Source organism: Pseudomonas pohangensis (assembly GCF_900105995.1).
GTDB lineage: Bacteria > Pseudomonadota > Gammaproteobacteria > Pseudomonadales > Pseudomonadaceae > Aquipseudomonas > Aquipseudomonas pohangensis.
Window position 1 is genome coordinate 284,410 of sequence record NZ_LT629785.1, and the last position, 112,938, is coordinate 397,347.

A 112,938-nucleotide genomic window follows, 5' to 3' on the forward strand; every position below is an offset into this window, starting at 1 on the left:
GCGCTCGCTGACGCAGCCGGTCGAGGCGACGACGCAGGTGTTGCTGGGTGACACCATGGGCGAGTTGCTGTTTCTCTATGCACTGGCCGATATTGCCTTTGTCGGCGGCAGTCTGGTGCCCAATGGCGGGCACAATCTGCTCGAGCCGGCAGCGCTGGGCAAGCCGGTACTGTCCGGGCCGGAGCTATTCAACTTCCTTGAAATTGCCGCGCAATTGCGCGCTGCCGGAGCGCTTGGCGAGGTGCAGGGGGCGGACACGCTGTGCGCCATGCTTGAGCGGCTCTGGCGACAGCCGGCCGAAGTCGGGCGCATGCGGGATGCCGGGCTGCAAGTCATGCGGCGCAATCAGGGTGCCTTGCAGCGCTTGCTGGATGGGCTGGCCGGTTTGCTGCCCGCCAGCTGATCGCCAGTCAGGCACAAATCACGGGCAAAAAAACGCCGGCTATGCCGGCGTTTTTTGCTTTGCCATGATTCCGCATCAGGGCCTTGGATCGTTCTTCAGTTGCAGTTCTGCAGCCTTGTCGACATCCGGTGGCAGGAAGTCCTTGTCCGGGTTGTAGGTGGCGGTCAGAAACTTGTCCAGCTCCTGCAGGTCGGTCGGGCTCAGGGTGCCGGCGGTCTGCTTCAGGCGCAGGTTATCGATGATGTAGGCGTAGCGCGCGGTGTTGTAGTTGCGCACCGAGGTGTACAGCGCGCGCTGGGCCAGCAGTACATCAACGATGTCGCGGGTGCCCACTTCGTAGCCGATCTGGGTGGCTTCCAGTGCACTCTTGTTGGAAATGATGGTCTGCTTGCGGGCAGAAACCTGCTCGACGTTGGTGCTGACGGCGCGGAACAGGTCACGGGCATCCTGCACCACTTTGCGGCGCAGGCTTTCCTGCTGGAATTCGGTTTGCTGCAACAGGTCGAAGGACTGGCGTACCTGTGAACTGGTGCGGCCGCCGGTATACAGTGGCATGTTCAACCGCACACCAATGCTGCTCTGGTCGGCATCACCGTTGTACAAACCGGGTATCGAACTGCCGTTGACCAGACCCAGGCTGTCATTGTCGCCGGTGGTGTACTGGGCAAAGGCGTTGACCGTTGGTGCATGGCCGGACTTGCTCTGCTTGAGACTCTCTTCGGCAGCGGTGACCGCATAGTTGCTGGCCTGCAGGCGCAGGTTCTGCTTGGTCGAGGTATCCACCCAGGCTTTGGCATCCAGCGGTGCCGGCGGCAGGATCGGCAGGCTGTGCATCAGGCCGGCAATCGAGGTGTAGGTTTCGTTGGTCAGCGTGGTCAGGGCCTGGAAAGCATCTTCGACAAAGCGCTGGGCCAGCAGGCGGTTGGCTCTGGCCGTGTCGTAACTGGCCTGGGCCTGGAGTACGTCGGTCTTGTCGGACAGGCCCACATCAAAGCGCTCGGTAGCCTGATCGAGCTGGCGCTTGAACGCGGCTTCTTCGGCTTTGCTGGTAGCCAGATCATCCTGCTTGCTCAGCACGTTGTAATAGGCATCGGCGGTTTGCAGGATGAGATCCTGCTGAATCGCGGAAAACTCCACTGCGGCCTGCTGGCCGGCGGCGTCTGCAGCCTTGAGCTGGAACCAGGCAGCGGCATTGAACAGCGGCTGGGTCAGGTTGGCCTGATACGAGGTGCCACTCCCGGTCTGGGCAATAGTGCCAAAGGGCCGGGTATCCACCGAGGTACGGGTGCTGGTGTTTTCCACTACGCCGTTGAGTTGCGGCAGCAGGTTGGCAAGGGCTTGCGGAACGGCTTCCTGCTGGGAGGCCAGCCTGGCCTGGGCTGCGGCCAGATCCGAGTTGTTTCTCACCGCGGCTCTGTACACACCCATAAGATCATTCTGGGTCGCCAGCGGAGGTTCGCTTGCCCAGGCTGGAGCGGCAACAACGGAGGCTATGGCAATAGCCAGTGACAGTCTGCGCAACATGCGGAATTCCTGAAATTTTACCTGATGGGCAAGGCTACGGGCGGCGCCTTAAAGGGTCAAGCTGAGCCTGCGCCGAAGGAGGTCTGGTTTGCAACAAGCTATGTTGCCTGTGCGCAACAATTGGCGCTTCTGACATGGTTTTGACCGATATTTGTGCTTAATCGACAGCAACTGCAACAGGCATGGCTTATGTGCCGATGCTTGATTAGACTGAGCGTGTTCTTGTCGGGGTGCCTCATGTCGAGGCTGAGATCGAATAGTTTCGGATCCCGTTGAACCTGATCAGGTTAAAGCCTGCGTAGGGAACAAGATTTCTCGCTGTTGCTTTGGCACACCCCGAGACCTCTCTCGCCAGTTCCGGCGCCCTTGGTTACCAGGTTCACTCCGACAACGCTTGCCTAGCTCGCCGTCGTGGAGATAACCCTGATGAATGCCCCGGAAAAAAATCTGAGCGAAAGCGCCCAGGTCGATCAGCAATCCGTACAGCCCTTTACCCGCTCGCAAAAAATCTACGTACAGGGCTCGCGCCCGGATATTCGCGTGCCAATGCGCGAGATCACCCTGGATGTGACGCCGACGGATCTCGGTGGCGAAATCAATGCGCCGGTCACCGTCTATGACACCTCCGGCCCCTACACCGACCCCACCGTGCAGATCGATGTGCGCAAAGGTCTGGCCGATGTGCGCTCGCCGTGGATCAATGACCGTAACGACACCGAGTTGCTGTCCGGTTTGAGCTCGAGCTTTGGTCAGGCACGCCTGGCCGATGCCGAACTCACCGCCATGCGCTTTGCCCATGTGCGCAACCCGCGTAAAGCGCAGCCCGGCAAAAACGTCAGCCAGATGCACTACGCCCGCCAGGGCATCATCACCGCCGAGATGGAATACGTCGCCATCCGTGAAAACATGAAGCTGGCCGAGGCGCGCGCCGCCGGCCTGCTGGATGCGCAACATGCGGGCAACAGCTTCGGCGCCAGCATCCCGAAACAGATCACCGCCGAATTCGTCCGTGAAGAAATTGCCCGTGGTCGGGCGATCATCCCGGCCAACATCAACCACACCGAGCTGGAGCCGATGATCATCGGCCGTAACTTCCTGGTGAAGATCAACGGCAATATCGGCAACTCGGCACTGGGTTCTTCCATCGAAGAAGAAGTGGCCAAGCTGACCTGGGGCATCCGCTGGGGTTCGGACACGGTGATGGACCTGTCCACCGGCAAGCACATCCATGAAACCCGCGAGTGGATCATCCGCAACTCGCCGGTACCGATCGGCACCGTGCCGATCTATCAGGCCCTGGAGAAGGTCAATGGCGTGGCCGAAGACCTGACCTGGGAGCTGTTCCGCGACACCCTGATCGAGCAGGCCGAGCAGGGCGTGGACTACTTCACCATCCACGCCGGCGTGCTGCTGCGTTATGTGCCGCTGACCGCCAAGCGGGTTACCGGCATCGTTTCCCGCGGCGGCTCGATCATGGCCAAGTGGTGCCTGGCGCACCATAAAGAGAACTTCCTCTACACCCACTTCGAGGACATCTGCCAGATCATGAAGGCCTACGACGTGTCCTTCTCGCTAGGCGATGGCCTGCGTCCGGGCTCGATTGCCGATGCCAACGACGAAGCCCAGTTCGGTGAGCTGGAAACCCTCGGCGAGCTGACCAAAATCGCCTGGAAGCACGACGTGCAGGTGATGATCGAAGGCCCGGGCCACGTGCCCATGCAGTTGATCAAAGAGAACATGGACAAGCAGCTGGAGTGCTGTGACGAGGCGCCGTTCTACACCCTTGGCCCGCTGACCACCGACATTGCGCCGGGCTACGACCACATCACCAGCGGCATCGGCGCGGCGATGATCGGCTGGTTCGGTTGCGCCATGCTCTGCTATGTCACGCCCAAGGAACACCTGGGCCTGCCGAACAAGGATGACGTCAAGACCGGCATCATCACCTACAAGATAGCCGCCCATGCCGCCGACCTGGCAAAGGGCCATCCCGGTGCACAGATCCGCGACAACGCACTAAGCAAGGCGCGTTTCGAGTTCCGCTGGGAAGACCAGTTCAACCTCGGTCTGGACCCGGACACCGCGCGTAGCTACCACGACGAAACCCTGCCCAAGGACTCGGGCAAGGTCGCGCATTTCTGCTCCATGTGCGGGCCGAAGTTCTGCTCGATGAAGATCACCCAGGAAGTGCGGGTCTACGCCGAAGAGCGGCGCATTGCCGCGCTGGAGCTGGATGAGGCGGAACAGGGTATGCAGGCCAAGGCCGAAGAGTTCAAGGCCCAGGGCAGCGAGCTGTACCACAAGGTGTAATTCGCCTGAGGACCGTAGGGTGGGCTTCAGCCCACCATTGCCTGGCCGGATGCGGTAACGGTGGGCAGAAGCCCACCCTGCGCACTAAGTCCTGCAGTTATTGAGCGTTCCCACGCTCCGGCGTGGGAACGCATTGATTGCGCACCATGCTGCTTATTCGGCCTGCAACGCTTCGCGCACGAAATCCAGCCGGTCCTGGCCGAAGAACAGTTCGTCATCGACAAACATGCTCGGCGCACCGAACACGCCGCGCTTGACCGCCGTTTCGGTGGAGTTCTTGAGTGCTTCCTTGACCTGCGGATCAGCAGCCAGTGCCAGCAGTTGCTGCGCATCGAAGCCGGCAGCAGTGAGTGCCGTGGCGACAACGGCGGGATCACCCATATTCAGTGCATCCACCCACATGGCTTTGAATACCGCAGCCACATAGTCGTCGAAACGTTCCGGCTGCTGCATCTGTACGCCGGTGGCCATGCGCATCAGCGTCAGGGTATTGATCGGGAAGTGCGGGTTGAACTGCATGGGTACCTGATAACGCTGCGCAAAGCGTTGCAGGTCCTTGAGCATGAAGCGGCCCTTGCTCGGAATGCTTACCGGTGACGCGTTGCCGGTGGCCTGGAACACGCCGCCAAGCAGCATGGGGCGGTAAACCAGGGTTGCGCCGGCTGCGGCGCACAGGGCGGGTAACTGGGTCCAGGCCAGATAGGTCGTCGGGCTGCCGAAGTCGAAATAGAACTCTACGGATTTGCTCATGGGGTCTCTCCAGGATTGTTCGTGATTGCTGCGCCGACTTGCTGCCTTACCAGCGCTCCTGCCAGGGGCGCAGATCCAGTTCGAAGGTCCAGGCGTCGCGCGGCTGGCTGTGCAGGTACCAGTAATTGTCGGCAATGTGCTCCGGGTTGAGGATGCCGTCCTGATCTTTCAGGGCGTAGCGCTCGGGAAAGTTGTCACGGATAAATGCGGTGTCGATGGCGCCGTCCACCACCACGTGGGCGACATGGATGTTCATCGGCCCCAGTTCGCGCGCCATGCTTTGTGCCAGTGCGCGAATGCCGTGTTTGGCGCCGGCAAAGGCGGCAAAGTTGGCCGCGCCGCGCATCCCGGCGGTGGCGCCGGTGAACAGGATGCTGCCACGGCCACGCTTGACCATGCGTCGCGCTACCGCCTGACCGGTGAGGAAGCCGGCGAAGCAGGCCATTTCCCAGATCTTGAAATATTTGCGCGCAGTTTCCTCGAGGATGCTGCACGGCACGTTGGCGCCGATATTGAAGACGAAGGCTTCGATCGGGCCGATGCTGCTTTCGATTGCCTCGACCAGCGCGGCGACATCCTCCTCCTTGCGCGCATCGGAGGCGAAGCCGTGGGCCTGACCGCCTTCGGCGATGATGCTGTCGACCAGTGGCTGCAGTTTGTCGGCGCTGCGCCGGGTCACGCAGGCAATGTAGCCCTCGCGGGCAAAGCGTTTGGCGATAGCGCCGCCGGTGGCATCACCGGCGCCGATGATCAGCGCTACTTTAGGTTCGGTTGTCTGCGGATTCATGTTGCACCTTGCATAATGGTCGTCAGGTCAGTGAAGGGTATTTAAAGGTGCATCGTCAGGTATTGCCAGCAGGACGTAGCGCTATGGGTTATCTGTCTGGGCTTGATCACCCGTGTCTGCCGATTGGTCAGACAGTGCATCACAGGGACAGGTCTGCTAGTTTCATCGCCAATGTCCAATGCGCGCGGCAGCATGCGCTGCAGAGCAAGGGAGCAAAGTCTTGACTGAGAAAATGTGCAGAAATGACGTGCAGGTGACCGAGCGGGAGTCGTGCTATCGCGGCTTTTATCGTCTGGATCGCGTGCATCTGCGCCATCGCCAGTTTGCCGGCGGCATGGGCCCGCAGCTGAGTCGCGAACTGTTTGTCCGCCACGATGCGGTATGCGTGCTGCCCTACGACCCGCAGCGTGACACGGTGGTGTTGATCGAGCAGTTCCGTATCGGTGCGCTGGACAAGAGTGAAAATCCCTGGCTGCTGGAACTGGTGGCGGGTCTGATCGACAAGGACGAGCAGCCCGAGGAAGTCGCCCGCCGTGAAGCGGTTGAAGAGGCGGGTCTGGAGCTGGGTGCGCTGTGGCCGGTGACTGCCTATTATCCATCGCCGGGGGGCTCGGATGAGCGGGTGCACCTGTTTGTCGGGCGCTGCGACAGCTCCAGTGCAGCCGGCATTCATGGCCTGGCAGAGGAGGGCGAAGACATCCGTGTGCATGTTTGGCCGTTGGAGGATGCCTTGCAGGCGGTAAAGGATGGCTTGATCGACAATGCCGCGAGCATCATTGCGTTGCAATGGCTGGCGCTGAACCGGGCGGAGGTGAGGGGGCTGTGGGGGTGAACCTGTTGCGGGAACGCTATCGTGTGGATCTGGCCGGGCTGCAAAGCGCTTGCGAGGTCAACTACGTGCGGCTCATGCAATTGCTGCCGGAAATGCGCGCGGGACAGACTTCGCGCAGCATTGCCCTGAGCGACGGGGAGCATCGGCTGGGTGTGTTGCGCCTGGATGTGGTCGATGTCAGTCCGTACACCACTACCCTGATGGTGCAGCAGGAGCAGCAATCGCCGTGGCTGCCGTCGCCGCGCTTTGAAATTCGCGTCTATCACGATGCGCGCATGGCTGAAGTGGTTGTGGCAGACAATGTCCGGCGCTTGCGCAGCCTCTACCCCTACCCGAATCAGGCCATGCATCAGCCGGACGAGAAGACCCAGTTGAATCTGTTTCTGGGCGAATGGCTGACCTATTGCCTGGGTTGCGGCCACGAACTCGAGTTCGAGTTCAGGTAAATTTGGCGCCATTCTATTGGCAGTTAAGTGCTTGATTGTCAATAATTTTTCCCGCGGCATGCGGGTTTTGTGAGCTTGTCCCGCTTATCGGGTTTACCGGCGTAACCAGAAGCCAGCATAATTCAGCCGTTCCTTCCGGGAGATGGCGCTTGCCGAGTCAAATTACCCCAGCCAATGAATCGGTCCTGCTGGTTCAGCTGTCCGACAGCCACCTGTTTGCAGAAGCAGATGGCCGGCTGCTGGGTATGGATACGCGCGACAGCCTGCAGCAAGTAATCCAGCGGGTACTCGAAGAACAGGTGCAGGTCGATCTGCTTCTGGCCACCGGGGATATTTCCCAGGATGGCAGTGCCGAGTCCTATCAGCGTTTTCGCCAGATGACTGCGGCAATTCCCGGCGCGCAACGCTGGTTTGCCGGCAACCATGACGATATGTCGGTAATGCACCAGGTCTGCACGGGCACTGACCTGCTGGAGCCGGTGATTGACATGTCTGGCTGGCGCATCATTCTGCTCGACTCGAGCATCCCCGGGTCGGTAGCCGGTCAGCTTGACGCCGGGCAGTTGGCCTTGCTCGAACAGTCGCTGGCCAGCGCCGGCGACCGCCATGTGCTGATCAGTTTTCATCACCACCCGATATCGGTTGGCTGTCGCTGGCTGGAGCCGATTGGTTTGCGCAATCCGGCAGCACTGTTCGCGGTGCTTGATCGCTATCCGCGGGTAAAGGCTGTGCTCTGGGGGCATGTTCATCAGGAAATAGATCAGCAGCGCAACGGCGTGCGCCTGCTGGCTTCGCTGTCCACCTGCGTGCAGTTTGCGCCCGGCAGCAGCGAGTTCCAGGTGGACCATGAAGCGCCCGGCTATCGCTGGCTGCGGCTGTACGCCGACGGGCGTCTGGAAACCGGCGTTTCGCGGGTTACCGATATCGATTTCGAGATCGATTACACCATCAAGGGCTACTGATTCACCTTCCGCGCTGCTGCGCTTGCCGGCAGCGACCCTTAGCTTGTAGCCTCTCGCTCCATGACAAGAATTCTCTATATCCACGGTCTGAACAGTTCGCCTGCCTCGACCAAGGCCCGGCAATTGCTGGGCGCCATGCGCCGCATAGGCATTGCCGAGCAGCTCTATGTGCCGGCTCTGCATCACCATCCGCGCCAGGCCATCGCCCAGCTGGAAACCCTGATAGGCGCGGCAGGTAGTGATCCGCTGGTGCTGGTCGGCAGTTCGCTGGGTGGCTACTATGCGACCTACCTCGCGCACCGGCATGACCTGAAGGCGTTGCTGATCAATCCTTCGGTGCTACCCCATCAGCGTTTTGCCGACTGTGCCGAGTTGCAGACCAATTACTACACCGGCGAAACCTGGCAGCCCACCGAAGAACACCGCAGCGCGCTGGCCGAACTGCAAGTGCCGTGGCCGCAGGACCCGCAGCGCTACCAGGTGTGGCTGCAGACAGCCGACGAGACCCTCGACTATCGCGAGGCAGAAACTGCATACCGTGGCTGCGCCCTGCGTATCCAGGCCGGCGGTGATCACGGTTTTCAGGGTTTTGCTGCCCGTTTGCCGGCATTGTTTGCGTTTGCCGGTATTGATGCCCGCTTGTGGCGCGATATCGACTTTTCCGACCTTTAATCACCACCAGAGAACCTATGGCCACTTACAACGCCGATGCCATCGAAGTCCTCTCCGGCCTCGATCCGGTGCGCAAACGCCCGGGCATGTACACCGATACCGCGCGCCCCAACCACCTGGCTCAGGAGGTGATCGACAACAGCGTCGACGAAGCCCTGGCCGGTCACGCAAAAAGTATCCAGGTGATTCTCCATGAGGATCACTCATTGGAAGTCATCGATGACGGCCGCGGCATGCCGGTGGATATCCATCCCGAAGAAGGCATTCCGGGGGTCGAACTGATCTTCACCAAGCTGCATGCCGGTGGCAAATTCTCCAACAAGAACTACCAGTTCTCCGGTGGTCTGCACGGCGTGGGCATTTCGGTGGTGAATGCCCTGTCGACCCAGGTCGAGGTCAAGGTCAAACGCGATGGCGTGGAATACCGCATGACCTTCGCCGATGGCTTCAAGGCCAGCGAGTTGCAGGAGATCGGCACGGTCGGCAAGCGCAACACCGGTACCAGCGTGCGTTTCTGGGCCGACAGCAAGTATTTCGATTCACCGAAGTTCTCCCTCAGTCGCCTCAAGCATGTGCTCAAGGCCAAGGCGGTACTCTGCCCGGGGCTGATGGTCAGCTTCGAGGACAAGTCCAGCGGCGAGCGGGTTGACTGGTTCTATGAGGACGGCCTGCGCTCCTATCTGGTGGATGCAGTCAGCGAATTCGAGCGGCTGCCGGCGGATCCTTTCGTCGGCAGTCTGGCCGGTAACAAGGAAGCCGTGGACTGGGCGTTGCTGTGGTTGCCCGAAGGCGGCGACAGCGTGCAGGAGAGCTACGTCAACCTGATCCCCACGGCCCAGGGCGGCACCCATGTGAATGGCCTGCGTCAGGGCTTGCTGGATGCCATGCGCGACTTCTGCGAGTTCCGCAATCTGTTGCCGCGCGGAGTCAAGCTGGCGCCGGAAGATATCTGGGAGCGCATCGCCTTCGTGCTGTCGATGAAGATGCAGGACGCGCAGTTCTCCGGGCAGACCAAGGAGCGCCTGTCTTCCCGCGAGGCGGCGGCCTTTGTTGCCGGGGTGGTCAAGGATGCCTTCAGTCTGTGGCTCAATGCCCACCCGGAGCTGGGTCAGCAGCTGGCCGAGCTGGCCATCAGCAACGCCAATCGCCGCCTCAAGGCGAGCAAGAAAGTCGAACGCAAACGCATCACCCAGGGCCCGGCGCTGCCGGGCAAGCTGGCCGACTGCGCCGGTCAGGACCCGATGCGCTCCGAACTGTTTCTGGTCGAGGGTGACTCGGCCGGTGGTTCGGCCAAGCAGGCGCGGGACAAGGAGTTTCAGGCGATCATGCCGTTGCGCGGCAAGATCCTGAATACCTGGGAAGTGGACGGCAGCGAAGTGCTGGCCAGCCAGGAAGTGCACGATATCGCCGTGGCCATCGGCCTCGATCCGGGTTCCAGCGATCTGACCCAGCTGCGTTACGGCAAGATCTGCATTCTCGCCGATGCCGACTCCGACGGGCTGCACATTGCCACGCTGCTGTGTGCCCTGTTCGTCCAGCACTTCCGTCCGCTGGTGGATGCCGGACATGTCTACGTGGCCATGCCACCGCTGTACCGCATCGACCTGGGCAAGGATATTTTCTACGCGCTGGATGAAGCCGAGCGCGACGGCATTCTCGACCGCCTGGTGGCGGAGAAGCGCCGCGGCAAACCGCAGGTCACCCGCTTCAAGGGTCTGGGCGAGATGAACCCGCCGCAGTTGCGTGAAACCACCATGGACCCCAATACCCGCCGGCTGGTGCAGCTGACCCTGGAAGATTACGCAGGCACCCGCGAGATCATGGACATGCTGCTGGCGAAGAAACGCGCCGGCGACCGCAAGAGCTGGCTGGAGTCCAAAGGCAATCTGGCCGAGGTGCTGGTTTGATCGAAGAACCGCTACCCGGCCAGCGTGCCGGTCGGGTGATGCTGATCATCGCCTGGCTGCTGGCCATCGCACTGGGCACCTGGCTGTTCGGCAATTGGCAGGAAGGCAAGCGCAACCCCAATCAGGCACCGCAGTCGCGCCACGGCGAAGGGTTCATCGAGATACGGCTGGCCAGCGGGCAGGGCGGACATTACCTGCTGGATGGCCGGATCAATGCCGAGAGTGTGACCTTCATGCTGGATACCGGCGCGACCCAGGTGGCGATTCCGCTGGCCGTGGCTGAACGCATCGGTCTGCAGAAGCTGCGGCCGATCCAGGTCAATACCGCCAATGGCACTGCCAGGGGCTGGAGCACTGCTATCGACAGCTTGCAGCTGGGCGATATCCAGCTGCACCAGGTAGCTGCGATCATCGTGCCGAATATGGACGGTGAGCAGGTTCTGCTTGGCATGAGCGCCCTGAAAAAACTCGAATTCACCCAGCGCGACGGCACCCTGGTGCTGCGCCAGAACACTGTGGAATGACCTAATGACCGAGTCTCTGGATCTGAGCATGGATGGGGTAGAGCGCCGTTCGCTGGCCGACTTTACCGAGCAGGCCTACCTCAACTATTCGATGTACGTGATCATGGATCGCGCCCTGCCGCATATCGGCGACGGTCTCAAACCGGTGCAGCGGCGTATCGTCTATGCCATGAGCGAGCTGGGCCTGGACGCCGACTCCAAACACAAGAAGTCGGCGCGCACCGTCGGTGACGTACTCGGCAAGTTTCACCCCCATGGAGACTCGGCCTGCTACGAAGCCATGGTGCTGATGGCCCAGCCCTTCAGTTACCGCTATACGCTGGTCGATGGTCAGGGTAACTGGGGTGCGCCGGATGATCCCAAGTCTTTCGCCGCCATGCGTTACACCGAGGCGCGGCTGTCGCGCTACTCTGAAGTACTGCTGACCGAGCTGGGTCAGGGCACCGTGGACTGGGTGCCGAACTTCGATGGCACCATGGACGAGCCGGCGACCCTGCCGGCACGCCTGCCCAACCTGTTGCTCAATGGCACCACCGGCATTGCCGTGGGCATGGCCACCGATGTGCCGCCGCACAACCTGCGTGAAGTGGCCAGCGCCTGTATTCGCCTACTGGATGAGCCGAAAGCCACGGTCGAGCAGCTCTGCGAGCATATCCAGGGCCCGGATTACCCCACCGAAGCCGAGATCATCACCCCGCGCAGCGACCTGCTGAAAATCTATGAAACCGGTAAGGGCTCGGTGCGCATGCGCGCCGTGTACCGTATCGAAGACGGCGACATAGTGGTGACCGCACTACCGCATCAGGTCTCCGGTTCCAAGGTGCTGGAGCAGATCGCCGGGCAGATGCAGGCGAAGAAGCTGCCGATGGTCGCCGACCTGCGTGACGAATCGGACCACGAGCATCCCTGCCGCATTGTGATCATTCCGCGCTCCAACCGGGTGGATGCCGACGAGTTGATGACCCACCTGTTTGCCACCACCGACCTGGAGTCCAGCTACCGGGTCAATACCAATGTCATCGGACTCGACGGCAAGCCGCAGGTCAAGGACTTGCGCACCCTGCTCACCGAGTGGCTGGTGTACCGCGTCGGCACCGTGCGCCGGCGTCTGCAGTTCCGTCTGGATAAAGTCGAGCGCCGCCTGCACCTGCTGGAAGGTTTGCTGGTGGCCTTCCTCAATCTGGATGAAGTGATTCACATCATCCGCACCGAGGACCAGCCCAGGCAGGTGCTGATGGCCCGCTTTGGCCTGTCTGACGATCAGGCTGACTACATCCTCGATACCCGCCTGCGCCAGCTGGCGCGGCTGGAAGAGATGAAGATTCGCGGCGAGCAGGATGAGCTGGCCAAGGAGCGCGACAAGCTGCAAGGCCTGCTCGGCAGTGAAGCCAAGCTGAAGAAGCTGGTGCGCAGTGAAATTCTCGCCGATGCGGAAAAGTACGGCGATGCCCGACGCTCGCCGATCGTTGCCCGTGGTGAGGCCAAGGCGTTGTCGGAAACCGAGCTGCTGCCGACCGAACCGGTCACCGTGGTGCTCTCGGAAAAAGGCTGGGTACGCTGCGCCAAGGGCCACGATGTGGATGCCACCGGACTCTCCTACAAGGCCGGCGACGGCTTCAAGCTGTCTGCACCGGGGCGCTCCAACCAGTACGTGGTGTTTATCGACTCGAGCGGGCGCAGCTATTCACTGGCGGCGCATACCCTGCCTTCGGCGCGCGGTCAGGGCGAGCCGCTGACCGGGCGTTTGCAGCCACCGCCGGGCGCCAGTTTCGAATGCCTGCTGTTGCCCGATGATGAGGCGCTGTACGTGATCGCCTCCGATGCCGGCTACGGTTTCGTGGTCAAGGGCGAAGACCTGCAGGCGAAAAACAAGGCCGGCAAGGCCTTGCTCAGCTTGCCTGCCGGCGCCCAGGTGGTGCCGCCAAAGTTGCTGGCCAATCGCGAACAGGACTGGCTGGCGGCCGTCACCACCGAAGGCCGTCTGCTGGTATTCCCGATCCGCGATCTGCCGCAGCTGGGCAAGGGCAAGGGCAACAAGATCATCGGCATCCCCGGTGAGCGGGTAAGCAGCCGTGAGGAGTTCATGACCGGTCTTGCCGTGTTGCCGGTTGGCGCCACGCTGGTGTTGCAGGCCGGCAAGCGCACCCTGTCACTCAAGCCGGATGATCTGGAGCACTACAAGGGCGAGCGCGGGCGGCGTGGCAACAAGCTGCCGCGGGGCTTTCAGCGGGTCGATGGCCTGCTGGTCGAGTAGGCCGGCTGCGGGCGAAGCGTGAAGCCGGTCACAAAAGCCGGGCATTTCGCGGTGCTCGGGGAATTTGCCGGCAATTGCCACTACACTTGAGCGCAGGCATGACAGCTCCAAGCCTTTTATCGGGTTAAACCAATAGCGGGAGTCTTTCCATGTTTTCCTCCGCACTCGAGCGCAGGCGATTTCAGCGCATTCAATTCGATGCCGACTCACGCTTGCGTCAGGATGATCGAAGCTGGGAAGTCGAGCTGTGCGACGTGTCACTGCGCGGCTTGCTGGTCGAGCGCCCGCCAGGCTGGGATGCCAATCCCGGGCAACCATTCATCGCCGAGATCGACCTGTCCGAAGTGCTGCAGATCCGCATGGAAGTGACGCTGGCCCGCACCGAGGACGGCTTGCTGGGCTTTGACTGCCGGCATATCGATCTGGACTCGATCAGCCATCTGCGCCGGCTGATTGAACTCAATCTGGGTGACGAGCAGTTGATGGAACGCGAGCTGACCATGCTCGGTGAAGACCCCGAAGACGCTGTCTAGCGTTGCCTGCCGGGGTCGGCAGGCAAGTGCTTCTGGCGACTATTCGAACAGCGCATCCAGCGCCTGCTCCAGGCGCGTCACCGCAATCACCTGCAAACCGGCAGGCGCCTCTTTCGGGGCGTTGGCCCTGGGCACGATGGCGCGCTTGAAACCGTGCTTGGCGGCTTCCTTGAGGCGTTCCTGACCACTGGGTACCGGGCGGATCTCGCCGGACAGGCCAACCTCGCCAAATACCAGCAGGTCATGGGGTAACGGTTTGTTGCGCAGGCTGGAGATGACCGCCGCGAGCAGCGCCAGATCCGCAGCGGTTTCCAGCACCTTGACCCCGCCAACCACATTGAGAAACACATCCTGGTCGTAGGTGGGGATACCGCCGTGGCGGTGCAGCACGGCCAGCAGCATGGCCAGACGGTTCTGGTCCAGGCCCAGGGTGACCCGGCGCGGATTGCCGCTGTGGCTGCTGTCGACCAGTGCCTGCACCTCCACCAGCATCGGCCGGGTGCCTTCCCAGGTGGCCATCACCACGCTGCCGGGAACTTCCTCCTGGGCGCGGGTGAGGAATATCGCGGAAGGGTTGGTGACTTCTTTCAGGCCCTTGTCGGTCATGCCGAACACGCCCAGTTCGTTGATCGCGCCGAAGCGGTTCTTCACCGCGCGCAGCAGACGCAGCCGGCCATCGGCTTCGCCCTCGAAATACAGCACCGTATCGACCATGTGCTCGAGTACCCGCGGGCCGGCCAGCGCGCCTTCCTTGGTCACGTGACCGACCAGAAAGATTGCCGTACCGCTCTGCTTGGCAAAGCGCACCAGCAGCGCTGCGCTTTCACGTACCTGGGCCACGCCGCCGGGGGCCGATTGCAGCTGCTCGGTGAAGATGGTCTGGATCGAGTCGATGACCATCACCTTGGGCCGCTCGCGTTTGGCGGTTTCCACAATGACCTCGATGCAGGTCTCGGTCATCACCTTCAGCTTGTCCTGTGGCAGATCCAGCCGCCGGGCACGCATGGCCACCTGTTGCTGGGATTCCTCGCCGGTCACATACAGGGCCGGCACACGCTCGGCGAGCTTGCACAGGGTCTGCAGCAGGATGGTCGATTTGCCGATACCCGGATCACCGCCGATCAGCACCACCGAACCATCCACCAGGCCGCCGCCGAGTACCCGGTCCAGTTCGGTGGACGCGGTGGAGAAGCGCGGCACCTCCTCGACACTGACTTCGGCCAGGGTTTTCAGCTGCGCCTGCTCGCCGGCCCAGCCGGCACGGCCGCTGGGGGCGGCGGCATGTGCTTCGATCATGGTTTCGGTGAGGGTGTTCCAGGCCCCGCAGTCGCCGCATTGTCCGGCCCATTTGGGGAAGGTCGCACCGCACTCGGTGCAGCCATACATGCGCTTGGCCTTGGCCATCGGTCTCTCCACAAAATGCAAAGTGCCGATCATACAGCGCTGCAGGAGAATTCTGCTGATCGGCTATGGCAGGGGCTTGCTGGTCTATTCTTCAGTCAGGTGTTGTGGCTGTAACCAGCATTGCCGACTCAGGGAGGTTCCATGCAAATGTCCGTACATCCGTTCCATCAACTGTTCGAGCAGCTCGGTCTGGCCTGTGATGACCAGTCAATTGCTGCTTTCATCAAAGCCAACAGCCCGCTGGATGCACAGGTGCAGCTGGAAGATGCGCCATTCTGGACGCCCGCCCAGGCTGAATTCCTGCGCGAGGCGCTGGGTGAGGATGCCGACTGGGCGGAAGTGGTGGACGCGCTCAGTCTGGCGCTGCGCGCTCCGGCCTGAGCCGGCTGGCTGCGCCGCTCAGTGCTGCTGGGCGGCCAGGTCGCGCAGCTTGAGTTTCTCTGCCGACAGTTTGTATGCAATGTAGTACTTGTAGATGTTGCCCACGTAGTCCACGGTTTCGCGGCCGATGATGCGCGCTGCCGCATGCTCCACGTTGCCGAACCAGACGTTCGGATCCAGCCCGGACTTCTCGGCGAGCCGGCGGAACTTCATCAGGTTGCCGGGGCCGGCGTTGTAGGCGGCGAAACTCAGCAAGGTGCGGTTCTGCGGAAGGATCGCGGGGTCGTCCAGATAGGTATCGGCGACCAGACGCAGGTACTTGCTGCCAGCCTCGATATTGCGCTCGGTACTGCTGGCGACATCCTTGATGCCCAGGTCGGCGGCAGTCGAGGGCAATACCTGCATGACCCCGACCGCACCGGCGTGACTGCGCGCGCTTTGCTTCAGTCGGGACTCCTGGAAGCCTTGCGCCATCAGCATCAGATAGTCGAAGTCATAGATCTTGGCGTATTTCTCGAACAGCCCGACCAGCGCGTTGAAACGCTGCATATCGGTCTTCGACGAGGCATCGAGCAGGCGATCCTCATTGCTGAAGAAGCGCCGCTGCATGATGTTGCCGAACTCGGTGCCCAGCTTGTGCTCCCTGGTGAAGCTGTCCAGCGCCTGCTTGAGCTCCGGGCTGTTCTTGCGCATGGCCCAGCCGATATCGCCGCCTTCGTGCAGATAGAAGCTGTCGTGAAGGACCAGATCGGTGTACAGCGGTTGCCACAGTTCGGCAATATGGTTGTCGACAACGGTGATGCCGAGCAAACCGGCATTGACCATCTGCAGCAAATCTTCCGGCTCCAGATTCTCATTGGCCGGAATGATGTTGACCGGCGCCAGACCACGCGCCTTGAAGCGCTGGTTCAGCTCGAGCAGATGCTCGAAATGGCTGCTGGAGCTGTGTACATAGATGTCCTGACCGGACAGATCCTCGAGCCTGACGACACGGGGCGATTCGGGGCCGGTGATGATCATTTGACGCACGTCGCTCATTATCGGCGGGGTAAAGTCGACGATCTTCAGGCGTCCGCTGGTAATCGTCAGCGCACCGGCGGCAATGTCGCCATAGCCGGCCAGCAGCCGGGACAGCAACTGATCGCGCGCGGTGGGTATGAACACCACATGCCAGCGCATGGCTTTGCCTTTCAGCGGCCGGTGTTTGTTCAGCCAGTTTTCAAAGGCTTTGCCGTACTCGTAAGCAACGCCCATTTGCTGGCCACGATTGATCAGATAGAAGGTCTTGTTGTACGGCACCAGAATGCGCACGGCGCGCAACTCGCGCATCTGGTCAAGGTCGCCGATCCAGGGGGGCGGGACGGGCAAGGCCATGGCGTCGACTTCCGACTCTTCGGTCGGGCTCAGATGCCCGGCTGGCAAGCCCAGTTCGCGCAACTCCTGCGCTTGCTGCGTGTCAGCAGTTGGCTCGGGTGCCTTGTCGCAAGCCGTGGCACACAAAAGGATCACCAGACTGAGGAGCAGACGCTGCATGGGAACGGTCTCTGGCCTTCATCGCCGAACGCCGTGAATGTCTACGGCAAAGACTGACTATAGAACAGCCTGGCCAGAGGGGCGCGGCGCTGTCCGGCAGAAAGGTGCCGGCCTGCTGTGCAGGCGCTGGCAGTGACCGCTGCAAACGGCAACGGTTGACCACATTATTCGGTCAGTTTTGCGTCCGGGTGGCCTTGTCGTGCTGCTCGAGTTGTTGTGCGGCCAGTTTGTAAACGATGTAGTACTTGTAGATGTTGCCCACGTACTCCACGGTCTCGCGGCCGACAATGCGTGCTGCGCCCTGCTCGACATTGCCGAACCAGACATTCGGATCCAGTCCGGATTTTTCGGCCAGCCTGCGGAATTTCATCAGGTTGGCCGGTCCGGCGTTATAGGCGGCAAAGCTCATCAGGGTACGGTTGACCGGGGTGATCTCCGGGTCGCTCAGATAGCGGTCGGAAATCAGCCGCAGGTACTTGCTGCCGGCTTCGATGTTGCGATCGACGTTGCTTGCCACATCGCGGATGCCCAGTTCCGCAGCAGTGGTCGGCAGCACCTGCATCACGCCGACGGCACCGGCACGACTGCGCACGTTTTGCTGCAGTTGCGACTCCTGGAAGCCTTGCGCCATCAGCATCAGGTAATCAAAGTCATAGGTGCTGGCATATTTCTGGAAAATGCCGATCAGTGCATTGAAGCGCTGCATGTCCTTTTCCGACTTGGCATCGCGCAGACGGTCGGCATTGGTGAAGTAACGCTTGCGCATGATGTTGCCGAACTCGGTGCCGGACTTGCTTTCCCTGGTGAAGGCGTCGATCGCCTGTTTCAGCTGCGGGCTGTTCTTGCGCATCGCCCAGCTCAGTTTGCCGCCCTCATGCAGATAAAAGTTCTCGTGGATCTGCAGGTCGCTGAACAGCGGTTGCCACAGCCTGGCGATGTAGCTGTCGGCGACAGTGATGTCGTACAAGCCGGCATTGACCATCTGCAGCAGGTCTTCGGTTTCCAGGTTCTCGTTGGCCGGCATGATCTTCACCGGTGCCAGCCCCTGTTCCTGGAAGCGCTCGTTGAGTTCAACCAGATGTTCGAAATAACTGCTGGACGGGCGCACGTAGACTTCCTGCCCGCTGAGATCCTCCAGGCGGTTGATGGTTGGCGCGCCCGGGCCGGTAACAATCGCTTCATTCACGTTAGAGGTTATCGGCGCGGAAAAATCGACGGTACGCAGTCGTCCTTCGGTAACGGTCAGCGCGCCGGCAGCGATATCGCCGACGCCGGATAGCAGCTTGGGCAACAGCTCGTTGCGTGGCGTGGGAATGAACATGACGCGCCAGTGCTGGGCTTTGCCCTTGAGTGGCTGATGCTTGTTCAGCCAGTTCTGGAAGGCTTTGCCGTACTCGTAGGAAACCCCTTGTTGTTTGCCGCGATCGACCTGATAGAAGGTCTTGCTGTACGGCACCAGTATGCGCACGGTGCGCCTGGCGCGCATGCCATCCAGATCGCCAACCCAGGCTGGCGGTATCGGCAGCACCATGGCGTCCACTTCGGATTCCTCGGCAGCGCTCAATTGCGCCGGCGGCAGGTCCAGCGTCGGCGCTTGCACAGTCGCGCCAGCGGGCTTTGATGCAGGGGCCTTGGCCGAATCTTCTGCAGCCTTGTCACAACCTGTCATGCACAGCAGAAACAGCGCAACGAGCATCAGGCGCTTCATGCTTTTCTCCGGTTAGATTGCACCACTTGCTGGTGCGGAAGTTGCTCTGAAAACCTCAATATAGCCGGATAAGCAGCCCGAGCACGGCACTGCATAGCAGAACCTCGATTACCCCGCGCCTGAACTGCAGCAGCGCAATCAGGGCGGCCAGACTGATCAGTGCTGCCGGCCACTCGAAACTGCCGGCAAAGCCCTGCGGCCAGAACACATGGTAGGCAAAGAACAGTGCCAGGTTGAGGATCACCCCGACCACTGCTGCGGTGATCGCAGTCAACGGCGCGGTGAACTTCAGGTCGTTGTGGGTCGACTCGACCAGCGGACCGCCACCGAGGATGAACAGGAATGAAGGCAGAAAGGTAAACCAGGTCACCAGCCCGGCCGCCAGTGCCGCTCCGGCAAAGGCTGAATCCGGACCGAACAGCGGTTGCACGTAGGCGCCGACAAAGCCGACAAAGGCCACCACCATGATCAGCGGTCCCGGGGTGGTTTCGCCCAGCGCCAGGCCGTCGATCATCTGTGTCGGAGTCAGCCAGCCATAGTGGCCCACGGCGCCCTGATAAACGTACGGCAGCACGGCATAGGCGCCACCGAAGGTAAGCAGGGCGGCCTTGGTAAAAAACCAGGCCATCTGTGTCAGGCTGCCGTCCCAGCCGAACAGCGCGCAGAGCAGGCCCATCGGCAGCAACCAGAGCAGGGCACCCACCAGCAGCAGGCCGCACAAGCGTGGCCAGCTGAAGCGGGCGTGCGCGGGGGGCGGGGAATGATCGCCGATCAGCGCCGGGCCGTAGTCTTTCTGCTTGCCGGTATGCACGCTGCTGAGCGCAAATACCCGGGGTGCCAGACGGCCACCGATAAAGCCGATCAGCGCGGCGCCGATGACGATCAGCGGGAAGGGCAACTCGAGGGCGAAGATGCCGACAAAAGCGGCTGCGGAAATACCCCACAACCAGTTGTTTTTCAGCGCCCGTGAACCAATGCGCTGGCAGGCCTGCAGGACGATGGCAGTGACCGCCGGTTTGATGCCGTAGAACAGTCCGGCGACCAGTGGCTGCTCGCCGAAGGCGATATACAGCCAGGACAGGGTGATCAGGATGAACAGTGAAGGCAGCACGAACAGCACGCCGGCGACTATGCCGCCGCGGTTGCGGTGCAGCAGCCAGCCCAGATAGATCGCCAATTGCTGGGCTTCGGGACCGGGCAGCAGCATGCAGAAGTTCAGGGCATGCAGAAAGCGCCGTTCGGAGATCCAGCGCCGCCGCTCGACCAGCTCCTGATGCATGATGGCAATCTGTCCGGCCGGCCCGCCGAAGCTGATGAAGCCCAGCTTGAGCCAGAACCACAGGGCCACGACGAAAGAGGGGTGCGCCGGGGGCTGGTTGTCTTGCTCGGTCATGGGCGGTCTTTGTGATTGCTGGGCAAGCTGCGATTCTAGACTGGCCAGCAGGCAATATGGCTGCGGCATATGCCGCAGGAAGCGCGCCAGCAAGTATGTCGCATGACCGTGTCATTACCGTGACATGCCAATAACCAGCGGCTGCCGTGCAGCCAGAGCCGGGTCCGGTTGGCGGGGGGGCGCCCATGAAAAAGCCCGGGCAGGAGTCTGTCCGGGCTTTTCAGAAAGTATTACTGCTGACTGCGCCTATTTTAGCCGCCACAACCACCGCAGCAGCTGCCTTTGGCCTGTTGCAGCATGCGTGCAACATCGTCCTTGAGACTGACCCGCTGCAGCTTGAGGCTGGTCAGGCTGTCGTCATCAAGCATTTCGACGCCATCCTCGACGCGGCAGATCAGCTTGTCCAGTTCCTCGTACTCGCCGGCTATGCGCGCGAAGTGATTGTCGTTCTGGCGCAGCTCGTGCAGGGTTTCGCGCAGTTCCGGGAAATCATTCATCAGGGGGTGATGTTCAACATGCATGGGTTCGAGCTCCTTGGTTCAGATGGTCTCACCCTAGCGGTTGCCGCGCCCGGCTTCATTGACCCCGGTCAAGCGCAGGCTTGGTGACACACATGGCAGCCATGCAAATGGCTGGTTACACTGGGTGGCAGCGGCACAAGTGTCGGGGCAGTCGCGCCCCGGACGTTTGTCCGGCAAGCGCATTTTCATCAACGGACAGGAATTTCCCATGAGCATAATCAGTGAATTCAAAGCCTTTGCCGTCAAGGGCAATGTGGTCGACATGGCCGTCGGTATCATCATCGGTGCAGCTTTCGGCAAGATTGTCAGCTCATTTGTCGGCGACGTGGTCATGCCGCCGATCGGCATGCTGATCGGTGGTGTCGACTTTTCCGATCTGGCCATTACCCTCAAGGCGGCTGAAGGCGATGTGCCGGCGGTACTGCTCAGTTACGGCAAGTTTCTGCAGACCCTGTTCGATTTCATCATCGTGGCCTTTGCCATTTTCATGGGCGTCAAGGCCATCAACCGCCTGAAGAAAGAAGAACAGGCAGAACCAGCCGCACCGGCAGGTCCGACAGCGGATCAGCAATTGCTTGGCGAGATCCGTGACCTGCTCAAGGCCCAGCAGAAATAACCCCGGGGCTGGCAGCCGGTGCTGGTCTGGGTTGGATGAATTGCCTGTATCGGAGGCATGAGCATGTTTCTACACAAGAAGTACAGTGGCTGGTTGATCGGCGGCCTGTTTGGCAGTCTGCTGGCACTGCAGTTGCCTGCCGCCGAAAAGCCGCCTGTCGAGGCCCCTGCGGTGCGCCTGGAAGCCCGTGCGCTGGATGTTCTGCAGGCCATGAGCGCCAGACTTGCCGCCGCCAGGGGGTTGAGTTTCAAGGCCGTCAGCACTTACGAGAAACCCAGCAGGCTCGGTCCGCCGCTGGCCTACAGCACGACCGAGCAGGTCACCTTGCAACGTCCGGATCGTTTGCGCGTGCTGACGTCGGGTGATGGTCCGGTCAGCGAGTTCTACTATGACGGCCAACAGGTTTTTGCCTATGTTCCGGCAGACAACCTGCTGGCGGTGGCGGATGCGCCGCCGAGCATAGATGCAACCCTGCAGGCGGCTTACCAGCAGGCGGCTATCTATTTCCCCTTTACCGATGTGATAGTCGCCAATCCGTACCGGGACCTGGCTGCTGATATGCGCCTGGCCTTCTATATCGGTGAGTCGAAGGCGGTCGGCGATACCACTACCGACGTGATTGCCTACGCCAGCGATGATGTATTCGTACAGGCCTGGATCGGTCGCCAGGACAAGTTGCCACGCCTGATGCGTGCCGTGTTCCGCGATGATCCCGCGCAATTGCGCCAGCAGGTTGCCTTCAGTGACTGGAAACTCGACTCGGCACTACCCGAGAGCTTCTTCCGGCCGGCCAACATCAAGCAGGCCCGGCTCATCGAGTTTGCCGCACCACAACGCAGGCAACCGCTGCCAGCCGCTAAACAAACTGCTGTAAAGCCCTGAGCGAGGAGTATGCAGCTATGAACAAGACCGTTTTCCGGCTTGCCGGCTTGCTGGGTGCGCTGTGTGTTGCGGGGTATGCGCAGGCCTGGTCACATGCGTCCGCATGGGGGCATACCTCGGGCAGCCGCGGTTCGTGGAGCCATTCCGGTGATTTTGGTTCAGCCTCTGGTGGTGACGGCAGCTGGAATGCCAGTGGCAATCGGGGTGGCAGTGCCTCGGGTGGCAGCGGCTCCTGGAATGCCTCCAACTGGCGCGGTTCAGCTTCCGGCGGTGACGGCAGCTGGAATGCCAAGGGCAATTATGGCGGCAGCGCTTCCGGTGGCGATGGTTCGTGGAATGCGCATAACGCCTATGGCGACAGTGCCAGTGGCAATCACGCCGACGGTTATGGCACGACCACGGTTTATCACAACAGCAATTATTACGGCAGCAGTTACTACCACCCGCCGACCTCGGTGTATTACGGCAGCGGTTGTTATGACTGCAACGACGATGACGATGTCAACCCGGCCGCAGCCGCAGCCGTGGGTGTAGCCGCCGGTGCGGCCATCGCCAACGCGGCTAACCGCAACGCCGAGAACAACGCTTACTATTCCGGCTACGACAATTCATACGGTGCCGGCTATCAGGCGGGGCTGGCTGCTGCAGCACCGCCGAGCATGACCATGGGCGCGATGTTTGCCACCCTGCCGCCGGGGTGCAATCTGAAAACCGTTGCGGGCAGCAGCTACTACCTGTGTGGCAACTCCTGGGTGAAACCCAGTTACGGGGCCAATGGTGTGTATTACACCGTGGTGCCCATGCCTTAGCCGGACGCTTGCCGACAGCTGTCCCGGAAAAAACAAAACCCCGCTACGGCGGGGTTTTGTTTGCTGCGCTTGCTGGAGCTTAGTTGCCGTACACCGGCAGCCTGGCGCAGACCGCCTTGACCTTTTCGCGTACGGCGTCGATCACTGCCTCGTTGCCGAGGTCCGCGAGGATGTCGCAGATCCAGCCGGCCAGGTCGCGACATTCGGCTTCCTGGAAACCACGGGTGGTCACCGCTGGTGTGCCGATGCGCAGACCGGAAGTAACGAACGGCGAGCGCGGATCGTTGGGCACGCTGTTCTTGTTCACCGTGATAAAGGCACGACCCAGTGCTGCATCCGCATCCTTGCCGGTGATGTCCTGCTTGATCAGGCTGAGCAGGAACAGGTGGTTCTGCGTACCGCCGGAAACCACATCGAAGCCACGGGCCATGAACACTTCGGCCATGGCCTGGGCGTTCTTCACTACCTGTTGCTGGTAGGTCTTGAATTCGGGTTGCAGGGCTTCCTTGAAGCACACCGCCTTGGCGGCGATCACGTGCTCCAGCGGGCCACCCTGGCCACCGGGGAATACGGCGGAGTTGAATTTCTTCTCCAGCGCTTCGTTGGCTCTGGCCAGAATCAGGCCGCCACGCGGGCCACGCAGGGTCTTGTGGGTGGTGGTAGTGACCACGTCGGCATAGGGCAGCGGGTTCGGGTAGACGCCGGCGGCGACCAGACCGGCCACGTGGGCCATGTCGACGAACAGGTAGGCGCCGACCTTGTCGGCGATGGCGCGGAAGCGCGGGAAGTCGAGAAACTGTGAGTACGCCGAAAAGCCGGCGATGATCATTTTCGGCTTGCATTCAACGGCCAGACGCTCGACTTCGTCGTAGTCGATCAGCCCGCTAACATTGTCGATACCGTACTGCACGGCGTGGTAGATCTTGCCGGAGAAGCTCACGCTGGCACCGTGGGTCAGGTGGCCACCGTGGGCCAGACTCATGCCCAGCACGGTGTCGCCCGGGTTCAGCAGGGCCATGTACACGGCGCTGTTGGCCTGGCTGCCGGAGTGCGGTTGCACGTTGGCGTAGTCGGCACCGAACAGCTGTTTGGCGCGGTCGATGGCCAGTTGCTCGACCACATCCACGTATTCGCAACCACCGTAATAACGCTTGCCCGGATAGCCTTCGGCGTACTTGTTGGTCAGCACGCTGCCCTGGGCTTCCATCACTGCCGGGCTGGTGTAGTTTTCCGAAGCAATCAGTTCGATATGCTCTTCCTGGCGCTGGGCTTCCTGCTCCATGGCGGCAAACAGGTCGGCGTCGTAGCGGGCTAGGGTCAAATCACGGCTGAACATGGTGGTCACCTGAAAAATCAGCGGGTCGGGAGAAGTTGAGGCCGCGAATTCTACCCTAACAGCCGCCCGTAGGCACATGAGCTTGGGTCATGTGTCAGACGAGCAGTGCTCACCCGGCAGAAAAGCTGTAGCAGGCGAGCCTGACGCCAGGGCCTAAGGCGAATCAGCCGAGCAGCAGCCAGCCGCCTGCGGCAGCTGAAATCCCGGCACTGGCACGCAGCCATGGTGCGGCAGCGGCGGGCAGCCAGCGTAACAGGGCAAAGCCCAGTGCCTGCAGGCCGGCAGTGGCCAGCAGAAAGCCGCTGGCATAGCTCGCCACGCTGCCGTTGGCAGGTAGCTCCTGAATATGTGCCACACCATGGAACAGCGCAAAAGCTGCGGTAAGGCTGACCGCAACCGCTAGCGGCAGGCGCGCCGCGACCACTACCAGCAGGCTGAAGGCCATGACTGAGGCGGCTATGGCGCTTTCGGTCCCTGGCAGGGCAATACCGCTGTATCCCAGCACAGCGCCAGCCAGCATGCTGCCGACGAATGTCAGGGGCAAGGCGCGGCATGCAGCGCCTTGTTGCTGCGCGGCCCACAAACCAACGGCGAGCATGGCCAGCAGATGATCGAGGCCGGCCAGCGGATGGCCGAGGCCGGCAAGCAGGCCGGTGGCATCGTGGCCGGGATGGGCCATGGCCAGCGCAGGGCTGAACAGCAGGGCAAGGGTGGCGAAGATTTGGCGGCGGGTCATGGGCGTTTCTCCGTAGCGATCAGGCGGCGTTGAGCATGCCGTGGCGTTCGATAAAGGCGATGATCTGCTCCAGCCCCAGACCGGTTTTCTGGTTGCTGAAGACGAAGGGCTTCTCTCCACGCATCTTCAGGGTGTCGCGCTCCATCACATCCAGCGAAGCACCCACCAGTGGTGCCAGATCGACCTTGTTGATTACCAGCAGGTCGGATTTGCAGATGCCCGGCCCGCCCTTGCGTGGCAGCTTGTCGCCGGCCGAAACGTCGATCACGTAGAGGGTCAGATCGGACAGTTCCGGGCTGAAGGTGGCGGACAGGTTGTCACCGCCGGACTCGACGATGATCAGGTCCAGACCGGGGAAGCGCCGGTTGAGTTGTTCCACCGCTTCCAGATTGATCGAAGCGTCTTCGCGGATGGCGGTGTGCGGGCAGCCACCGGTTTCCACGCCGATGATCCGCTCCGGCGCCAGGGCCTCGTTGCGCACCAGAAACTGCGCGTCCTCCTGGGTGTAGATATCGTTGGTGACGACGGCCAGGTTGTAGCGTTCACGTAATGCCAGGCACAGGGCCAGGGTCAGGGCGGTTTTGCCGGAGCCGACCGGGCCGCCGATACCGATACGCAAAGGTTGACTGCTCATGGGTGTTTTCCTGATCAAGAACGAAATAAACGGGAGTACTGGCGTTCGTGGGCCATGCTGGCCAGGGCCAGACCCAAGGGCGCGCTGCCCCAGTGTTCGGGTGGCAAGTCGCTGGCGTGTTGCTGGGCCTGTTGCAGGCTGGGCTGCAAGGCGCTGGTCAGGCGCTGCGCGGCCTGCTGGCCGAGCGGCAGGGTTTTCATCAGCACCGCCAGCTGGTTTTCCAGCCAGCCCCACAGCCAGGCGGCGAGGGCGTCCTGCGGACTGATCTGCCAGGCGCGGGCCGCCAGGGCCCAGAGTGGCGCCAGCCCCGGTGCGGGCAAGTCGGCGAGAAAATCGCGGGCGGGCTGATCCAGCTCCGGCAGGCCTTGCAGCAGCTGTTGCAGGGAATAGCCGGTCTGGCGGTTTTCCTGCTGCAGTTCGCGGGTTTCGCGGCTGCTGCGTTGTGCGGCGGCCAGCTCGGCCAGTTGCGCCCAGTCCTGGGCATTGGCTGCGGCGCAGTGGGCCAGCAGCAAGGGTGCCTCGAAGCGCGCAAGGTTGAGCAGCAGCTGTTCGCTGAGCCAGTGCCGGGCGCTGTCGGCGTCGTGCACCAGGCCACTGTCCACCGCCCATTCCAGCCCTTGCGAATAGCTGTAGCCACCAATCGGCAACTGCGGACTGGCCAGTCGCAACAGGGCCCAGGCGGGATTCATGCCTTGCTCACGAACTGGTGCAGGCGCGGCGCGTAGCTGAATTCCGCATCGCCGGCGTGGGAGTGGTGATGGCCACCGCCGTAAGCTCCTTGCTCGGGCTGGTAGGGTGCCTCGATCAGGCTCACCGTGGCGCCCAGCTGTTCGAGCATGGCCTTGAGCACGTAGTCGTCCGGCAGGCGCAGCCAGCCGTCACCCAGTTGCAGCGCAACGTGGCGGTTGCCCAGATGATAGGCCGCGCGCATCAGCTCGAACGGGCTGCTGCAGGTCACATGCAGCAGGGGTTCCGGGCGCGCACATACCCGCACCACGCGACCGTCTCTGGCGCGCAGGCAATCGCCATCGGCCAGCGCCGGCTGGCCGCGTTCGAGAAACAGGCCGACCTCTTCACCGGCGGTGGTGTAGCAGTGCAGGCGGCTTTTGCTGCGCGCCTCGAAGCTCAGCAGCAGCTCGGCGTCGGCCTCGGCTTGCGCGGGAATACGTTGTTCAATCACCAGCATAAGGGGCCTCAGAACAGGAAGTAACGTTGTGCCATGGGCAGCACGTCGGCGGGTTCGCACCAGAGCAACTGGCCGTCGGCCTTGACCTGATAGTTCTGCGGATCGACCTCGATATTCGGCAGGTAGTCATTGTGGATCAGGTCGGTTTTCTTTACCTCACGGCAGCCTCTGACCACCGCGATGTGCTTTTTCAGCCCCAGCTGTTGCGGCACGCCGGCATGCAGTGCGGCCTGGCTGATAAAGGTCAGGCTGCTGGCGTGCAGGCTACCGCCGAAGCTGGCGAACATCGGCCGGTAGTGCACCGGTTGCGGGGTGGGGATGGAGGCGTTGGCGTCGCCCATCAGGCTGGCGGCAATCGAGCCGCCCTTGAGAATCAGACTGGGTTTGACGCCGAAAAAGGCCGGGCGCCAGAGCACCAGATCGGCCCACTTGCCCACTTCGATCGAACCCACTTCGTGGCTGATGCCGTGGGTGATGGCCGGGTTGATGGTGTACTTGGCGATATAGCGTTTGGCGCGGAAGTTATCGTTGCCAGCGCTGTCTTCGGGCAGGGCGCCGCGCTGCTGTTTCATCTTGTCGGCGGTCTGCCAGGTGCGGGTTATCACCTCGCCGACGCGGCCCATGGCCTGGCTGTCGGAGCTGATCATGCTGAAGGCGCCGAGGTCATGCAGGATATCTTCGGCGGCAATGGTTTCACGGCGAATGCGGCTTTCGGCAAAAGCCACGTCCTCGGCAATGCTCGGGTCGAGGTGGTGGCAGACCATGAGCATGTCCAGGTGTTCGTCGATGGTGTTGCGGGTGAAGGGCCGGGTCGGGTTGGTCGAGCTGGGCAACACGTTGGCAAAACCGCAGGCCTTGATGATGTCCGGCGCGTGACCGCCGCCGGCGCCTTCGGTGTGATAGGTGTGAATGGTGCGGCCCTTGAACGCGCCGAGGGTGGTTTCGACGAAGCCGGACTCGTTGAGGGTGTCGGTGTGGATCGCCACCTGCACGTCGTACTCATCGGCCACGCTCAGGCAGTTGTCGATGGCTGCCGGGGTGGTGCCCCAGTCTTCGTGCAGCTTGAGGCCGATGGCGCCGGCCTTGACCTGCTCGATCAATGGCGCCGGCAGCGAGGCGTTGCCCTTGCCGGTAAAGCCGAGGTTCATCGGGAAGGCGTCGGCGGCCTGCAGCATGCGCGCCAGGTGCCACGGGCCGGGGGTGCAGGTGGTGGCGTTGGTGCCGGTGGCAGGTCCCGTGCCGCCGCCGATCATGGTGGTCACGCCGCTCATCAGGGCCTCTTCGATCTGCTGCGGGCAGATGAAGTGGATATGGCTGTCGATACCGCCGGCGGTGAGGATCATGCCTTCACCGGCGATGACTTCGGTGCCGGCGCCGATGGCAATGGTTACCGCAGGTTGAATGTCCGGGTTGCCGGCCTTGCCGATGGCAGCAATGCGCCCGCTCTTCAAGCCCACATCGGCCTTGACCACGCCCCAGTGATCGAGGATCAGCGCGTTGGTGATCACCGTGTCGACCACATCCTTGGCGCACAGCTGGCTCTGGCCCATGCCGTCGCGAATCACCTTGCCGCCGCCGAACTTCACTTCCTCGCCGTAGTGGGTGAAGTCCTGTTCCACTTCCAGCCACAGGTTGGTATCGGCCAGACGTACCTTGTCACCGACGGTGGGGCCGAACATGTCGGCGTAGGCCTGGCGGGAGATTTTCATCGCTTGCAATCCTTTTTTGATCGTTCCCATGCTCTGCGCAGGAACACGGCTGGCGACGCGGAGCGTCCCGTTATGGCTTACCACGCGGAGCGTGGGAAGCATCAGAAATCAAAGGTCACCCATGACGCGACCGGCGAAGCCAAACACGCGGCGCGCCCCGGCCAACTCGACCAGTTCGACATCGCGACTTTGCCCCGGCTCGAAACGCACGGCAGTGCCGGCAGCGATGTTCAGGCGCATGCCGCGGGTGGGCTCGCGGTCAAACGCCAGCGCGTCATTGGTTTCGAAAAAGTGGTAGTGCGAGCCGACCTGAATCGGCCGGTCGCCACTGTTGGCTACCGTCAGGCTGAGGGTGCGGCGGCCGGCGTTGAGTTCGATTTCGCCGTCCTGGATCTGGTATTCGCCGGGGATCATGGCGGGCTCCTCAAGCAATCGGTTGGTGGACGGTGACCAGCTTGGTGCCGTCCGGAAAAGTGGCTTCCACCTGAATCTCCGGGATCATTTCAGCGATGCCTTCCATAACCTGGTCACGGCTGAGCAGGGTAGTGCCCAGGTGCATCAGTTCGGCCACTGTCTGGCCGTCGCGGGCGCCCTCGAGCAGGGCCGCGGAGATATAGGCAATGGCCTCCGGGTAGTTGAGCTTGACCCCGCGGGCCAGGCGCCGTTCGGCCAACAGGCCGGCGGTGAAGATCAGCAGTTTGTCTTTTTCCCGCGGGGTCAGATCCATGTTTCAGGTGCTCCAGATTCGTGGGGGTACGGCTGCGCGACCGAGTAATGCCGGGCGCAATAAACGCCAGAGCTCAATCAGCCAGGCGCGGGCGTGCAGTGCTTCGTGGGCCAGGCAGCGGGCGACGACCAGACCGGGCAACTGACTGAGATCGCCGCGCACGCGCCCGGGAATGCTGCGGCAACGCTCGAGCAACGCGCTATCCATTTCACCGCTGACCAGCAGGGTGGCGAACACCGGCTGGCCGGCGAGGCCGATGCTGGCGTCGAGCAAGCCGTCATCACCGAGGATGCGCTGGCGCTCGTGCCAGAGCAGTTGGCCGTCGCGGCGAATATCCAGACGGGATTGAAAGTGGCCCTGGTTGAAGCGCTCGCCACTGGCCGGGCGACCCAGGGCAATCATGTCCCAGTAGCACAGCCGGGCATCGCCTTGCAGTTCGATAGCGGTGCTTAGTTCGGCCCGGGCACCGGAGTAGATGATGGTTTCTTGCGGCAGCCATTCCAGGGTGGCACCGGGCGCTACCCTGAGCTGGATCTGCTGAAACGCCGGGCTGCTGGCGTGATACCACTTGGCAGCGCCGGGGCTGGTCAGTTGCGCCCAGGCCTGCTCGCCGACCGTTGCAGAAATATCCAGGCGGTCACCACCGGCAATCCCGCCGGGAGGGTGGACGATGATGTGCTGGCAGACCTGCGGCCCGTCGCCATACAGGTGCTTCTGCACCCGCAGCGGCCCCAGATGACGGCGCAACACCGGACGCGTGCTGTCCGCGACGCGTGCATAACCCAGTTCCAGCCGGGCATGCCAGCTGGGGGTAAACAGGGCGGTGGGGGCAGAGGCGTTCATGGCATATTTTCGTGGATTGGAGAGAGCTGCTTCGAGCAGGCAAACCGGGTATTGCGGCGGATGGAGAAAGTGTCATCCACCTTACAGTGACGCTTAAATCGCTACCAGCCCGCGCACGTTTTCCTCGTGCATGGTCTCGCCGCGGCCTTGCTGGATGATCTCGCCACGGGCCATGACCAGATACTGATCGGCCAGCTCGGCGGCAAAATCGTAGAACTGCTCGACCAGCAGAATGGCCATGTCACCACGGGCAGCGAGTTTTTTGATTACCGCACCAATCTCCTTGATCACCGAGGGCTGGATACCCTCGGTGGGTTCGTCGAGGATCAATAAGCGCGGCTGGCTGGCCAGCGCGCGGCCTATCGCCAGCTGTTGCTGCTGGCCGCCGGAAAGGTCACCGCCACGGCGCAGCTTCATTTCTTCCAGCACCGGGAACAGTTCGTAGATAAAGGCCGGCACTTCCCTGGCCTGGGAGCCGGGAAAACGCGACAACCCCATAAGCAGGTTTTCTTCTACGCTCAGGCGGCCGAAAATTTCCCGCCCCTGGGGCACGTACGCGATGCCGGCATGCACCCGCTGGTGCGGTTTGAGCTGGGTGATGGTCTGTTCTTCCCAGGTGACGCTGCCGTCCTTGGCCGGAATCAGGCCCATCAGACACTTGAGCAGGGTGGTCTTGCCCACACCGTTGCGCCCGAGCAGGCAGGTGACTTCGCCGACCCTGGCCTCGAACGACAGGCCGCGCAGGATATGGCTGCCGCCGTAGTACTGGTGAAGCTGTTGGACTTGCAGCATGTCGATCCATCCGTTGTAGGGTGGGCTTTAGCCCACCATGAAAGTTCTATCTGGTTGGTGGGCTGAAGCCCACCCTACGGGCACTGTGGCTCAGCGCCCGAGATACACCTCGATTACCCGTTCGTTGGCCTGTACGGCATCCAGCGAACCTTCAGCCAGTACGCTGCCCTGATGCAGCACGGTAACGTGGTCGGCAATGCTGCCGACAAAGCCCATGTCGTGCTCCACTACCATCAGTGAGTGCTGCGGCACCAGCGATTTGAACAGCTCGGCGGTGAATTCGGTTTCGGCATCGGTCATCCCCGCTACCGGCTCATCGAGCAGTAGCAGTTGTGGCTCCTGCACCAGCAACATGCCGATCTCGAGAAACTGTTTTTGCCCGTGGGACAATAGCCCGGCCGGTCGTGCGCGGGAGCTGTCCAGGCGGATGGTTTGCAGTACTTCATCGATGCGGTCTTGCTGCGCGCCGCTGAGTCTGGCGCGCAGGCTGGCCCACACCGATTTGTCGGTCTTCAGCGCCAGCTCGAGGTTTTCGAACACGCTGAGCGCCTCGAATACGGTGGGCTTCTGGAACTTGCGACCGATGCCGGACTGGGCGATTTCCACTTCGCTCATGCGCGTCAGGTCGAGAGTGTCACCGAAGAACGCCTGGCCGTTATCCGGGCGGGTCTTGCCGGTGATCACGTCCATCATGGTGGTCTTGCCGGCACCGTTGGGGCCGATGATGCAGCGCAGTTCGCCCACGCCGATGTACAGGTTGAGGTTGTTCAGGGCCTTGAAACCATCGAAGCTGACGTTGATGCCTTCCAGCGTGAGGATGGTGCCGTGGCGCGCATCCAGCCCTGGCCTGACGCGGCGGCCGAGGCCAACCGCATCACGGCTGGTGCCTGCATCGCGATTGGGGTCGATGAATACTTCGGGGAGCGGTGCCGAGCGCATTATTGCGGGTCTCCTTTCTTGAGGATGCCGAACAATCCTTTGGGCAGGTACAGCGTGACCAGAATGAACAGGGCGCCGAGGAAGAACAGCCAGTACTCGGGGAAGGCCACGGTGAACCAGCTCTTCATGCCATTGACCATGCCGGCGCCGAGCAGCGGACCGATCAGCGTGCCGCGGCCGCCGAGCGCGACCCAGACAGCCGCTTCGATGGAGTTGGTCGGTGACATTTCGCTGGGGTTGATGATGCCTACCAGCGGCACATAGAGCGCGCCGGCCAGGCCGCAGAGCACGGCACTGAGTACCCAGATAAACAGTTTGTAACCGCGCGGATCGTAGCCGCAGAACATCAGACGGTTTTCCGCATCGCGCAGGGCGGTAAGCACCCGGCCGAACTTGCTGCGCGCCAGCTTCCAGCTCAGCAGAAGGCTGCCGGCCAGCAGGGCGATGATGGCGAAGAACAACACGGCACGGGTGCCCGGTGCGGTGATGTCGAAACCCAGCAGACTGCGGAAATTGGTAAAGCCGTTATTGCCGCCAAAGCCGGTTTCGTTGCGAAAGAACAGCAGCATGCCGGCAAAGGTCAGTGCCTGGGTCATGATCGAGAAGTACACGCCCTTGATCCGCGAGCGGAAGGCGAAGAAGCCGAAAACCAGGGCCAATAACCCGGGCGCCAGCACCACCAGACACAGCGCCCAGAGGAAGCTTGAGGTGCCGTACCAGTACCACGGCAGTTCGTTCCAGGACAGAAAGGTCATGAACTCCGGCAGGCCGTCACCGGCGCTTTCACGCATCAGGTACATGCCCATGGCGTAGCCACCCAGGGCGAAGAACAGGCCATGGCCGAGCGACAGCAAACCGGCGTAGCCCCAGACCAGATCCAGCGCCAGGGCGACTATGGCGTAGCAGAGGATCTTGCCAACCAGGGTCAGGGTGTAGGCGGAGATATGCAGCGCGCTGTCCGCCGGTAGCAGGTGCAGCAAGGGAATGATCAGCAGACTGGCCAGCACCAGAAACGTCAGGCGCAACGACAGTTGCGGGCCGAGCCGGGCGCTGAAGCGTGCCAGCAGGGTGCCGTTGAGTGGAGCAGCTTTGAGTTGGCTATTCATCGGAGCATGCTCACGTCAAGGGGCGTACTGCGTTGCAGACTGCTGGCGGGCCAGGCAAGGCGTGGATCGCAGCCGAGGGTTATTCCCTCGGCAAGATGCACAACGCCGTATGGCGCGTCAGCAGGCGCAACCCGAAGGGCCGTTGTCGCAAGGACGGCAGGGCTATTGCTGAAGTTGTATTGGTGCAGCATTGTTTCTGTCCTTTTCCTTTCGCCGGCCTTGGGGCTTCGGCGCAGTATGGCAATTGGCGTGAGCAGGCTCCGCTAGTCGATCACCCGTCCTTTGAGTGCAAAGAGACCCTGCGGGCGCTTCTGGATAAACAGAATGATCAGGCCGAGGATGAGGATCTTGCCCAGTACGGCGCCGATCTGCGGTTCGAGAATCTTGTTGGCGATGCCCAGGCCGAAGGCGGCCGTGACGCTACCGGCCAACTGGCCGACGCCGCCGAGCACCACCACCAGGAAGGAGTCGATGATGTAGCTCTGGCCGAGGTCCGGGCCGACGTTGCCGATCTGCGACAGGGCCACGCCGCCCAACCCGGCGATACCGGAGCCGAGTCCGAAGGCGAGCATGTCCACCCGCCCTGTTGGCACGCCGCAGCAGGCCGCCATATTGCGGTTCTGCGTCACGGCGCGCACGTTGAGGCCGAGGCGGGTCTTGTTCAGCAGCAGCCAGGTCAGCGCCACCACAAACAGGGCGAAGCCGATGATGATGATGCGGCTGTAAGGCAGTACCAGGTTCGGCAGTATCTGGACGCCGCCGGACAGCCAGTAGGGGTTGGCCACTTCGACGTTCTGCGCGCCAAAGATCATGCGTACCAGCTGGATCAGGATCAGGCTGATGCCCCAGGTGGCCAGCAGGGTTTCCAGCGGCCGGCCGTAGAGGTGGCGGATGACAGTACGTTCCAGGGCCATGCCGATGGCTGCGGTGATGAAAAACGCCACCGGCAGGGCCACCAGCGGATACAGAGCCAGAGCTTCCGGAGCAAACCGCTGGAACAGTACCTGCACCATGTAAGTGGCATAGGCTCCGAGCATCAGCATCTCGCCGTGGGCCATGTTGATCACCCCGAGCAGGCCGAAGGTGATGGCCAGGCCGAGGGCGGCCAGTAACAGGATCGAGCCCAGTGACAGGCCGCTAAAGGCCTGACCGAGCAGTTCACCGAGCAGCAGGCGGCGCTTGACCTGTTCCAGACTGGTGGCGGCGGCATTGCGTATCCGCGCCTCAGGCTCAACGCCATCGACCAGTAGTCTTTCCAGGCGGATACGCGCCAGCGGCTCGCCGGTTTCACCGAGCAGGCGAACGGCCTGCAAGCGTACCTCGGGATCAGGGTCGACCAGTTGCAGGTTGGCCAGGGCCAGGGTCAGTGCCGCTTGCACTTGCTCGTCGGTTTCGCCGGCCAGTTGCTGGTTGAGCAGCGGTAGCAGCGCCGGTTTGCCTTTTTGTTGCAGGGTCTGCGCTGCCGCCAGGCGCACCTCGGGGTTTTCGCTGAGCAGTTGCTGGCTGGCCTGAACGATGATCAGCAAGCCGCGCAGACGGTTATTCAGGCGCAGCTTGCGTGGGGTTGATTGCGGCGTGGCATCGCCTTCAACGGCTTGCCAGCCGGCTTCTGTCTCGACAAAAGCGGTTTTGCTGCTGTCGCTGCCAATCCGGCCCTGTTCAAGGGCGTCGAGCAGTTCCTGGCGCGCCGGGTCCGGCTGCGCGGCCCAGCTTTCCAGCAGTTTTGCCTGCTCGCCGGGCTTGGCCGCTACCAGATCGTTGGCATCACCGGCCCGGGCGCACAGCGGCAGCAGCAGAACCAGTGACAGGAGAATTCGGGTCAGTGCGGTGGACATAAAGGGGGTTCCAGCAGATGAGCTGTGCAGGAGCGAACTGGCTGGCGATCAGCCTCTGCCCGAGGCAGAGGTGTCGCTTCGATCGCCAGCCAGCAGGCTCCCGAGCAGCAGATGGGGTCAGGCCCCGGCGGGTCAGTTGCTCTTCACCGCATGATCCGGCTTGCTTTCGTTACCCGGGATGTAAGGGCTCCATGGCTGGGCGCGAACCGGGCCGTCGGTCTGCCAGACCACGTTGAACTGACCATCCTCCTGCACTTCACCGATCATCACCGGTTTCCACAGGTGGTGATTGGTCTTGTCCATGGTCAGGGTGTAGCCGTCCGGAGCGGCGAAGGTCTGCCCGGCCATGGCTTCACGCACCTTGTCGACATCGGTAGTGCCGGCTTTCTCTACCGCCTGCGCCCACATATTGATGCCCACGTAGGTGGCTTCCATCGGGTCATTGGTTACCGCGGTCTGGTAGTTGGGCAGGTTCTTGGCCTTGGCATAGGCCTTCCAGCTGGCGACGAACTTGTCGTTGACCGGATTCTCCAGCGACTCGAAGTAGTTCCACGCGGCCAGCTGACCGACCAGTGGCTTGGTGTCGATGCCGCGCAGTTCTTCTTCGCCGACCGAGAAGGCGACGACCGGCACTTCGGTGGCTTCGATACCCTGGTTACCCAGTTCCTTGTAGAACGGCACGTTGGAGTCGCCATTCACGGTCGATACCACGGCGGTCTTGCCGCCCGCCGAGAACTTCTTGATGTTGGCGACGATGGTCTGGTAATCGCTATGGCCGAAGGGGGTGTAGACCTCTTCGATGTCCTTGTCTGCCACACCCTTGCTGTGCAGGAACGAGCGCAGAATCTTGTTGGTGGTGCGCGGATAGACGTAGTCGGTACCCAGCAGGAAGAAGCGCTTGGCGCTGCCGCCTTCTTCGCTCATCAGGTATTCCACCGCCGGAATGGCCTGCTGGTTGGGTGCGGCGCCGGTGTAGAAGACGTTGGGCGACATTTCTTCGCCTTCGTACTGCACCGGGTAGAACAGCAGGCCGTTCAGTTCCTCGAATACCGGCAGTACCGATTTGCGCGATACCGAGGTCCAGCAGCCGAATACCACGTCAACCTTGTCCTGGGTCAGCAGCTGGCGCGCCTTCTCGGCGAACAACGGCCAGTTGGAAGCCGGATCGACCACTACCGGCTCAAGCATCTTGCCGTTCACGCCACCCTTGGCATTGATTTCGTCGATGGTCATCAACGCCATGTCTTTCAGCGAGGTTTCGGAAATGGCCATGGTGCCGGAGAGCGAATGCAGAATGCCGACCTTGATGGTTTCGGCGGCCTGCAGGCTGTACGGGAACAGTCCGCTGAGCACCAGGGCGCTGACGGCAAGTGTGGATTTCAGAAAGGGACGGCGTTTCATTATTGGAGCCTCCTCAGGCGATCACGGTTCAGAATGGGGTTGAACTGTGTAACTCGTCCGAGGTGGTAGCGAGAATCGGGCCAACTAGATAAAACCCTTTTATTACAGCTGGTTAGTGAGATTGAAAATTGCCGTCAAAGGTGTTTTGCCCTCTCTTGGTGCGTGATTCGGGCCTGTTTCCGGGTCTGTGGACCAGTTTGATGCGAATGGCCGCAGGCTGGCCTGCCCAAGGCGAGTGGCGGCTATGGCGAGGGGGATTAGCCTGGCTCGGCTCAACCCGGCGCCGGGAGCATGCAGGCTGCTGTGGCAGCTGGCTCCGGTGTTTTTTGCCGCTCTGAAAGCGCCGCTCAGTGCGGATGCCTTGACGGATTTTCAGCGCCTGGTGCGGTGCGCCGGGTGCAGATGCCGCAGACAAAAACGCCGACCCTGAAGTCGGCGTTTTTGTGTGGACTGGCAATCAGCTGCGGATGTTGTACATGTCCTTCTCGTTCATCTCGCCATAGGCGAACATGCGCTGGAGGAAGGCCTTCTGCTGGGCATAGACCTTGGCGGCTACCGGATCGGCCGCCGCACTGGCGTCAATCACTTCGACGGCTTTTTCCTTGAGCTTGGCCAGCACGGCATCCGGCAGGCGCCGCACATCCACCCCTTCCTTCTTGAGCTGCTCCATGGCTTGCATGTTGCTGACGTTGTAGTCATCCAGCATGTCGGCGTTCTCGTCGCGCGCGGCGGCACGGACGATGGCCTGCAGGTCAGCCGGCAGGGTTTCCCAGGCCTTGATGTTCACATCCAGTTCAAAGGTGACGTTGGGTTCCTGCCAGCCCGGGGTGTAGTAGTACTTGGCCGCCTTGTGCAGGCCCAGAGCCATGTCGTTGTAAGGACCGATCCACTCGGTGGCGTCGATGGCGCCGGTCTGCAAGGCGGTGAAAATCTCGCCGGCAGGCAGATTGACCACGGTGCCGCCCATCTTGGTCAGCACTTCGCCGCCGAGCCCGGGGGTACGCATCTTCAGGCCGACGAAGTCTTCAACGCTGTTGATTTCCTTGTTGAACCAGCCGGCGGTCTGCACGCCGGTGGCGCCGCAGGCCATCGGCAATACGCCGAAGGGCTTGTAGGTTTCTTCCCACAGCTGCATGCCGCCACCGCGATACAGCCAGGCGTTCATTTCCTGGGCATTCGGGCCAAAGGGCAGGGCGCAGAAGAATTGCGCAGCAGGTACCTTGCCTTTCCAGTAATAGGGCGCGCCATGGCCCATTTCCGCTGTGCCACGGCTGACCGCATCGAAGACTTCCAGCGCCGGCACCAGTTCACCAGCGGCATACACCTTGATCTTGAGGCGGCCGTTGCTCATTTCATCCACCAGCTTGGCGAAGCGTTCCGCGCCGATACCTACGCCGGGGAAGTTCTTTGGCCAGGAAGTGACCATTTTCCAGTGGAAAGTCTGGCCGCTGCCGCCTTCCTGCGGCTTGGCAGCCGTATCCGTGTCCTGTTTGCAACCGGCCAGAGCGGTAACTGCAAGGCCTGCGCCAGCCGCAGTAAGAATTTGACGACGTTTCATGCGAAGCTCCTCTATTGTTGTATTGGCGGATCGCAGAATCGCTGCAACCGACCTTACCCAACTACCTTAGTAGCAAGTGCCGTTCAAGCCCAGCGAATACGACTAAAGTTTCACTAGCATTGCCGTGCTTGCGCCGGCCTGCCTAAGATGGCTGGCCGCTTACCCTGAAAGCCAATAACAACAAGGACTCCGCATGTCCCCGAAGCCACCACTGCTGCCCGGTCTTGCCCGCAGCCTCGAATCCTTCAATGCCCTGCTGGGAAAAGCCTGTGCCTGGCTGACCCTGTTTCTGGTGCTTGGCACAGCTATCGTGGTGATCCTGCGCTACGGCTTCGGCATCGGCGCTACCGCCCTGCAGGAAGCGGTTCTGTATGCCCATGCCCTGGTATTCATGGGTGCGGCGGCCTGGGTGCTGCAGCGTAACGGGCATGTGCGCGTGGATATCTTCTATCAGAACTTCGGCCCGCGCGGCCAGGCGCTGGTGAACAGTCTGGGCACCCTGTTCTTTCTGTTGCCGGTCTGCGTGTTTCTGGGCTGGGCCAGTTGGGATTACGTGAGCAATTCCTGGGCGACCCTGGAAGGCTCCAGCGAATCGGGCGGCCTGGCCTTTGTCTACCTGCAAAAGAGCATCATCCTGCTGCTGGTGTTCAGCCTGGTCCTGCAAGGCCTGGCCGAACTGATCAAGTCCGCCAATATCCTCAGCGGCCGCGCACCGGCTGTGGAGGTGAAGCATGGCTGAAGTAATGGCGATTCTGCTGTTCATCTGCATATGCGCGTCCTTGATGGGCGGTTTTCCGGTGGCCTTTACCCTGGGTGGGGTGTCGCTGCTGTTTGCCGGAATCGGCATCCTTACCGGGACCTTCGATGCCACCTACCTGAGCGCACTACCCAACCGCCTGTTCGGCATCATGAACAACCAGACCATGCTGGCGGTGCCGCTGTTCGTGTTCATGGGAGTGATGCTGGAGAAATCGCGGGTTGCCGAAGACCTGCTGGAGTCGATGTCACGCCTGTTCGGCACGCTGCGTGGCGGTCTGGCCATTTCCGTCTGTGTGGTCGGCGCGCTGCTGGCCGCCTCGACCGGGATTGTCGGCGCCACTGTAGTGACCATGGGGCTGCTGGCGCTGCCAACCATGCTGCGGCGTGGTTACGATCCGGCGATTTCCACCGGCACCCTGGCTGCGACCGGCACCCTCGGGCAGATCATTCCGCCGTCGATCGTGCTGGTACTGCTGGGTGACGTGATGTCCAGCGCCTATCAGCAGGCGCAATTGAAGCTGGGCATCTTCTCGCCCAAGACCGTATCGGTGGGCGACCTGTTTGTCGGTGCCTTGCTGCCCGGCCTGTTGCTGGTTGGCATGTACATCCTTTACATCATCGCGGTGGCGATCTGGCAGCCGAAAAAGCTGCCGGCACTGCCGCAGGAAGAACTGGGCGATATCGAGTGGGGCAAGCTGACCAATGCACTGGTGCCGCCACTGCTGCTGATCGGTGCGGTGCTGGGCTCGATTCTCGCCGGCTATGCCACGCCTACCGAAGCGGCAGCGCTCGGTGCGCTGGGTGCCATGCTGCTGGCGCTGTACAAGCGCCAGCTGAATTTTACCCAGCTGCGTGAAGTGGCTTTTGGTACCACCGAAATCAGCGCCATGGTGTTCCTGATCCTGATCGGCGCCTCGCTGTTTTCCCTGGTGTTCCGCGGCTTCGGTGGCGAAGTGATGATCGAGGACATCTTCGCGCAATTGCCCGGCGGCGTACTGGGCGCGTTCTTCGTGGTGATGCTGGTGATCTTCCTGCTCGGCTTCATTCTCGACTTCATCGAGATCACCTTCGTGGTGGTGCCGATTGTCGGCCCGGTGCTGCTGGCCATGGGCCTTGATCCCATCTGGCTGGGCGTGATGATTGCGCTGAACCTGCAAACCTCCTTCCTTACGCCGCCTTTCGGTTTTGCCCTGTTTTACCTGCGCGGGGTCACGCCGGAATCGGTACCCACCAGCACCATCTACAAGGGCGTATTGCCGTTCATTCTGATCCAGCTGCTGTTGCTGGCGATTGCCTATATCTATCCGGGGCTGATTACCTGGCTGCCGGAACAGATCTACGGGCAGTAAACCTTCCCGCTCCGGCAAGGCGCTCCCGGCTGGCGGGCGCCTTGCCGGCATTCCCTGTGCGCCAGAGTGGCTATCGAGCCGGTTTCCGGGTGGGCAGGAATCGACTTTCGCTGGCCGGGGAACGGCTGCAAGCGCCTGACATGGCTTATCATGGCGGTTGCTTGATGTATCACTTTTCCAAAGAGGTCTGAATTTTGGCTCAATACGTCTACACCATGCACCGGCTGTGCAAAGTGGTGCCGCCCAAACGCGAAATCCTCAAGAACATTTCCCTGTCGTTTTTCCCCGGCGCCAAGATCGGCGTGCTCGGCCTCAACGGCTCGGGCAAGTCCACCCTGCTGCGCATCATGGCCGGTGTCGACACCGAATTTGACGGCGAAGCGCGGCCGATGCCGGGGCTGAATGTCGGCTACCTGCCGCAGGAGCCGCAGCTCGATCCGGAAAAAACCGTGCGCGAAGTGGTGGAGGAAGCCGTCAGCGTGATCAAGGACGCCCAGGCGCGGCTGGATCAGGTGTATGCCGCCTATGCCGAACCGGATGCCGACTTCGACGCGCTGGCCGCCGAGCAGGCCAAGCTGGAAGCCATCCTGCAGGCCAGCGACGGGCATAACCTTGATCGCCAGCTGGAAGTGGCCGCCGATGCCCTGCGCCTGCCGGCCTGGGATGCCAAGGTGGCGCATCTGTCGGGTGGCGAGAAACGCCGCGTGGCGCTCTGTCGCCTGCTGCTGTCAGCGCCGGACATGCTGCTGCTGGATGAACCGACCAACCACCTGGACGCCGATTCGGTGGCCTGGCTGGAGCACTTCCTGCACGACTTCCCCGGCACCGTGGTGGCGATTACCCACGACCGTTACTTCCTCGACAACGTCGCTGGCTGGATTCTCGAACTCGACCGTGGTCAGGGCATCCCCTACGAGGGCAACTACTCCGGCTGGCTGGAGGCCAAGTCCAACCGTCTGGCGCAGGAATCCAAGCAGCAGTCGGCCCATGAAAAGGCCATGAAGGACGAACTGGAGTGGGTGCGCAAAGGCGCCAAGGCCCGTCAGTCGAAGTCCAAGGCGCGCTTGCAGCGCTTCGAGGAAATGCAGTCGCAGGAATTCCAGAAGCGCAGCGAAACCAACGAGATCTACATTCCCGCCGGGCCACGGCTGGGCGACAAGGTCATCGAGTTCAAGAACGTGTGCAAAGGCTATGGCGACCGCCTGCTGATCGACAACCTGAGCTTCAGCATGCCCAAGGGCGCCATCGTCGGCGTGATCGGCGGCAACGGTGCCGGTAAGTCGACGCTGTTCCGCATGCTGATGGGCAAGGAAACCCCGGATTCCGGCACGATTGAAGTTGGCGACACCGTGCAGCTGGCCTGCGTTGACCAGAGCCGCGATGATCTGGACGGCAGCAAGACGGTGTTCGAGATGATTTCCGATGGCTCCGACCAGATCCGCATCGGCAACTACGAGATTCCTTCGCGCACCTATGTCGGCCGCTTCAACTTCAAGGGCGGCGACCAGCAGAAGTTCGTCAAGGACCTCTCCGGTGGTGAGCGCGGTCGTCTGCATCTGGCGCTGACCCTGAAGCAGGGCGCCAACGTATTGCTGCTGGATGAACCGTCCAACGACCTCGACGTGGAAACCCTGCGTTCGCTGGAAGAAGCGCTGCTGGACTTCCCCGGTGCGGCCATCGTGATCTCCCACGATCGCTGGTTCCTCGATCGGGTGGCCACGCACATCCTGGCCTACGAGGATGACTCGCAGGCGGTGTTCTTCGAAGGCAACTACACCGAGTACGAAGCTGACCGCAAGAAGCGCCTCGGTGATGCCGCCTCGCAGCCACACCGGGTGCGGCACAAGAAGCTGGCTTAACCCGGTCTGCAGCAGATCCAGCCCCGCCCGTCAGGTCGGGGCTTTTTTGTTTCTGCAGGTTTTACCGTTCGCGCACCTCGACATATTTTTCACATAGCGCTGACAGCTTCTTCACCCCCGGCTGCTTAGTCTCGCCCCTCGTAATCAGAGTTTTATTCGAGGTTCCGCCAGACATGTCGCAACAATCCCCTGCCACGCCGGCGCGCTGGCGCTTCACTATCAGCCGCAACAGCCTGACCCTGGCGGTTGCCCTGTGGATGCTGCTGACCATGAACGGCACTTTCTGGCGGGTGGTCTGGGACGGTGTCGGTGGCTGGTCGAACGATAACAAGTGGTTTCTCGCCAGCTTGCCGCTGTTTGTCCTGTGCTGGCTGTTCGGTCTGCTCAGTCTGCTCAGCTGGGGCCGGGCGACCAAGGCCATCCTCGGTCTGTTGCTGGTGGTTTCGGCGGCGGCCAGTTACTTCATGTACAGCTACGGCATCGTGATTGACTCGAGCATGCTGGAAAACATCGCGCAGACCGATCCGGCTGAAGCCACGGAGCTGTTGAGCTGGCGCATGGCCGGCTGGTTTCTGCTGTTTGCCGGGCTGCCGATCCTGCTGATCAGTCGCGTACGCCTGCTGCAACGGGGCTGGAAGCGCGAACTGCGCGGCAAGCTGGGCGGCATCGCGCTGGCCTTGCTGTGCATCGGTGCGATCGCCGCTACCAGCTACCAGTCCTACTCCTCGCTGGTGCGCAATCACCGGGAAATCCGCCTGATGCTGGTGCCGTCGAATGTTGTGGCGGCCGCGCACAGCTACCTCAAACACCAGTTTGCTGCGCCACTGAAACTCGAAGTGGTGGGTGCCGATGCCTACCGCTTGCTGCCCGGTGGCAAACCGAAAGTGATGGTGGTGGTGGTCGGTGAAACCGCCCGCGCCGCCAATTTTTCCCTGAACGGTTATGCCCGCGAGACCAATCCGGAGCTGGCCGCACGTGGCGTGATCAATTTCGAACAGGCCAGTTCCTGCGGTACTGCCACGGCGGTCTCGGTGCCCTGCATGTTCCAGAACGTCGGTCGCGACGGCTACAAGGACAGCATGGCCAATAGCCGCGAGGGGCTGTTCGATGTGTTGCAGCGCGCCGGGGTTGGTGTGCTCTGGCGCGACAATAACTCCGGCTGCAAGGGTGCCTGTGTCCGGGAGCCGTATGAGGATGTCTCGCACATTGAAGTCGATGCCATGTGCGATCCTGGCGAATGTCATGACGAAGTCCTGCTCAATGGTTTGCAGGCCTATCTGGACAGTCTCAACCACGATGCGGTGATCGTGCTGCACATGAAGGGCAGCCATGGCCCGGCCTATTACAAACGTTATCCGGCTGCCTTCGAGAAATTCACTCCGGTATGCAAGAGCAACCAGCTCGATCGTTGCCAGCAGGCCGAGATCGTCAATGCCTACGACAACACCCTGCTGTACACCGATCATGTACTGGCAAAAACCATCGACCTGCTGCAGCACAATAGTCAGCGGCTGGATACCGGCATGCTCTACCTGTCGGACCATGGCGAGTCGCTCGGTGAAAACGGTATCTACCTGCACGGCTTGCCCTACGCCATGGCACCCAGCGAGCAGACCCATATCCCGATGCTGATGTGGATGTCCAGTGGTCTGGAAAAGCGCCAGGGGATTGCCGCCAGCTGCCTGGAAGCCAAGGGCAAGCAGCCGGTATCACAGGACAACCTGTTCCACTCGGTGCTGGGCCTGATGGATGTGCATACCGAGGCCTACCATGCCGATCTCGACCTGTTCCGCAGTTGCCGGCCGCCGACCGACGGCAAATATGCCAAGCACCTGTTGCAGCAGGAACAGACCAAGTATTGATCCGCGCGCAAGCCGCCGTTATCCGGAGTACAGCGCATGCTCGCGCATCGATGGTTGAAACCCTGTGCTCCGCTATTGCTGGTGCTGCTCACCGGCCTGTTGCCGTTGCCGGCGCTGGCCGCACCGGCCAAGGTGTTTGGCTGGATCGAGGAAGCCTTGCTGGAACCGGGGCAGATCCCGCTGAAGATCAAACTGGATACCGGCGCCCTCACCTCATCGATGGATGCGCAGAACCTGCAGCCGTTCAAGCGCAACGGCGAGAAGTGGCTGCGTTTTACCGTCGAGTTTGAAAATGCCAGAACCGGCCAGTTGCAAAGCCAGGTATTTGAACGGCGGGTCGAGCGCAGCGTGAAGGTGCGCGGCGCTGGTGGTAGCGATCACCGGCCGGTGGTCAGCCTGCAGCTGTGCATCGGCCAGCAGTTGTACGACGAACAGTTCACCCTGAATAACCGCAGCAAGATGAATTATCCGGTGCTGCTTGGTCGGCGCACGCTGGAAAAGCTCGGCCTGATCGATGTCTCGCGCACCTTCCTGCAACCGCCGAAATGTTCCTGAAACCGGAGTAACGTTCATGTCCGTTGCAGCCACGCAAAACTCCCGCACCATGCTGAACAAGGTGCCGGCAGTCACCCTGGTGTTCTGGATCATCAAGATTCTCTCGACCACCGTCGGCGAGACCGGCGCCGATCTGCTGATCTTCAAGCTGCACTGGGGGCTGGCGCTGACCTCGCTGGTGATGCTGCTGCCGTTGCTGCTCATCGTCATTCTGCAACTGCGCGCAACCCGTTATGTGCCGTGGATCTACTGGTCGACGGTGGTGATGATCAGCATCGTCGGCACCCTGATTACCGACAATCTGGTGGATAACCTCGGGGTGTCACTGGAAGCCACCAGCATTGCCTTCAGCGTGCTGCTGGTCCTGACCTTCGGTATATGGCATGCCCAGGAACAGACCCTGTCGATCAACAGCATCGATACGCCCAAGCGCGAGCGCTTTTACTGGCTGGCAATTCTTTTCACCTTCGCCCTCGGCACCGCTGCGGGCGACCTGGTGGGGGAGAGCATGAAGCTGGGCTATGGCGTCTCGGCGCTGATCTTTGCCGGGCTGATCGCGCTGGTGGCCATTGCCCATTACGTGTTCAAACTGGGCGTGGTCACTGCCTTCTGGGTGATCTATGTGCTGACCCGGCCGTTCGGTGCCTCCTGCGGCGACTGGTTGTCGAAGTCGGTGGCCAAAGGCGGCATGGGCTTTGGCACGCTCGGCACCAGTGAAATATTTCTGGTGATCATAGTGGCGCTGGTGGTTTACCTGACCCTGCAGGACAGACGTCAACTGGCGGCAGCCGCCCGCTGATTCGCGCCAGCCAATCGCCGGCTTCAGGCTTTCAGCAACAGGATGCGGCGTGCCCCGTTGAGCACCAGCAGCCCGACAACGCTGCCGATCAGCAGGTCCGGCCAGGCTGAGCCGGTAACGGCGACCAGCGCGCCAGCGGCAATGACGCCAAGATTGGCCAGCACATCATTGGCAGAAAATATCCAGCTGGCGCGCATGTGCACACCCGCCTCGCGCTGGCCGTATATCAGGTACAGGCAGGTTACGTTAGCGAGTAATGCCAGTATCCCCATGCCCATCATCAACGCGGATACCGGCTCGCTGCCATAGACGAAACGCCGGGCCACTTCCGCCAGGGCGGTCAGGGCCAGCAGCAGTTGTACGCCACCGGCCAGACGCGCCGCGCCGAGCTGACTGGCGGCTGCCCGGCCAACGGCAAACAGCGCGACGCCATACACCGCGGCATCGGCAAACATGTCGAGGGAGTCGGCGATCAGACCGGTGGATTGCGCCAGCAGGCCAGTGCCCAGCTCCACCATGAACATCAGCGCGTTGATCGTCAGCAACCAGTGCAACACCCGGCGTTGCTGCTGCGTGTCAGGCGCTGCGGCGCTGTGCTCGACAGCAACATCGGTGCTGAGCAGTTCTGCGCCCAGTTGCAACGCGGCGATCTTGTCGGCCAGCGGCGTAATGTCGGTGTTGTGCAGCACCTGCAACCGGCGCCCGGGCAGGTCGAAGTTCAAGGCCACGACACCGGGCAGTGGCTCAAGGGCCATGCGGATCAGACGCTCTTCGGCAGCGCAGTCCATATGCTTTACCCTGAACAGACTGACCTGGGTTGCCCGTGTGTCCGCTGCAGGCGGCTCTGGCATCTGTGTGCCCGCCGACTTGCAGTCGCAGCTGCTGCACTCACCCATGCTGACTCCTGTTGTGATTGGCGTGGCGGAAAGGCCCTCGGCATTCTGTGGTTTTTTTGCTCGCGGCGCATTATGCATGTCAATATATGGATGTTCATATGTTTGTAATCTGAAGTCTGTAGGCTGCCCCCATGACACCGACTGATCTGTTCAAGGCACTGGCCGATGAAACCCGTACGCGCATCACGCTGCTGATTGCCGCTGAGGGCGAGTTGTGCGTGTGCGAGCTGACCTGCGCACTGGCGGCAAGCCAGCCGAAGATTTCCCGCCATCTGGCTCTGCTGCGCAGTAGCGGCTTGCTGGCTGATCGACGGCAGGGACAGTGGATCTTTTACCGCCTGCATCCGGATCTGCCGGAGTGGGCGCTGCAAATGATCCTGGCTATCGAACAGGCCAACCGAGGCTGGTTGCAGGCGGATGTCGAGCGTCTTTGCTGTATGGGCGAGCGCCCCGAGCGGCAGGCGAGTTGCTGTTGAACTGTATGAGGGAATACACATGACGATCAAAGTAGGTATCAACGGCTTCGGCCGCATCGGTCGCCTGGCGCTGCGTGCGGCCTGGGCCTGGCCAGAATTCGAATTCGTGCAGATCAATGATCCGGCGGGGGATGCGGCGACCCATGCGCACCTGCTGAACTTCGATTCGGTGCACGGACGCTGGCAGTTCGAGGCCGGCAGCGCAGGGGACGAGATTATCATCGACGGCAAGCGCATCAAGGTGACGGCCAACAAGGCGATTGCCGACAGCGACTGGTCGGGCTGTGATCTGGTGATCGAGGCCAGCGGCAAGATGAAGACGGTAGCGGTGCTGCAGGGCTACCTGGAGCAGGGCGTCAAACGTGTGGTGGTGAGTGCGCCGGTAAAAGAGGCGGGCGCGTTGAATGTGGTGCTGGGAGTCAACCAGCAGCTGTTCGACCCGGCGGTGCACCGTATCGTCACTGCCGCCTCCTGCACCACCAACTGTCTGGCACCGGTGGTCAAGGTGATCCACGAGAGCCTGGGCATCCGCCACGGCTCGATGACCACCATTCACGACCTGACCAATACCCAGAGCATCCTCGACCAGCCGCACAAGGATCTGCGCCGTGCGCGTGCTTCCGGTATGAGCCTGATTCCCACCAGTACCGGCTCGGCGACGGCGATTGCCGAGATATTTCCCGAATTGCGCGGCAAGCTCAACGGCCATGCGGTACGCGTGCCGCTGGCCAATGCCTCGCTGACCGACTGCGTGTTCGAGGTAGAGCGGGCAACTACCGTGGAAGAGGTCAATGCGCTGCTCAAGGCGGCGGCAGCCGGGCCGCTCAAGGACATTCTCGGTTACGAGGAACGGCCGCTGGTATCGATCGATTACCGCACCGACCCGCGTTCGTCGATTGTCGATGCGCTGTCGACCATGGTGGTCAACGGCACCCAGGTGAAGATCTACGCCTGGTACGACAACGAATGGGGCTACGCCAATCGCACCGTCGAGCTGGCACGGCTGGTCGGTCTGGCCGGCTAACCAAGGTGTAGGGTGGGCTTCAGCCCACCGCTTGCATTCCCCGGTGGTGGGCTGAAGCCCACCCTACGATTTTGCACTCTGGATACGCCAATGCACGCTCTTTCCCGTCTGTCACCGGAAGTCCGCCAGTACCTGATAGTCACCGGCAACTACTGGGCCTTCACCCTCACCGACGGCGCGTTGCGCATGCTGGTGGTGCTGCATTTCCACGCTCTGGGTTATTCGCCGCTGCAGATTGCCGCGCTGTTCCTGTTCTATGAAATCTTCGGCGTAGTGACCAACCTGTTCGGCGGCTATCTGGGTGCGCGGCTGGGACTCAATCGCACCATGAATATCGGCCTTGGCCTGCAGGTGGCAGCGCTGTTGATGCTGACGGTGCCGACGGCCTGGCTCAGCGTAGCCTGGGTGATGGCGGCGCAGGCGCTGTCGGGGGTGGCCAAGGACCTGAACAAGATGAGCGCGAAAAGCTCGATCAAGTTGCTGGTGCCGGACAGCCAGCAAGGCACCCTGTACCGGTGGGTGGCGATCCTTACCGGTTCGAAAAACGCGCTGAAGGGCGTGGGCTTCTTTCTCGGTGCCGGGCTGCTGGCGCTACTCGGCTTCAGCCATGCACTGCTGGCGATGGCCGGCGTACTGGCGCTGGTCTGGATCGCCAGCTTGCTGTTGCTGAAACAGGATCTGGGCAAGGCCAGCGCCAAGCCGAAATTTCGCGAGATCCTCTCCAAAAGCAGGGCGATCAACAGCCTTTCGGCAGCGCGGCTGTTCCTGTTCGGTGCCCGTGATGTCTGGTTTGTGGTGGCGTTGCCGGTGTATCTGAGCGGGGTACTGGGCTGGGATTTCTGGCAGGTCGGCGGCTTCCTTGCCCTCTGGGTGATCGGCTACGGTGCTGTGCAGTCGTTCGCCCCAGGGCTCACCGGGAAGTCGCGCGGCCAGGTACCGGATGGGCGTGATGCGTTTATCTGGGCCTTGCTGCTGGCCGGGCTGCCGGCAGCCATTGCGCTGGGGCTGGACAGCGGATGGTCGGCGCAGTGGGTACTGGTGGGCGGGTTGCTGGTGTTTGGTGCGGTGTTTGCCGTGAACTCGTCGCTGCACAGCTACCTGATTGTCAGCTATGCCAAGGAGGACGGGGTGTCGCTGGATGTCGGCTTCTATTACATGTCCAACGCCCTTGGCCGGCTGCTGGGTACCCTGCTGTCCGGCTGGGTGTATCAGACCTATGGCCTGCAAGCGTGTCTGTGGATTTCAGCATTGTTCGTACTACTGGCAGCCGTGATCTCATTGGCCCTGCCCAGGCACGCACCCGCGTAGGGTGGGCTTCAGCCCACCGGCGGGCAGTCGGGACAGGTAGTGGTGGGCTGAAGCCCACCCTACGGAGCCAGCCTCAGTAGTAATACCACTTGAGTTCCAGCATCACCTCGTTGACCGGGCTGCTCTGCTGGGCAAACTCGCGGGAGGCGGACAGGCGCAAGCCGAGGTCGCGATTGATCTCCCACTGCTGATTGAGTGACAGGCTGCGCCTTACCTCGCCATTGAGGAAGTAGTCGCCGCTGCCTTCCAGGGTCAGGTTGCCCAGCGGGTTGCGCCACAGCAGGCCGCTGTTGAAGCCAGCGGCAGGCGCCACGAAAGGTGCGAACTCATGATTGTGTTCGACCCGGGTCGTGGCCAGGGCAAACACCAGTGCGTCATCGCTAATCGCCCAACTGCCGCCACCGCCGCCATTGACCTGGCTGACCAGGACGTCGTTCTGGTTCTTGCCCAGCACGCGCTGGAAACCACCGTTGACCTGCCACGACCAGGGCTTGATCAGCTCGTTGCGTGGAGTCAGCGAGCGAATGGTGGCGATGTCCAGTTGCTGCAGCTTCCAGTCATTGCCCTGGTACTGGCGCACCTTGAGCTGGGCGATCTCGATCTGCGCGCCGAGCGGGAAACCGGCCAGGTTGTCATTCAGGTCGTGGTAGGCCATGCGCAGGCCGTACTCGGCGTAAGCGTCATGCACGCGGCTGCCGGCACCCAGTTGCCAGGTACGCGAGGGGTGGCCTTCTTCCGGCAATTCCGGGCGGGGGATGTCCAGCGGCTCGGGCGGGTTCTGGTTGATCGCGCGCAGCATCGCGTAGCTGCGCTCGGCCACCTGGTCATCGCGGTCCTGGTTTTCCGAGTTGTAGCGCACCAGGCGGAACGCGGCGTCCTGCACCTGCGCCTTGCGCGCATCGGGCAGGGCTTGCATGGCCGGCGCATCCAGTTGCATTTCACCGGTGCTCAGGTGCAGCACCAGCAGCTGCTCCTCGATCGTCAGCGGCTCGGCCCGCGCCAGCAGTTCGCGCTCACGGGAGGGGCGAAACACCACGCCTTCGGTCATGCCCGCCTGCTTGATTACGCGCACGGTATCGGTGGGTATGGCGGTGATCTGGAACGGGTCGGTGAGCTCTGTGCCCGGACGCGCCACCTCGAGCAGTTCGAGCAGGCGGTAGGAGCAGTTCTCGTCGAAAAAGTAGTAGTCGAACTTGACCTGGCGCAGCTCCCAGACATGCTCGACCATGCGTCCGGTTTCTTCCGGTGTCAGGTTCAGCGGGTACTCCCACAGGTCGCGGTTTTCCAGACGGCTGTACTCTTTCATCTTGTCGCGATAAGGCATCAGCGCGAACACGCCGGGATAGCCGCCCATCAGCCCGCGCCAGGCATACAGCATGCTGTTGTCATCGCCTTCGATGAAGGCGCCAAAGTTCAGCGCATAGCTGAGCATGGCGGTGTTGTTGCTGCCGGCATCGGCCTGATCAATGCGCAACAGGGTGTGGCCGAACATCGACGACGGGCTGCCCAGGTACGCGGCGGGGTAGATCAGCACCACGCTGTGCGGGTTGATGTCGGCGTACCAGACGTGAAATTCGTTGCAGGCCGGAGTCGGCAGATCCTTCAGTTGCAGTTGTTCGCGCAGCCAGCGCGTACGTGCCGGATATTTGCACTGGGCATGCTGGTCGCCAAGGTTGTCCGGGGACTGGATGGCAATCAGCGTGGCTTGCAGTTCGGCGGCCGGGTCGCTCGGGCCGGTTGCGGCGAGAAAGAACGACGGGTCGTCCACATAGCTGCGCCAGCCACCGAACTTTCCGGTTTCGTAGTGACCGAGGCTGATCCAGTAGGGGTCGCTGGCCAGTTGTTGCAGTTGCGCGTCGGCTGGCGTTGCGCTGGCATGAAGCGGCAGGCTCAGGCACAGGCAAAGCGCCAGTCCGGCAGGAAGGCGTTTGAGCATGAAAATCGCTTATGGTTTTTCAGAAGAGACCCGCCCGGTCGGGCGGGTCGCAGCAGATCAGAACAGCAGATCAGACCGGATTGGAGTATTTGGCCAGTTGCGGATCCTGCTTGAGAACAGCCAGTGTGGCCGAGTAGACCTCCACAGAGGTGGTATCGGAGGAGCTGAAGATTTCGCTGAAGTGCTGCTGGGTAACAGAAGCGAAGTGTGCACGGTCTTCCGGTGCAACACCCAGAACCACCGCGTAAGTGGTCAGGGCTTCACCATCGCCACGGGCCATGTCTTCGGACAGCTCATCCATCATGCCGTTAAGGGCAATCATCGGCTTGCCACCGTAGGTCAGGGTGCCGTTGGTAGAGCAGCCATTGGTACCCGAGGTCATGCCGAAAGTGGCGTTACCCGAGGTGCCGTTGGTGGTGGAAGCGAGGAAGTGGGCAACGCCGCCGCGCTGGCCCTTGAACAGCATGTTGCCCCAACCGCAGTTCGGGCCACCTGGCGCTTCAGCGAAGGCGTTGATGGAAACAGCGGCGAGCAGGGTACCTAGCAGAATCCTTTTCATGGGTAATCTCTCTTCTGTAAATTCGGGGGTAAAGCGCAGACATCTTGCTTGCGCTGCCTACAGCATTTTCGCTATGGGCTGTAGTGTCAAGGCGAAAGCGCGCGGAAAGTGCAATCTTGTGGCAATTGATGCAGGTCACTACGGCTTTTGCGGGCTTGTCCACACTGTAGGTTGTCCCCAAGGAGAAAGCCCATGAGCACCTTCGATCCTGCTGTTGCACTGGAAAAGCTGTCTGTCGAATACCGTGGCCGCATCGAGGCGCTGCGTCAGGATCTCGCTCGCAGCCATTCGGCGGATTCAGCCGAGCAGGCGCTGGAGCGCGAGAACGATGAAGTACTGGAGGCGCTGCTTGGCGAGTCTCAGGCCGCCTTGCGCAAAGTGGAAAAAGCCCGTGAGCGGCTCAGCGAAGGTGCTTACGGCTACTGTGCCAAATGTGGCGAAGCCATCGGCAGCCAACGGCTGGCCGTGATGCCGATGGCCGAGTGCTGTGTGCAATGCGCTGACTGACTCCGGCATGGATCCAGCCTTGCCAGTGACGGCAAGGCGGCAGCAGAATGCGGACATACCTCTGGTCTCGTGCCGTCCGCCACGCAAGGATTCACCATGGCTGCTTCTGCTGTTCCTGCGCTCCTGCTGAACCCCGAAGAACTGACCCGGCCGTTCCTGCCGGAGCAGTTCAACTTTGCAACCACCGAAGAACTGGAGCCGTTTCGCGGCGTGCTGGGCCAGGAGCGGGCGGTTGCCGCACTGCAATTCGGCGTGGCGATGCCGCGTGCTGGCTACAACGTGTATGTGATGGGCGAACCGGGTACCGGACGCTTTTCCTTTGTGCAGCGCTATCTCAAGGCTGAAGGCAAACGCCAGGGCACCCCGGACGACTGGGTGTATATCAATCACTTTGATGAGCCGCGCGAGCCGCATGCCCTGCGTTTGCCACCCGGCCAGGGTTGCGGGCTGAGCGCCGATATCAGCCAGCTGATCGATAACCTGCTGGCGACCTTTCCTGCTGTGTTCGAAACACCGACTTACCAGCAGAAGAAAAGTGTCATTGAGCGCGCCTTCAACCAGCGTTACGACCGCGCGCTGGATATCATTGAAAAGCTGGCGCTGGAGAAGGGGGTGGCGCTTTACCGTGACAGCACCAATATTGCCTTCACGCCGATGCGCGAAGGCAAGGCGCTGGATGAAGCCGAGTTTTCCCAGCTTCCCGAGGTGGAACGCGAACGCTTTCATGATGACATTGCCGTCCTCGAAGAGCGCCTCAACGAAGAACTGGCCAGCTTGCCGCAATGGAAGCGCGAAACCAGCAACGAACAGCGCCGGCTGAATGACGAGACCATCACCCAGGCGTTGCAGCCGTTGCTTTCGCCGCTGGCGGAAAAGTATGCCGACAATGCCGGGGTGGGCGCCTATTTGCAGGCGATGCAGGTCAATCTGCTGAAAACCGTGATTGATCAGCTGGTCGATGACAACAAGTCCGATGCCGAACGGCGCCTGCTGCTCGAAGAGCAATACTCGCCCAGCCCGGTGGTGGGGCATAACGTCAATGGCGGGGCTCCGGTGGTTTTCGAGTCGCACCCGACCTATGACAACCTGTTCGGCCGTATCGAGTACAACACCGATCAGGGTGCTCTCTACACCAGTTACCGGCAGTTGCGCCCGGGGGCGTTGCACCGGGCCAACGGCGGCTACCTGATTGTCGAGGCAGAAAAGCTGCTGAGCGAGCCTTTCGTCTGGGATGCCCTCAAGCGCGCGCTGCATTCGCGGCAGTTGAAGATGGAATCGCCGCTGGCTGAACTGGGTCGCCTGGCAACGGTCAGCCTGACGCCCCAGGTGATTCCGCTACAGCTGAAGGTGGTGATCATCGGCTCGCGGCAGCTGTACTACACGCTGCAGGATGTCGATCCGGACTTCCAGGAGATGTTTCGCGTTCTGGTCGATTTCGACGAGGACATTCCGCTGGGCGAGGACAGCCTCGAGCAGTTTGCCCAGTTGCTGAAAACCCGCACTTCGGAAGAGTGCATGGCGCCCTTGACCGCTGCGGCCGTTGCCCGCCTGGCGACTTACAGTGCCCGCCTGGCGGAACACCAGGGACGGCTGTCGGCACGCATCGGCGACCTGTTTCAGCTGGTCAGCGAGGCGGACTTCATCCGCAACCTGGCTGGTGATCTGGTCACCGATGCCGGCCATATCGAGCGCGCCCTGCGCGCCAAGGAGACCCGCACCGGGCGGGTCTCCGCGCGGATTCTCGACGACATGCTGGCGGGCATCATCCTGATCGATACCGCTGGTGCGGCGGTGGGCAAGTGCAACGGCCTGACGGTGCTGGATGTCGGCGACTCGGCGTTTGGTGTGCCGGCACGGATTTCCGCCACGGTGTATCCGGGCGGTTCGGGAATTGTCGACATCGAGCGCGAGGTCAACCTTGGTCAGCCGATCCACTCCAAGGGCGTGATGATCCTGACCGGTTATCTGGGCAGCCGCTACGCCCAGGAGTTCCCGCTGGAAATCTCGGCGAGCATCGCGCTGGAGCAGTCCTATGGTTACGTTGATGGTGACAGCGCCTCGCTGGGTGAGGTCTGTACGCTGATCTCGGCCTTGTCACGGCAACCGCTGAAACAGTGCTTTGCCATCACCGGTTCGATCAACCAGTTTGGCGAGGTGCAGGCGGTTGGCGGCGCCAATGAAAAAATCGAAGGCTTCTACCGCTTGTGCGAAGCGCGCGGCCTGACCGGCGAGCAGGGCGTGATTGTGCCGCGCTCGAATGTGTCCTCGTTGATGCTGGATGAGCGCGTGCTGCAGGCCGTGCGTGCAGGGATATTTCATGTCTACGCGGTCAGCTGTGTGGACGAGGCACTGGCGTTGCTGGCCGGAGAACCGGCGGGCGCTCTGGACGATCAGGGCAAGTTTGCCGAAGGCAGTGTCAACGCACGGGTGGTGGAGCGACTGCGCGAGATTTCCCAGATGGGCATGGACGATGAGGACAAGCCGCTAGCTGTCGAGGAGAAAGCGGCGCCTGCTGCCCGCAAACCAGCGCGCAAGAAGACCCCGCCTGCTACCGGCGGCAGTTGATGGTTTTTTGTCCGGTGCGGCGCGAGCGTTGACAGTGCTTGGCTGCAGGCGGTTTTCCGAATGGCGTCCACAAGGTTATCCACATTATCCGGGGATAACCCTGCGCCATTCTGAACTAAGCTTACTGGTGTAGTCTGAAAACCAGTCTGGTCGAGGGTCGCCGCCATGCCGCGCAACCTTATCCTTACACGCGATTGTTCCGGGATACACACCCGTATCGAGTGCGAAATTCGCCCGCTGGCGGGTGACCGGGGCTTGTGGACGCTGATCTGTGCCGCGGGCATGAACGATGCACAACCTACAACGATCAAGGCGCAGGGGCCGTTTCATGGGCCTTGCGTGGCCGAGGGGTTGTTGCTGGCAATTACCCGGAGTCTGGCGCTGCAAGGCTATGCACAGACCGAGGGGCCAGCCATCTGGCGCCTGCATATTCAGGCCGAATTACGCCGATTGAATTCCGAGCGCTGTTGTCATCCGGGCGACTTCCAGTTCCGCCCCGAGTCCTGAATCTGCTGTTGCGGGGCCGTCAGGTTACCCAGGAAACCTTGCCGTAGAGCGCTTCAGCGCATTTTGCACACAGAGTTATCCACAGTCTTGTTCTGACCTTTCGTGGCGTGCTGCTGCTTTGCTGTGGCACTGCTGGGTATACTCTGCGCCGTTATTTCTGATTGATGGAAACCCCATGGAACGTTTTTTTGAGAATGCCATGTATGCCTCGCGCTGGTTACTGGCACCGATTTATTTTGGTCTGTCTTTTGCGTTGCTGGCTCTGGCGCTGAAATTCTTTCAGGAAATCTTCCATATCCTGCCGGCGATTTTCAGCATGGAAGAGGCGACACTGATCCTCAAGCTGCTGTCGCTGGTCGATATGGCGCTGGTCGGTGGCTTGCTGGTGATGGTGATGATTTCCGGGTACGAGAATTTCGTTTCGCAGCTGGACATCAAGGATGGTACGGAGAAACTCAGCTGGCTGGGCAAGATGGATTCCAGCTCGCTGAAAATGAAAGTGGCGGCCTCGATCGTGGCCATCTCCTCGATCCATCTGCTGAAAATGTTCATGGATGCCAAGAACATCGATGACGACAAGCTGATGTGGTACGTGATCATCCACATGACCTTCGTCGCTTCGGCCTTTGCCATGGGTTATCTGGACAAGCTGACCAAGCACGAGCACTGACAGCGGTTTTGCCTGACGACGCCCGTTGCTGCAGCGACGGGCGTTTTGTTTTGTGTGTTGCCGGGGGTCGGCCCGGACGGGTCTCTGTGCTAGGCTGGCCGCCCTTTTTTGGCTCTGGAGCCGGACATGTCCGAAGTGAATCTTTCTACCGATGAAGCCCGCGTAAGTTACGGAATTGGCCGCCAGATGGGCGACCAGTTGCGCGATAACCCGCCGCCGGGCGTAAGTATCGAGACCTTGATTGCCGGTTTGCGCGATGCCTTTGCCGGGGCGCCCAGCCAGGTATCGTCGGAAGCGTTGAATGCCAGCTTTCGGGTTATCCGTGAAGTCATGCAGGCAGAAGCCGCGGCCAAGGCCGAAGCCGCCGCAGGCGCAGGTCGTGAGTATCTGGCCGAGAATGCCAAGCGGGAGGGTGTAACTGTCCTGCCGTCCGGTCTGCAGTTTGAAGTACTGGTCAGCGGTGCAGGCGCCAAGCCGGGCGCGAGCGACCATGTGCGTACCCACTACCATGGCACGCTGATCGACGGCACCGTGTTCGACAGCTCCTATGAGCGTGGCGAGCCTGCCGAGTTTCCGGTGAATGGCGTCATTCCCGGCTGGGTCGAGGCATTGCAGCTGATGAACACCGGCAGCAAGTGGCGTCTGCATGTGCCGAGCGAGCTGGCCTATGGTGGTCAGGCTGCTGGCAGCATTCCGCCGCACAGCACGCTGGTATTTGATGTCGAGCTGCTCGACATTCTCTGATTGATCGCCGGGGGCGGGCCATGGCTATGGCCTGCTCCGGCATTTACCTTTGGTGAGGGTTTCATGCGCGTCGCCAGATTGTTGCTGCCGGCTGTACTGTGTCTGGCACTCTGTGCCTGTGTTTCTTCGTTGCTGATCGGCAACCAGTTGCAGAGCCGCCTGATGTGGGCATTGCTCAAGCCGCTGGTGGGTTTTGACCCCAATCAGGTCAACTTGTATGAAATTCCGCAGGTAAAGCAGCGGATGACCGATCTGCTGGGCGATTACTACGAGCCGACAGTGACCCTGCTGCGTACCGCTGACCAGATACAGCAGGAGGGCGCGCTGATCTATGTGACTTCCCGTGTGCTGGAGGAAGTTGCCATTGCGCCGCTGCCTGCAGAAGTAGCGGTGCTGCAGGAGCAGGCTGGGCAGGTGCGCGAGGTGCAGGAACAGGTCGGGCACGTGCAGGAGCAGGTTGAGGGCGTACAGGAGCAGGTTGCCGAGGCCAGGGAGCAAGTGCAGGTCTTGCGTAGCGCTGCCGGCATGGTCTGGAACGGCGATACCAACCAGCTGGCAGTGGTGCTGATCGAGCGTGGCGTGAGCAAGGTCTTCGCCGAGCAACCGCCAGGTGGCGTGCAGCTGGAGCCGGTATGGCCGGGCTCGATGCAGTCATTACTGGATTCGCAGCTAGAGACGCTCGTTGCCCCGGAGTCGGGTCAGGGACAGTAGCGGCTCAGGTGCTGCGCGCCACGGCGAAGCGGGTCAGTTCGATCAGTGCCTGGCGATATTCGCCTGCTGGCAGCGCATCCAGGCAATTGATTGCGCGCTCGGCAAAGTCGTTGGCCAGCCGGGCGGTGTAGTCCAGCGAGCCAGCGGCTTCGACCGCGGCACGAATGCCTTCCAGATCCTGACTGCCACCCTGCTGAATGGCTTTGCGTACCAGTTCCGCCTGCGCCGGAGTACCTTCGCGCATGGCGTGAATCAGCGGGAGTGTCGGCTTGCCCTCGGCAAGGTCGTCACCGACATTCTTGCCCAGTGATTCGGCGTCCCCGCGGTAATCCAGCAGGTCATCCATCAGCTGGAAGGCGATTCCCAGGTGGTCGCCAAATACGCGCAGTGCTTCTGCCTGTTCCGCGCTGGCTCCGGCCAGCATGGCGGCACTGTGGGTGGAGGCTTCGAAGAGCATGGCGGTCTTGCCGCGAATGACTTCCATATAGGTCGCTTCCGTGGTGCTGGCGTCGCGGACCTTGGACAGCTGCAGGACTTCGCCTTCGGCGATGATGCGGGTGGCCTGCGAGAGAATCTGCATGACCGGCATCGAGCCCAGTTCGACCATCATTTCGAATGAGCGCGAATACAGGAAGTCGCCGACCAGTACGCTGGGGGCGTTACCCCACTGGGCGTTGGCGGTGGCCCGGCCGCGGCGCATGCCGGACATGTCGACCACATCGTCGTGCAGCAGGGTGGCGGTGTGCAGGAATTCGATAATGGCAGCCAGCAGGCGCAGCTGGTCGCCTTCCTTGCCCAGTGCCTTGCCGCAGAGCAGCACCAGCAGGGGGCGCAGGCGTTTGCCGCCGGCGGAGGTAATATAGTCGGCGATCTTTTCTACCAGAGGCACGCGTGAAGTCAGTTGGCGCTTGATGATTTCGTCAACAGCCAGAAAGTCATCGGCCACTACTTGATAAAAAGCCTGGGGTTGCATCGGCGCGGGCGCTCCTGTGGGGTAGCGCGGCATGCTAGGGGTGCGGGTGCGGGGGTGTCAAGGCAAGTGCTTGCAGAGCTTGCACCAGCCGGTCGGCTTGCGTACAATCGCGGCCCCTGAACTTCCCTGGGCATTTTTCCTGCCTTACGCAATTGCATCGGTGCCAGATCCGGCTCCATGCAGCCATGCCGACCCATAACTACTTCTCTAAAGCGTCGGGTGAGCAGGTTTTACGGAGAAAATCCATGTACGCAGTAATTGTTACCGGTGGCAAGCAATACAAAGTCGCCGAAGGTGAATTCCTCAAGGTCGAGAAGCTGGAAATCGCCACTGGCGAGTCCATCACTTTCGACCGCGTTCTGCTGGTCGGCAACGGCGATGAAGTCAAGATCGGTGCTCCGGTTGTTGACGGTGCCAAGGTAGTTGCCGAGGTGGTCGCTCAAGGCCGTCACGACAAGATCCGCATCATCAAGTTCCGTCGTCGTAAGCACCACATGAAGCGTCAAGGTCACCGTCAGTGGTACACCGAGATCAAAATCACTGGTATTCAGGCCTGAATTTCAGCCTGATCCTCAATTTGGAGTATTGAACTCATGGCACACAAAAAAGCTGGCGGTTCTACCCGCAACGGCCGCGACTCGGAAAGCAAACGCCTTGGCGTCAAGCTGTTCGGCGGCCAGGTCATCAAGGCCGGTAACATCATCGTGCGTCAGCGCGGTACCCAGTTCCACGCCGGTTTCGGTGTAGGCATGGGTAAAGATCACACCCTGTTCGCGAAAGTGCCGGGCGTGGTCAAGTTTGAAGTGAAGGGCGCCTTCGGTCGTCGCTACGTAAGCGTTGTAGCCGCTTAATAGCGTCTTCGCTGGAAAAGCCCTGTCTAGCGACGGGGCTTTTTTGTTTCTGCGCCATGCAAATGCAGTTCTGCCGACGCATCGCGTATCCTTATTCTGATTAATTGACCCGTCAACTGACGGGAGGCGTCCTGATGAAATTCGTTGATGAAGTATCCATTCATGTGAAGGCGGGCGATGGCGGCAATGGCCTGATGAGCTTTCGGCGTGAGAAATTCATCGAGAAGGGCGGCCCCAACGGTGGTGATGGTGGTGACGGCGGCTCCATTTATATGGAAGCCGACGAGAACCTGAATACCCTGGTGGATTACCGCTACACCCGCCGCTTTGATGCCCAGCGTGGCGAAAATGGTGGCAGCAAGGATTGTACCGGGCACAAGGGTGAGGATCTGATCCTGCCGGTGCCGGTTGGTACCACCGTTATTGATGCCAATACCCAGGAAATCATCGGCGACCTGACCCGTGCCGGGCAGCGCTTGCTGGTAGTGCAGGGCGGCTGGCATGGCCTGGGCAATACCCGCTTCAAGTCCAGTACCAACCGGGCGCCACGGCAGACTTCGCCGGGCAAGCCGGGTGAAGCGCGCGATCTCAAGCTGGAACTGAAAGTGCTGGCCGATGTCGGTTTGCTGGGCCTGCCGAATGCCGGCAAGAGCACCTTCATCCGTGCAGTGTCGGCAGCCAAGCCCAAGGTGGCTGATTACCCCTTTACCACGCTGGTGCCAAACCTGGGTGTGGTCAGTGTCGGGCGCTACAAGAGCTTTGTGGTAGCGGATATTCCCGGCCTGATTGAAGGTGCTTCGGAGGGCGCTGGTCTGGGGATTCGCTTCCTCAAGCATCTGGCGCGTACCCGGCTGCTGCTGCATCTGGTGGATATGGCGCCGCTGGACGAGTCTGATCCGGCAGCGGCTGCCGAAACCATCATCCATGAACTGAGCAAATTCAGTCCGGCACTCGCCGATCGTGACCGCTGGCTGGTGCTGAACAAAGCCGATCAGCTGCTCGATGAAGAGCGCGAAGCGCGCATGCGGGACGTGATCAAGCGCATCAACTGGACCGGTCCGGTGTTTGTCATCTCGGCTCTTGAGCGTGAAGGTACCGAAGAGCTCTCGCAGGCAATCATGCGCTACCTTGACGAGCGCAACTTGCGTCTTGCGGAAGATCCGGCCTTCGCCGAAGCCCTGGCCGAGCTGGATCAGCGTATCGAAGATGAGGCGCGTGCCCGTCTGCAGGCGCTGGATGACCAGCGTGCGTTGCGCCGCAGCGGGGTCAAGAGCGTTGATGATGATTCCGATGACGGGTTTGATGATTACGAAGAGGACGAGGATGGTCCGGAGATCATCTACGTTCGGGACTGATTGGCTGCTTGCTGGCAACGGCCGGATTAAGGTTGAAAAACATGCGGGAAAAGGTGAGCGGTGCCCGGCGCTGGGTAGTCAAGATTGGCAGCGCTTTGCTGACGGCGGACGGTCGCGGGCTGGATCAGCAGGCCATGGCTGTCTGGGTCGAGCAAATGGTGGCGCTGCATGCAGCCGGCATCGAGCTGGTGCTGGTGTCTTCCGGCGCGGTTGCCGCTGGCATGAGTCGTCTCGGCTGGAAGGTGCGGCCGAATGCCATACATGAATTGCAGGCTGCCGCCGCTGTAGGGCAGATGGGTCTGGTGCAGGCCTGGGAGTCGAGCTTTGCCCGGCATGGCCGGCATACGGCGCAGATTTTGCTGACCCATGATGATCTGGCCGATCGCAAGCGCTACCTGAATGCGCGGACTACCTTGCGTACCTTGATTGAGCTGGGTGTGATTCCGGTTATTAATGAAAATGACACCGTTGTTACCGATGAAATCCGCTTTGGCGATAACGACACCCTGGCAGCGCTGGTGGCCAATCTGGTCGAGGCCGAGTTGCTGGTCATCCTCACTGATCGTGATGGCATGTTCGAAGCTGATCCGCGGCACAATCCCGAAGCTGCACTGATTTTCGAGGCGCGGGCCGATGACCCGGCGCTGGACGCCGTGGCCGGCAGTGCCGGGGGTGCGCTGGGCCGTGGCGGCATGCAGACCAAGTTGCGTGCAGCACGTCTGGCCGCACGTTCCGGGGCCTACACCATGATCGTTGGCGGTCGCATTGAGCGGGTGCTTGACCGTCTGCGCGCAGGCGAGCGGCTGGGTACTTTGCTGGCGCCCGAGCGCGGTTTGCTGGCAGCACGCAAGCAGTGGCTGGCCGGCCAGTTGCAAACCCGCGGCCGGCTGGTGCTGGATGACGGCGCAGTCAAGGCCGTGCTGAAAGACCACAAGAGTCTGTTGCCAGTCGGCGTGACTGCAGTCGAGGGAAATTTCCGCCGTGGCGAGATGGTGGTATGTCTGGCGCCGGATGGTCGCGAAGTGGCGCGGGGGCTGGTCAATTACAGTGCTGTCGATACGCGCAAGATAGCGGGTCAGGGCTCTGCCGCGATCGAGTCGTTGCTCGGCTATGTCGATGAGCCCGAGCTGGTGCACCGCGACAATCTGATAGTGGTCGGCAATGTGGAGTAATTACTGATGCGTAAGTCTGCGGCTGTTCTGGGAATGCTGTTGTTGCCGTGTTTGGCCGGCGCCGAGGAGATCGGCGCAGTGTCTACGGTATTCAAATGGCTCGGGCCGAATGACAAGGTTGTTGTTGAGGCGTTCGACGATCCCAAGGTCGAGGGTGTGACCTGCTATCTCTCGCGGGCCAAGACTGGCGGCGTGAAGGGCGGCCTGGGCCTGGCGGAAGATCGTTCGGAGGCGGCCATCGCCTGTCGTCAGGTGGGCCCGATCACTATCAGGGAAGAACTGAAGGATGGCGAGGAAGTGTTCAAGGAGCGTACCTCGCTGGTGTTCAAGACCATGCAGGTGGTGCGTTTCTTCGACCGCAAGCGCAATACCCTGGTCTATCTGGTGTACAGCGATCGCGTGATCGAAGGCAGTCCGCAGAACTCGGTGACGGCTATTCCTATCCTGCCCTGGCCAGTGAAGTAAGCAGAAAGCCGCAGTTGCTGCGGTTTCCAACTTCTGAATAACCATCAGGCAATAAAAAACCGGCCAGTGGCCGGTTTTTCAAGAACTCTGCTACTTAGGCTGCAGCAGCAACGCTGAGGGCCTTGATATGGCCATTCAGGCGGCTCTTGTGACGAGCAGCTTTGTTCTTGTGGATGATGCCCTTGTCGGCCATACGGTCGATTACTGGCACGGCCTGGGTGAAGGCGGCTTGGGCCTTTTCCAGATCCTTGGCTTCGATAGCCTTGACCACGTTCTTGATGTAGGTACGAACCATGGAGCGCAGACTGCCGTTATGGCTACGACGCTTGTCAGCCTGTTTTGCGCGTTTTTTGGCAGAAGGTGAATTGGCCACCGTCAAGCTCCTTGAAAAAATCTTGGGGGAAACAAATAAGGCCGCGAATAATGCCGAGATGAAACGCGCATGTCAAGCTGATTGGCGTTTTAGTCTGCTGGTCTGGCCGGCAGCAGACCGTTACACTCGCTTCCCTGATCGTGCCCGGCCCTTCGCTGTGGTGCACTGTTTGCCGGAAGCCGCGTAACACCATGAATTTGCTCAAGTCGCTGGCAGCGGTCAGCTCACTGACGATGCTTTCCCGGGTACTCGGGTTTGTCCGCGATACCCTGATCGCCCGGATTTTCGGCGCCGGCGTGGCTTCCGATGCCTTTGTCGTGGCGTTCAAGCTGCCCAACCTGTTGCGCCGGATCTTTGCCGAGGGTGCTTTCTCGCAGGCTTTTGTGCCGATCCTTGCTGAGTACAAAACCCAGCAGGGCGAAGAGGCTGCGCGGACGTTTCTGGCTTATATCAGCGGTTTGCTGACCCTGGTGCTGGCGCTGGTGACGCTGCTGGGGATTCTGGCGGCACCGTGGATCGTGTGGGTTTCCGCGCCGGGCTTTGCCGACGAGGCGGATCGCTTTTCCCTGACCACTGATCTGCTGCGCGTAACCTTCCCTTATATATTCCTGATTTCACTGTCATCCATGGCGGGTGCGGTACTCAATACCTGGAACCGCTTTTCGGTGCCGGCGTTCACGCCAACCCTGCTGAATGTCAGCATGATCGTTTTTACCCTGTTTCTGACGCCGTATTTTGATCCGCCAATCATGGCTTTGGGCTGGGCGGTGCTGGTGGGCGGCCTGTTGCAGTTGCTGTATCAGTTGCCGCACCTGAAGAAGATCGGCATGCTCGTGCTGCCGAGGGTCAGCTTTAAGGATTCGGGGGTCTGGCGGGTGCTGCGTAACATGGGCCCGGCCATTTTCGGGGTGTCGGTCAGCCAGTTCTCGCTGATCATCAACACCATCTTCGCTTCCTTTCTGGTGGCGGGCTCGGTGTCCTGGATGTACTACGCTGACCGCCTGATGGAACTGCCTTCCGGAGTGCTGGGTGTAGCGCTGGGGACGATCCTGTTGCCGGCTTTGTCGAAAACCTATGCCAGTGCCGATCGCGAGGAGTACTCGCGACTGCTCGACTGGGGGCTGCGGCTGTGTTTCCTGCTGGTGCTGCCTTGTGCGATGGCGTTGGCGATTCTGGCTGAGCCGCTGACAGTCGCGCTGTTCCAGTACGGCAAGTTCGGCGCACACGATGCGCTGATGACCCAGCAGGCGTTGATGGCCTATTCGGTCGGCTTGCTGGGAATCATTCTGGTGAAAATCCTTGCTCCCGGCTTCTACGCGCAGCAGAACATTCGTACTCCGGTGAAGATCGCCGTGGTGACCCTGATTGTTACGCAGTTGCTGAATCTGGTGTTGATTGGCCCGCTGGCGCATGCCGGGCTGGCTCTGGCTATCGGCCTTGGCGCCTGTCTGAATGCGGGCTTGCTGTACTGGCAGTTGCGCCAGCGCGGCATGTTCCAGCCGCAAGCCGGCTGGCCTGTGTTTCTCGGCAAGCTGGTGCTGGCTGTCACTGTAATGGCGCTGGTTTTGCTGGCAGTAATGCACTTCATGCCGGGCTGGGCGGAAGATGGCATGTTGCTGCGCTTGCTGCGGCTGGGGGCTTTGGTGACGGCTGGTCTGCTGGCGTATTTTGGCTGCCTGCTGTTGCTGGGTTTCCGTTTGCGCGATTTCGCCAGACGCACGGTGGCCTGAGCGCAGACCTGCCCGATATGCTGCCTGTTGTCGGCTGGCCGGTGTGCGTATAATCGCTCACTTTGCTTGCAAGAAGCGCGTTATGCAGCTGGTTCGAGGTCTTCACAATCTAAGTCCGCAGCACCGGGGCTGCGTTGCCACTATCGGGAACTTCGATGGTGTGCACCGCGGGCATCAGGCGGTGTTGGCGCGCCTGTTCGAGCGTGCCGCGGAGTTGAATCTGCCCAGTTGTGTGGTGATTTTCGAGCCGCAGCCAAGGGAATTTTTTGCGCCGGCCACTGCGCCGGTACGACTGTCCCGGCTGGCGGACAAGGTTGATCTGCTGGCGTCTGCCGGCGTGGACCGGGTGTTGTGCCTGGCGTTCAACCAGCGTTTGCGTGAACTCAGTGCCGATGCCTTTGTCAGGGCGGTGCTGGTCGATGGCCTGGGAGTGGCGCATCTGGAAGTGGGTGACGACTTCCGCTTTGGTTGCGATCGCTCCGGGGATTTTGCCTTCTTGCAGCAGGCGGGGCGCAGCTACGGGTTTACTGTCGAAGAGGCTGCGACCGCTGAGTTCGCCGGTTCGCGTATCAGCAGTACGCGGGTCAGGGAAGCACTGCAGGTTGCGGATTTTGTCGAGGCCGAGAATCTGCTAGGTCGCCCGTTTGCCATTGATGGCAGGGTGATGCACGGACAGAAACTCGGTCGTGAACTGGGTGCGCCGACCGCGAATGTGCAGCTCAAACGCCACCGGGTACCTCTGAGCGGCGTGTTTCTGGTGAGCGTCGTACTGGATGGTGTTGTGCATCCGGGTGTGGCGAATATCGGTGTGCGGCCTTCGGTTAAAACCGACGGGTTTGCCCACCTTGAAGTTCATTTGCTGGATTTTTCCGGTGATTTGTATGACCGGCGGGTGTCGGTGGTGTTTCATCACAAGCTGCGTGAAGAGCAGCGATTCGCCTCGCTTGAGGCGCTGAAGTCGGCTATTGCGGCCGACATAGATGCTGCCCGTGCCTTGTTGGCCGGGCCAAATGAATTCTTCAAGAGCCTCCGAGATGACTGATTACAAAGCGACCCTGAATCTGCCGGAAACCGCCTTCCCGATGAAGGCCGGACTACCCCAGCGCGAGCCGCAAACCTTGCAGCACTGGGACGGCATCGGTCTTTATCAGAAGCTGCGCGAGCAGGGCGCCGGTCGACCCAAGTTCGTCCTGCACGATGGCCCGCCCTACGCCAACGGCAGCATCCACATTGGCCATGCGGTGAACAAGATCCTCAAGGACATCATCACCCGCTCCAAGACCCTCTCCGGGTTTGATGCGCCCTATGTGCCGGGCTGGGACTGTCATGGCCTGCCGATCGAGCACAAGGTGGAAGTCACCCACGGCAAACATCTGCCGGCGGACAAGACCCGCGAGCTGTGCCGGGCTTATGCAGCGCAGCAGATAGAAGGGCAGAAAGCAGATTTCGTGCGCCTCGGCGTGCTCGGCGACTGGGACAATCCCTACAAGACCATGGACTTTGCCAACGAGGCCGGAGAGATCCGCGCTCTGGCCGAGATGGTCAAACAGGGTTTTGTGTTCAAGGGGCTGAAGCCGGTCAACTGGTGCTTCGATTGCGCCTCGGCGCTGGCTGAAGCCGAAGTCGAATACCAGGACAAGAAGTCCGACGCGATTGATGTGGCGTTCATCGTTGAAGACGCTGACCAGCTGGCGGCTGCCTTCGGGCTTGCCAGTTTGGCCAAGCCTGCGGCCATCGTCATCTGGACCACTACGCCCTGGACCATCCCGGCCAACCAGGCGCTGAACGTGCATCCGGGGTTTACCTACGCGCTGGTCGATACCGGCGAGCGCTTGCTGCTGCTGGCCGAGGAGCTGGTAGAGAGCTGCCTGGCCCGCTATGACCTGCAGGGTGAGGTGATCGCCACTGCGCAGGGCACGGCGCTGGAGCACATCCGTTTCCGCCATCCGTTCTACGAGCGTTTCGCTCCGGTCTATCTGGCCGAGTACGTGGAACTGGGTGCCGGTACCGGTATTGTCCACTCCGCACCGGCTTATGGTGAGGATGACTTCCGTTCGTGCAAGCAGTACGGCATGAGCAATGATGAAATTCTCGGCCCGGTGCAGAGCAATGGCGTATATGTGGCGGACTTGCCGTTTTTCGGCGGGCAGTTCATCTGGAAGGCCAACCCGGCTATCGTCGAAAAGTTGCGTGAAGTCGGTGCGTTGCTCAAGCACGAGTCGATCCAGCACAGCTACATGCATTGCTGGCGGCACAAGACGCCGCTGATCTACCGCGCCACGGCGCAGTGGTTTGTCGGTATGGATCGGCCGCCGGAAAGCGGCGCAACCCTGCGTGAGCGGGCACTGGCAGGCATCGAGCAAACCAGCTTTGTTCCGGCCTGGGGCAAGGCGCGGCTGCACGGCATGATCGCCGGTCGCCCGGACTGGTGCATCTCGCGCCAGCGCACCTGGGGCGTGCCGATCCCGCTGTTTCTGCACAAGGAAAGCGGCGAGCTGCATCCGCAGACCATCGAGTTGATGGAACAGGTGGCCCAGCGCGTTGAAAAGCAGGGCATCGAGGCCTGGTTCAAGCTGGATGCTGCAGAATTGCTTGGTGATGATGCGGCGCAATACGACAAGATCAGCGATACTCTGGATGTCTGGTTCGACTCCGGTACCACCCATTGGCATGTGCTGCGCGGCTCGCACCCGCTGGGGCACAGCAGCGGACCGCGTGCCGACCTCTATCTGGAAGGCTCCGACCAGCACCGTGGCTGGTTCCATTCGTCACTGCTGACCGGCTGCGCCATCGACAATCAGCCGCCCTACAAGGCGCTGCTGACCCACGGCTTCGTGGTCGACGAGAGCGGGCGCAAGATGTCCAAGTCATTGGGCAACGTGATCGCGCCCCAGGAAGTCAATGACAGCATGGGCGCAGACATCCTGCGTCTGTGGGTCTCGGCTACCGATTACTCGGGCGAGATGGCGGTTTCCAAGGTCATTCTGCAGCGCAGTGCCGATGCCTACCGGCGCATCCGCAACACCATGCGCTTCCTGCTTTCCAACCTGACAGGTTTTGATCCGGCGCGTGATCTGCTGGCGCCGGAGCAGATGCTTGATCTGGATCGCTGGGCGGTGGATGCGGCGGCGCGGCTGCAGGCGGAGATCGTCGAGTCGTATGCCGAGTATCGCTTCCTCAATGTCTACCAGAAGGTTCATCACTTCTGTGTGCAGGAGCTGGGCGGCTTCTACCTCGATATCATCAAGGATCGTCAGTACACCACCCGTGCCGACAGCGTGGCACGACGTTCATGCCAGACGGCACTGTTCCATATCGCCGAGGCGCTGGTGCGCTGGATTGCACCTATCCTGGCCTTTACTGCCGAAGAGATCTGGCAATACCTGCCGGGCACGCGTAATGAGTCGGTGATGCTCAATACCTGGTATGCCGGGCTGGCCGGATTGCCGGAAGACGCGGCTCTGGGTCGTGCCTATTGGGCCGAGGTCATGGACGTGAAAGTTGCGGTGAACAAGGAGCTGGAAAACATGCGTGCCGCCAAGGCTATTGGTGGCAGCCTGCAGGCTGAAGTCACCCTGTTTGCTGAAGATGCCCTGGCGAGCCAGCTGGCCAGGCTGGGCAATGAATTGCGCTTCGTATTGATTACCTCCACCGCGCAGGTACAGCCTCTGTCTGCCGCAACTGAATCTGCTGTCGCCACTGAGGTGCCGGGGCTCAAGCTGCAAATTGCCAGATCAGGTCATGCCAAGTGCGCGCGTTGCTGGCATCACCGTGCCGATGTGGGTAGCCATGCAGCACACCCTGAATTGTGTGAGCGCTGTGTGGAAAATATCGAAGGCGCCGGTGAGGTACGGCACTATGCGTGATGTTTTGTGTGCGGCAGTTCAGCTCTCCGTAGGAGCCGGCTTGCTGGCGATTCGCGACATTTCGCCAGCAAGCTGGCTCCTACAGAATCAGTGCGAAGAGGGCAGAGCATGAGCGCGCGCTTTGGCAAGCTCGGCTGGCTGTGGCTCAGTGTACTGGTCATCGTGCTGGATCAGGTCAGCAAACTGTATTTCGAGAACGCGCTTGGCCTTTACCAGCAGATAGTGGTCATTCCGGATTACTTCAGCTGGACGCTGGCCTACAACACCGGTGCTGCGTTCAGCTTCCTGGCGGATGCGGCGGGCTGGCAGCGCTGGTTTTTCGCCGTGGTCGCTTTGGCCGTCAGCATCATGCTGGTGATCTGGATGAAGGGCCTCAAGCAGCATGAAAACTGGCTGGCAATTGCGCTGGCACTGGTGCTGGGTGGTGCCCTGGGCAACCTCTTCGATCGTATGGTCTATGGTCATGTTATCGACTTTATTCTGGTGCACTGGCAACAACGCTGGTATTTCCCGGCCTTCAATCTGGCCGATAGCGCCATAACTGCCGGCGCCGTCATGCTTGCGCTGGATATGTTTCGCGGCAAACCATCGAAGGAGGCAGAGGTATGAGCGAGTCCCGAATAGGCCAAGGAACGCAAGTGACACTGCACTTTGCCATCAAGCTGGAAAACGGCGATGTGGTGGACAGCACTTTTGACAAGCAGCCGGCAACCTTCAATGTTGGTGATGGCAGCCTGCTGCCCGGTTTCGAAACGGCGCTGTATGGTCTGAAAAGCGGTGACCGGCGCAGCCTGCCGATTGCACCGGAGCAGGGCTTTGGCCAGCCGAACCCGCAGAATGTGCAGGTGCTGCCGCGTAGCCAGTTTGCTGCCATGGAGCTGTCCGAAGGCTTGCTGGTGATTTTCAATGATGCGGCGAATGCCGAGCTGCCAGGTGTGGTCAAGGCGTTTGACGATAACCAGGTAACCATCGACTTCAATCATCCACTGTCCGGCAAGAACCTGACCTTTGACGTTGAAATCATCGAGGTCAAGCCGTAGCAGCGGTGGGGCGGCAAGAGCGCAAAGCAATTTGCCGCCTGTTCAGCAGTGGCTAAGGCCATGCCGTTAGCCAAAGCGGGTGCGCCCCAATAGTCGAGAGTCTCGTAATGCAAATCAAACTCGCCAATCCCCGTGGTTTCTGTGCCGGCGTTGACCGCGCCATCGAAATCGTCAATCGCGCCCTGGAAGTATTCGGACCGCCGATCTATGTCCGCCATGAAGTGGTGCACAACAAGTTTGTGGTCGAGGATCTGCGTTCCCGTGGCGCAGTATTTGTCGAGGAACTGGATCAGGTACCGGACAACGTCATCGTTATTTTCAGTGCCCATGGCGTGTCGCAAGCGGTGCGTAAAGAGGCTGAGGATCGCGGACTGAAAGTCTTCGATGCCACCTGTCCGCTGGTCACCAAGGTGCATATGGAGGTGGCACGCTATAGCCTCGAGGGCCGCGAGTGTGTGCTGATCGGTCACCAGGGCCATCCCGAAGTGGAGGGCACCATGGGCCAGTACGACCATCGCAACGGTGGCCAGATCTATCTGGTCGAGGATGAGGCCGATGTGGCCGGTTTGCAGGTGCAAAAGCCGGAGTCACTGGCCTTCGTCACTCAGACCACACTATCGATGGATGACACCAGCAAGGTCATCGATGCCCTGCGTGCACGCTTTCCGAGCATTGGCGGACCGCGCAAGGATGATATCTGTTATGCCACACAGAACCGCCAGGATGCAGTCAAGCAACTGGCTGCCGAGTGCGACGTGGTGCTGGTCGTCGGTAGCCCTAATAGCTCCAACTCCAACCGTCTGCGCGAACTGGCAGAGCGTCTGAATACACCGGCTTATCTGATAGATGGAGCTGAGGATCTGCAGCGTGGCTGGTTCGAAGGCAAGCAGCGTATCGGTGTTACCGCCGGAGCTTCTGCCCCTGATGTGCTGGTCCGGGGGGTGATCTCACAGCTTCAGGCCTGGGGCGGCGCAGAGGCTTTCGAGATCGATGGTCGACCGGAAAATGTGACCTTCTCGATGCCGAAGGAATTACGGGTGAGGCAGCTTTGAATTATTGGTAAATCCATAACAAAAGGGCCATTAAAGGCCCCATTCACTATATGCCGCTACAGCTTGCCCACATGTTACCAAGCGGAGCAGTTCCTCCTCTCACTCCTGTAGAACTAATCGTTAGTGTTCCCATGCCATTTAAAGTTCCAGTTCCAGTAGCTGTAACAGTAAAAGTGCTTGCAGTGAGTGGATTAACTCCTAGCGTAGCACTCTGTTGATTAATGCTGGCAGGGATGGCGAAACCGACGTAGGTGTTGTTCTGTGCGCGATAACGTTCTAACAGGTTGGCAACGCCTGTGACGGCGCCTTTCGCGTCCTCACAGGCAGATCGTCGCACATAGCCTTGATAGCTTGGGATTACGATAGCCGAGAGGATGCCAAGAATCGCAAGCACGATCACCAGTTCGACCATGGTAAAGCCTTTGTTATTAGTCTCCAATTTCAATGCTCCCGACTAAATTTTCAAGGTGCTGGCTTAATCTCTGTTCTGTCCATCCAGTACATTTTACCTAGCTTTGGCATCTCGATTTCATCAATATCTCCAGGTCCCCTGATGATAAAGCACTGATCTCCAATGCATATTAACTCTGGTTGCGGTGGAATGCCTGGTACCTGAAGTACGTCGAAGCGTTCATCTAGCTTCGGATTATTTGGATCACTAGTGTATGCGGGGCTGCCATCAAACAAATTAACCGCATAGCCGCGAGCCGTTCCAAATGCAGGTGCACAAGTGCTGCTATTTGCAGTTGATGATTTTGCCGGCTCGTAAGTGCTGAAGAAGAGTTCATTTCCAGCTCCTGCAGTCAAGGCGCGTGTTAAAACCTTTTCACCCAAATTGCTTGTCAAATTAATGAACCAGCCTCCAGTTTTACGGCCATCAGAAAGGTCAAGCTTAGTTGTTTGTGTGCTACCGCTTGGTTTCAAGTTCGTTGTCACATCAAGCATACTTGATACAGTGATTGTGCCTTCTGTTCCAGTTCGGTCGGTCAAATTGCTTGTGCGGAAAGAGTAGAATGCATCTTGCGCATCTTTATTAAGTGGATGGCCGCGATAACCTGAGCCAATATTGACAGAAAGACTTAGTTTTCCATCCTTATTCAAGAGTGCAACATCTGGCTCATTGTAAAAGCGGCGTAGGTTCTGTTGCTTATAAAGTTGAGTTCCGCTGTTATAGTCGCTAGGGATCGCTGTTGCGAATATACCATTACCTCCAGTGCCCCCGGGGGTTATCAGTCCTACCCCGCTCCCTCCATTGTTAATATGAAAGCGCCAAACTTGGCCGCCCATGTCTCCAATGAAAATTTGATCTGCGAGCTTGTCATTGTCAGCTATTAGTGTGCCACTTGGGGCTGTCTGGATATCAATTACCCGTGGAGTTGCCGGCATGCTATAGAGCATGTTGCTCATCTGCCTATTTTTTGTTGTCGTGGCAGCGCTGCTGGCGGACCAAATTAATACGCCGGTATTTGCGTCTACTACGTATAAAGCATTACCACCATTGGTGTCGGTATCGGCTGTGCGCACAAGAACATTGTCCTGATTTGGGTTGTAACCACCTGCAAAGATCAGTACGTCAGTGATGTCTGAGCCAATCTTTATCTTGGTTTTGACTGGTGCAGACCATGTTTGTCCAAGCCGATCAAAGCCAGGCGTTACACCACCTCTGATGTACCATAACAGCTTTGGAGAGCTACGATCAGTAACATCCAGAGCGTATACACCGCGACCACCTCTGCCCATAGTGGCATAGGCGTAAACAAACTCTCCAGATTGAGGTGTGCTTGATGTGTCAAAAATCTTGCCATCCTTGTTCACATCGTTAACCCATAGGGTAACTGGGTTGTCCATGCCGTAAGGGCGAGGATTACTTATTGCTGCTGTTTCTTTGTTTTCTTTTAGTTTCTTGATATTCGGGAGAAGCTCTTCCGGCATAAAGGCAAAGAGTTCTTTGCCTGTGTCGGTGCTGAATGCTTGAACAAAACCTTCATTGGTACCGATGAAGGCGGTTTGATCGTCTACATCGCATTTCGTGCTGTCTGTAGCATTAGCCTTGATGCAGTCGTATGTAGCCAGCTTTGGAGAGGAATGGATTGGGTCGCCGATTGATTTTCGATCTTTGCTCGTGGCCGGATCAGTCCCGCGGATATAATCGAATAATTGATCGCGCTCGGCTTGATTCGCAGCGCCAAGCATTGTGTTGGTAATGTTAGTGTTAGAGCTGGTAAGCGGTTGAGTGCTCAAGCTCGATGGTGAGCTCGGGGATGCGCCAATGTATGTAAACAGTTTACGGCTAGCTGGTGCGGGAAGTTGCTCTGCGGCGCCACCTTTCGAGGTGTCATTGCCGTCATTTGTGTCAGACCAGAAGCTTCGGGCATTGCTGGCAAAATTACCAGTACTGCTCACTGCGTCACGGTCAAGCCGATCCACAATGCGTGGATTGCTGATGACATTGCCGTTAGTGTCTTCGCTAGTCAGCGAGAACCGATAACGTTTCAGGTTGCCCGGCCAACTTTGGGTCTTTCTAGGTGCGAATAGCGAGAAGTACAGCTCATCCTTGTTGTTCTGACGTTCAAAGGAGTTGACGGGTGCGCTCGCGCTGACAAACGTTGTGTCGACATCTTGTACATTCTGCAGAATGTCACTGAAGGCCTTGGTAAGACCGGTTGCATTATCTGCGGTATACGCACCGCCTTTGCCGTTTCCGGCAACCTCCGTAAGAAACTTTTGAGCAATAGGGCCGGCCCATTTGTCGGCAGCCAGTGCAAAGCCAATGGTGTGAGTAAATACGTAGCTGTCCCCTGGAACAGCGCTGGATTGATCTTTTCGGGCCAGAAAATCCGCCAGTTTGCGGCCGCAGGCCTCATCGGAGTCTGTTGAGTTCGAGTCAACTATAGCCAGTACGTCATTGGGGTCATTGGGATCAACGGGCAGCGCGGTGGAGCAACTGCCAGCTTTGCTGCTGATGTTATTTTGAGCGCCATTACCGTTGGCCTGACCGTCAGTCAGCATTACCACGTGCGTTGGCTGGCAGGCACTGGTTATAGGGCTGCTGAACCCTGGCATGTTGCCGCTCAGATACTGCGAGGCATCGTAATAGGTTGGTACTATCGGGGTGCCCCCGTTGGGGCTCATGGATTGCACCAGTGCATCGAGGTGCTTGCGGACCGTATAGGTATTGTCTGCGAGACCGCCGTTAGCAACCTTGATGCGTAGTTTGATAGATTGAGCTGGGTTGCCTTCGAAGGCAGTAGTTTTCAGGCTGCTGTCGCCCGGCGCAATGCTGACTAGCAAGGCATTACCAGGTTTCCAGCCGCTTCTGCCTATGACACTTTGTAGACCGGTTTTTATCTGACTTTGGCGGCAGACAAAAGGTGTTCCTGCACTCCATTGATCGATCGTGCAGTTACCTCCAGAGTAAAACGTACGACCACTGATATTGTTCTTGGCTGTCGAAAGGGCTGGTGCGTCGTCACTCTTTTGGAATTCTATAGCGGCAGACACGTTAGTGCTGGTTACGTTATTGCTTGGCGTCATGATCACTTGAGCGTCCAAGATTGTGGAGCCTTTGTTAAGGGGGACGCTTTCAAAGCGTACGGCTATTCTGCTTGGTTTTAACGGCATGTCTGTTGAGGTGACATTCATGTCGCCTGAAGAGTCTTGATAGCCATCATTATTCGGGTTGGTAATAACAGTCTCGAAGATTGGATTTATGCAGCCACTACTACTGCCGTTTCTATAAGTTACGGTCAGTGTAGGTTGGGAGCCTGGGGCGCCATCAATACTGAAGGCTTTGAGGCTGCCATCCCCTGATTCACGCTCAATGAAGAAGGCCATGGAGTTATTGCCGCACCAGCCGGGTTGATCGACCAACGTCTGTACTAGATTGCGTACGTCTGGGCCTGCTACTTTGGCTGGTGGATTCGCGACCTTCCATTCACTGATGGTGGGTGCCCAGGAGGCGGTAATGCCGAGCTTTCCCCGCGCTGAAGGTGCGCCTGAAGAGGTGTTGGTAAAGATGGCTGAGTCGGTTGCGCTTTCTGCTTTGATAGTAAAAGACACATCTTTGTCATTAGCTACAGCAGGGCTGAACCCAATCTGGGCGGATTCAATGATGGCTCCCTGCGGAATAGCAACATTCTGGAAGCGTAGCGCGGCTGTTCTATCCGTGACAGATGGCGAAGCTGATGTGTAAGTGATAGTGAGTGTCGGGATTTCTGTACTGTCGCAGCCGGTGCCGACCTGCATACAAATATAGCGGTTATAGCCGATATCGTTCCAGTACCTAATTAAGACGTTGTCTAAATCGTCTGTTATTGGTGCCAATGTGCTCAGGGAATTGAGTTCTTGAGTAATATTCAGATCCAAACGGCCCTGTGTCCAGCTGGGAAGGGTAGGCAACGCTCTGGTCGCGGTAAAGCTTCTGCTGGCGATTGAGTTGTTATCGTTGGGGACTATGGATAGCTTGGTGTTTTCCACAGATATGTTCGGTGTCGTAGCGGTTGAGCCGTTGTTCTGTGAGTAAACAGTCAATATGGCAGAGGTCACAGTACTGCCGGCAGGAATGTTTAAGCCGGAAAAGTACAGCAGGGCCTTACCTGCGCTAGTACTGTTGGTTTGGTTATTGGCGCTAATCACAGGCCCGTTGACGGAAACACAGCTCGAACCGTTAGGGCGTGGCGATGCAAGATTCTCATCCAACAGGCAAGCAGCGTTGTCCTTTTGCAGGTAAGCGTTGTTTGCCGCAAGCGTATAAGTTTTGGTCGATGTTACAAATTTCTGAAACTTGCCCATGGCGACTGTTAGGCTGTCAATCGTGGCTGATGTGGCGCCCACTACCTGAGTCGCGTCATCACCGCTTTCCAGAATGAGCGGAGTATTTAGCGGGCTGCTCGATGCCGGGTCGTCAAGGTAAGTCACTGGATAGACCATGCGCGAACCTCCCAGCTTGTCATCTTCGTTCAGCACCATGAGCCCTGCGTTGATTGCTCCTGCCTGATTGATGATGGTGGTAAATGAGTCCTTGAGTACAGCCATCCGCTGCTGCTCACCTTTTGGCGAGTTGTTAGGTGGGTCTTGATCTTCGGTGCTCCATTTCATGGAGCCAGAATTATCGAGAATGAACAGCACGTTTGGTCGCACGCCGGATTCTATCGAAGGTCCGCCGAAAAATATCTCGGTATCATCGGCGTGACTGAGGGAGGTGCCGAATATAAAAGTGCTAGTTACGCAACTCAGCAATGCAGTGCGAAGGGTGCTTGAAATAGTGGTGCGCATGTCAGTTCTCCGATATCTATTACAGCTGCCCTTCACGGACTAGGTAACCCATCTGATGCTGTGCGACGGAAGTGCCGTCTCCCGCAGATGATGTGCTTGTAAGGTGGTAACAAGTAAAAGTAAAACCGGTGAGGCCAACTGAGCCATAAGTGCAGTTTTCAGCCCTGACTTCGTCAATTCTGTCGATGCTTGCTGAGCCTTGTGTTCCGTTGTTAGAGCCGAACAAGAGCGCTCTGTCGAACGCGGCACTAAGATTAAACTCGGCCATCCATCGTGTGAGCCCGCTTTCGGCCGATTGGAATGCTAGATTCATATCCTGAGCGTTAGAGGCCATTCGGCTTTGTAGCGATGAGGTAGTGGCGGCAGTGATTGCTATTACTGTAAGAAGTAGTAGTAGAATCAGGCTGACTACCAAAACAACCCCTTTTTGTTTTGCGTGTGAAGGCTTCACAGGCGATTCCTCAATTCAATGACGGATGTAAATCTCCGAGGCAGGAAGCCATCGTCGTTAGGAGCGCTCACGACCAAAGCGATCCTCAACTTGTGGACATTTGGCCAGTCCGAAGTAGCCATGGCATCACTGCTCACCCAGTTAATGCGGTTGTTTTTCAAGACCCCGTACTCGATGCTGGCAATCTGGGTGTCATTGGTCAGGGTCTGGTTTCCTCCAGTGTCCGTAGTGTTTATGCATAGGTTTGCACCGCAGTTACTGAAAGTTGCCTGGAATGGGTGAAGAACTTGGTTATCGCAGTTGCGATTAGGAAAGCTGCCAGCGCCTGTCTCTCGAGCATAATTGACAGTGAAGCTTGTAGTCGTCGGACCGCTTATTGCGTCGTCTGGATATTGGATTGCTCCAGCCGTGGTCCTTATTGAAGAGGAGATGCAGCCTTGGTAGCCGGCACGACGGACTTCTCGGGAAATCAACTCCATGGCAATGCGTCCGCTTTCTTGCACGCGAGATAGTTCGGTGTGGGTTCTGTCGGTGCGAAATGTATTTAGAAACAGTTCCACAACCCCAAGTAGGAGGATCGCGCTTATTAAAATCGCAACCATCAATTCAATTAGTGATAGGCCTCTCTGCTTATTGAATCGCAGTTTTTTCAGTGAGCTCATAGCGTCACCTGCATTGTAGTAAAGGCCCTGCCATTGGCTGCTGTTCCGCAGGCTTCTGCAGTAGCGGAAACCATGCTGGCCTGATTTTGTGGCCAAAAAATAGCAATGCAGTACTCATTTGCAGATATATTTTGAATCATAGCGGCGCTACCGGGGATAGCACTTTGGAGTTGAGTTGCCCAGCTAGCCAAGTCGTTACCCGCTTGCTGGGTAGAGTCCATTCCTGCTGAGCAATCAGTGCTAACACAGGGATCGACAGCTGTTCCAGGATCTCCAACATACAGGTCAAGCCGGTCTGGATTGCCTCTCATGCGTTCAGCGATGTCGTAACTCAGCACGATGGCGGCACTTCGTTCAGCCGCATTTTGATTTGACTGCATGCTTGTTAGCATGAGGCTTGCCATGCCAAGCAGGCCGATAGCCAAAATCACTAAGGCAATCAGTACTTCGATCAGGCTGAAGCCCTTAAGTAAGCTTTCGTGTTTCATGGGCATGTAGTGTTTGCTCCGCTTCTGGCTTGGCCAATCACTGTGATACTTATCTGTCGGGAGCTTTCTGCTCCACGGGTGTCACAGATACTAATTGCCTCGGCGTTGGCAAGTGTGCCGTCTGAGCGGTAAGTTAAAGTATTTCCAGCACCGTTTATCGTGACATTCGTTCCGGCTGCCGACATTGCCTTGATCAGAGTTGCGCCTTGAAGCATGACAGCACCTTGTGCCCACGTTGTATTGGCGGTGCAATTAGCTTGATCGCTACTGGCGCAAACAGTGATCGGAGCGCGACGTGTAACGGCCTCACTTCGTGCTAGCTGCAAAAAGCCGAGCATGTTGTTAGTCGCTTGAGTAATCCGGCCACTCTGGATTGTGTCTTGAAATGCGGGTATGCCAACAGTGGCTATCACGCCAATGATGACCAAGACAGTCATAAGTTCAATGAGAGAAAAGCCATCGTGCCGTTGCATTAACTTAATTCCGGTTGGGTACAAGTGCACACTAGCCGCTGGGGGTGTGAAATCCATACGAAGGAGACAAACGCAGCACTTTGTACGACGAACTGCACTTTAGCGGCATCTAGCTGATGCGCCGGGCTTTTGAGTTCGCACTCGTCCAGTTAAATTGATAACAACTTGTTGGAGCGGTTGACCCGCATGGCAGAGTGTAAATGTACCGTTTAGTGCTCGGGTGGAGCCATCCGGTTCGTATTGAAGGTAACTCGTGCTGCGGAAATTTGACCATTGCCAGTTGAGGTCAGTGGGCGTTGAAATTTGCTGGAGTAAAATTTCAACGTTATCAAGTTTTCCGTTTTTGTTCTCATCGGTGAAGATCAGGATATTTTGGTCCCAGAGTTGAGAGTCTGTACAGGTGGATAGCCCTGTGCATAGACTGACAACAGTGCGGCCATAGACTGCAGATCCTCTTGCATAATGCAATGCACCAATAAGTAGGTTAGTTGCCTCCGTTTGTTTGTTGCGAGCAAGGGCTGATTCGAAATTTGGTACAGCTACGCCAAGCATTATTGCAACGATGCCCAAGCATACAGTCAGTTCGAGCAGTGTGTAGCCATTGACTTTATTCATACTTCCAGCGTCCTTGCCAGATTTGAAAAATGCAATGCACAGTCTAGATCAGGTTTTCAGGGTGCCAAGTCATACGGAAAGTCTGCATTAATAGTGGATTGCGGGGTAGTCGGTCTGTTAAGGACTTTGCAGTTAGGGCGTTCGGGCTTGTATAGCTATGTGCTTGAGCGGGATTTGGTGGAACGAGAGTGCTCCTGGCTCGGTGGCCGTATGGTTTCGCCACTGTATCCGTGGCGCTACAAACCTTGCGGTGACGCCTATGGTGTGATGGCTGTAGGATTTCTATCTCGACCTTGCCGGACTTCTGAATTTGCGTATTCGAAGCCGGGCAGCCCGCCTGCGAGTGTTTGGCGCGTATGTCTGATGAGCTAGTCGATCTCGAGCTTTTTCAGGCGATAGCGTAACGAGCGGAAGCTCATGCCGAGCCGCTCGGCGGCTGCAGTGCGGTTCCAGCGGGTTTCTTCCAGTGCCTGCATGATCAACTTGCGTTCGATACTTTCCAGATAGTCTTCCAGATTGTCGATCTGCGCGAGAGAGGCTTCACCTGGGTCCTTGTTGGCGTGGGCATCGACCAGGCGCAAATCCTCGGCATCGATACGGTTGTCGTCACACAGCGTGTAGGCGCGCTCCAGCATGTTTTCCAGCTCCCGCACATTGCCGGGAAAGCGGTAGCTTTTGAGTTTCTCCAGTGCCTCGGGGGCGAGTGCAGCCGGGGGCAGGCCGGAAGACTCGCTCAGGCGCTGGAGCACGGTTTCAGCGAGCAGGCTGATGTCTTCACGCCGCTCGCGCAAAGGAGGTACCCGCAGTTCGATGACGTTGAGCCGATAGAACAGGTCCTGGCGAAAGTTGCCTTCAGCCACTTCTGCTGCCAGATCCTTGTGGGTAGCGCAGAGTATGCGTACATCCACGACCACTTCCTGCTGGCCGCCGACGGCGCGGACGGCCTTTTCCTGGATCGCCCGTAACAGCTTGACCTGCATTGGCAACGGCAGATCCGCGACCTCGTCGAGAAACAGCGTGCCGCCGTTGGCGGCCTGAAACAGCCCCTGCTTGTCTTCGCTGGCGCCGGTGAAACTGCCTTTCTTGTGGCCGAAAAATTCGCTTTCCATCAGCTCCGAGGGAATCGCGCCACAGTTGACCGGCACAAAAGGGCGCTCCTTGCGCGGGCCTTGCTCGTGCATGAGGCGCGCTACCAGCTCCTTGCCGCTACCGGATTCGCCGCTGATGTAGACCGGCGCCTGACTGCAGGCGAGTTTGAATATCTGTTTGCGCAACGTTTGCATCGGTGGCGAGCCGCCAAGCAGACGATTGTCTTCGGGCATATTGATGCTGTCGCTGCTCGGCATGCGCATGGCGGTGGCCACCAGTTCGCGCAGCCGGCCCAGATCCAGTGGTTTGGTCAGAAAGTCAAAGGCGCCAGCCTTAAGCGCATTGATTGCGGTATCGAGGCTGCCGTAGGCGGTGATCATGGCAACCGGCGTTTGCGGGTGGCGTTGCTGGATAAATTGCACCAGCTCCAGGCCCGTGCCATCGGGCAAACGCATATCGGTGAGGCACAGGTCAAACGTTTCCTTGCCCAGCCATTCGTGGGCTTCCTTGACGTTGCGTGCGCTGCGCGTTTCCAGCTTGAGCCGGCCGAGGGTAATTTCCAGCAGTTCGCGGATGTCCGGTTCGTCATCGACTATCAGTGCTTTCTGCCGGAAGGTCATGGTCAGCTCAACTTGCGTGGATGGGCAAAGGTTATACGGAAACAGCTACCGCCGTATTCGCTGGGTTTGTAATCCAGCCGGGCCTGATTGCTTTCGCAAAGCTCCCGCGAAATATACAGGCCAAGCCCGGTGCCTTTGCTCTCGGTGGTAAAAAAAGGCTCGAAAATATTGTTCAGCCGGTTCGGGCTAATGCCGGGACCATCGTCGTGTACTTCCAGAACGGGTAGCTCACTGGTGCTTTCAATGAACAGTTTGACCCACAGTTGTGCCATGGGTTTGTCCTGCTGGCTATAGCGCAGCCCGTTCTGTACCAGGTTGGTCAGTACCTGGTACAGCTGCTCGGGGTCGATTCGTGAGTGCAGGCCTTTTTCATCTGCCAGCAGGTGAATGGTCTGCGTGGGCGGAGCGCTGGCATGAAAATCGCGCACGTAGTTCTCCAGCCATTCACTGAGATCGAGCAGCTTCGGTTCTGCCGGGCGCCGGCGCGACAGTTGCAGAATGTTCTCGATGATCAGATTCATGCGTCTGGATTGATCCTGCACGATCTGGGTCAGGCGCCGGTCAGGGGCGGGCATATCTTCCGACTCCAGCAATAGCTGGGCCGCATGACTGATCGCACCCAGCGGGTTGCGGATTTCGTGGGCAATGCTGGCGGTCAAGCGTCCAAGAGAGACCAGTTTGAGCTGTTGGGCCTGCTGGGCAATCTGGGAAATGTCGTCGAGAAAAACCAGCGTGTGACGCTTGTTGCCGTGAGGCAGGTCTACGAAGCTCGGTTGCAGCGCCGGGCCTCCGGGTGTCGGGTGCAGGGCTTGCGGCAGTAAAGTGGGGTTCTGTAGCCAGTGGCGCAGGCGTTGATGCAGTTCCGGCTGCCAGCTGGACAGTTTTTCGCCTGGCGTTCCTTTGGAACCGAGCAGAAAAACTGCACTCGGGTTGCTCATCAGCAGTCGGTGCTCGGGGTCAAGCAACAGGATACCGGTGCGCATGCGTTTCAGGATGCGCGTATTGAGCGCTTCCAGATTGGCTACTTCGGCGGCCCGTTGCGCAGCGAGGGACTCGGTTTTTTCCAGCCGGTTGCTCAGGTTCTGTACGAAAAAGGCCACAGCAAAACTGAGTACGCCGAGCAGTCCGGCTTGCAGATACTGGCTACTGGCGCTGGGCAGGTTGATGCTCAGGTAAAACGTGCAGAAGATCAGCCCCATGGATGCCGCTGCGGCGATGAACAGGCCAACGCGTCCGCGCATCAGAATGTTGGCTATGGCGACCGAGACAATCAGCAGGTTGCCGATACCGCTGGGCATGCCGCCGGCGGCGTAGAACAGCCAGGACAGCAGCACGACATCGGCCAGTGCCATGCTGAACACGGGAAGCAGTCGCTGAGGCCTGCGCACGATGGCGGCGAACAGCAGGCTGCCTATCATGTAGGCCCAGCTGCCAACCCGGAACACCGTCAGGTTTTGCAGGTTCAGGAGTTCCTGATCGAGCCCGCTTGAAACCAGACCTACCAGGACAAGACCAATGATCAGGCGGTACAGATGAGACAGGCGCAGCAGACGCTCGCCCTGACCGCTATTGAGCGTTAGGGCTTCACTGATCAAGCTTGCGTGGCCCCAGTTCCAGGTGCTGTTGGCTGCAGTACCAGTTACCGCTGCGTTGCAGCGCCTCGCGTTGCGGCACATGCAGGTTGCATTGTGCACAGCGCACCATGACCTGGGTATTGTCGGCTTGCTGCGAGCCGGAAGTGGCCGGTTTGTTTTTGCGTCGCCACAGCCAGATGCCAATCGCGATCAGGGCGATCCAGAATAGAAGTCGGAACATGGGCGGCGTCCTTTTGGCAGTGTGGAGCCTCGCAGTGTAGCCAAGCGCAAAGGCGCAGCACAGGCTTTACGTGTGCCGTTGTCCAAGCACGCGGCGATGCGGGACAATGTGCATATCTGGCGCAGCGTTGCTGCCGCCTTTGCTGATTGATGGAGATTTTCATGAGCCAAGTGTTGCGGGTAGTGATGGCCCAGCTGAACCTGCGGGTCGGCGATGTGCATGGCAACGTGGACCGCCATATCGAGGCGGCATTGACTGCCCGCGATCAGTGGCAAGCGGATCTGATTGTTTTCCCGGAGCTGTCGTTGTCAGGTTATCCGCCCGAAGATCTGCTGCTGCGATCAAGCATGCAGCGCCGCATCGAACAAGCCTTGCAGCGTTTGCGCGATGAAGTACGGGGTATCTACATGGTGGTTGGCTACCCGTGGCAGGAAGACGGCCAGCGCTTCAATGCCTGCGCCCTGGTTGCGGACGGCGAGTTGCTGGGTCGGTATTTCAAACAGATGCTGCCGAATTATCAGGTGTTTGATGAAAAGCGTTATTTCGTCCCGGGCGATCAGCCTTGTGTCATCGAAATCAAGGGCGTGCCGGTGGCGCTGACCATCTGTGAGGACATCTGGTTTGCCGAACCGGTGCGTCAGGCGCGCGAGGCTGGCGCACAACTGATGCTCAGCCTGAATGCCTCGCCCTTCCATCTGGACAAGCAGCAGGAGCGTGAAGAGATGCTGGCGCTGCGCGCCAGAGAGAGCGGCATGCCGATTATTTATGTGAATCAGGTTGGCGGGCAGGATGAACTGGTGTTTGACGGTGGTAGCTGTGCCGTGTCCGCCGATGGCGACGTCCGGCAGCGGGCGGCAGGCTTTACCGAGGGGCTGTATCCGGTTGATTTGCTGGTTGACGGCTCTCGCCTGAGCCCGCGCCAGGCCAGTTGTGCAGCATTGCCCGGTCTTGAAGAAAGCGCCTATCGGGCACTGGTATTGGGCGTGCGCGACTATGTGCAGAAAAACGGCTTCAAGGGTGTGCTGCTCGGTCTTTCCGGGGGCATCGACTCGGCGTTGACCCTGGCGGTGGCGGTGGATGCGCTGGGTGCCGAGTGTGTCGAGGCGGTGATGATGCCTTATCACTATACGGCGCAGATCAGTCTGGAGGATGCCGAGGCGGAAGCGCATGCGCTGAAGGTGACCTATCGGGTGTTGCCGATTGCGCCGATGGTCGAGGCCTTCATGTCTACCCTGGCGCCGGTATTTGCCGGGTTGGGGCGCGATACCACGGAAGAAAACCTGCAGGCCCGCTGCCGGGGCACCTTGCTGATGGCGATCTCCAACAAGAAGGGTTATCTGGTGCTGACCACCGGCAACAAAAGCGAGATGGCGGTCGGTTATGCCACGCTGTATGGCGATATGGCCGGTGGTTTTGACGTGCTCAAGGATGTGCCAAAGACCCTGGTGTTCCGCCTGGCCGAGTACCGCAACAGTCTCGGTATGGTCATTCCGCAACGTGTCATTGACCGACCGCCTTCAGCAGAGCTGGCACCCGACCAGAAGGACGAGGACTCGTTGCCGCCGTATCCGGTGCTCGATGAGATACTCAAGCTGTATATCGAGTTTGATCTGTCCGCCAGCGCCATAATTGCCGAAGGCTTTGATGAGGATGTCGTGCGCAGGGTGTTGCGTCTGGTAGACCTGAATGAGTACAAGCGCCGGCAGGCCCCTGTCGGGGTGCGCGTTACGCAGCGGGGCTTTGGCCGGGACCGGCGTTACCCGATTACTTCCGGCTGGCGACTGGGGGATTGAGGGCGGATCGGTAGCTCGTTGCTGATTTCTTCGCCGCTGCAGGCTGCGAGTGCGGGCATGCAGGCCGGCGGGCCTTCCTGCGCTGGGCTGTAACTCCGCTACGTAGCGCTAACAGAAAGAAGGGAGGCTTTCGCCTCCCTTCTTTTTACTCGCCGGTTCTCTGGTCGAGTTCTGTTTCCGTATTCAGGTCATCGTCGAAATCCGGATCATCGACGGTTACCGCTTCCACCTCGTCCGGTTCGTCAGTGAACCAGCCAAAGGTCAGAAAATCGAACCAGTGGACTTCGTAGTGCTCCATTTCGAGGTCTTCACCGGCTTCTTCGACGTTCTTCTGCAATTCTTCGCGGTTTTCCGGCTGCAATTCGTCCGGAATTTCTTCCTGGGCGTTTTCGTATTGACGAATCACGTCGCGACTGGCGCGGGTCTGTCCGGGCGGTAGCGGATCATCGCTTTCAATTAACGCCAGGGTGGTTCTGGCCAGCCAGGAGCGATCGCTTTCCGGGGTTTCGCGCGGCACGAACTGGCCATCGACCAGGCTCGGATTATCCGGGTAGTTGAGCTTGAGAACTTCCAGACTGGTAGCTGCCAGCTCATCCATACCCAGCTGACGGTAAGCCTCGACCATTACAGCCAGGCCATCACCGACCGAAGGCGTTTCCTGGAAGTTTTCCACCACGTAGCGGCCGCGATTGGCTGCAGCAACAAAGGCGCCACGGCGGATGTAGTAGTCGGCGGCATGGATTTCATACGCCGCCAGCAAGTTGCGCAGATAAATCATGCGCTGCTTGGCGTCCGGCGAGTAGCGGCTGTTGGGGAAGCGGCTGGTCAGCTGGGCGAAGTCATTGAACGAGTCACGTGCGGCACCCGGATCGCGCTTGGTCATGTCCAGCGGCAGGAAGCGTGCCAGCAGGCCGGTGTCCTGGTCGTAGGCTGCCAGACCTTTCAGGTAGTAAGCGTAATCGACATTGGGGTTTTGCGGGTTCAGGCGGATAAAGCGGTCAGCGGCAGAGCGCGCGGCTTCAGGCTCGGCGTTCTTGTAGTAGGCGTAGATCAGCTCCAGCTGGGCCTGAGCTGCGTATTGGCCGAACGGGTAGCGTGACTCCAGCGCTTTCAGGCGGGTGATGGCCAGCGTATAGCTGTCATTGCCCAGTTCATCCATAGCCTGCTGGTACAGCTCGGTTTCGCTGAGGTTTTCGTCGACCTTACTGCTTGAGCAGGCGGCAGTCAGGGCAATCAAGGCTATAAGCAACAGGTGTTTCACTTGCATGGTGGCTGTTGTCCCTGTGACGGTTGGCTGTATTGGCCCGGACCGTCTGTTATGATGTGCGCCCCGGCTTCTCCGGGGCAAAGACGCGGTATTTAACCACAGCGTGCGGCCGAAACCAAAAGCTGCGCATGCCTTCGCAGTAGCCCATGTCCAACGACTCCGATCTGACTATACAACTGAATGCCCAAGTACCCACCGCTCTGGGCGGCCAGCGCCTTGACCAGATAGCTGCGCAGCTGTTCGGCGAGTATTCCCGTTCGCGCCTGTCCAGCTGGATCAAGGAGGGCCGTTTAACCGTTGATGGTGAGGTGGTGCGGCCGCGGGATATTGTCCATGGTGGCGCTGTCCTTTTGCTGGAAGCCGAGCAGGAGGCGCAGGGCGAGTGGATCGCGCAGGATATTCCGCTGAATATCGTCTACGAAGATGAGCATTTGCTGGTGATCGACAAGCCTGCCGGGCTGGTCGTGCATCCGGCGGCAGGACATGCCGACGGCACCTTGCTGAATGCCTTGTTGCATCATTTTCCGGACATTATCAATGTGCCGCGCGCCGGCATCGTGCATCGTCTGGACAAGGATACGACCGGGTTGATGGTCGTGGCCAAAACCATGCAGGCGCAAACCCGGCTGGTCGAGCAATTGCAGAAGCGCAGTGTCAGCCGGATATACGAGTGCATCGTGATTGGCGTGATTACCTCCGGCGGCAAGATCGATGCGCCGATCGGACGCAGTTCCTCGCAACGCCAGCGTATGGCCGTCACCGATGGCGGCAAACCGGCGGTCAGCCACTACCGGGTGCTGGAGCGCTACCGTTCGCACACCTATACACGGGTCAAGCTGGAATCAGGGCGTACCCACCAGATTCGCGTGCACATGACCCATGTCGGTTTTCCATTGGTGGGTGACCAGCTGTATGGCGGGCGCTTCCGTATTCCGCCCGCCGCCAGCCAGACCATGGTGCAGGCGCTCAAGGAATTTCCACGGCAGGCGCTGCATGCACGTTTTCTCGAGCTCGATCATCCGGTCACGGGGCAGCGCATGAAGTGGGAATCGCCCTTGCCGGAGGACTTTGTCTGGCTGCTGACCCTGCTGCGGCAGGATCGCGAAGCATTTGTCGGATGAATCTGGGGCAGTCAAGCGGCGACTTGCTGTTGCCTGACTGGCCTGCGCCAGCCCGGGTGCGCAGCTGTATCACCACGCGGGCGGGGGGTGTCAGCCTGGCTCCGTTCGATACCTTCAATCTTGGTGCGCATGTTGATGATGATCCGCAGTCGGTAGCGGAGAACCGCAGGCGATTGAGTTCGACGCTCGACTGTGTGCCCGCCTGGCTGCAACAGGTGCACGGAACACGGGTGGTCGAGGCCGATCCGCAGCAGGTACTGGAAGCCGATGCGAGCTGGACGGCTACTGCGGGAATTGCCAGCGCCGTGCTGACCGCCGATTGCCTGCCGGTACTGTTTTGTGATCGCGGCGCAACCAGAGTCGCTGCAGCCCACGCCGGTTGGCGTGGGCTGGCTGCTGGCGTGCTGGAAGAGACAGTGCGCGCAATGGAGCTGCCTGGCGAGCGGCTCTTGGCCTGGCTGGGGCCGGCTATCGGTCCGCGTGCTTTTGAGGTCGGCGCCGAAGTTCGGGAAGTGTTTCTGGCTGAGCAAGCACAGTCAGCTGCGGCTTTTGCTCCCAGCCGCAATCCGGGCCGATACATGGCGGATATCTATCAGCTGGCGCGCATCCGGCTGGCGGCCTGCGGGGTTGCGGCGGTATATGGTGGGGGCGGCTGTACCTTCACTGATGCGCGTTTTTATTCCTACCGCCGTGCCTCGCGCACCGGACGCTTTGCCAGTCTGATCTGGCTGGCGGACTGATCCATATCAACGCCATCCGGCTTGAATCGCGCAGAATCATCCTCATCTAGTGTTCATACAGGCAGGTTTCTTGTGTGGAGCATGCACCGCTCCGGCCTGCCCATAACCCGAGGGTGATTTCATGCGAATAGATCGTTTGACCAGCAAGTTGCAACTGGCATTGTCGGATGCGCAATCCGTGGCCGTTGGTTTTGATCATCCGGCCATCGAGCCGGTACATCTGCTGCATGCATTGCTGGAGCAGCAGGGCGGCGCGGTCAAGCCGCTGCTGATGCAGGTGGGATTTGATGTCAACGCACTGCGCAGTGCGCTTAGCCGTGAACTGGATCGCCTGCCAAAAATCCAGAATCCCACAGGCGATGTGAATATGTCGCAGGATCTGGCGCGATTGCTGAATCAGGCCGACCGGCTATCGCAGCAGAAAGGTGACCAGTTCATTTCCAGCGAACTGGTTTTGCTGGCAGCCATGGATGAGGGCACTGCGCTGGGCAAGCTGTTGCTGAGTCAGGGCGTTTCGAAAAAGGCGCTGGAAAATGCCATCGTCAATCTTCGCGGCGGTGATGCGGTAAACGACCCGAATGCCGAGGAATCGCGCCAGGCGCTCGACAAGTACACCGTTGATATGACCAAGCGTGCCGAAGAAGGCAAGCTGGATCCGGTGATTGGCCGCGATGACGAGATTCGCCGGACCATTCAGGTGTTGCAGCGGCGGACCAAGAACAACCCGGTATTGATCGGCGAGCCGGGCGTTGGCAAGACGGCCATTGTCGAAGGGCTGGCCCAGCGCATCATCAATGGCGAGGTGCCGGATGGTCTCAAGGGCAAACGCCTGTTATCGCTGGACATGGGCTCATTGATTGCCGGCGCGAAGTTTCGCGGTGAGTTCGAGGAGCGCCTGAAAGCGGTGCTCAATGAGCTGGGCAAGCAGGAAGGGCAGATAATCCTGTTTATCGATGAGCTGCATACCATGGTCGGGGCCGGCAAGGCCGAGGGTTCCATGGATGCCGGCAATATGCTCAAACCGGCGCTGGCGCGCGGGGAGCTGCACTGTGTGGGTGCCACCACGCTGGATGAGTACCGTCAGTACATCGAGAAGGATGCAGCGCTGGAGCGGCGCTTCCAGAAAGTGCTGGTCGATGAGCCGAGCGAGGAAGATACGATTGCCATCCTGCGCGGCCTGAAAGAGCGTTATGAGGTGCACCACGGTGTGACCATCTCGGATGGCGCGATCATTGCCGCCGCCAAGCTGTCACATCGCTACATTACCGACCGCCAGCTGCCGGACAAGGCGATTGATCTGATTGATGAGGCCGCCAGCCGCATTCGCATGGAAATCGACTCCAAACCCGAAGAACTTGATCGCCTTGAACGGCGCCTGATCCAGTTGAAGATCGAGCGCGAAGCACTCAAGAAAGAAGACGATGAAGCGGCGTTAAAGCGCCTCGGCAAGCTCAAGGACGATATTGCTCGTCTGGAGAAGGAATACGCTGATCTGGAGGAGATCTGGAAGGCGGAAAAAGCCGAAGTGCAGGGCTCCGCACAAATTCAGCAGAAGATCGAGCAGGCGCGCCAGGAGATGGAGACAGCCCGGCGCAAGGGCGATCTGGAAGCCATGGCGCGCATCCAGTATCAGACCATTCCGGATCTTGAGCGCGCCCAGCAGATGTCCGATCAGCATGAAAAGGTCGAGAACCGGTTGCTGCGCAACAAGGTAACGGATGAGGAAATTGCCGAAGTAGTGTCGAAATGGACCGGCATTCCGGTTTCCAAGATGCTCGAAGGCGAGCGCGACAAGCTGTTGCGGATGGAGTCCATGCTGCACACCCGTGTAATCGGTCAGGATGAGGCCGTAGTGGCGGTGTCCAATGCCGTGCGCCGTTCCCGTGCCGGGCTCTCTGACCCGGATCGGCCCAGCGGTTCCTTCCTGTTCCTCGGTCCGACCGGTGTGGGCAAGACGGAGTTGTGCAAGGCGCTGGCGGAATTTCTCTTCGATACCGAAGAGTCGATGGTGCGCATCGACATGTCGGAATTCATGGAGAAGCATTCGGTGGCACGCCTGATCGGTGCGCCGCCGGGTTATGTCGGTTATGAGGAAGGCGGTTACCTGACCGAGGCGGTGCGTCGCAAGCCCTATTCGGTGGTGCTGATGGATGAGGTCGAGAAAGCCCACCCGGACGTATTCAACGTGTTGTTGCAGGTACTTGAAGATGGCCGTCTGACCGACAGCCACGGGCGTACCGTGGATTTCCGCAATACGGTGCTGGTGATGACCTCTAACCTGGGCTCGGTGCAGATTCAGGAGCTGGTTGGTGACCGTGAAGCGCAGCGTGCGGCGGTGATGGATGCCGTCGGCCAGCATTTCCGCCCGGAGTTCATCAACCGTATCGACGAGGTGGTGGTTTTCGAGCCATTGGCGCGCGAGCAGATTGCCGGTATTGCCGAAATCCAGTTGCAGCGCTTGCGCAAGCGTTTAGCCGAGCGTGACCTGCAGTTGCAATTGAGTCCCGAGGTCATGGACAAGCTGGTATCGGTGGGGTACGACCCGGTTTATGGCGCGCGGCCACTGAAGCGGGCATTGCAGCAGTGGGTGGAAAATCCGCTGGCGCAACTGATCCTGCAGGGCAGGTTTGCGCCCGAAGCGATGATCAGCGGTACCTTGCAAGGGGATGAGATAGAGTTCAGCTGAAACCTCCCTCAGCCGTAGAGAAGTTGCGGCTGAGGGGTTTTTATTAACTGCCGGCTTATTCCTGCGCCAGATGGCGCAACAGAATCTCCAGTGCACTCGCCTGGTCGCTGGCCATGTCTATGATCTGGAAGCCGGCCCAGCCACTTTGTGCGTCGGGGCCGGGCCTGCTCCACAGGCAGTCAGCCCCCAGGGTGACCGATTCGATACCCTCCAGTGGTCTGGCAGGAACCAGGCGAAACTGCATTACCGAGTCGGTTTCTATCGACCTTTCACAGAACAGCATGAAGCCTTCAACTGAAAGGTCAGCCAGGCGGCCCAGACGTTCGCCCGAGTGCAGTTCGTAGGCTTCAATTTGCAGACCCAAATGGCGGCGGTCATGCTGGCGACGGTCTTCCATTGAGGCTCCTTAGTTTGATTGTTCGGGGGTTTCGTCTGCGCTGCGACCGGTGAAACGTTGCAGCACCCGGTAGATTGCGGTGAGAGCACGGTCTACCAGGGGTGCGCTGCGCTCTTGAGGCATGATGCGAACCAGACCCTTGTCCATTTCGATAGCCAGTTGGGTTATGGGCTTGATGGCTACCCGTTGGCCGCTGTTGTCGACGAACATGTAATTGCGGGTTGTCGGGCTGAACCAGGACAGCTTGAGCACACGGGTCTGGTCTTTTTCGACGAACTCGAACCAAGTGCCGAATTCGATCTGTTCCAGCTCCTTGACCAGTGCCTGGGCGCGTGGCGATAAGCTCGACTTGCGCGGTGCTGCTTTCATCAGGGCAGCATCTTCGCCAAGCATTTCGCCGAGCGGGCTGTTCGGCAGTGGCGCATTCAGCTTGGCGGCAATCTCGGGCTGTTTTGCCTGGACGGCATGCTGGCAGGCCACAATATCCTTGAGCAGGCGACGTATGCCGTCTTCGTGATAGCCGCCGAGCAGTTCAAGGCCTTTGCGCAGGTCTTCCAGCAGCGCAAGACGCAAGCCTTGCAGGCGCAGCAGCCCTGCAGCATCCAGCGTGGTGCCACTCCAGGCCAGCTCTTCGGCGACTTCGCCAGTGCGCTTCCATTCATCGCTGTGCTCGCCGTGGCGTAACAGCACAAACACCAGCACATCTATCCAGGTCAGCTCGAGAAAGTTGCGGATGATGGCCGGGGGAGAGCGTTTCTCAAGCGCCTGGGAAATAACCTCGGCAGCCATCTGGCGAGCGCCGAGTAGCTTGTCACGACCCTTGGCCGCCTCAATCGCACGGCGTTCGCGCAGTTCGACCTTGTGCTTGAGGGTGGTTACGTATTCGTTGAACTCTTCAAGCAGGGTTTCGAACAGCATGAAGTCGCCGGCGAAGCCATGTATGACCCGCTCGACCACCCAGTGCATTTTGGATAGCAGTCCGCGCTCATCGCCTTCACCGCCATACATCACACCAGCCTGGGCCATGGTGTTGAGCAGTCTGCGGGCCGGATGGTGGTGCTGGGTGAACAGGGCTTTATCCTGCAGGGCAACCTTGAGATAAGGCGTGTGCAGGTGGGAGAGGGTGGTTTTGCAATTATCCGGCAGGTTGTCGTCATCCAGAATGAAGTCGAACAGCATGCCTACCAGGTCGATCACATCGGCTTCCTGGTCTGACAGCTTCTGCTTACCGGGTTCGCTGCTGTGGGTATCCAGTTCCTGATGCAGGCTGGCCTTGAGGCTTTCTACCTTTTGCGGCTGGTGCAGTCTTTGCTTGATGTCCTGGGCAGATTCGGCCTGCAAGCGGTTCAGTGCTTCGAGTAGCTCATTCGCGCTATAGGTACGTGTTGCCCCGGTGGGTGCGAAGCTGGCGATGCTGGGGGTGCCGCCCAGTAGTGGCATGCTGGCGCCATGCTGGCGATTTTCAACCAGCAGGGCGCTCAGGTCGTTGTACAGGCCTTCGGGGTCGGATTGTGCTGCACCGATCCCCGGGCCCTGATTGCCGGCGCCCGCAGTTTGCTGGCTGCCGGCATGAGCCTGCAGACTGCCTCCCTGGCCAGGGGTGTTGCCGGCTGAAGGGGCATGGTGCTGGGCAGTATTTTGCCCGGCAGCTGCTGCGGCTGGTTCCGCATCAGCTACAGGGGAATTGGTCGAGGGTGTGCGACGTGGTTGGGCCGCAGTGCGCTGCACCGAGTATTTGAGGTTGGGAAGCACGCCGGCCTCAATCAGCAGGCGGTTCAGAGCGTCGTAGATCGCGTCGAGTCCATGCATTACATGCTGGTCGAACAGCATGTACAAAATGTGCTTGATGCGTAGCGGTAACGGATGGGGTTCCAATGCTTCGCTAAAGGCGCGGACAATCGCTTGAGGGCCGAACGGGTTGCTGTCCTCGAACAGCTTCTGGCCATTGTTCAGCAGGGCCAGCCGCTGATCCAGTGTGAAGATTGCCTGGGCAGAACGTGAACGAACGCGGCTGACCATGTTGGTCACCTGCATCAATTCCTCGTAATCCTCGTTCTCCACCAGCGAGAGGTTTTCCGCATCGATCTGGCTTTCCACTGCTGGTGGAGGCTTGAGTTTGCCTTCCATGAAGTCGGAAAAGTTTTGAGCGATCTGCTGGTGATAGGCTCTTTCGATTTGCGGGCGCAAGCGGCGAATGTCGCGCATGCTGTCGAAGTAGAGGGTTTGTACCTGATTGTTTTCAGCCTTTTCGGCGCACTCGAAAAGCTTGTCGTCGACATTGCTGAAAACACCCGTCAGGTGTTCTGCCAGCCGGTTCATTACCAGTTTCTTGCAATTCTGCACAAGATCGGTAAATCGCGGCTGTATGCCTCTGCTTGCCAGAGAAGACGGATTGTCAGCCTTGCCGGTCTGTGTGTCCTGGGTACTCATTGGCTGTCCTGCGTGAAGCCTTGCGGCGCCGCGGTCTGCATTTATTGGATGTATTGACACATATAGCAGTCTGCAAGGCAACTGCAAAGCATCATGTATTGGTTTAATGCTTTTCAGGCTTGACAGCGTGAGATGGAAACGTAAAATGGCGCGCCTCAGATGCAGGAACGGGTTACCGGTTCGGCGATGAGACGGAAGTATGAAGTTCCGCGATAGCTCAGTTGGTAGAGCAAGTGACTGTTAATCACTGGGTCCCTGGTTCGAGTCCAGGTCGTGGAGCCAAACTTTCACCGGGGTATAGCGCAGTCCGGTAGCGCGCCTGCTTTGGGAGCAGGATGTCAGGAGTTCGAATCCCCTTACCCCGACCATTTTTGGGTCGTTAGCTCAGTTGGTAGAGCAGTTGGCTTTTAACCAATTGGTCGTAGGTTCGAATCCTACACGACCCACCATATGAAAGCCCTGACCGTAGCGGTCAGGGCTTTTTTATTGTCCCGAGGTTTTCAGGGCTGGATCAGGCGGTTTAGCTGACCAGCCGGCTGAGCAGGCGACTCAGCACTCCCAGCCCGATGACGACCAGCAACACGATCAGCAGCAACCGCCAGGGCCGGAACGGTTGGCGCTCGACCTGATGCTGCGGAGCGGCGAGGTAGCTGTCCACTTTGCTCTGGTCTTCAGGTGTCAGGCGGCTGGTCATGACTGCTCCCGTGCTGGATAGATGATTCGCGTTGGCTGGATCATTCTGTGGCAATGGCCGGGCTTCCGCCCGGACGAATAGTTTCTCCTTGTAGCATCCTGACAGTCATACCGCCATGCTCGCGCAGAATGAAAGCTGTCGAGTCTGCTTCACGTCGCGAGGATGTTTCTGCGGTCGGGCCGGAATTCTGACGGGTAGTGACATCTGGTAATGTGGAAAGATAATTTCCTGTGAACATTGTCAAAGAGGAGTTCGCCTGTGAGCAGACTGCCGGCTGCGGTTTTCCTGCTGATGTTGTCCGGGTCACTGTTCGGGCAGGAGCCGGCGCCGGTTCAGGCTCCATGGACGTTACTGGATCAGTTTGATCAGCCCTATACGCGCAATGACCAGCTGCGGATTTTGCTGGTGGCGCGCAGCATGGACGCGGCAAAGTTGCTGGATCAGGCGTTGCAGGGAAAGCCCGCGGATTATCTCGAGGTGCGCGAAGCGGTGTTTGTCGCGGATGTGAGCCGCATGCCGGCGTTGATCTCTACGCTTTTTGCCATACCGGCCATGCGCGATTACAACTACCGGGTGCTGCTTGATCGGGAACCGCGGGTAGTGACCAGGTATTCCGGTGATGCTGACAAGCTGCTCTGGGTCGAGATGAAGCAGGGCAAGGTAGTCTCGGAGCGCGAGTTTGCTGATCCACTGGCGCTGGAAAAGGCGCTGCAGCAGGCGGGTCAATGATAGCGCCGGAGTTGCTTGCGCCAGCCAGTCTGATGCTTGGCTGGGCGGGCTATCTGCTGGTGCTGTGTTATGCGCTGTGGCGGGCGCCCTGGCTGGAGTTGTTCAGTGATAGCCGCCGCCAGCATCTGTTGTTCGGTACGGTGCTGGGGCTTTTCCTGCTCTGGCTGTTGCGCCGGGATTTTCCCTCCGGGGTGTCCTTTCATTTCATTGGCATGACTGCAGTGGTACTGCTGCTCGACTGGCCGCTGGCGATTGTTTCAGGGCTACTTGCGCAAATCGGCCTGCTGTTGCTTGGCCGGCAGCAACTTGCGGCAATGGGCGTCAACGGCTTGCTACTGGTGCTGTTGCCGGTTCTGGTTACTGAGTTCTGTGCGCTGTGGGTAGAGCGCTTTCAGCCGCGCAATCTGTTTGTGTATATCTTTTGCAGCGGCTTTTTTCCTGCGGCTCTGGCTGCGCTTGGCTGTTGCGCGCTGGGCTGGTTGCTGCTCTGGTGGGGCGGGGTCTACGAGTTGCCTGCTTCTGGGTTGGGGGACTCGGCAGGCTATCTGTGGCTGGTCATGTTTCCTGAGGCGTTCATCAATGGCACGGTCATTACTGCACTGGTGGTGTTTTGCCCTGACTGGCTGGAAACCTTCAACCGCAGTCGCTACTTGCAGGCCCCCTGGAAAGACGGGAACTGGTCAGCGAAATAAAGCCGGATTTGCCTGCTGAATGTCGGCTTCCGGCTTGATCTGTATCAAAAGACGTTGACCTGCATAGCCGAAGATGACCGGGTCAACTTTCCCGGGAGTCGCAAATGAGCATACACGGATGGGCGCGCCAGTCCCTGGCGCAGCAGCTGTATGAGGCCCGTCAGGCGGGTTTTGACGAGCTGCTTGCGCTCAGGGCCCTGCTCGGCGTGCTGGTGGAGCGCAGCGGTCAACTGCGCAGCGGCGAAGACTTGCGACAAGAGTTGCTGTTTCTTGCCGATAATCTGGATGACGAGCGTGACTACAGCTTCATGCGGCCTTAGCCGCGATACTTAATGCCTTTGTGGTGGCAGGTCGGTTGAGAACAGCTCGTCGTCCGTGAGATCGCCTGGAATGGCATGATCTTCGGCTGCCCAGGCGCCCAGATCAATCAGCTTGCAGCGCTCCGAGCAGAAGGGCCGGCTCGGGCTTTGTGGCCCCCATTCGACCGGAACACCGCAGGTCGGGCAGGTAACGCTTGTGGTTTTACTCATGACTGGTCTCCGCGCAAGTTGCTGTAGAAATCGTGCAGGCGCCGGACTTCGCTTTCCAGCCAGCCCAGATCCCTGTCGTTGAGCAGAACATCATGTGCCTTGGTAAGCCGGTGCTCACGTTGTGCTTGTGCCTGGAGAATCGCCTGAACCTGTTGTTCGCTGACCTGATCCCTGGCGATGGTCCGCTGCACCTGCAGGTGCTCCGGCGTGTCCACCACCAGAATCCTTTGGGTCAGCTGATGCTGGCCAGACTCGATCAGCAACGGCGAAACCAGAATCGCATAGGGAGATTCTGCCAGCGCCAGATGCTGGATGATTTCCTCGCCGATCAATGGGTGCAGCAAGGCTTCCAGCCAGCGACGCTGCTCCGGATGGTGAAAGATTTCCTCGCGTAATGCGGCACGGTTCAACTGGCCGTCACTTTGCAGTATGTGGTTGCCGAAATGCTCGGCAATCCTGAGCAGGGCAGGCCGTCCCGGTTCAACGACCCAGCGCGCCGCGTGGTCGGCATCGACGGTGTGTACTCCAAGCTCACTGAAACACTTGGCAGCCGCGCTTTTGCCGCTGCCAATGCCGCCAGTCAGCCCGAGAATCCAGGGTTTCATCGCGTATTCACACTATCAGTAGGCCGTCGCAGATAGCTGCTTGGCGCTGGGCCGGATTAGTTTAAACCGCTCATCTGCATGTAGCTGGCGGTAATTTGTTCGCCCCAGATCAAGGCAATCCATCCGGCAATTGCCAGATAAGGGCCGAAAGGCAACGGGGTGCTGGTTTCGGCATTGCGCATACGCAGCATGATAACCCCCAGTACAGCACCGACCAGCGAAGACAACAGAATGGTCAGCGGCAGTACCTGCCAGCCGCCCCAGGCGCCGAGCATGGCCAGTAGCTTGAAATCACCATAGCCCATACCTTCCTTGCCGGTCACCAGCTTGAACAGCCAGTAAACCGACCACAGGCTCATATAGCCAGCCACTGCGCCCCAGAGCGCCTCGGGAAGCGAAGTGAACAAGCCGAAACTGTTGAAGATCAATCCGAGCCAGAGTAGTGGCAGAACCAGATCGTCGGGCAATAACTGATGGTCTGCATCAATCAGGCTCATGGCTAGCAAGCCCCAGCTAAGCAGCAGCATGCCGCCGGTTTGCCAGCTGAAGCCAAAGTGCCAGGCGATGAATGCGGATAACAGCCCGCAGGCCAGCTCTACCAGCGGGTAGCGCTTGCTGATGGGCGCCTTGCAGGCAGAGCACTTGCCGCGCAGGGCCAGCCAGCTGATCAGGGGAATGTTCTCCCACGCCTTGATTTCATGCCCGCAATGCGGACATTGCGAGTTGGGCAGGATCAGGTTGAAAGTGGCGCCGGACTCTGTAGCCGGGAGTTCTAGCAATTCACGAGCCTGCACTTGCCATTCGCGCTGCATTATCTTCGGCAGGCGATAAACCACCACATTTAGGAAGCTGCCAATGAGCAGGCCCAGCAAAAAAACCACGAAAACAAAGGCCGGCAAGTTGCCGGCCAGGAAGTCGATCAGTGCCATTATTTATCCGCCGACCACATTGCCGAGCTGGAAGATTGGTAGGTACATGGCGATGATCAGGCCGCCCACCAGAACACCGAGTACGGCCATGATGATCGGCTCCATAAGTGCGGTCAGGCCATCAACAGCGTTATCGACCTCTGCTTCATAGTACGTGGCAACCTTGTCCAGCATTACATCCAGCGCACCGGACTCCTCGCCGATGGCCGTCATTTGAATGGCCATTGATGGGAATACTCCGGTGGTTCGCATGGAGAAATTCAGTTGGGTACCACTGGAAACGTCCTGTTTGATCTGGTTCACGGCATTTTTGAACACCACGTTGCCTGCGGCGCCCGCGACCGAATCCAGTGCTTCAACCAGAGGCACGCCAGCGGCAAAAGTGGTAGACAACGTGCGGGCATATCGCGCTACTGCCGATTTGTAGAGAATATCCCCGACAACAGGCAGCTTGAGGGAAGTGCGTTCTATCCATTCGCGAAACTTCTTGGAGCGCTTTTTCCCTTCACTGAAAGCGTATACCCCACCGGCAATGCCAAACAGGAAGGCAAACCACCATTCCTGCAGTCCTTCGGAAAGACCCACAACAAACTGGGTAAATGCCGGGAGTTCGGCACCAAAGCTTTTAAAAACTTCAGCAAACGAGGGTACAACCTTGATCAGCAGAATCGCCGTCACTATTACCGCGACAACCACAACAGCGATCGGGTAGTTCATTGCCTTCTTGATTTTCGACTTCAGTGCTTCGGTTTTTTCCTTGTAGGTTGCCACGCGATCCAGAAGGTTTTCCAGTGCGCCGGCCTGTTCGCCAGCATCGACCAGGTTGCAATAAAGGTCATCGAAGTATTCAGGCTTTTTGCGCAAGGCGGTGGCGAAGCTGTTACCTGCAGCGACTTCCTGTTTCACCGCGTTGACCAGGTCGCGCATATTGGGATTTTCAAGCCCCTCGCCGATGATGTCGAACGACTGCAACAAGGGTACGCCTGCCTTCATCATGGTGGCCATTTGCCGGGTAAACAGAGCAATGTCCATCGGCTTGATTTTTTTGCCGGCGCTAAAGAGGTTTTTGCCTTTTTTGGTGACTTTGGTCGGGTTGACGCCCTGCTTGCGCAGTTGCGCTTTGACCAGGGCAGGGTTGAGTCCGCCAAGTTCGCCTTTGATTTTGGCGCCTTTCTTGTCGGTACCTTCCCACTTGAAGATGCTCATTTCTGCAGCTTTTACGGCCATGGGTTAATCCTTGGTCACGCGGTTGACTTCCTCAAGGCTGGTTACTCCTTGCATGGCTTTTAACAGTGCTGATGTTCGCAGGTCATTAAAGCCGTCTTTTCGCATCTGCACCGAGATATCAATGGAGTTTCCTTCCTCCATGATAATGCGTTGCAAGGCCGGCGTGTTTTTAACCACTTCATAGATTCCGACACGGCCCTTGTAACCGTTATTGCAATTTTCACACCCGACGGCGCCGTAAATCTGGAAGGAGCCGATTTTTTCTTCGGGGAAACCTTCTTCAAGAAGTGTTGGTGTTGGCACTTCGACCGGCTTCTTGCAGTGGCTACACAGTTTTCTGGCTAATCGTTGAGCGATGATCAGATTGACTGAAGTAGCTATGTTGAAAGACGGGACACCCATATTGCGCATGCGCGTCAGTGTCTCGGCGGCGCTGTTGGTGTGCAGGGTAGACATGACCATGTGTCCGGTCTGAGCTGCTTTCACCGCAATCGAAGCGGTATCCAGGTCGCGAATCTCGCCGACCATGATGATGTCCGGATCCTGGCGCAGAAAGGCTTTCAGGGCAGCGGTAAAATCCATGCCCTGTTTGGGGTTGACGTTGACCTGATTGATGCCTTCCAGATTGATCTCAACCGGATCTTCAGCTGTGGAAATATTGACGTCTACTGTATTGAGGATGTTGAGGCCGGTGTAGAGGGATACGGTCTTGCCCGAGCCGGTGGGGCCGGTTACCAGAATCATGCCCTGCGGTTGCTGCAGGGCGGTCATGTAGAGCTCTTTCTGATCCGGCTCATAACCGAGTGCATCAATACCCATCTGGGCGCTGGATGGGTCAAGAATCCGCATTACAATTTTTTCGCCCCACAATGTGGGGCAGGTGCTGACGCGAAAATCGATCGATTTATTCTTCGATATGCGCATCTTGATCCGTCCATCCTGCGGCTTGCGGCGCTCGGATATGTCCAGACTGGCCATGACCTTGAGGCGGGCGGAAATGCGTGGAGCAAGCTGGATCGGTGGTTTGGCTATTTCCTGCAGGATGCCATCGGTTCGAAAGCGCACCCGATAGGCTTTTTCGTAGGGCTCGAAATGCAGGTCCGAGGAACCCATTTTGATCGCATCGAGAAGCATCTTGTTGACAAAGCGCACGACAGGGGCGTCGTCGGCCTCATTGCCGGTGATGCTGTCTTTCTTGTCCTCTTCGACAGCCTCGATATCCACATCAAGATCGACGTCGTTAAGGTCGTCCATGCCGCTGGTGGCTGCGTCGAAGAATTTTTCGATTGCATCGCCCAGCTTGTCATCCTCGACCAGAATGGCCTCGGTGCTCAGTCCGGTGCTGAACTGCACATCGGTGATGGCCTGATGGTTCGACGGGTCGGAAATAGCCACATACAGCTTGTTGCCGCGCCGGAACAACGGCAGGGAACGGTGCTGGCGAATGAGTTTTTCGCTGACCAGATCCCGGGGCTGGCCTTCCTTGTCGATGCTGCCCAGATCCACCAGCGGCATGCCGAATTGCTCGGCGGCCAGTTCTGCCAGGGCACGGCTTTTAGCCAGCTTGTTCTGGACCAGATAGGTGACCAGTGACAGTTTGTTGCGCTGCGCCTGAGCATTAGCTTGTTGTGCGCTTTTTTCATCCAGAAGGCCGATGAGGACGATCTGTTTGGCTAGGCCGGATAGGGCAATGTCATTCATGTGTCGGACTTGATGGTGGGGGTTAACATATGAAAGCACAACTTACTGGGTATCGGGGTATAAAAGCAAAGGCCCCGCATTGCGGGGCCTTTGCTTGCTTTTGGCGACAGATTGCGGCGCCAAGGCTATGAAGCTTAGAACTGAACAGTCTGAGTTGTGCTGCCTGGGGATTTCGGTACGCCAGCCAGAGAGCCGGTGATCTGGGCAGATGTGCCACCAGTTTTGGTGATGCTTGTGCAGGCAGACGTGTTGGTTGTTACGTCAAGGCCTGAGCCTTCGCCTATTGCTTGCAGAGCGGCTTCGGTTTTGCGGCTGGTTACTTCAGCCAAGCAGGCTTTTTCTGCCGAGCGAACGGTGTAGCTTTGGTATTGAGGAATGGCGATAGCGGCCAAAATACCGATGATGGCAATAACGATCATCAGTTCGATAAGGGTGAAGCCCTTTTGTGCTTTCATGTGCGTCTCCTGAGAAATTAAAGCTGCTTAGTGCCAAGCAGTAATCTAACTAAAGCATAAAGCGTGCCAAGTGAATGGTGCGTGGTGATCCTGGCATTTTCTGGTGGAGTGTGGGTATGACGGAAGTCGTGGAGTGTCAAAAATTGTCACAAACTGAAAGTTTGCGCTTGCCGGAGAGAGCTTTCTGGTGGCTTTTTATGATCGTATTGATATTGGCTTTTTTGCAGCCATTTCACGGGGGTGGGTATCCAGGTTTTTTAGAGAACTATGTGCTGGCGGCTTGGGTGATTTTTTTGTTCGGTTTGCTAGTGATGTTACGGGGGGAGTTTTTTATTGGTTCAGGGCTTTGGGTTTGGCTTTTATTTGGGGTGATGCTTCTGGTTGGCTTTTTTACGCAGTCAGTACCTTTTATGGGGCCAATTAATCAGTATTTCGCCTGCTGGTTAGTAGGGTTTGCTGTGATGCAGCATGCTGCTCGGTTCTCATTACAAGATGCATGGTCCGAGCGTTCGCTTGCAATTGCGTTAGTCATTCTTGGTTTGCTGTCTGCTGTTTTTGGAATAGTTAGATTTTACGGTCTGGTTGGTTGGTTCTCTTATTTGTTGCCGGAGCCTGCGTCGGGGCGTATGAACGGGCTTCAGGGGCAGAGTAATTTTTTTGCCGTTTTATGTTTTTTAGGGTGTATTGGAAGTGTTTGGCTTAGACGATTGAATTGCTTTAGTTATCCAGCCTTGATGTTGGTGTTGTTGCCGATGTTTTATGGTATCGCTCTGTCTGGTACTCGCGTAGTGTATTTGGCGTTTTTCTCCTGGATTTTTATATTGTTTTTAATGAAAGGTTATAAAGATACGCTGATCTTGGTTGGTGTAATGGGTGTCTTATATTGTCTGCTCAGGCCTTTGTTCTTGAGTTTGAATATAGATCTGACTGAGATCTGTGTGCGGGCCGGTCTTATGCCGTGGGGTGGTATTAATGCCGATCTATTTTCGCGTGGCGCTGAAAGCCTTCGTTGGGTTGAGTGGCCTGTAGCGTGGAAAATCATGAAGTCGGCATGGCCTCTAGGTGTTGGTGCTGGTGGGTATCCTGCGCATAGTTATTTCATGAATTTTGAATTGGGAAACATACCGATAAACGGTATTTGGCTTCATTCGCACAATTCATACTTGCAGCTAATTATTGAGTTCGGCTTGGTCGGTGCGATTTTTCTGCTATGTTCAGCGTTCTTGGTTTTGAAGATCATCTATAAATTCATTAATGAAGGTAGGGGCTTATATTTGGGTTCGCTGGCTACTTTGTTGGTATACAGTTTTTTTGAGTTTCCTTTCTGGTCTTTGCATTTTTTTGTGCTGTTTATATGGGTGGTTTTTGCTGGGTGTAATTGGCGCAGTATTAAAATAAAAAATCTCTACGGAATTATTTTAATTCCTATTTCATTTTTTATATTTATTCATTATGTGTCTCTTTATACATATGTTTTTAAGGCTTCTATGAGTTATTTATGGCCAAACGAACCTGTTGACTTTTCTTATGCGAATACGATGATTAGGGATCCGATTTTGGAGCATTATGGGTATCAACAATACCTTGAATCTCCAACTTATTCCAAGGAGAGTCTGGCTAAAGATCTTGAATTGTCTAGAAAATATTATAATTTTATTCCCTACTCTTCTATAGTATCGAGATATATAATTTCCCTAGCGGCAAGCGGTGATCGCGGACTAGCAACCAGTTTGGTTCGCAAGTTGTCTGTAAACGACCCATTATACAGGAAAGAATTTATTAATGATGTTAATAGTGCAAGTGAAAAGGTTCCTTCCTGGGATATAAAATGGTTAATTGATGAGTGGCGTATCCGATAGCGTGTTTGAATTTTTAGTATCGAACAGATTGTGTGCTTACCCCGGGAGGTCTAGGTTGGCCGATTAAGGTGCCGGTAACTCCACCTGCCCTTGAGATGGTTAAGCAGGCGAATCCGCTGGTGGGTATTGAAATCGTAGGATCGTTCTGATTTGTCCCCTCAAGGGCTGCTTCTGATATGTAGCCTGTTATCTCGGAAAGGCAGGCTCGTTCGGCTGCGCGTAACGTGTAAGACTGATATTGGGGGATGGCTATGGCGGCCAAAATTCCTATGATGGCTATCACGATCATGAGTTCAATCAAGGTGAATCCTTGTTGTTTCTTCATGGTCTGCGTCCTTGGTTTAGGTTGTTTTTATTGCTGTTTTCCTATGGGATGCATGATTCGCGCCATCTGGCCATTGTCAGAGAGTTGGTAGTCGGGGGAGGCTAGGCTTAAGTTTGCTGTCTTCGGAAATTGCTCTTTTTCAAATTTTTTAGACCGATCGTTTCAATTTTGTGTTTAATGCTGCCTATGGGGCAAGTTTTGGGCAAAGAGCCTACTCGCCCTGCAAATAAGCGAAATTTCTGCAGGCCAGAGTGGATGCATAACTGGTGTCGGCTTACATCGCCAGCCGCATCGACAGATCAATTGCCTTGATGTCCTTGGTCAGGGTGCCCAGAGAGATGTAGTCCACTCCGGTTTCGGCAATGCTGCGCAGGGTGTTGCGGTTGATGCCGCCGGAGGCTTCCAGTTTGGCGCGGCCGGCGCAGTGCGCAACGGCTGTGCGCATGTCTTCCAGGCTGAGTTCATCGAGCATGATGATGTCGGCGCCGGCCTCCAGCGCCTGACGCATTTCTTCCAGGTTTTCCACTTCCACTTCGACCGGCTTGCCCGGGGCGATGGCGTGCGCGTTGCGGACGGCCTGAGCGATACCGCCGCAGGCAGCGATATGGTTTTCCTTGATCAGAAAGGCATCGTAGAGCCCGATGCGATGATTGTGGCAGCCGCCGCAGGTGACCGCGTACTTCTGCGCCAGGCGCAGACCGGGGAGGGTTTTGCGTGTGTCGAGCAGTTTCACCCGGGTGTCGCTGACCAGATCGGCGTACTGCCGGCAGTGGGTGGCCACGGCAGATAGGGTTTGCAGGAAGTTCAGGGCGCTGCGCTCGCCGCTGAGCAAGGCCCGAGCAGGGCCTTCAAGCTGGAATAGAACCTGATCCGGGTTGACCTGTTCGCCATCGCGTACCTGCCAGAACACGCGGGTGTCGGGCTCTAGCTGGCGAAACACTTCGTCGACCCAGGCCGTCCCGCAAATCACGGCATCCTCGCGGGTAATAACCGTGGCTCTGGCCATGTGTTCTGGCGGAATCAGTTGCGCGGTGATGTCGCCGCTACCGATGTCTTCGCGCAGGGCATGCTCTACGTTCAGCTGGATCTCGCGGGTCAGTGCGGCAAGGGTGAGGTTGGGCATGCTCTGCTCCAGAGGTTCGGTGGGGCAATTATACGGCCCGTGACACAATCTGTACGGCCGAACGGGTGTGGTTTGCCAGTGCGGGTTGCTGCGTATTTCTGTTCATTCTGTGATGCAGTGCATGGAAGTGCCAGTTGGGGCTTGGTGGTGGGGGGTGGCTATCTATAATGAGGTTATTGGTTTTTTGGCGCCATTTTTACGGCATGCCTTGATTCTTCTTCGAATGCTTTGCTGATTTCGGCCGCTGTCGCTGGCCGGGGTTTGCGGGAGACTGCAATGCAGACTGACGCGAAGGTGGTGCAACTCAATAGTGTCGCCCCCGATCAATCAGGTCCTTCAGTGGGGGGCAGATTGCCCGTGGCGCTTATTCCTGTACGTGACAAAGCCGTCCTGCAGCTGAAGCAGTCGATGCAGGCCTTGTTCGATAATGCCGATGATTCGCTGTTCCAGATGGCCGACCGGGCTTCCAGCAATGGCGAGCAGAATGCCTTTTTCGAGGCCATGCGTGATTTGCGGCTGAAGCGTAAAAGCATCGAGAGCGGTTTTCTGGAGCTTGTCGGCGGGATATTTACTGCCCTCAACCAGGTCGAAATCGGCAAGGCGCCGGTGCTGGAGAGTATTTCGTTCGCCAACCTGTCATTGATGAATACCGATGCCCTGGAAGAAAGTGTGGCAGTGGATGCCATGGTGGCGAAGGTCATGAGCCAGAGCAGCCTGGCGCTCGGGCACCTGACCATCCGGCTGAATGCGCTGATCAGCAAAAAGCTGGATGAGCGCAGCAATCCGCTCGGGCCAGCAGTGCTGTGCGAGAGCTTTTTATCCGCGTGCAGCAGTCTGGGCGTGGAAATCCGCGTCAAGCTGATCATCTTCAAGCTGTTTGAGAAATACGTACTCAGCCAGTTGGACGACCTGTACGCGCAGGCAAATCAAATGCTCGGTGCCGCCGGTGTGTTGCCGGATCTTAAATCGGCCCCGCCGCGCAGTAGTACGCCCCGCAGCCATACACCTGCCAAAGTGCAGGATGAACCATTTACCGAAGAGGTGAATGAGAATGCCGTGCAGCAGGCTTTCAGTACCCTGCAGAATCTGCTCTCGGAAGTGCGCGGCAGCGCTTTTCCGCAGCGTGCGCAGCCGGCCGATGCACTACCCATTTCCAGCAATGATCTGATGCGCCTGCTTTCGCACTTGCAGAAGAGTGCGCCTCAGGCAGCTGCCGAGACAGATGTGCGTGACAATCTGGACCAGCTGTTGACACGTGCCAGTGCCAAGAGTGGCCGGGCGCGCGTGGTGGGTCAGGTTGATGAGGACGTGATCAATCTGGTTTCCATGCTGTTCGAGTTCATTCTCGACGACCGCAATCTGCCGGATTCGCTGAAAGCACTGATCAGCCGCATGCAGATTCCGATGCTCAAGGTCGCCGTGCTGGACAAGACGTTTTTCGGCCGTGGCAGTCACCCGGCACGGCGTCTGCTGAATGAAATTGCCTCAGCCTCGCTCGGTTGGGCGGATCAGGATGATGCCAAGCGCGATAGCCTGTACGTGAAAATCGAACAGGTTGTGACGCGTCTGTTGACCGAGTTTGTTGATGATCCGGCGATTTTCTCCGATTTGCTGGCCGACTTCATTGCCTTCACCGGCGACGAGCGCAAGCGATCCGAACGGCTTGAGCAGCGCACCCGGGATGCCGAAGAGGGCCGCGCCAAGGCAGAACTGGCGCGTCTGGAGGTGGAGCAGGAACTGAACGCGCGGCTGGTGGGCAAGACCCTGCCGCAGGTTGTGGTTAACCTGTTGCAGGATGCCTGGAGCAAGGTACTGCTGCTCAACCATCTCAAGCACGGCGTTGCTTCACAGCAGTGGCATGGCGCGCTGGCGACGATGGATGACCTGATCTGGAGTGTTGAACCGCACACCGGTGAGCCGGAAGCCCGCTTGCGCCTGCTGCAACTGGTGCCGAATCTGCTTAAGAACATCCGCGAAGGGATGGCTGGCGCCGCATTGGACCCCTTTGCCACCGGAGAATATTTTGCCCAGCTGGAAGCCCTGCATGTTCAGGCGTTTCAGCGCATCAAACGCGAAATGTCCGCAGCAGGCGCTGCCAGCGCTGGAGCGGTGGAATTGCCGGATGTTGCGGATAGCGTGAGCGCCGGGGGTGCGCTGGATGAATCCTCGCTGGCGGATGCCCCGGCAGAGCCAGCCGAGCCGCCGGTGATGGTTGAGGTTGTCGAGGAGATCGTGTTGCTGGCGCCGGGCGAAGTGCGTTGCGCCGAGCCGGAAGAAATGCTGGGTAACGATGATGAGTCGCTGCACAAAGTGGATAACCTGCATGTCGGCAGCTGGGTGGAATTGCAGGAAAGCGGGGATCAGAAGCTGCGCTGTAAACTGGCAGCCATTCTCAAGCAGACCGGCAAATACATCTTTGTGAACCGCACCGGCATGAAAGTGCTGGAGAAAAGCCGCATGGGTCTGGCCGTCGAGTTTCGCCGTGGTGCAGTGCGCATGCTGGATGATGCCTTGCTGTTTGACCGCGCGCTGGAGTCGGTCATCGGCAATCTGCGCCGGCTCAGGAAAAGTTGATCAGGCAGTCTGCTTGGCACAAGGCCCGGAGTATTCCCGGGCCTTGTGCTTTGTGTGGCTTGGCCCGCCGGTTGCTCTGCTCTAGAGTGGTTGCCTGTTCAAGGAGTGCATATGCAGCTGGATCCACAGACGGGCTGGTGCAGTGGTATCAATCGCTGCCCCTCGCCGAACTTCAATAGTCGCCCGCTGGGTGAGATTTCCCTGCTGGTGATTCATAACATCAGCCTGCCGCCAGGGCAGTTCGGTACGGGCAAGGTGCAGGAGTTCTTCTGTAATCGACTGGACTCCCTTGAGCATCCGTACTTCTCGGAAATCGCCGGCTTGCAGGTCTCGGCGCACTTTCTGATCGAACGCAACGGTACGCTGGTGCAGTTCGTATCCTGTCTCGACCGGGCCTGGCACGCCGGGGTGTCGTGTTTTGCCGGGCGCGAAGGTTGCAATGATTTTTCCCTGGGTATCGAACTCGAGGGAACGGATGATCAGCCTTACAGTGATCTACAGTATGCTGCACTGGTCGCGCTGGTCAGGGAGTTGCAGCTGCACTACCCGCAGCTGCGCCGGGAGCGGATCTGCGGGCATAGTGATATAGCGCCCGGGCGCAAGACCGATCCGGGCCCGGCGTTTGACTGGGAACGACTGTTCGCAGCTCTGCAGGCTTGATTGAGGAGAAAGGCGAATGAGTTTTTTGGTGCTTTTGCTGGCACTGCTGATCGAGAAATTTTCGGCCGTTCGCCGGCAAGTCCAGCAGGACGGGCCATGGCTGCAGTGGTTGGCCGGTTGTGACTCCAGTTCACGCCTTGCAAGTGCGCCGGAGCTGGCGCTGTCGTTACTGGTGCTGCTGCCGGTAGCGTTGCTGGGGCTGCTTCTGCTGGTGATTCAACCAGTGCTGTACGGCTGGCTGGCGCTGCCGGTGCATCTGCTGGTGATGATGTTCTGTCTGGGGCGCGGCGATGTGCTGGCGGCACTGGGACCATTTCGCGATGCCTGGCGGCGCGGTGATCTTGAAGCGGCTTATCTGGTGGCTTCACGCGATCTGGCGATAGATGGCGAAAGCGATGCGGACTTGTTGCGCAAGGTCCAGGGGCATCTGTTGTGGGAGGGTTATCAGGGCTTCTTTGCGGTGATTTTCTGGTATGCCGTACTGGGACCACTACCGGCACTTGCATACCGTTTGCTCGCGCTGACCGAAGCCCATACCAGTCAGGAGTCATTGCGTGAGCTGGCCGTTCGTTTGCGGCATGTTATGGACTGGTTGCCGGTGCGTGCTCTGGCGTTGAGTTTCGGACTGGCGGGCAACTTCGTGGCGGTTACGCAGACCTTGCTGCATGAATTGCTCAACCGGGAAATTCCGGCCCGCAGATTGCTGCTCGACAACGGCCTGGCTGGCGCTGGTCTGGCTGACGGGGAGTCGGGCGTAGCCAGCCTTGATTCGATCTGGCAACTGCTGATTCGCTCTGCGGTGCTCTGGTACGGCACCCTGGCGCTGGGCACGCTGCTCTGGCTTAGCTGACCGGCTGTCTGGCGCCCAGCCAGGCGGCACCGCGGACGCCGCTGGAATCGCCATGGCGTGCCGGCAGCAGTCGGGTGTTGAGCTGATCGGAAAACACATGGCGCAACAGCAGTGCAGGGACACGGTGGTATAGCTCGCGCATGTTGGAAAGCCCGCCACCAAGTACGATCACATGGGGGTCAAGCAGGTTGATGACCGTTGCCAGACTGCGCGCCAGTTGTTCGCAGTAGGTCGCCAGCGCCAGTTCCGCCTTCGGGTTGCCCTGTTGTGCCGCGCTAGCCAGCCCTGCGGCATCCAGACCCAGACCGCTGCGTCTGGCCCAGCCGGGACCGGAAAGGAAGGTTTCGATGCAGTCCTGCAAACCGCAGTAGCAGGTAACCGCCTCGCCGTCCTGCTCACTGCGCCAGGGCAGCGGATTGTGCCCCCATTCACCACAGATGGCATTCGGCCCTTGCAGCAGTTGGCCGTTGACGACCAGACCGCCCCCAACACCGGTGCCGAGAATCACCCCGAACACGCTTGGCATGCCTGCTCCGGCTCCGTCGCTGGCTTCCGAAAGGCTGAAGCAGTCGGCGTCATTGGCCAGCTGCACCGGCCGCTGCAGCATGTGTTGCAGATCACCCTGCAAGTCCTGGCCGATCAGGCAGACCGAGTTGGCATTCTTGATCCGCCCGTGATCCGGCGAGCGGCTGCCGGGAATCCCGACGCCAAGCGTGCCGTGCACGCCCAGCTGCTGCTCGGCAGCTTCGACCAGCCCGGCAATGGCCGCCAGAGTCCCGGGGTAGTCGCCTTGCGGCGTGGCTATGCGTCGGCGCAGTAACTCGCTGCCGTTGTCCAGGGCGATGATTTCGATCTTGCTGCCGCCCAGATCGATGCCCAGTTGTGGCGTCGTGCGCATGTGGCTCCTTGCGGCATTCATGGTGCGGATTGTGCCCAGCCGAATAACTGCCGGGCATTGCACGAGCTGGCCTCGGCCAGTTGCGCGCTGCTGATGCCCTGCAGTTCGGCCAGTGCGGCACAGATTTCGGCCAGGTATTCCGGGCTGTTGCGTTGCTGTGGATGCATGGCCGGGGCCATGTCCGGGCTGTCGGTTTCCAGCACGATGGCTTCCAGCGGCAACTGCGCAACTACCTTGCGCAGGCGTCGGGCTTGCGGCCAGGTCGCTGCACCGCCCAGCCCCAGTTTGAAACCCAGCTTCAGGTATTCGCGCGCTTCTTCGATGCTGCCGGCGAAGGCATGCACGATGCCGCCACGTTTGAGTTTGTAGCGTTTCAGTGTGGCGATGGTGACGGCGTGGGCGCGGCGCACATGCAGCAGCGCCGGCAATTCGAACTCTGCGGCCAGTCCGAGCTGGGCTTCGAAGAGTGCTTGCTGCTGCTCTGCCGGTAGCTCCGGCAGAAAGTAGTCGAGACCGAATTCGCCGACTGCACAGAGCTTCGGCTGGCCGGCAAGGCGCTCGAGCCAGCTGCGCAGCTCGATCAGATGCCCGGGCTGGTGTTGTTGCAGATACACCGGGTGCAGCCCGAAGGCCGCATACAAATCATTCTCGGCCTGTACCAGGTCCCACACACGCTGCCAGTTGGACTGGTACACGCCGAGCACGACCATCTGCCGTACCCCGAGTGCGCGACTGCGCAGCAGTACTTGCCCGCGGTCGGCGTCGAAGTCGGGGAAGTCCAGATGGGTATGGGTGTCGATCAGGTGCATGGGCCAATCATACGCGCAGTTCCTTATGTAGGAGCCAGCTTGCTGGCGATCGAATCTGCGTGTTGCCAAATCGCCAGCAAGGACTAAGGCCTCCGGGCTCCTACAGCCATATGGCATCCCACAAAGGATAGTCGCCGATATGCTGGATCAGTCCGGCACGCAGTGGGTTGGCCACGATGTAACGGGCAGTCTCTTGTAGATCCTCTTCACTGCGCAGTGCGTGGTCGTGGAAGCCCTTCTGCCAGAGCCGAGCATAATGGTCGGGGCAGGCCTTGTTGATGGCTATTGCGCTGCGTGATTTGATCTGCTGCATTAGCTTGGCTAGTGTCAAAGGGCCGAGCGCTATCAGCCAGTGTAGGTGGTCTGGCATTACTACCCAGGCAAATGATTCGACAAGTTTGGCATCGTGCAGGCTGCGCATTTCTTTGATCAGAAGGCGTGCGAGTTGCCAGTCGGCGAAAATCGGCTGGCGATTATGCGTGACGGCAGTCAGTAGATAAGCCCTGCCAGTTTCCGAGACGCGCCCGCGGCGCAGGGCATGACCTTGATGGGCGCGGAGTCTGGAATCCATTCCAGTTGCTTCCCTGTAGGAGCCAGCTTGCTGGCGATCTGTGGCCGAAGTGCATCGCCAGCAAGCTGGCTCCTACTGGGTAGTGCAAGAATTTAGTGATGCTCGCGGGTAGCGCGGAATTTCACGTCCGGCCAGCGTTCTTCCATCAGCGCCAGGTTGACCCGGGTGGGTGCCAGGTAGGTGAGATGGCCGCCGCCGTCGAGGGCGAGGTTTTCCACGGCCTTGTTACTGAATTCCTCCAGCTTCTTCTTGTCACTGCAGTCAATCCAGCGCGCCGACCATACGGTAATCGGCTCATAGGCGCACTCGACCTTGTATTCCTCCTTCAGGCGGCTGGCGACTACGTCGAACTGCAGCACACCGACTGCGCCGAGGATGATGTCGTTGCTGCGTTCGGGGAAGAACACCTGGGTCGCGCCTTCCTCGGCCAGCTGTTGCAGGCCCTGGCGCAGCTGCTTGGATTTCAGCGGATCTTTCAGGCGCACGCGGCGGAACAGTTCCGGGGCGAAGTGCGGGATGCCGGTGAAGCCCAGGGTTTCGCCTTCGGTGAATGTATCGCCGATCTGGATGGTGCCGTGGTTGTGCAGGCCGATGATGTCGCCAGCCCAGGCTTCCTCGAGCATCTCGCGCTCGCTGGAGAAAAAAGTCAGTGCATCGCCGATGCGGATGTCCTTGCCCAGACGCACATGGCGCATTTTCATGCCTTTTTCGTATTTGCCCGAGCAGATGCGCATAAAGGCAATCCTGTCCCTATGTTTGGGGTCCATATTTGCCTGGATCTTGAACACGAAACCGCTGAATTTTTCCTCGACCGGCTCCACCGTGCGTTCGTTGGCGATGCGGGCCAGAGGTTTGGGTGCCCAGTCGACGATGGCGTCCAGTACATGGTCGACACCGAAGTTGCCCAGCGCGGTACCGAAGAACACCGGGGTCAGCTGGCCGTTGAGGAACTCGTCGCGGTCGAATTCATGGCAGGCGCCCTGCACCAGTTCCAGCTGCTCGATGAAGCGCTCGTACTCGTCGCCCAGATGCTTGCGGGCTTCGTCCGAGTCCAGCTGCCGGATGATCTTCACCTCGGTGCGCTCGTGGCCATGGCCCGGGGTGTAGACGATGATGTAGTCGTCCTTGAGGTGGTAAACACCCTTGAAGTCGCGGTAGCAGCCGATCGGCCAGGTGATCGGTGCGGCCTTGATCTTCAGTACCGCTTCAATTTCGTCGAGCAGTTCGATCGGGTCGCGGATGTCGCGGTCGAGCTTGTTGATGAAGCTGACGATCGGCGTATCGCGCAGGCGGCATACGTCCATCAGGGCAATGGTGCGCGGCTCGACGCCTTTACCGCCATCGAGCACCATCAGCGCGCTGTCCACCGCGGTCAGGGTGCGGTAGGTGTCTTCCGAGAAGTCTTCGTGACCAGGGGTATCGAGCAGGTTGATCATCTGCTCGCGGTAGGGGAACTGCATGACCGAGGTGGTGATCGAAATACCACGTTGCTTTTCCATCTCCATCCAGTCGGAGGTGGCATGGCGATCGGATTTGCGCGACTTCACCGTGCCGGCCACGGCAATTGCCTGGCCCATCAGCAGGAGCTTTTCGGTAATTGTGGTCTTACCGGCGTCAGGGTGGGAAATGATGGCAAAAGTGCGGCGTTTGGCGACTTCGGCGGCCTGGGTAGTCATAAATCGGAACCTGTCGACTCGGTGGTCGGAATGGCAAAAAGGTGGCGATTATACCGGTAAAAACGGCCGGCGCGGGGCTGGGCGGCAAGCCTTGCCCGGCGCGGCTTGTGCAACATTCCATAGCGACTTGTTTGGAATGCAAAACAAGCAGCACAGGTGGCGACCGGTGGTGATGAATTACGGGTAATTATTGATTGATCTGCATCGCGCATGGTCCTAAAGTTCGCGACCGAACGTCCATGCTGGCAACGATCCATGCGGCTCAAGTACTGACGACCAAAGGTTGCCATCGCTTTTGAAAGAAGGGATGGTAAATAGAGGCGACATCTTGGGAAGTAGGCGAACCAAAGTGGGGATACAGATCAGGCGTTCGCGACTTTCCACCGGGAAGTTCCCCCAAGCACCCTTTGTTTGATTTCAAAAGGTTTGATTTGCCACAGGAGTTACCGCATGCCGATCAATGTTGAAGATTATTACCCGCGCGCCACCTTCGATAAGATGAAGGCGTTTGCCGATCAGAAAGAAACCCCGTTTGTGGTCATCGATCGGCAGATCATCAGCCAGGCTTACGACGACCTGCACGCGGGCTTTCCATTCGCCAAGGTGTACTACGCAGTCAAGGCCAACCCTGCGGTGGAGATCATCGACCTGCTCAAGGACAAGGGCTCGAATTTCGATATCGCCTCGATCTACGAGCTGGACAAGGTGATGGGCCGCGGCGTTGGCCCGGAGCGCATCAGCTACGGCAATACCATCAAGAAAGCCCGCGATGTGCGCTATTTCTTTGAAAAGGGCGTACGCCTGTTTGCCACCGACTCCGAAGCGGATCTGCGCAATATCGCCAAGGCCGCACCGGGCTCGAAAGTCTATGTGCGCATCCTCACCGAAGGCTCGACCTCCGCCGACTGGCCGCTGTCGCGCAAGTTCGGCTGCAACCTGGACATGGCCCTGGATCTGCTGATCCTTGCCAAGCAGCTGGGACTGGTGCCTTACGGCTTGTCGTTCCATGTCGGCTCGCAACAGCGCGACATCGACGTGTGGGATGCCGCCATCGCCAAGGTCAAGGTGATCTTCGAACGGCTCAAGGAAGAAGACGGCATCGAGCTGAAGATGATCAACCTCGGCGGCGGTTTTCCGGCCAACTACATCACCCGTACCAACAGCCTGGAAACCTATGCCGAGGAAATCATCCGTTTCCTCAAGGAAGACTTCGGTGACGAGCTGCCGGAAATCATCCTTGAGCCGGGTCGTTCACTGATTGCCAATGCCGGCATGCTGGTCAGCGAAGTGGTACTGATCTCGCGCAAGTCGCGCACTGCCGTGGAACGCTGGGTGTACATCGATGTCGGCCTGTTTGGCGGGCTGATCGAAACCCTGGGCGAGGCGATCAAGTTTCCGATCTGGACCGAGAAAAAAGGCGAGATGGAGGAAGTGGTGATTGCCGGTCCGACCTGTGACAGCGCGGACATCATGTACGAGAATCACAAGTACTGCCTGCCGCTGAACCTGTCCAGCGGCGATCGTCTGTACTGGCTGTCCACCGGCGCCTACACCACCAGTTACAGTGCGGTGGAGTTCAACGGTTTTCCGCCGCTGAAGGCTTACTACCTGTAAACCGGCGCGTCTTGCCAGCAAGGCCCCGCTACCTGCGGGGCCTTGACGTTTCCGGGCCTGGCCTTTTGCCAGCGGCACGGCAAGGCGCGGTCGGGCATATCTGCTCGCAGGGCTTTCGACTCCTGGCTGCAGGCTCTAAGCTGAACCTATGAACAGATCAATTCTTCTCAATTGCGACATGGGCGAAAGTTTCGGTGCCTGGCAGATGGGTGACGATAGCCGGGTCATGCCGCTGATCGATCAGGCCAATCTGGCCTGCGGTTTTCATGCGGGTGATCCGCTGACCATGCAACGTACTGTGGCTCTGGCACTGCAGCATGGCGTGCAGATCGGCGCTCATCCGGCTTATCCCGACTTGCAGGGCTTTGGCCGGCGTCATCTGCGCTGTTCGGCGGAAGAAGTTGAAGCGCTGCTGCTGTATCAGCTGGGGGCGCTGGATGCTTTCTGCCGGGCTGCCGGTAGTCAGCTGGCCTATGTCAAACCGCACGGTGCGCTGTACCACGATCTGCTCGGCGATGACCGCTTGCTGACGGCGGCGCTGAGTGCCTGTGCGCGCTTTCGCCGGGGTCTGCCGTTGATG

General features: G+C 59.3%; 106 protein-coding genes, 3 tRNA genes, 2 pseudogenes and 1 riboswitch (2 of these 112 cut by a window edge). Of the genes and pseudogenes, 57 read left to right on the forward strand and 54 right to left on the reverse strand.

Translation table 11 applies throughout. The annotated features are described in order from the left end of the window. Positions 1-403 carry the end of a lipid IV(A) 3-deoxy-D-manno-octulosonic acid transferase gene (waaA, locus tag BLT89_RS01375; RefSeq protein ID WP_090192732.1) on the forward strand. It extends 887 nt beyond the left edge of the window, so the window shows 403 of its 1,290 coding nt (coding positions 888-1,290); its start codon lies off the left edge, out of view; it ends in the stop codon at positions 401-403. 75 nt (positions 404-478) lie between these two features. Here waaA and BLT89_RS01380 read toward each other — a convergent pair whose 3' ends face one another. Then, positions 479-1,927 carry a TolC family outer membrane protein gene (locus tag BLT89_RS01380; protein ID WP_090192733.1) on the reverse strand — a complete coding sequence of 483 codons (1,449 nt, stop codon included), beginning with the start codon at positions 1,925-1,927 and terminating at the stop codon, positions 479-481. A 216-nt stretch (positions 1,928-2,143) separates the two neighbouring features. Then, positions 2,144-2,249: riboswitch (TPP riboswitch) on the forward strand. 104 nt (positions 2,250-2,353) lie between these two features. Between BLT89_RS01380 and thiC the strand changes: the two genes are divergently transcribed. Then, positions 2,354-4,237 carry a phosphomethylpyrimidine synthase ThiC gene (gene thiC / locus BLT89_RS01385; protein WP_090192734.1) on the forward strand — a complete coding sequence of 628 codons (1,884 nt, stop codon included), beginning with the start codon at positions 2,354-2,356 and terminating at the stop codon, positions 4,235-4,237. A gap of 153 nt (positions 4,238-4,390) precedes the next feature. Here thiC and BLT89_RS01390 read toward each other — a convergent pair whose 3' ends face one another. After that, positions 4,391-4,987, reverse strand: a complete 597-nt coding sequence (locus BLT89_RS01390) for a 2-hydroxychromene-2-carboxylate isomerase (protein ID WP_090192735.1) — start codon at positions 4,985-4,987, stop codon at positions 4,391-4,393. 46 nt (positions 4,988-5,033) lie between these two features. Further along, positions 5,034-5,774: an SDR family oxidoreductase gene (locus BLT89_RS01395; protein WP_090192736.1), complete on the reverse strand. Its 741-nt coding sequence runs from the start codon at positions 5,772-5,774 to the stop codon at positions 5,034-5,036. 232 nt (positions 5,775-6,006) lie between these two features. On the opposite strand from BLT89_RS01395, the gene nudF reads away from it, so the two are divergent. From nudF to BLT89_RS01435, 8 genes are all read left to right on the forward strand, one after another. Next, the gene (gene nudF, locus BLT89_RS01400) at positions 6,007-6,606 is read left to right on the forward strand and encodes an ADP-ribose diphosphatase (protein WP_090192737.1); all 600 of its coding nucleotides are present in this window, start codon (positions 6,007-6,009) and stop codon (positions 6,604-6,606) included. After that, on the forward strand, positions 6,597-7,052 hold the full coding sequence (locus BLT89_RS01405; RefSeq protein ID WP_090192738.1) for a DUF1249 domain-containing protein: 456 nt from the start codon (positions 6,597-6,599) through the stop codon (positions 7,050-7,052). The genes nudF and BLT89_RS01405 overlap by 10 nt, the downstream gene beginning before the upstream one ends. A 149-nt stretch (positions 7,053-7,201) precedes the next feature. Then, positions 7,202-8,014, forward strand: a complete 813-nt coding sequence (gene cpdA, locus BLT89_RS01410; RefSeq protein WP_090192739.1) for a 3',5'-cyclic-AMP phosphodiesterase — start codon at positions 7,202-7,204, stop codon at positions 8,012-8,014. A gap of 60 nt (positions 8,015-8,074) precedes the next feature. Then, the gene (locus BLT89_RS01415) at positions 8,075-8,686 is read left to right on the forward strand and encodes a YqiA/YcfP family alpha/beta fold hydrolase (RefSeq protein WP_090192740.1); all 612 of its coding nucleotides are present in this window, start codon (positions 8,075-8,077) and stop codon (positions 8,684-8,686) included. Positions 8,687-8,703: 17 nt separating this feature from the next. Next, positions 8,704-10,593, forward strand: coding sequence for a DNA topoisomerase IV subunit B (gene parE, locus BLT89_RS01420; RefSeq protein ID WP_090192741.1), 1,890 nt, complete (start codon positions 8,704-8,706; stop codon positions 10,591-10,593). A gap of 38 nt (positions 10,594-10,631) precedes the next feature. Then, positions 10,632-11,117 carry a retropepsin-like aspartic protease family protein gene (locus tag BLT89_RS01425; RefSeq protein WP_090198568.1) on the forward strand — a complete coding sequence of 162 codons (486 nt, stop codon included), beginning with the start codon at positions 10,632-10,634 and terminating at the stop codon, positions 11,115-11,117. 4 nt (positions 11,118-11,121) lie between these two features. After that, positions 11,122-13,371, forward strand: coding sequence for a DNA topoisomerase IV subunit A (parC, locus tag BLT89_RS01430; RefSeq protein ID WP_090192742.1), 2,250 nt, complete (start codon positions 11,122-11,124; stop codon positions 13,369-13,371). Between the two features lie 149 nt (positions 13,372-13,520). Beyond that, positions 13,521-13,904, forward strand: coding sequence for a PilZ domain-containing protein (locus BLT89_RS01435; protein ID WP_090192743.1), 384 nt, complete (start codon positions 13,521-13,523; stop codon positions 13,902-13,904). 39 nt (positions 13,905-13,943) lie between these two features. Here the strand turns inward: BLT89_RS01435 and radA are convergent, their stop codons facing one another. Next, positions 13,944-15,308, reverse strand: coding sequence for a DNA repair protein RadA (radA, locus tag BLT89_RS01440; RefSeq protein WP_090198574.1), 1,365 nt, complete (start codon positions 15,306-15,308; stop codon positions 13,944-13,946). Between the two features lie 141 nt (positions 15,309-15,449). On the opposite strand from radA, the gene BLT89_RS01445 reads away from it, so the two are divergent. Continuing rightward, positions 15,450-15,689, forward strand: a complete 240-nt coding sequence (locus tag BLT89_RS01445) for a DUF2789 family protein (protein ID WP_090192744.1) — start codon at positions 15,450-15,452, stop codon at positions 15,687-15,689. A gap of 18 nt (positions 15,690-15,707) precedes the next feature. Here BLT89_RS01445 and BLT89_RS01450 read toward each other — a convergent pair whose 3' ends face one another. From BLT89_RS01450 to BLT89_RS01465, 4 genes are all read right to left on the reverse strand, one after another. Beyond that, positions 15,708-17,222: an MltF family protein gene (locus BLT89_RS01450; protein ID WP_090192745.1), complete on the reverse strand. Its 1,515-nt coding sequence runs from the start codon at positions 17,220-17,222 to the stop codon at positions 15,708-15,710. Between the two features lie 172 nt (positions 17,223-17,394). Further along, complete coding sequence (locus tag BLT89_RS01455; RefSeq protein WP_231975051.1) at positions 17,395-18,930, reverse strand: MltF family protein; 1,536 nt, start codon at positions 18,928-18,930, stop codon at positions 17,395-17,397. A gap of 55 nt (positions 18,931-18,985) precedes the next feature. Continuing rightward, positions 18,986-20,323: a chromate efflux transporter gene (chrA, locus tag BLT89_RS01460; RefSeq protein WP_090192746.1), complete on the reverse strand. Its 1,338-nt coding sequence runs from the start codon at positions 20,321-20,323 to the stop codon at positions 18,986-18,988. Between the two features lie 251 nt (positions 20,324-20,574). Then, positions 20,575-20,844 carry a YdcH family protein gene (locus BLT89_RS01465; protein WP_090192747.1) on the reverse strand — a complete coding sequence of 90 codons (270 nt, stop codon included), beginning with the start codon at positions 20,842-20,844 and terminating at the stop codon, positions 20,575-20,577. 208 nt (positions 20,845-21,052) lie between these two features. Here BLT89_RS01465 and mscL point away from each other — a divergent pair, with 208 nt between their 5' ends. The 3 genes from mscL (at position 21,053) to BLT89_RS01480 (ending at position 23,151) form a co-directional block, all read left to right on the forward strand. Beyond that, a complete protein-coding gene (mscL, locus tag BLT89_RS01470; protein ID WP_090192748.1) occupies positions 21,053-21,460 on the forward strand; it encodes a large-conductance mechanosensitive channel protein MscL in 408 nt (135 codons plus the stop codon). 63 nt (positions 21,461-21,523) lie between these two features. Beyond that, positions 21,524-22,342: a DUF2092 domain-containing protein gene (locus BLT89_RS01475; RefSeq protein ID WP_090198581.1), complete on the forward strand. Its 819-nt coding sequence runs from the start codon at positions 21,524-21,526 to the stop codon at positions 22,340-22,342. 17 nt (positions 22,343-22,359) lie between these two features. Then, positions 22,360-23,151 carry a hypothetical protein gene (locus tag BLT89_RS01480; protein ID WP_090192749.1) on the forward strand — a complete coding sequence of 264 codons (792 nt, stop codon included), beginning with the start codon at positions 22,360-22,362 and terminating at the stop codon, positions 23,149-23,151. 79 nt (positions 23,152-23,230) lie between these two features. On the opposite strand, the gene glyA is transcribed toward BLT89_RS01480, so the two are convergent. From glyA to BLT89_RS01555, 15 genes are all read right to left on the reverse strand, one after another. Continuing rightward, a complete protein-coding gene (gene glyA / locus BLT89_RS01485) occupies positions 23,231-24,487 on the reverse strand; it encodes a serine hydroxymethyltransferase (RefSeq protein ID WP_090192750.1) in 1,257 nt (418 codons plus the stop codon). A gap of 163 nt (positions 24,488-24,650) precedes the next feature. Next, positions 24,651-25,223: a HupE/UreJ family protein gene (locus BLT89_RS01490; protein WP_090192751.1), complete on the reverse strand. Its 573-nt coding sequence runs from the start codon at positions 25,221-25,223 to the stop codon at positions 24,651-24,653. 19 nt (positions 25,224-25,242) lie between these two features. After that, positions 25,243-25,857 carry an urease accessory protein UreG gene (gene ureG, locus BLT89_RS01495; protein ID WP_090192752.1) on the reverse strand — a complete coding sequence of 205 codons (615 nt, stop codon included), beginning with the start codon at positions 25,855-25,857 and terminating at the stop codon, positions 25,243-25,245. 14 nt (positions 25,858-25,871) lie between these two features. Next, positions 25,872-26,546: an urease accessory protein UreF gene (locus tag BLT89_RS01500; protein ID WP_090192753.1), complete on the reverse strand. Its 675-nt coding sequence runs from the start codon at positions 26,544-26,546 to the stop codon at positions 25,872-25,874. Next, positions 26,543-27,043, reverse strand: coding sequence for an urease accessory protein UreE (ureE, locus tag BLT89_RS01505; RefSeq protein ID WP_090192754.1), 501 nt, complete (start codon positions 27,041-27,043; stop codon positions 26,543-26,545). Before ureE ends, BLT89_RS01500 begins: the two co-directional genes overlap by 4 nt. Before the next feature lie 8 nt (positions 27,044-27,051). Then, positions 27,052-28,752 (reverse strand): urease subunit alpha, encoded by a 1,701-nt coding sequence (gene ureC, locus BLT89_RS01510; RefSeq protein WP_090192755.1) that lies wholly within the window; start codon positions 28,750-28,752, stop codon positions 27,052-27,054. Positions 28,753-28,860: 108 nt separating this feature from the next. After that, a complete protein-coding gene (locus BLT89_RS01515) occupies positions 28,861-29,166 on the reverse strand; it encodes an urease subunit beta (protein WP_090192756.1) in 306 nt (101 codons plus the stop codon). Positions 29,167-29,176: 10 nt separating this feature from the next. Then, positions 29,177-29,479 carry an urease subunit gamma gene (gene ureA / locus BLT89_RS01520; RefSeq protein WP_090192757.1) on the reverse strand — a complete coding sequence of 101 codons (303 nt, stop codon included), beginning with the start codon at positions 29,477-29,479 and terminating at the stop codon, positions 29,177-29,179. A 3-nt stretch (positions 29,480-29,482) separates the two neighbouring features. Beyond that, positions 29,483-30,322, reverse strand: coding sequence for an urease accessory protein UreD (locus BLT89_RS01525; protein WP_090192758.1), 840 nt, complete (start codon positions 30,320-30,322; stop codon positions 29,483-29,485). Between the two features lie 93 nt (positions 30,323-30,415). Next, the gene (gene urtE / locus BLT89_RS01530) at positions 30,416-31,114 is read right to left on the reverse strand and encodes an urea ABC transporter ATP-binding subunit UrtE (protein ID WP_090192759.1); all 699 of its coding nucleotides are present in this window, start codon (positions 31,112-31,114) and stop codon (positions 30,416-30,418) included. 90 nt (positions 31,115-31,204) lie between these two features. Beyond that, positions 31,205-32,053, reverse strand: coding sequence for an urea ABC transporter ATP-binding protein UrtD (gene urtD, locus BLT89_RS01535; protein ID WP_090192760.1), 849 nt, complete (start codon positions 32,051-32,053; stop codon positions 31,205-31,207). After that, positions 32,053-33,159: an urea ABC transporter permease subunit UrtC gene (urtC, locus tag BLT89_RS01540; RefSeq protein WP_090192761.1), complete on the reverse strand. Its 1,107-nt coding sequence runs from the start codon at positions 33,157-33,159 to the stop codon at positions 32,053-32,055. The genes urtD and urtC overlap by 1 nt, the downstream gene beginning before the upstream one ends. A 263-nt stretch (positions 33,160-33,422) precedes the next feature. Further along, positions 33,423-34,994 (reverse strand): urea ABC transporter permease subunit UrtB, encoded by a 1,572-nt coding sequence (gene urtB / locus BLT89_RS01545; RefSeq protein WP_090192762.1) that lies wholly within the window; start codon positions 34,992-34,994, stop codon positions 33,423-33,425. Positions 34,995-35,126: 132 nt separating this feature from the next. Then, positions 35,127-36,395, reverse strand: coding sequence for an urea ABC transporter substrate-binding protein (urtA, locus tag BLT89_RS01550; protein WP_090192763.1), 1,269 nt, complete (start codon positions 36,393-36,395; stop codon positions 35,127-35,129). A gap of 457 nt (positions 36,396-36,852) precedes the next feature. After that, the gene (locus BLT89_RS01555; RefSeq protein WP_090192764.1) at positions 36,853-37,953 is read right to left on the reverse strand and encodes a TRAP transporter substrate-binding protein; all 1,101 of its coding nucleotides are present in this window, start codon (positions 37,951-37,953) and stop codon (positions 36,853-36,855) included. A 193-nt stretch (positions 37,954-38,146) separates the two neighbouring features. Between BLT89_RS01555 and BLT89_RS01560 the strand changes: the two genes are divergently transcribed. From BLT89_RS01560 to BLT89_RS01585, 6 genes are all read left to right on the forward strand, one after another. Then, the gene (locus BLT89_RS01560; protein WP_090192765.1) at positions 38,147-38,692 is read left to right on the forward strand and encodes a TRAP transporter small permease subunit; all 546 of its coding nucleotides are present in this window, start codon (positions 38,147-38,149) and stop codon (positions 38,690-38,692) included. Further along, positions 38,685-40,061: a TRAP transporter large permease gene (locus BLT89_RS01565; protein WP_090192766.1), complete on the forward strand. Its 1,377-nt coding sequence runs from the start codon at positions 38,685-38,687 to the stop codon at positions 40,059-40,061. Before BLT89_RS01560 ends, BLT89_RS01565 begins: the two co-directional genes overlap by 8 nt. Before the next feature lie 194 nt (positions 40,062-40,255). Continuing rightward, entirely contained in the window at positions 40,256-41,920 is a 1,665-nt protein-coding gene (gene ettA, locus BLT89_RS01570) for an energy-dependent translational throttle protein EttA (RefSeq protein ID WP_090192767.1), read from the forward strand. A 173-nt stretch (positions 41,921-42,093) separates the two neighbouring features. Continuing rightward, entirely contained in the window at positions 42,094-43,782 is a 1,689-nt protein-coding gene (locus BLT89_RS01575) for a phosphoethanolamine transferase (protein WP_172829108.1), read from the forward strand. Between the two features lie 36 nt (positions 43,783-43,818). Then, positions 43,819-44,337: a retropepsin-like aspartic peptidase RloA3 gene (rloA3, locus tag BLT89_RS01580; RefSeq protein ID WP_157718765.1), complete on the forward strand. Its 519-nt coding sequence runs from the start codon at positions 43,819-43,821 to the stop codon at positions 44,335-44,337. A 16-nt stretch (positions 44,338-44,353) separates the two neighbouring features. Next, positions 44,354-45,136, forward strand: a complete 783-nt coding sequence (locus BLT89_RS01585) for a COG4705 family protein (RefSeq protein WP_090192768.1) — start codon at positions 44,354-44,356, stop codon at positions 45,134-45,136. A gap of 23 nt (positions 45,137-45,159) precedes the next feature. Here BLT89_RS01585 and BLT89_RS01590 read toward each other — a convergent pair whose 3' ends face one another. After that, the gene (locus BLT89_RS01590) at positions 45,160-46,032 is read right to left on the reverse strand and encodes a cation transporter (protein ID WP_090192769.1); all 873 of its coding nucleotides are present in this window, start codon (positions 46,030-46,032) and stop codon (positions 45,160-45,162) included. Between the two features lie 131 nt (positions 46,033-46,163). Here BLT89_RS01590 and BLT89_RS01595 point away from each other — a divergent pair, with 131 nt between their 5' ends. The 3 genes from BLT89_RS01595 to arsJ all read left to right on the forward strand — a co-directional run bounded on the left by BLT89_RS01595 (position 46,164) and on the right by arsJ (position 48,840). After that, positions 46,164-46,508 (forward strand): metalloregulator ArsR/SmtB family transcription factor, encoded by a 345-nt coding sequence (locus BLT89_RS01595; protein WP_090192770.1) that lies wholly within the window; start codon positions 46,164-46,166, stop codon positions 46,506-46,508. A gap of 19 nt (positions 46,509-46,527) precedes the next feature. Continuing rightward, positions 46,528-47,532, forward strand: a complete 1,005-nt coding sequence (locus tag BLT89_RS01600) for an ArsJ-associated glyceraldehyde-3-phosphate dehydrogenase (protein ID WP_090192771.1) — start codon at positions 46,528-46,530, stop codon at positions 47,530-47,532. 90 nt (positions 47,533-47,622) lie between these two features. Continuing rightward, positions 47,623-48,840 carry an organoarsenical effux MFS transporter ArsJ gene (arsJ, locus tag BLT89_RS01605; protein WP_090192772.1) on the forward strand — a complete coding sequence of 406 codons (1,218 nt, stop codon included), beginning with the start codon at positions 47,623-47,625 and terminating at the stop codon, positions 48,838-48,840. 73 nt (positions 48,841-48,913) lie between these two features. Here the strand turns inward: arsJ and BLT89_RS01610 are convergent, their stop codons facing one another. Continuing rightward, positions 48,914-50,776, reverse strand: a complete 1,863-nt coding sequence (locus BLT89_RS01610; RefSeq protein WP_090192773.1) for an Lnb N-terminal periplasmic domain-containing protein — start codon at positions 50,774-50,776, stop codon at positions 48,914-48,916. Positions 50,777-50,846: 70 nt separating this feature from the next. Further along, on the reverse strand, positions 50,847-51,335 hold the full coding sequence (locus BLT89_RS01615) for a DUF3015 domain-containing protein (protein WP_090192774.1): 489 nt from the start codon (positions 51,333-51,335) through the stop codon (positions 50,847-50,849). Positions 51,336-51,527: 192 nt separating this feature from the next. Between BLT89_RS01615 and BLT89_RS01620 the strand changes: the two genes are divergently transcribed. From BLT89_RS01620 to BLT89_RS01645, 6 genes are all read left to right on the forward strand, one after another. After that, complete coding sequence (locus BLT89_RS01620; protein ID WP_090192775.1) at positions 51,528-51,842, forward strand: TraR/DksA family transcriptional regulator; 315 nt, start codon at positions 51,528-51,530, stop codon at positions 51,840-51,842. Positions 51,843-51,938: 96 nt separating this feature from the next. Beyond that, a complete protein-coding gene (locus BLT89_RS01625) occupies positions 51,939-54,407 on the forward strand; it encodes a Lon protease family protein (RefSeq protein WP_090192776.1) in 2,469 nt (822 codons plus the stop codon). 165 nt (positions 54,408-54,572) lie between these two features. Further along, entirely contained in the window at positions 54,573-54,914 is a 342-nt protein-coding gene (locus BLT89_RS01630; RefSeq protein ID WP_090192777.1) for a PA4575 family protein, read from the forward strand. Positions 54,915-55,089: 175 nt separating this feature from the next. Further along, entirely contained in the window at positions 55,090-55,584 is a 495-nt protein-coding gene (locus BLT89_RS01635) for a TIGR00645 family protein (protein WP_090192778.1), read from the forward strand. A gap of 126 nt (positions 55,585-55,710) precedes the next feature. Next, positions 55,711-56,328: an FKBP-type peptidyl-prolyl cis-trans isomerase gene (locus BLT89_RS01640; protein ID WP_090192779.1), complete on the forward strand. Its 618-nt coding sequence runs from the start codon at positions 55,711-55,713 to the stop codon at positions 56,326-56,328. Positions 56,329-56,391: 63 nt separating this feature from the next. Further along, entirely contained in the window at positions 56,392-57,039 is a 648-nt protein-coding gene (locus BLT89_RS01645) for a hypothetical protein (RefSeq protein WP_090192780.1), read from the forward strand. 4 nt (positions 57,040-57,043) lie between these two features. On the opposite strand, the gene BLT89_RS01650 is transcribed toward BLT89_RS01645, so the two are convergent. Next, positions 57,044-58,012, reverse strand: coding sequence for a polyprenyl synthetase family protein (locus tag BLT89_RS01650; protein WP_090192781.1), 969 nt, complete (start codon positions 58,010-58,012; stop codon positions 57,044-57,046). Between the two features lie 245 nt (positions 58,013-58,257). Between BLT89_RS01650 and rplU the strand changes: the two genes are divergently transcribed. The 5 genes from rplU to BLT89_RS01675 all read left to right on the forward strand — a co-directional run bounded on the left by rplU (position 58,258) and on the right by BLT89_RS01675 (position 61,855). Continuing rightward, entirely contained in the window at positions 58,258-58,569 is a 312-nt protein-coding gene (gene rplU / locus BLT89_RS01655) for a 50S ribosomal protein L21 (RefSeq protein WP_090192782.1), read from the forward strand. A 36-nt stretch (positions 58,570-58,605) separates the two neighbouring features. Then, positions 58,606-58,863: a 50S ribosomal protein L27 gene (rpmA, locus tag BLT89_RS01660; RefSeq protein ID WP_090192783.1), complete on the forward strand. Its 258-nt coding sequence runs from the start codon at positions 58,606-58,608 to the stop codon at positions 58,861-58,863. A 134-nt stretch (positions 58,864-58,997) separates the two neighbouring features. Then, complete coding sequence (gene cgtA / locus BLT89_RS01665) at positions 58,998-60,218, forward strand: Obg family GTPase CgtA (protein WP_090192784.1); 1,221 nt, start codon at positions 58,998-59,000, stop codon at positions 60,216-60,218. Between the two features lie 41 nt (positions 60,219-60,259). Next, positions 60,260-61,390, forward strand: a complete 1,131-nt coding sequence (gene proB / locus BLT89_RS01670; protein ID WP_090192785.1) for a glutamate 5-kinase — start codon at positions 60,260-60,262, stop codon at positions 61,388-61,390. A 6-nt stretch (positions 61,391-61,396) separates the two neighbouring features. After that, positions 61,397-61,855, forward strand: coding sequence for a CreA family protein (locus tag BLT89_RS01675; RefSeq protein WP_090192786.1), 459 nt, complete (start codon positions 61,397-61,399; stop codon positions 61,853-61,855). A gap of 94 nt (positions 61,856-61,949) precedes the next feature. Here BLT89_RS01675 and rpsT read toward each other — a convergent pair whose 3' ends face one another. Next, positions 61,950-62,228: a 30S ribosomal protein S20 gene (gene rpsT, locus BLT89_RS01680; protein ID WP_090192787.1), complete on the reverse strand. Its 279-nt coding sequence runs from the start codon at positions 62,226-62,228 to the stop codon at positions 61,950-61,952. Here rpsT and BLT89_RS17780 point away from each other — a divergent pair. The 7 genes from BLT89_RS17780 to ispH all read left to right on the forward strand — a co-directional run bounded on the left by BLT89_RS17780 (position 62,149) and on the right by ispH (position 69,916). Next, complete coding sequence (locus tag BLT89_RS17780) at positions 62,149-62,415, forward strand: hypothetical protein (protein ID WP_172829104.1); 267 nt, start codon at positions 62,149-62,151, stop codon at positions 62,413-62,415. The two genes, rpsT and BLT89_RS17780, sit on opposite strands and share 80 nt — an antisense overlap. A gap of 4 nt (positions 62,416-62,419) precedes the next feature. Next, a complete protein-coding gene (gene murJ, locus BLT89_RS01685; RefSeq protein WP_090192788.1) occupies positions 62,420-63,958 on the forward strand; it encodes a murein biosynthesis integral membrane protein MurJ in 1,539 nt (512 codons plus the stop codon). 82 nt (positions 63,959-64,040) lie between these two features. Next, positions 64,041-65,000, forward strand: a complete 960-nt coding sequence (gene ribF / locus BLT89_RS01690) for a bifunctional riboflavin kinase/FAD synthetase (RefSeq protein WP_090192789.1) — start codon at positions 64,041-64,043, stop codon at positions 64,998-65,000. Continuing rightward, on the forward strand, positions 64,993-67,824 hold the full coding sequence (gene ileS / locus BLT89_RS01695) for an isoleucine--tRNA ligase (protein WP_090192790.1): 2,832 nt from the start codon (positions 64,993-64,995) through the stop codon (positions 67,822-67,824). The genes ribF and ileS overlap by 8 nt, the downstream gene beginning before the upstream one ends. Positions 67,825-67,932: 108 nt before the next feature. Then, positions 67,933-68,433 carry a signal peptidase II gene (lspA, locus tag BLT89_RS01700; protein ID WP_090192791.1) on the forward strand — a complete coding sequence of 167 codons (501 nt, stop codon included), beginning with the start codon at positions 67,933-67,935 and terminating at the stop codon, positions 68,431-68,433. Next, positions 68,430-68,864: an FKBP-type peptidyl-prolyl cis-trans isomerase gene (locus BLT89_RS01705; RefSeq protein ID WP_090192792.1), complete on the forward strand. Its 435-nt coding sequence runs from the start codon at positions 68,430-68,432 to the stop codon at positions 68,862-68,864. The genes lspA and BLT89_RS01705 overlap by 4 nt, the downstream gene beginning before the upstream one ends. Positions 68,865-68,971: 107 nt before the next feature. Beyond that, a complete protein-coding gene (ispH, locus tag BLT89_RS01710; protein WP_090192793.1) occupies positions 68,972-69,916 on the forward strand; it encodes a 4-hydroxy-3-methylbut-2-enyl diphosphate reductase in 945 nt (314 codons plus the stop codon). 46 nt (positions 69,917-69,962) lie between these two features. On the opposite strand, the gene BLT89_RS01715 is transcribed toward ispH, so the two are convergent. The 10 genes from BLT89_RS01715 to BLT89_RS01760 all read right to left on the reverse strand — a co-directional run bounded on the left by BLT89_RS01715 (position 69,963) and on the right by BLT89_RS01760 (position 81,403). Then, positions 69,963-70,355 (reverse strand): type IV pilin protein, encoded by a 393-nt coding sequence (locus BLT89_RS01715; protein WP_157718766.1) that lies wholly within the window; start codon positions 70,353-70,355, stop codon positions 69,963-69,965. 23 nt (positions 70,356-70,378) lie between these two features. Continuing rightward, a complete protein-coding gene (locus BLT89_RS01720; protein WP_090192794.1) occupies positions 70,379-75,190 on the reverse strand; it encodes a pilus assembly protein in 4,812 nt (1,603 codons plus the stop codon). 19 nt (positions 75,191-75,209) lie between these two features. Further along, a complete protein-coding gene (locus BLT89_RS18040; RefSeq protein ID WP_157718767.1) occupies positions 75,210-75,641 on the reverse strand; it encodes a PilX N-terminal domain-containing pilus assembly protein in 432 nt (143 codons plus the stop codon). Continuing rightward, the gene (locus tag BLT89_RS01730; protein WP_090192796.1) at positions 75,638-76,303 is read right to left on the reverse strand and encodes a PilW family protein; all 666 of its coding nucleotides are present in this window, start codon (positions 76,301-76,303) and stop codon (positions 75,638-75,640) included. The genes BLT89_RS18040 and BLT89_RS01730 overlap by 4 nt, the downstream gene beginning before the upstream one ends. Beyond that, positions 76,300-76,797 (reverse strand): type IV pilus modification protein PilV, encoded by a 498-nt coding sequence (gene pilV / locus BLT89_RS01735; RefSeq protein ID WP_157718768.1) that lies wholly within the window; start codon positions 76,795-76,797, stop codon positions 76,300-76,302. Before pilV ends, BLT89_RS01730 begins: the two co-directional genes overlap by 4 nt. After that, complete coding sequence (locus BLT89_RS18045; RefSeq protein WP_090192797.1) at positions 76,788-77,321, reverse strand: GspH/FimT family pseudopilin; 534 nt, start codon at positions 77,319-77,321, stop codon at positions 76,788-76,790. The genes pilV and BLT89_RS18045 overlap by 10 nt, the downstream gene beginning before the upstream one ends. 42 nt (positions 77,322-77,363) lie before the next feature. Further along, complete coding sequence (locus BLT89_RS01745; protein ID WP_090192798.1) at positions 77,364-77,879, reverse strand: GspH/FimT family pseudopilin; 516 nt, start codon at positions 77,877-77,879, stop codon at positions 77,364-77,366. 368 nt (positions 77,880-78,247) lie between these two features. Next, positions 78,248-79,588: a sigma-54-dependent transcriptional regulator gene (locus BLT89_RS01750; RefSeq protein WP_090192799.1), complete on the reverse strand. Its 1,341-nt coding sequence runs from the start codon at positions 79,586-79,588 to the stop codon at positions 78,248-78,250. A 2-nt stretch (positions 79,589-79,590) separates the two neighbouring features. Then, complete coding sequence (locus BLT89_RS01755; protein WP_197673527.1) at positions 79,591-81,183, reverse strand: sensor histidine kinase; 1,593 nt, start codon at positions 81,181-81,183, stop codon at positions 79,591-79,593. After that, positions 81,173-81,403, reverse strand: a complete 231-nt coding sequence (locus BLT89_RS01760) for a PP0621 family protein (RefSeq protein ID WP_090192801.1) — start codon at positions 81,401-81,403, stop codon at positions 81,173-81,175. Before BLT89_RS01760 ends, BLT89_RS01755 begins: the two co-directional genes overlap by 11 nt. A gap of 161 nt (positions 81,404-81,564) precedes the next feature. Here BLT89_RS01760 and BLT89_RS01765 point away from each other — a divergent pair, with 161 nt between their 5' ends. After that, a complete protein-coding gene (locus tag BLT89_RS01765) occupies positions 81,565-83,196 on the forward strand; it encodes an NAD+ synthase (RefSeq protein ID WP_090192802.1) in 1,632 nt (543 codons plus the stop codon). Between the two features lie 342 nt (positions 83,197-83,538). Here BLT89_RS01765 and BLT89_RS01770 read toward each other — a convergent pair. After that, positions 83,539-84,463 (reverse strand): annotated as a pseudogene (locus BLT89_RS01770) (outer membrane protein assembly factor BamD); the annotation flags it as partial. Between the two features lie 146 nt (positions 84,464-84,609). Between BLT89_RS01770 and rluD the strand changes: the two are divergent. The 3 genes from rluD to clpB all read left to right on the forward strand — a co-directional run bounded on the left by rluD (position 84,610) and on the right by clpB (position 89,010). Continuing rightward, positions 84,610-85,584 carry a 23S rRNA pseudouridine(1911/1915/1917) synthase RluD gene (rluD, locus tag BLT89_RS01775; protein WP_090192804.1) on the forward strand — a complete coding sequence of 325 codons (975 nt, stop codon included), beginning with the start codon at positions 84,610-84,612 and terminating at the stop codon, positions 85,582-85,584. Next, positions 85,581-86,324: a peptidoglycan editing factor PgeF gene (gene pgeF / locus BLT89_RS01780; RefSeq protein WP_090192805.1), complete on the forward strand. Its 744-nt coding sequence runs from the start codon at positions 85,581-85,583 to the stop codon at positions 86,322-86,324. Before rluD ends, pgeF begins: the two co-directional genes overlap by 4 nt. 121 nt (positions 86,325-86,445) lie before the next feature. Further along, positions 86,446-89,010 carry an ATP-dependent chaperone ClpB gene (gene clpB / locus BLT89_RS01785; protein ID WP_090192806.1) on the forward strand — a complete coding sequence of 855 codons (2,565 nt, stop codon included), beginning with the start codon at positions 86,446-86,448 and terminating at the stop codon, positions 89,008-89,010. Positions 89,011-89,065: 55 nt separating this feature from the next. On the opposite strand, the gene BLT89_RS01790 is transcribed toward clpB, so the two are convergent. Next, positions 89,066-89,407, reverse strand: a complete 342-nt coding sequence (locus tag BLT89_RS01790; protein WP_090192807.1) for a PilZ domain-containing protein — start codon at positions 89,405-89,407, stop codon at positions 89,066-89,068. 9 nt (positions 89,408-89,416) lie between these two features. Further along, complete coding sequence (locus tag BLT89_RS01795) at positions 89,417-91,837, reverse strand: DUF1631 domain-containing protein (protein ID WP_090192808.1); 2,421 nt, start codon at positions 91,835-91,837, stop codon at positions 89,417-89,419. Positions 91,838-92,043: 206 nt separating this feature from the next. On the opposite strand from BLT89_RS01795, the gene BLT89_RS01800 reads away from it, so the two are divergent. From BLT89_RS01800 to BLT89_RS01810, 3 genes are all read left to right on the forward strand, one after another. Next, positions 92,044-92,119 (forward strand) — tRNA-Asn (locus BLT89_RS01800). A gap of 9 nt (positions 92,120-92,128) precedes the next feature. After that, positions 92,129-92,205: transfer RNA gene (locus tag BLT89_RS01805), tRNA-Pro, on the forward strand. Between the two features lie 5 nt (positions 92,206-92,210). Then, positions 92,211-92,286: transfer RNA gene (locus tag BLT89_RS01810), tRNA-Lys, on the forward strand. A gap of 71 nt (positions 92,287-92,357) precedes the next feature. Here the strand turns inward: BLT89_RS01810 and BLT89_RS01815 are convergent. Then, on the reverse strand, positions 92,358-92,531 hold the full coding sequence (locus tag BLT89_RS01815) for a DUF3094 family protein (RefSeq protein WP_090192809.1): 174 nt from the start codon (positions 92,529-92,531) through the stop codon (positions 92,358-92,360). Positions 92,532-92,822: 291 nt separating this feature from the next. On the opposite strand from BLT89_RS01815, the gene BLT89_RS01820 reads away from it, so the two are divergent. From BLT89_RS01820 to BLT89_RS01830, 3 genes are all read left to right on the forward strand, one after another. Then, a complete protein-coding gene (locus BLT89_RS01820) occupies positions 92,823-93,260 on the forward strand; it encodes an FAD/FMN-containing dehydrogenase (RefSeq protein ID WP_090198595.1) in 438 nt (145 codons plus the stop codon). Next, positions 93,257-93,952, forward strand: coding sequence for an energy-coupling factor ABC transporter permease (locus BLT89_RS01825; RefSeq protein ID WP_090192810.1), 696 nt, complete (start codon positions 93,257-93,259; stop codon positions 93,950-93,952). The genes BLT89_RS01820 and BLT89_RS01825 overlap by 4 nt, the downstream gene beginning before the upstream one ends. 104 nt (positions 93,953-94,056) lie before the next feature. Next, positions 94,057-94,272: a hypothetical protein gene (locus BLT89_RS01830; protein WP_090192811.1), complete on the forward strand. Its 216-nt coding sequence runs from the start codon at positions 94,057-94,059 to the stop codon at positions 94,270-94,272. Positions 94,273-94,281: 9 nt separating this feature from the next. On the opposite strand, the gene yacG is transcribed toward BLT89_RS01830, so the two are convergent. The 6 genes and pseudogenes from yacG to BLT89_RS17875 all read right to left on the reverse strand — a co-directional run. After that, the gene (yacG, locus tag BLT89_RS01835) at positions 94,282-94,482 is read right to left on the reverse strand and encodes a DNA gyrase inhibitor YacG (protein ID WP_090192812.1); all 201 of its coding nucleotides are present in this window, start codon (positions 94,480-94,482) and stop codon (positions 94,282-94,284) included. Then, entirely contained in the window at positions 94,479-95,087 is a 609-nt protein-coding gene (coaE, locus tag BLT89_RS01840) for a dephospho-CoA kinase (RefSeq protein ID WP_090192813.1), read from the reverse strand. The genes yacG and coaE overlap by 4 nt, the downstream gene beginning before the upstream one ends. A gap of 56 nt (positions 95,088-95,143) precedes the next feature. After that, positions 95,144-96,016: a prepilin peptidase gene (locus BLT89_RS01845; RefSeq protein ID WP_090192814.1), complete on the reverse strand. Its 873-nt coding sequence runs from the start codon at positions 96,014-96,016 to the stop codon at positions 95,144-95,146. 3 nt (positions 96,017-96,019) lie between these two features. Then, positions 96,020-97,243, reverse strand: a complete 1,224-nt coding sequence (locus BLT89_RS01850; RefSeq protein WP_090192815.1) for a type II secretion system F family protein — start codon at positions 97,241-97,243, stop codon at positions 96,020-96,022. A gap of 3 nt (positions 97,244-97,246) precedes the next feature. Further along, a complete protein-coding gene (gene pilB, locus BLT89_RS01855) occupies positions 97,247-98,944 on the reverse strand; it encodes a type IV-A pilus assembly ATPase PilB (protein ID WP_090192816.1) in 1,698 nt (565 codons plus the stop codon). Positions 98,945-99,287: 343 nt separating this feature from the next. Next, positions 99,288-99,399, reverse strand: a pseudogene (locus BLT89_RS17875) (prepilin-type N-terminal cleavage/methylation domain-containing protein); the annotation flags it as partial. 116 nt (positions 99,400-99,515) lie between these two features. Here BLT89_RS17875 and BLT89_RS01865 point away from each other — a divergent pair. Then, entirely contained in the window at positions 99,516-101,258 is a 1,743-nt protein-coding gene (locus tag BLT89_RS01865; protein ID WP_172829109.1) for a PglL family O-oligosaccharyltransferase, read from the forward strand. Between the two features lie 13 nt (positions 101,259-101,271). On the opposite strand, the gene BLT89_RS18050 is transcribed toward BLT89_RS01865, so the two are convergent. Together BLT89_RS18050 and nadC are read right to left on the reverse strand one after the other, a co-directional pair. Next, positions 101,272-101,583 (reverse strand): prepilin-type N-terminal cleavage/methylation domain-containing protein, encoded by a 312-nt coding sequence (locus BLT89_RS18050; protein WP_090192819.1) that lies wholly within the window; start codon positions 101,581-101,583, stop codon positions 101,272-101,274. A gap of 274 nt (positions 101,584-101,857) precedes the next feature. Next, complete coding sequence (gene nadC / locus BLT89_RS01875; RefSeq protein WP_090192820.1) at positions 101,858-102,706, reverse strand: carboxylating nicotinate-nucleotide diphosphorylase; 849 nt, start codon at positions 102,704-102,706, stop codon at positions 101,858-101,860. 276 nt (positions 102,707-102,982) lie between these two features. Between nadC and BLT89_RS01880 the strand changes: the two genes are divergently transcribed. The 3 genes from BLT89_RS01880 (at position 102,983) to ampE (ending at position 106,790) form a co-directional block, all read left to right on the forward strand. After that, entirely contained in the window at positions 102,983-105,280 is a 2,298-nt protein-coding gene (locus BLT89_RS01880; RefSeq protein ID WP_090192821.1) for a DUF1631 domain-containing protein, read from the forward strand. A 111-nt stretch (positions 105,281-105,391) separates the two neighbouring features. Next, on the forward strand, positions 105,392-105,940 hold the full coding sequence (gene ampD / locus BLT89_RS01885) for a 1,6-anhydro-N-acetylmuramyl-L-alanine amidase AmpD (RefSeq protein ID WP_090192822.1): 549 nt from the start codon (positions 105,392-105,394) through the stop codon (positions 105,938-105,940). A gap of 16 nt (positions 105,941-105,956) precedes the next feature. After that, positions 105,957-106,790, forward strand: coding sequence for a regulatory signaling modulator protein AmpE (gene ampE / locus BLT89_RS01890; RefSeq protein WP_090192823.1), 834 nt, complete (start codon positions 105,957-105,959; stop codon positions 106,788-106,790). Here the strand turns inward: ampE and BLT89_RS01895 are convergent. From BLT89_RS01895 to BLT89_RS01910, 4 genes are all read right to left on the reverse strand, one after another. Further along, a complete protein-coding gene (locus BLT89_RS01895; RefSeq protein ID WP_090192824.1) occupies positions 106,783-107,688 on the reverse strand; it encodes an ROK family protein in 906 nt (301 codons plus the stop codon). The two genes, ampE and BLT89_RS01895, sit on opposite strands and share 8 nt — an antisense overlap. 17 nt (positions 107,689-107,705) lie before the next feature. Continuing rightward, positions 107,706-108,497 carry a TatD family hydrolase gene (locus tag BLT89_RS01900; protein WP_090192825.1) on the reverse strand — a complete coding sequence of 264 codons (792 nt, stop codon included), beginning with the start codon at positions 108,495-108,497 and terminating at the stop codon, positions 107,706-107,708. A gap of 100 nt (positions 108,498-108,597) precedes the next feature. Further along, positions 108,598-109,068, reverse strand: a complete 471-nt coding sequence (locus BLT89_RS01905) for an REP-associated tyrosine transposase (RefSeq protein ID WP_090192826.1) — start codon at positions 109,066-109,068, stop codon at positions 108,598-108,600. Between the two features lie 92 nt (positions 109,069-109,160). Further along, positions 109,161-110,744, reverse strand: coding sequence for a peptide chain release factor 3 (locus tag BLT89_RS01910; protein ID WP_090192827.1), 1,584 nt, complete (start codon positions 110,742-110,744; stop codon positions 109,161-109,163). 450 nt (positions 110,745-111,194) lie between these two features. Between BLT89_RS01910 and BLT89_RS01915 the strand changes: the two genes are divergently transcribed. Further along, the gene (locus BLT89_RS01915; RefSeq protein WP_090192828.1) at positions 111,195-112,358 is read left to right on the forward strand and encodes a type III PLP-dependent enzyme; all 1,164 of its coding nucleotides are present in this window, start codon (positions 111,195-111,197) and stop codon (positions 112,356-112,358) included. Between the two features lie 148 nt (positions 112,359-112,506). Further along, positions 112,507-112,938, forward strand: partial view of a 5-oxoprolinase subunit PxpA gene (locus tag BLT89_RS01920; protein WP_090192829.1) — the 5' portion only. It continues 315 nt past the right edge of the window; the window shows 432 of its 747 coding nt (coding positions 1-432); its start codon is at positions 112,507-112,509; its stop codon lies off the right edge, out of view.

Bases quoted from the DNA above. Each gene is read 5' to 3' on its own strand.
- proB (WP_090192785.1), top strand. From the start codon at position 60,260: ATGCGGGAAAAGGTGAGCGGTGCCCGGCGCTGGGTAGTCAAGATTGGC.
- BLT89_RS01575 (WP_172829108.1), top strand. From the start codon at position 42,094: ATGTCGCAACAATCCCCTGCCACGCCGGCGCGCTGGCGCTTCACTATC.
- BLT89_RS01395 (WP_090192736.1), bottom strand. From the start codon at position 5,774: ATGAATCCGCAGACAACCGAACCTAAAGTAGCGCTGATCATCGGCGCC.
- BLT89_RS01745 (WP_090192798.1), bottom strand. From the start codon at position 77,879: ATGAATAAAGTCAATGGCTACACACTGCTCGAACTGACTGTATGCTTG.
- ileS (WP_090192790.1), top strand. From the start codon at position 64,993: ATGACTGATTACAAAGCGACCCTGAATCTGCCGGAAACCGCCTTCCCG.
- BLT89_RS01390 (WP_090192735.1), bottom strand. From the start codon at position 4,987: ATGAGCAAATCCGTAGAGTTCTATTTCGACTTCGGCAGCCCGACGACC.
- BLT89_RS01595 (WP_090192770.1), top strand. From the start codon at position 46,164: ATGACACCGACTGATCTGTTCAAGGCACTGGCCGATGAAACCCGTACG.
- BLT89_RS01625 (WP_090192776.1), top strand. From the start codon at position 51,939: ATGGCTGCTTCTGCTGTTCCTGCGCTCCTGCTGAACCCCGAAGAACTG.
- BLT89_RS01515 (WP_090192756.1), bottom strand. From the start codon at position 29,166: ATGATCCCCGGCGAATACCAGATCCAGGACGGCGAAATCGAACTCAAC.
- BLT89_RS01795 (WP_090192808.1), bottom strand. From the start codon at position 91,837: ATGAGTACCCAGGACACACAGACCGGCAAGGCTGACAATCCGTCTTCT.
- parE (WP_090192741.1), top strand. From the start codon at position 8,704: ATGGCCACTTACAACGCCGATGCCATCGAAGTCCTCTCCGGCCTCGAT.
- BLT89_RS01380 (WP_090192733.1), bottom strand. From the start codon at position 1,927: ATGTTGCGCAGACTGTCACTGGCTATTGCCATAGCCTCCGTTGTTGCC.
- BLT89_RS01480 (WP_090192749.1), top strand. From the start codon at position 22,360: ATGAACAAGACCGTTTTCCGGCTTGCCGGCTTGCTGGGTGCGCTGTGT.
- BLT89_RS01765 (WP_090192802.1), top strand. From the start codon at position 81,565: ATGAGCCAAGTGTTGCGGGTAGTGATGGCCCAGCTGAACCTGCGGGTC.
- BLT89_RS01620 (WP_090192775.1), top strand. From the start codon at position 51,528: ATGAGCACCTTCGATCCTGCTGTTGCACTGGAAAAGCTGTCTGTCGAA.
- ureA (WP_090192757.1), bottom strand. From the start codon at position 29,479: ATGGATCTGACCCCGCGGGAAAAAGACAAACTGCTGATCTTCACCGCC.
- rluD (WP_090192804.1), top strand. From the start codon at position 84,610: ATGTCCAACGACTCCGATCTGACTATACAACTGAATGCCCAAGTACCC.
- BLT89_RS01555 (WP_090192764.1), bottom strand. From the start codon at position 37,953: ATGAAACGTCGTCAAATTCTTACTGCGGCTGGCGCAGGCCTTGCAGTT.
- BLT89_RS01590 (WP_090192769.1), bottom strand. From the start codon at position 46,032: ATGGGTGAGTGCAGCAGCTGCGACTGCAAGTCGGCGGGCACACAGATG.
- arsJ (WP_090192772.1), top strand. From the start codon at position 47,623: ATGCACGCTCTTTCCCGTCTGTCACCGGAAGTCCGCCAGTACCTGATA.
- pilV (WP_157718768.1), bottom strand. From the start codon at position 76,797: ATGCCCATGAAACACGAAAGCTTACTTAAGGGCTTCAGCCTGATCGAA.
- BLT89_RS01630 (WP_090192777.1), top strand. From the start codon at position 54,573: ATGCCGCGCAACCTTATCCTTACACGCGATTGTTCCGGGATACACACC.
- BLT89_RS01830 (WP_090192811.1), top strand. From the start codon at position 94,057: ATGAGCATACACGGATGGGCGCGCCAGTCCCTGGCGCAGCAGCTGTAT.
- ampE (WP_090192823.1), top strand. From the start codon at position 105,957: ATGAGTTTTTTGGTGCTTTTGCTGGCACTGCTGATCGAGAAATTTTCG.
- BLT89_RS01645 (WP_090192780.1), top strand. From the start codon at position 56,392: ATGCGCGTCGCCAGATTGTTGCTGCCGGCTGTACTGTGTCTGGCACTC.
- thiC (WP_090192734.1), top strand. From the start codon at position 2,354: ATGAATGCCCCGGAAAAAAATCTGAGCGAAAGCGCCCAGGTCGATCAG.
- ureE (WP_090192754.1), bottom strand. From the start codon at position 27,043: ATGCTGGTGATTGAACAACGTATTCCCGCGCAAGCCGAGGCCGACGCC.
- urtA (WP_090192763.1), bottom strand. From the start codon at position 36,395: ATGAAACGCCGTCCCTTTCTGAAATCCACACTTGCCGTCAGCGCCCTG.
- BLT89_RS01525 (WP_090192758.1), bottom strand. From the start codon at position 30,322: ATGAACGCCTCTGCCCCCACCGCCCTGTTTACCCCCAGCTGGCATGCC.
- coaE (WP_090192813.1), bottom strand. From the start codon at position 95,087: ATGAAACCCTGGATTCTCGGGCTGACTGGCGGCATTGGCAGCGGCAAA.
- BLT89_RS01760 (WP_090192801.1), bottom strand. From the start codon at position 81,403: ATGTTCCGACTTCTATTCTGGATCGCCCTGATCGCGATTGGCATCTGG.
- BLT89_RS17780 (WP_172829104.1), top strand. From the start codon at position 62,149: ATGGAGCGCAGACTGCCGTTATGGCTACGACGCTTGTCAGCCTGTTTT.
- rloA3 (WP_157718765.1), top strand. From the start codon at position 43,819: ATGCTCGCGCATCGATGGTTGAAACCCTGTGCTCCGCTATTGCTGGTG.
- urtE (WP_090192759.1), bottom strand. From the start codon at position 31,114: ATGCTGCAAGTCCAACAGCTTCACCAGTACTACGGCGGCAGCCATATC.
- BLT89_RS01720 (WP_090192794.1), bottom strand. From the start codon at position 75,190: ATGCGCACCACTATTTCAAGCACCCTTCGCACTGCATTGCTGAGTTGC.
- lspA (WP_090192791.1), top strand. From the start codon at position 67,933: ATGAGCGCGCGCTTTGGCAAGCTCGGCTGGCTGTGGCTCAGTGTACTG.
- BLT89_RS01650 (WP_090192781.1), bottom strand. From the start codon at position 58,012: ATGCAACCCCAGGCTTTTTATCAAGTAGTGGCCGATGACTTTCTGGCT.
- urtB (WP_090192762.1), bottom strand. From the start codon at position 34,994: ATGTCCACCGCACTGACCCGAATTCTCCTGTCACTGGTTCTGCTGCTG.
- BLT89_RS01585 (WP_090192768.1), top strand. From the start codon at position 44,354: ATGTCCGTTGCAGCCACGCAAAACTCCCGCACCATGCTGAACAAGGTG.
- ampD (WP_090192822.1), top strand. From the start codon at position 105,392: ATGCAGCTGGATCCACAGACGGGCTGGTGCAGTGGTATCAATCGCTGC.
- BLT89_RS01705 (WP_090192792.1), top strand. From the start codon at position 68,430: ATGAGCGAGTCCCGAATAGGCCAAGGAACGCAAGTGACACTGCACTTT.
- nadC (WP_090192820.1), bottom strand. From the start codon at position 102,706: ATGCCCAACCTCACCCTTGCCGCACTGACCCGCGAGATCCAGCTGAAC.
- BLT89_RS01815 (WP_090192809.1), bottom strand. From the start codon at position 92,531: ATGACCAGCCGCCTGACACCTGAAGACCAGAGCAAAGTGGACAGCTAC.
- BLT89_RS01445 (WP_090192744.1), top strand. From the start codon at position 15,450: ATGCAAATGTCCGTACATCCGTTCCATCAACTGTTCGAGCAGCTCGGT.
- BLT89_RS01455 (WP_231975051.1), bottom strand. From the start codon at position 18,930: ATGAAGCGCCTGATGCTCGTTGCGCTGTTTCTGCTGTGCATGACAGGT.
- BLT89_RS01750 (WP_090192799.1), bottom strand. From the start codon at position 79,588: ATGACCTTCCGGCAGAAAGCACTGATAGTCGATGACGAACCGGACATC.
- BLT89_RS01820 (WP_090198595.1), top strand. From the start codon at position 92,823: ATGTTGTCCGGGTCACTGTTCGGGCAGGAGCCGGCGCCGGTTCAGGCT.
- BLT89_RS01865 (WP_172829109.1), top strand. From the start codon at position 99,516: ATGACGGAAGTCGTGGAGTGTCAAAAATTGTCACAAACTGAAAGTTTG.
- BLT89_RS01675 (WP_090192786.1), top strand. From the start codon at position 61,397: ATGCGTAAGTCTGCGGCTGTTCTGGGAATGCTGTTGTTGCCGTGTTTG.
- BLT89_RS01850 (WP_090192815.1), bottom strand. From the start codon at position 97,243: ATGGCCGTAAAAGCTGCAGAAATGAGCATCTTCAAGTGGGAAGGTACC.
- BLT89_RS01895 (WP_090192824.1), bottom strand. From the start codon at position 107,688: ATGCGCACGACGCCACAACTGGGCATCGATCTGGGCGGCAGCAAGATC.
- BLT89_RS01425 (WP_090198568.1), top strand. From the start codon at position 10,632: ATGCTGATCATCGCCTGGCTGCTGGCCATCGCACTGGGCACCTGGCTG.
- BLT89_RS01915 (WP_090192828.1), top strand. From the start codon at position 111,195: ATGCCGATCAATGTTGAAGATTATTACCCGCGCGCCACCTTCGATAAG.
- BLT89_RS01475 (WP_090198581.1), top strand. From the start codon at position 21,524: ATGTTTCTACACAAGAAGTACAGTGGCTGGTTGATCGGCGGCCTGTTT.
- radA (WP_090198574.1), bottom strand. From the start codon at position 15,308: ATGGCCAAGGCCAAGCGCATGTATGGCTGCACCGAGTGCGGTGCGACC.
- BLT89_RS18050 (WP_090192819.1), bottom strand. From the start codon at position 101,583: ATGAAGAAACAACAAGGATTCACCTTGATTGAACTCATGATCGTGATA.
- clpB (WP_090192806.1), top strand. From the start codon at position 86,446: ATGCGAATAGATCGTTTGACCAGCAAGTTGCAACTGGCATTGTCGGAT.
- yacG (WP_090192812.1), bottom strand. From the start codon at position 94,482: ATGAGTAAAACCACAAGCGTTACCTGCCCGACCTGCGGTGTTCCGGTC.
- urtC (WP_090192761.1), bottom strand. From the start codon at position 33,159: ATGAATAGCCAACTCAAAGCTGCTCCACTCAACGGCACCCTGCTGGCA.
- ureG (WP_090192752.1), bottom strand. From the start codon at position 25,857: ATGAGCAGTCAACCTTTGCGTATCGGTATCGGCGGCCCGGTCGGCTCC.
- chrA (WP_090192746.1), bottom strand. From the start codon at position 20,323: ATGACCGAGCAAGACAACCAGCCCCCGGCGCACCCCTCTTTCGTCGTG.
- ribF (WP_090192789.1), top strand. From the start codon at position 64,041: ATGCAGCTGGTTCGAGGTCTTCACAATCTAAGTCCGCAGCACCGGGGC.
- BLT89_RS01435 (WP_090192743.1), top strand. From the start codon at position 13,521: ATGTTTTCCTCCGCACTCGAGCGCAGGCGATTTCAGCGCATTCAATTC.
- BLT89_RS01845 (WP_090192814.1), bottom strand. From the start codon at position 96,016: ATGGCACTGATCGACTTCCTGGCCGGCAACTTGCCGGCCTTTGTTTTC.
- pilB (WP_090192816.1), bottom strand. From the start codon at position 98,944: ATGAATGACATTGCCCTATCCGGCCTAGCCAAACAGATCGTCCTCATC.
- BLT89_RS01450 (WP_090192745.1), bottom strand. From the start codon at position 17,222: ATGCAGCGTCTGCTCCTCAGTCTGGTGATCCTTTTGTGTGCCACGGCT.
- BLT89_RS01565 (WP_090192766.1), top strand. From the start codon at position 38,685: ATGGCTGAAGTAATGGCGATTCTGCTGTTCATCTGCATATGCGCGTCC.
- BLT89_RS01560 (WP_090192765.1), top strand. From the start codon at position 38,147: ATGTCCCCGAAGCCACCACTGCTGCCCGGTCTTGCCCGCAGCCTCGAA.
- BLT89_RS01500 (WP_090192753.1), bottom strand. From the start codon at position 26,546: ATGAATCCCGCCTGGGCCCTGTTGCGACTGGCCAGTCCGCAGTTGCCG.
- BLT89_RS01415 (WP_090192740.1), top strand. From the start codon at position 8,075: ATGACAAGAATTCTCTATATCCACGGTCTGAACAGTTCGCCTGCCTCG.
- pgeF (WP_090192805.1), top strand. From the start codon at position 85,581: ATGAATCTGGGGCAGTCAAGCGGCGACTTGCTGTTGCCTGACTGGCCT.
- nudF (WP_090192737.1), top strand. From the start codon at position 6,007: ATGTGCAGAAATGACGTGCAGGTGACCGAGCGGGAGTCGTGCTATCGC.
- BLT89_RS01635 (WP_090192778.1), top strand. From the start codon at position 55,090: ATGGAACGTTTTTTTGAGAATGCCATGTATGCCTCGCGCTGGTTACTG.
- BLT89_RS01905 (WP_090192826.1), bottom strand. From the start codon at position 109,068: ATGGATTCCAGACTCCGCGCCCATCAAGGTCATGCCCTGCGCCGCGGG.
- BLT89_RS01490 (WP_090192751.1), bottom strand. From the start codon at position 25,223: ATGACCCGCCGCCAAATCTTCGCCACCCTTGCCCTGCTGTTCAGCCCT.
- cgtA (WP_090192784.1), top strand. From the start codon at position 58,998: ATGAAATTCGTTGATGAAGTATCCATTCATGTGAAGGCGGGCGATGGC.
- BLT89_RS01730 (WP_090192796.1), bottom strand. From the start codon at position 76,303: ATGAGCTCACTGAAAAAACTGCGATTCAATAAGCAGAGAGGCCTATCA.
- BLT89_RS01600 (WP_090192771.1), top strand. From the start codon at position 46,528: ATGACGATCAAAGTAGGTATCAACGGCTTCGGCCGCATCGGTCGCCTG.
- glyA (WP_090192750.1), bottom strand. From the start codon at position 24,487: ATGTTCAGCCGTGATTTGACCCTAGCCCGCTACGACGCCGACCTGTTT.
- urtD (WP_090192760.1), bottom strand. From the start codon at position 32,053: ATGCGCTCGGCACCGCTCCCCGAAGTATTCATCGACCCCAATCGCGAT.
- BLT89_RS01900 (WP_090192825.1), bottom strand. From the start codon at position 108,497: ATGCACCTGATCGACACCCATACCCATCTGGACTTCCCCGACTTCGAC.
- BLT89_RS01880 (WP_090192821.1), top strand. From the start codon at position 102,983: ATGCAGACTGACGCGAAGGTGGTGCAACTCAATAGTGTCGCCCCCGAT.
- BLT89_RS01910 (WP_090192827.1), bottom strand. From the start codon at position 110,744: ATGACTACCCAGGCCGCCGAAGTCGCCAAACGCCGCACTTTTGCCATC.
- BLT89_RS18045 (WP_090192797.1), bottom strand. From the start codon at position 77,321: ATGGATTTCACACCCCCAGCGGCTAGTGTGCACTTGTACCCAACCGGA.
- mscL (WP_090192748.1), top strand. From the start codon at position 21,053: ATGAGCATAATCAGTGAATTCAAAGCCTTTGCCGTCAAGGGCAATGTG.
- rplU (WP_090192782.1), top strand. From the start codon at position 58,258: ATGTACGCAGTAATTGTTACCGGTGGCAAGCAATACAAAGTCGCCGAA.
- BLT89_RS01610 (WP_090192773.1), bottom strand. From the start codon at position 50,776: ATGCTCAAACGCCTTCCTGCCGGACTGGCGCTTTGCCTGTGCCTGAGC.
- ispH (WP_090192793.1), top strand. From the start codon at position 68,972: ATGCAAATCAAACTCGCCAATCCCCGTGGTTTCTGTGCCGGCGTTGAC.
- BLT89_RS01640 (WP_090192779.1), top strand. From the start codon at position 55,711: ATGTCCGAAGTGAATCTTTCTACCGATGAAGCCCGCGTAAGTTACGGA.
- BLT89_RS01790 (WP_090192807.1), bottom strand. From the start codon at position 89,407: ATGGAAGACCGTCGCCAGCATGACCGCCGCCATTTGGGTCTGCAAATT.
- BLT89_RS01465 (WP_090192747.1), bottom strand. From the start codon at position 20,844: ATGCATGTTGAACATCACCCCCTGATGAATGATTTCCCGGAACTGCGC.
- BLT89_RS01825 (WP_090192810.1), top strand. From the start codon at position 93,257: ATGATAGCGCCGGAGTTGCTTGCGCCAGCCAGTCTGATGCTTGGCTGG.
- rpmA (WP_090192783.1), top strand. From the start codon at position 58,606: ATGGCACACAAAAAAGCTGGCGGTTCTACCCGCAACGGCCGCGACTCG.
- parC (WP_090192742.1), top strand. From the start codon at position 11,122: ATGACCGAGTCTCTGGATCTGAGCATGGATGGGGTAGAGCGCCGTTCG.
- BLT89_RS01615 (WP_090192774.1), bottom strand. From the start codon at position 51,335: ATGAAAAGGATTCTGCTAGGTACCCTGCTCGCCGCTGTTTCCATCAAC.
- ureC (WP_090192755.1), bottom strand. From the start codon at position 28,752: ATGAAAATCTCCCGCCAGGCCTACGCCGACATGTTCGGCCCCACCGTC.
- murJ (WP_090192788.1), top strand. From the start codon at position 62,420: ATGAATTTGCTCAAGTCGCTGGCAGCGGTCAGCTCACTGACGATGCTT.